Below are 115,343 nucleotides of genomic sequence, written 5' to 3'. Positions count from 1 at the left end.
ATTTTAAACATGAAAGCTTTAGCGCCAATTTTCACCGCACCTAAAAATTGCTTAAGATTATATTTCATCATCACAACGAACAGAGAACCAATAAGCACAATCATCACCGATGGCGCATCAATAAAAATTGAAATCCCACCACTGTTCACCATAGAACCAATAATAAAAGCGAAGGCGCCTATTAAACCTATTAGGGTTGCTAAATCCACAATTTCTCCTTGAGCGCAGTCTTAATAATGCTGCCTTACTTCTATGAATACCAATGTAACACTCTGAGCTATTGGGACAAATGTTCAAACGAACAAAAAAAACTCATACAGTGACACTTTCATCGATTAATTGGCTGGTTTATCAAAAAAGCATCAAAAACTGCTATTACGACTACCATTATTACTACCATGGATTTCAAACCTCGCTTAAAGCGACCGCCTGACACTGGTATTCATTATCTATATCGGTCAAACTTAGCCCAAGTTTAGGAATATTTTATGAATTATATAAATATTCAGTCACAAAGCGTGCTATTGAGCAAATAAACAACGACTGAATTTGACCCTTAGCGCGGCCTGATATACCTTGTCCCCGCATAATAGAAGGAATAAGAATTGTGGCAAAAAAACCTGAGAATCTAAGTTTTGAAGAATCCTTGTCGGAGCTTGAAAACATTGTTGCAGATCTTGAGCAAGGTGAAGTCACTTTAGACAATGCCCTTAAACAATTTGAGCGCGGCATTAAGCTAGTGCGCCAGAGCCAGTCTAAGCTAGAGCAGGCTCAACAAAAAGTTTCCATCTTATTAAATGAAGACGATACCAACCTCAGCCCATTTACCGTTGAAGGCGAATAAGTGTGTTAGCCCAGTCAATTGAACAATACCAACAACGCGTGAACCAAGTTTTAGCAACTAAGCTTGCCCAGCTTGATGACACTGCCCCTGTATTAAAAGCCGCAATGACCCACGGCGCCTTATTGGGCGGCAAACGCATTCGACCTTTTATGGTTTATAGCATTGGTGAGATGCTCGGTGCTGATTTAAAGCAGCTTGATAACGCCGCAGCCGCTATCGAATGTATTCATGCCTATTCATTAATCCATGATGATTTACCCGCCATGGACGATGATGCCCTGCGCCGCGGTCAGCCAACGGTGCATATTGCTTTTGATGAAGCCAGCGCTATCCTTGCAGGCGATGCCTTGCAAACCTTAGCCTTTGAACTTATTTGCGAGCCTAATGAGCAAATTAGCGCCACTCAGCAGCTAGCCATGGTAACCGCTTTAGCTAAAGCATCAGGTTATAGTGGTATGTGCGGCGGACAAGCTATTGATCTAGGCGCCACTAACAAGCGTATTAACCTTGAGCAGCTAACCCAGTTACACAATAAAAAAACCGGTGCCTTAATTAGCTGCGCAGCTGAACTTGCCTTAATCGCGGCATCAGCTTCAAGCCAAGACCAACAAATTATTAGGGACTTTGCCGCCAATATTGGCTTAGCCTTCCAAGTACAAGATGACATTTTAGACATCATTGCCAGCACTGAAGAATTGGGTAAACCCCAAGGCAGTGATCAAGAATCCAATAAAAGTACATTTCCTAAATTATTAGGGCTTGAGGGGGCAAATGAATGCGCCGAGCAACTAATTAACGATGCACTATCAGCGCTGGCCAAATTGACCTACAATAGCCAGTTAATTGCAGACTTCGCCCGCTATATCATTGCGCGAAGAATATAAAGAGACAGTTTACCGCCATATGAGTTTCGATAATTCTCAATTTCCGGTATTAGCCCAAGCTAATACCCCTGACGATTTGAAAAAGCTGCCGCAAGGCATGCTGCCACAGTTATCTGATGAATTAAGACAGTTTTTGCTTAAATCAGTCAGTAACTCAAGTGGCCATTTTGCTTCAGGCCTTGGTACTGTTGAATTAACAGTAGCCCTTCATTATGTCTATAACACGCCTTTTGACCGCGTAGTATGGGATGTAGGCCACCAAGCTTACCCCCATAAAATTCTCACCGGTCGCCGTGACAGAATGCATACCATTCGTCAAAAGAACGGCTTGCACCCTTTTCCATGGCGTGAAGAAAGTGAATACGACACCTTTAGTGTCGGGCATTCTGGCACCTCTGTTAGTGCAGCATTAGCAATGGCTGTGGCGGCAGAAAAAGAGCAGAAAAATCGTAAAGTCGTGGCCGTTATCGGTGATGGCGCGATGACGGGCGGCATGGTGTTTGAAGCCATGAACCACGCCGGCGATCTGCACAATGACATGTTAGTGGTATTAAATGACAATGAGATGTCAATCTCAGAAAATGTCGGCGCGCTGAATAACCATTTAGCTCAGCTTATGTCAGGCCGTTTCTACACCACTATTCGTGAAAGCAGCAAAAAAGTGCTTAAAGGTATGCCAGTCATTAAAGAAATGGCTAAGCGTACGGAAGAACACCTTAAAGGTATGGTCGTACCTGGCACCTTATTTGAAGAGCTAGGTTTTAACTATATTGGCCCGATTGACGGTCATGATGTTGATTCATTAGTTGAAACCCTGCGCAATATGCGCGATTTAAAGGGCCCGCAAATCCTGCATATCATGACTAAAAAAGGTCGTGGTTATGAGCCTGCAGAAAAAGATCCTATCGGTTGGCATGCAGTCCCTAAATTCGACCACACTCAATTTAGAAAGCCGAAAGCAAAACCAAGTTCACCGACATTTTCGCAAATTTTCGGTAAGTGGTTATGTGATGTTGCCGAAAAAGATGACAAGTTACTCGCCATTACGCCAGCCATGCGTGAAGGCTCGGGCATGGTTGAGTTTTCACAGCGTTTTCCAAAGCAGTATTTTGATGCCGCGATTGCTGAGCAACACGCTGTCACCTTAGGTGCAGGTTTTGCGTGTGAAGGCTACTCTGCTGTTGTCGCTATCTATTCAACTTTCTTGCAGCGTGGTTACGATCAGTTAATTCACGATGTCGCTCTGCAGCGCTTACCAGTGTTATTTGCTATCGATCGCGGTGGTATTGTTGGCGCTGATGGCCCGACTCACCAAGGTGCTTTTGATTTAAGCTTCCTGCGTTGTGTTCCCAATATGGTGGTTATGGCGCCATCTGATGAAGATGAATGTCGCCAAATGCTCTATACCGGCTATCGCTATAAAGATGGCCCGACGGCGGTTCGCTACCCTCGTGGTAGCGCGACAGGCATTGAACCAACTGAAGAAATGACTCCAATTGCGATTGGTAAAGGCTTGGTTAAACGTCAAAGCCAACAGCAAACACAACGTGTGGCCATTGTTAACTTTGGTACAACCCTTGCTGCAGCGCTTGAAGCCGCTGAGACGCTCGATGCCACTGTTGCCGATATGCGCTTTGTTAAGCCATTAGATTTAACCCTGCTCGCTGAGCTTGCTCATAGTCATGACGTGATTGTCACCGTTGAAGAAAATGCCATTATGGGCGGTGCAGGTAGCGGCGTAATTGAAGCGCTGCATCAACTGAAAATCTTAAAACCTGTGCTGCAAATTGGCTTACCTGATGAGTTTATCAAACATGGTGGGCCGGATGAAATTATCCTAGAGCTGAAACTGGATGGCGCGGGTGTTTTAGCCCAAATTCAAGACTATTTAAGTTAACCGCCTCAGGTAGTTAAACCAATTTAATTGGTGCTAATAAAAAATCACAAAAAAGGACTGCATTGGCAGTCCTTTTTATTAACGCTTTATTACTAACGCTTGATACTAATGCTTGATTAGTAACTATTGCCTTGCCAATCCTTTGGTTATTGATTGGCAAGCCAAGCAGTCAGTTTCTCAATTGTTATGCATTACGCTTGTGTATCAACACTTGCGCCACCTTGAGACACCATAACCATCGCAGGGCGAAGTACACGGTCTTTTAAGATGTAACCTTTTTGCATAACCAGCATCACGGTATCTTTAGGGTATTCAGCACTTGGCTGCATACCGATAGCTTGGTGATGGTTTGGATTAAATGCTTCACCTAATGGATTAACAAGCACTACGCCATTTTTCTCAACCGCAGCCATTAACCCTTTCATGGTTAATTCAACACCTTCAGCAATAGCTTTAGTTGCTTCATCTTCAGCATCAACACCAGCAAGTGCACGTTCCATATTATCTAATACAGGTAAAAGTTCATTCACGAACTTTTCTAATGCGAAGGCACGGGCTTTTTCAACATCTTTTGCTGCACGAGCGCGGATGTTTGCTGTTTCAGCAGCAGCACGAATTTCAACATCTTTACGCTCAGCTAAGGCAGCTTGAGTTTCAGCAAGTTGTTGCTCTAATGCTTCAATTTTAAGGTTAGCTTGAGTTAACGCATCAACTTCGGTGGCCTCTTCTGCTGCGACTTCAGTTTCCGTTTCATTGACGACTTCTGCATCAATGATCTCTTGATCTACTTTGTTTGACTCGTTGCTCATTTTCACTCCAGCTAAAAATGCTTTGTTTCTGATTACTATGGGCATATTATGGGGATCATTTTCTTCGTTTCAAGCCTTTGTGCAAATCAAATACTAATATGACTAAAAAGTTTCAAACAATCGGCCTCATTGGCAAGCCACATCATCAAGGTACCAATCGCACTTTAAAGCGTTTGCATCATTGGCTTTCCATGCAGGGCTTCGACATATTAGCCGAAGAGCGAGTGGCTTCTGAGTTAAAAGTTGAAGTGGAATCTGTTGATTTAACTGAATTAGGTGAGCGCTGCGATCTTGCTATTGTCGTCGGTGGTGATGGTAATATGCTCGGCGCCGCGCGGGTATTGTCTCGCTTTGACATTGGGGTTATTGGGGTTAACCGTGGCAACCTTGGTTTTTTAACGGATTTACCACCCGATAACTTTGAAGAATCACTTTCTAAGGTACTTGAAGGCGAATACGATACAGAGAACCGCTTTTTGCTAGAGGCTGAAGTGCATCGCCATGGGGTTTTAAAAGCCAGTAACTCTGCGGTTAACGAAGCGGTATTGCATCCGGGTAAAGTGGCGCACATGATCCAGTTTGAGGTCTATATTGATGAGCAATTCATGTATAGCCAACGCGCTGATGGCATGATTGTATCAACCCCAACGGGCTCAACAGCTTACGCCTTGTCTGCAGGGGGCTCAATTTTAACCCCTAACCTGCAAGCATTAATTTTAGTGCCTATGTTCCCTCATACGCTATCATCTCGCCCTATTGTGGTGGATGCATGTAGCACTATAAAATTAGTGGTATCACCGGATAACGGCGAGAACTTAGAAGTCAGCTGTGATGGTCACGTTGATTTAGCGGTGTTGCCAGGGGATGAAATTTTTATTCGCCGTAGCAATAATCATTTAAGAATGATCCACCCTAAAGGCCACAATTATTTTGATGTTTTGCGCGCTAAATTGGGCTGGGGCAGCAAACTGTTTTAAGGGCTAATGTTATCTGCAGTGGTTGTAAATAGCTGATGCTTTAGTCGCAGTTGTTGTAGCTGCAGATGTTTTAGGAAAAAATTTAACAACCACCACTGTGATCTAGCCCGTCTAAGCCATGTCACTCAAGCAATTGAGGATTTGCTCTGTTAATAACGCCTCTGATAACGGCTTTAAGCTAATTATCTCTAATCTTGAGTCCATGGCTTCATCAAGCTCGTTAATCGATAACCTGCCATCGACAGCATTAAAAGCGCCAATGCCTTCTTCAGTGATCATTAGCGCTTTTATGCGAAGCGCCTCATTCAGTAAGCCGTCACACCACGCAACTAACTTATCAAAGTCAAAACAATGCTCGGCGCTAAAAATCCAGCCAATACTATGCGCCCCTTGCGCTTGATTTAACTTGGTTATAAAACCTTGGTCATTAAACTCATCTTCAACCACTGCAGCATTTGAATCAAACAGTGATTGGCTAGGCTTGGTCACTGACTTGGCTAAATAAGATGTTTGAGTGCTTGAACTGCTGAGACTAATGGCTCGCGGCTTTATCAGCTCCCCATAAACATGATTAAACGCATCAGCAGTGTTAGAGGTAATACACAGTTTTTTATCATTCGCTAAGTAAGCTGACAAAGAGGCAAAATCATCTTGCTGATATAAATCGGCCTTGCTGGCGTAAATCACCTCTGCAATGTCTATTTGCTGATTAAAGTTACTATTTTCAGTGTAACGAGTGTCTTTGAGCTTGCGCGCATCAACCACACATAAGGTTTGATTTAACTGCAATACTTGCTGATTAAATTCATTAGTCAGTACTTTGAGTATTTCAGCAGGATGGCCAAGGCCAGTTGGTTCAATTAGCAATCTGTCTGGCTTAGCTTTTTGAATAATTTGATTAATCGCCACTTGCATCGGCACGCCTGCAGCGCAGCATAAGCAGCCACCAGCAACTTCTTTTATGACCACTTGCTCAGATGAGTTGCTGCCCGTTATCAGGCTCGCATCAATACCCACTTCGCCAAATTCATTAACTAGCACAGCCCAAGTTTCATCCTTGGGTTTGATTGCCAGTAACGACACAATTAAGCTGGTTTTACCGGCCCCTAAAAAGCCGGTAATGAGGTTAGTATTAATGCGTTTACGGATCACCTGATAAATTCCACTAAGTTACTAAATTAAACCAATAGACATAATTAATACGGCGCTGTTATTTTTTAGCGTACTTGCCTTGTCTAGTCGGCTTAGAATTCCCATCAGCACGACTGCCTTTGCCAGCAGGGCCACTTTTAGCTGCGCCGCCGCGATTTCGGTTGCCACCTTGGCGTTTATGCTTAAACAGCTTTTTAGGTTTTTCAGCGTCGACTTCTCTATAACGAGCCGGTAATGGCGCGCCAAGTTCATAACCGGGTAACACTACCACAGGTATTGAGGTGCTAATAAGTGCTTCAATGTCTTCTAACAGCTCCATTTCATTTTTCGCGACCAATGAAATGGCCTGACCGGTTAGGCCGGCACGGCCCGTACGGCCAATACGATGAACATAATCTTCAGGCTCTGGAGGTAATTCAAAATTAATCACTAATGGTAAAGCTTCAATATCTAGACCCCTTGCGGCGAGATCGGTCGCTATCATGACGCGCAGCTTACCTGTCTTAAACTCTTCTAAAGCACGGTTGCGAGCGCCTTGAGTTTTGTCACCATGAAATACGGCAGCTTTAATACCATCTAACTTAAACTCTTTTAGTAAATGCTCAGCCGTTTCTTTTAGGCTGGTAAATACCATCACTTGTTGCCAGTTATTACGGCCAATCAACTCTGACAGTAGCTCTGCTTTACGGCGTTTATCTACTTGATATACCGATTGGGTTACCGTTTCAGCAGGTTTTTGATTCGATATATGCACATACTCGGCATTTTTGAGCATTTTTGCCGCTAAGCTTTTTACATCATCAGAATAGGTCGCTGAAAACATCATGGTTTGATGTTGACGATTGATCATCCGCTTCACTTTTTCGATATCTTTAACAAAACCTAAGTCCAACATGCGATCAGCTTCATCGATAACTAAATGGGTCACAAAGGATAAATCAAGGTCATGCTGACCAATAATATCGAACAATCGCCCAGGAGTTGCTACCAAAATGTCAACACCTTGAGCGAGGGCTTTTCGTTGCGGGTTGATATTCGAACCGCCATAAACCGCGAGGCTTTCAAAGGGTAAAAACTGGGCATAGTTAACCAGATTTTGTTCGATTTGAATCGCCAGCTCGCGAGTTGGGGTCATGATCAGAACCCGTAGACGTTGCCAAGCAGTTTTGCTCTCTTGTTGTGCTATTTCAAGCTCAAGACGAGTTAATAAAGGTAAAGCAAATGCAGCAGTTTTACCGGTACCAGTTTGTGCGCTGGCTAATATATCCTTACCTTCAATAGCTAATGGGATCACAATTTGTTGTACGGGGGTCATATCGCTATAACCACATGTGTTAACCGCATCCAAAATCGGTTGTGACAAGCCTAATGAATCAAAAGTCATATTGTTCTCTGAAAACTACTGTTAAAGGCGCTATTGTAGCGACTTAGGTTAATATTAGCGAAATAAAAACCGCAGCTAAATAAAGACACTTAGGCTTAATGCAATGCATTAACCTGTAAAATCAGCCAAGTACATATAAGTTAGCTCTGTTTTATAACACGCTGAGATATGTTATTTCTGCCTTTGCGTAACACTTTGTATCTTATGGTTTTATCTATTGATTTAATTGGCACATTTTAGCAACATAGGCCTCACAATAATAAAACAACTAATAGGCCTGTGATGAAACTGCTATACCCGTTATTATTTGCGTTAACCCTTAGCGCTTGTGGCGGCTCAGACTCTGACTCTCAAGTTCCAGAAACTCCTGAGACTACACCACCTGTCGAACCTACTGAGCTAGTTGCCGATATTTGCTATGTTATGTCGACAACAATGGGCGATATCAGCTTAGCCATCGATACCACTAACACACCCATTACCGGTGCCAATTTTAAACGCTATGTTGATGAGCAGTTTTATGATGGCACGCTATTTCATCGCGTTGTCTATCAATTTGTTTCACAAGGCGGTGGCTTTACCACAGGCTTAGTGAGCAAGCCTGGCTATACAGCTATCACATTAGAAGACAATGTCGGCCTGACTAATGCACGTGGCACCATAGCAATGGCGCGCACTAGCGTGGCAGACTCAGCCACATCACAGTTTTATATCAACGCCCTCGATAATCCGCAATTAGATTATTCCAGCGGTCAACGTGGTTACGCAGTTTTTGGCCAAGTGTATGACGGTATGGCTGAAGTGGTGGATCAAATTAATATGGTAGCGATTAATAGTAGCAGCGTACCTGTGACAGATATCGTCATCAACAGCGTTGAAGAAACCAGCTGCCCACAGTGATAACCTAGCAAAAACAATATATCGCTGATTTATATCGCTTTATTATTAACGCCCGCAACAATTATCGTTGCGGGCTTTTTATCGGTTTACAGCGCAAATAAAACCCAAAGTACAATCAAGATTACACTTCACTAGCAAAATCAGAGCTAGCTCCCCTAATTAATAATAAAACCACAAAAACAACATGAACAAGTTGAAATGTATGAAATAAGTCACAATTTGTAGTCAATATGATTGGTAATTTAATGACATTAAAGAATTCTGTATTCATTATTTTAATCATTTAAGAGGTTTCTCATGGCGACTAAATTTTTCATTCCCAGCGTAAACATTCTCGGTCAAGACAGTGTTAATGAAGCAATCAATGACATCAAAACACTGGGCTTTAAGCGCGCACTGATTGTTACTGATGCACCGTTAGTCAAAATTGGTTTAGTTGATAAAGTAGCAGCTAAACTTATGGACAATGGCATTGAAGTATTTATCTTTGATGGCGTACAACCTAACCCAACCATGGGTAATGTTGAAGCCGGGCTTGCAATGCTTAATGCCCACGAGTGTGATTTTGTTATTTCGTTAGGTGGCGGCTCGCCACATGATTGCGCTAAAGGTATCGCTTTAGTGGCGACCAATGGTGGTAGCATCAAAGACTACGAAGGCTTAGATGTTTCAACAAGACCACAAATGCCGCTAGTCGCAATTAACACTACGGCTGGCACAGCCAGTGAAATGACCCGTTTTTGCATTATTACTGATGAGTCACGTCATATTAAAATGGCGATTGTCGATAAAAACACCACCCCTATTTTGTCAGTAAATGACCCTGAACTTATGGTTGAAAAACCTGCCGCGTTAACTGCGGCAACCGGTATGGATGCGTTAACTCATGCGGTGGAAGCTTATGTATCAACAGCTGCGAACCCAATTACCGATGCTTGCGCGATTAAAGCCATCGAGCTGATTAAAGCTAACTTGGTTAATGCGGTTGAACAAGGTGATGATATCAATGCTCGCGAGCAAATGGCTTACGCACAATTCTTATCGGGCATGGCATTTAATAATGCTAGCTTAGGTTATGTCCATGCGATGGCCCATCAACTTGGCGGCTTTTATGATTTACCACACGGGGTGTGTAATGCGCTATTACTGCCACATGTACAAGCTTACAACGCGCAAGTGGTGCCAGGTAAATTAAAAGACATTGCTAAAGCAATGGGTGTAGATGTGGCTCAATTAGATGATACTCAAGGCGCAGCAGCTGCAATCGAAGCGATTAAAACCTTGTCTGTTGCGGTCAATATCCCAGCGAATTTAACTGAACTTGGGGTTAACCCAGAAGACATTCCAACACTGGCTGATAATGCGTTAAAAGATGCCTGTGGCCTCACTAACCCAAAACAAGCGACCCATGGTGAGATTTGCGAAATATTCACTAACGCACTATAGCTTACAACCATAAGCTTACAACCATAAGCTTCATATATTCGCGGCTCAAGCTGATCCGCGAATAAAGCCTATCAATGGCTGGCATTCTCAACTTGAGAACAAGCTGACTAAAACACAGCTTAAGGCCAATTAAATTGCCATTAAGTTATTGAAATAGCGCCAGCCACAGGGGCCCAAATAATCGTCACACTTAAGTATTCTAACTACAAATTAATACTTTTATTTAATAAATAATACACTTACACACATAACTGTTAACCGCGTCTAACTTCTCAAAATAACCATTGACCTGCCTTAAAATAGGGGTCTATGATGAAGTTACATTCTTAAATAAGTAGGTAAGCTATGACTGCAATCACTCATGTGTATAACTACACAGTAAGATGTCCTCACTATAAAGAAAAAGATAAAACAGCTAGCTGGTTAAACCACATAGAAATCAACCAATCTTCAGAAATTGCACTAAACCGCATCACCAAATGGCACAATGCACCCGGTTCAAAATCATTTGAAAGCGGTAAGTTTGTCGTTAGAAAGTCGGACACCGACAACACCTATTACTCAATGCAAAGCAATCGCCTGTTAAATGATGCCCACGCTATGGTCACCTTTAAGATATTCCTCGATGATTGCTGCCAAGATGCAGATCCAGAGAAAATCATTGCCCATTTAATCGAAGACTATAACAAGCGTCTTGCTAAAGCTCAGTAACGTTTTCTAAGGATTACTGAATCACCGAAAAACGCTGTTATGTTTTTCGGTGACAACCTCAGATATTACCAAAGCCAATGCGTGATCCAGTTAACACTTTCCCAAACTAGCTAACCAACAGTTCACAGTTCCACACTCTTATTAAGACATCCCACCTTTGTTTACTATATAAACTGCTTCTCATATTTTTTAACAAGCTTTACGACTGCCTTTTAACGCTTCGATATGCTGCATTCTTTTTTAATCTTATAAATTGACTACCTTTACATGACAAGTGAGTTTACAAGGCTAAAACGCATAATTTTTATAAGATTTTGTCGATTCTGTTCCTAGTCGTTAAAGCCTTACCAATAAAAATGTAACCGAATTATTTTAACTTCACTAAAGGAGCATCTTAGATGCAAGCAGTTCCGAATATCGTCATCGTTGGCGGCGGCGCAGGTGGCATGGAAATCGCCACTAAATTGGGTCATAAAGTGGGTAGAAAAGCTAAAGCAAAAGTCACACTCGTGGATTGTGCCGAAAGCCATGTGTGGAAACCACTGCTTCATGAAGTGGCTACTGGCGCCTTAGATATTGGCATTGATGCAATTAGCTACCGTGGCCACGCCTCAGCACATGGTTACCATTTTCAACAAGGTGCAATGATTGATATTAATCGTGATGATAAGCATATTATTTTAGCGCCAATCAATGATGAAAACGGGGAAGAACTGCTACCCGCTCGTCATATTCCTTATGACTATTTAGTGATTGCCATTGGCAGCGTAGCCAATGACTTTAATATTCCTGGCGTCAAAGAGCACAGTCTGTTTTTAGATAACACTGAACAAGCGATGCAAATTCGTAAGCTGTTATTAAATAAATTTATGCGTTATGCCAGTCATCATCAACTGGATGATAAAATTAAAATTGCAGTGGTTGGCGCAGGTGCAACTGGTGTGGAAATGTCAGCTGAAATGCATCACGCGGTAGAGCAACTCAGTGGCTTTGGCTATAAAATTGATACCAGTTTGCTGGAAGTTTCCCTTATTGAAGCTGATGAGCGCATTTTACCTAAAGTCGGCAAAGTAGAAATTTCTGACTCAGTGACCCGTGAGCTCAAGCAATTGGGGGTGAATGTCATGACAAGCACCCGCATTACTCAAGTGACCCCAGAAGGCTTATCGACAACGGATAACACCTTGATCCCTGCAGATATGGTTATTTGGTCAACAGGCGTTAAAGCACCAAACTTTTTAAATAATATTGGTGGCCTTGAAAGTAATCATATTAACCAAGTGATGGTGAAGCAAAATATGCAAACCACCCTAGACCCATCAATCTTCTCTATTGGTGATTGCGCAGCTTGCCCACAAGCTGATGGCAGCTGGGTACCTCCACGAGGCCAGTCAGCAAGACAAATGGCATTAATGACAGCAGATAACATTATGTTGATGCTTGATGGCAAGGAGCCTAAAAATGAATACGTTTACAAAGATTTAGGCTCATTGGTGAACCTATCTAAGTTTCACACTGTCGGTAACCTAATGTCATTTATCGGTGGTGGGGTTTTGGTAGAGGGTAAAATTGCTCGTTTTGTTTACACCTCACTTTATCGTCGTCATTTAATTGAGCTGCACGGTGTGGTGAAAGGCACTTTAATGATGCTGGCAAAAGGGATCAGCCGCATTATTCATCCGCATCTTAAATTACACTAAAGTGAAAATTAGCCGCTTAAGCGCTAACTGATAAAAATAAAACACTAACCTTGCCAGCTTTAGATAAATTAAAGCTGGCAAGGTTAACAGCAGTGAACGACTCGATTCAGGCTAGTTTGCTAAACACATACCTTTACCGGCACTCACAACGATTACACCATCCCCTTAAGCGGCATTCGCTCTAATGCCATGAGGGATCGGTAAACCTCTTTCATTAATGTTCACAAACACAATTTTATCGATATAAGCGATCGGTGCATTGCTAAGGCTATTTCTTACTTTACATCTTAATGTAATAGAACTTTGCCCTAAACTAATGGCTTCCATGCCAAACTCAATCACATCACCCATTTTAGCGGGACTCATAAAATTAATTTCTGACACTAACTTAGCCATTAGCTGCTTACTGTGCATTTGACAACGGGCAAAAATCGACGCTTCTTGATTAAGCCACATCAGTAACTGCCCACAACATAGACTTTGTTCTGCATTTAAATTTACTGGTTTTACAATATGACGGCCTAAATATTCCATAATATTGCTCCTTGAATTACTATACCACTTTATAGGTAGCAACTTTAAAGCCAATTATTCAAGCCATTGAAATATGTGACATTACTAAAACCATACTTTAAATATGGTCTCTTATCTGCGCCATAACATTACAAAGCCAGTACTAACTTGCACCAAAAAAAAGCACCTCTTGATAGAAGTGCTTTGAAAGACAATCAATAACTGAGTGGGCGCTTATTGATGATTACCACAGTTAAGCTAAGACAGTTTTATCTGGATTACTTATTATTCAACTGGACAATGATTTGCTTCAAGGTTGTGATAAAAGTCAAAATATCCTGTCGGCTAATATCTTTGTGGGTCACCAAGCGTAATGACGATGACGGGCTGATAATGATGCCCTTTTGCGCCAATAGTAAAGCGAGATGGTTGACATCATATGCCTTATCTAAAGATGCAAACACCATGTTAGTTTGAACTAAATTGATATCCACTGAAAACTCAGGCATTTCAGATAACCGCTGTGCTAAAAGCGCGGCATTATCATGATCTTCTGCCAATCGTTCAACTTGTTCAGTTATCGCCAACTGAGCCGCTGCCGCAATAATACCCGCTTGCCTCATGCCGCCACCGAGCATTTTACGCCAGCGGATGGCTTTTTGTATTAAGCGCTCGTCCCCTAGCAATATTGAACCTATTGGCGCAGCTAAGCCTTTTGATAAGCAAATTGAAACCGAATCAAAATACTGAGTGATCTCACTAATGGGGATATTTTGTGCCACTGCAGCATTCGCCACGCGCGCGCCATCTAAGTGGATTTTTAAATTATGATTAAAGGCTAACGCCTGTGCATCTGCAAGGTATTGCTGCGGTAACACCTTACCGCCAATGGTATTTTCAAGGCTCAATAAACGAGTATGTGCAAAATGAATATCATTAGGCTTAATGGCAGCTTCAATATCTGCAAGTAAAATAGAGCCGTCAGGCTGATTGTTTAACGGCTGCGGTTGAATACTACCCAGCACAGCAGCGCCGCCACCTTCAAATTTATAATTATGAGCCTGTTGACCACAAAGGTATTCATCACCTCGCTCACAATGTGCCATTAACGCCAATAAATTAGCTTGAGTACCAGAACTAACAAACAAAGCACTATCAAAGCCATATAAGTCAGCAGCCATATCTTGTAAATGGTTTACCGTGGGATCATCACCATAAACATCATCGCCAACCTCGGCATTCGCCATGGCTTTACGCATGGCATCTGTGGGTTTTGTTACCGTATCACTGCGAAAATCAATCATATCCACTCTCAATAAACTGGCGCGAGTACTGTTTCTAGTACTGTAAAATTAGCTTATTCTACCCCAGTTATTCGTGCTTAAGCTTGTGCTAGTCGGCAGAAATTCTATTTAATGCCGATAATGCGGCGTCGTAATCTGGATGGTTAGCCACCTCAGCCACAAGTTCTTTATATTTGAGTGTTCCGTTCGCATCAATAATCAAAATAGCTCGCGCAAGTAAGCCGCGGTCTTTGATAAGTAAACCATATTTAAGACCAAAATCTCGCCATACTGAATCTGACAGCACTGTTATTTTATCCACTTGCTCTGCCTGACAAAAACGCTTTTGAGCAAAAGGTAAATCAGTGCTAATAGTTAACATCACCACATTGTCATTGTATTGACCAACTGATTTATTAAATTGCTTAGTCTGCAAAGCGCAAACCCCAGTATCTAAGCTGGGCACAGCACTAATTAATACGGTTTTTCCTTTAAAGTCAGCCAAACTTATAGGCTCAAATATCTCATTAACAAGGGTAAAGTCAGGGGCTTGAGTATTAACGCTTAATTGCTGGCCTACTAACGCCATCGGCTTACCGCCCATAGTAATTGTCGTCACTTCACTGCCAACACTGACATTAGGCAAGGTAAGCGCAATAACCACTGCGACTGAAGATAGAATATTTTTGTACATTATTAACCTCACCAAATCATTGCGATAAAATAGCCATAAAAAAGCCAGCATAATAGCTGGCTTTGTGAATAAAATGCACTAAATAGGCTATTTAGCTGGCATTTCTTTTAAATGTAAATCCATTTGTGGGAATGGAATTTCAATACCTGCAGCATCAAGCGCATTCTTAATTTGCTCTAACAGCTCAAACTTAGCGCCCCAATAATCAGGAGTTTTAACCCAAGGACGAACCACAAAGTTAATTGACGAATCACCTAATTCAGCAAGTGCTATCGTATAGGCAGGATCTTTTAGCACGTAGCTATTATTGTCTAATACCTCAGTTAAAATTTGCTTAGTCTTAGCAATATCAGCGCCGTAGCCAACACCAATAACCATATCCACTCGGCGTTTTTCTTGTGCTGAGTAGTTAGTAATAGTGCCATTCATCATTGCAGAGTTAGGTGCAACGATAACTTTATTATCTGGAGTTAATAAACGGGTTGAGAAAATAGTAATTTCATCAATAGTACCTGATACGCCAGCAGCATCAACATAATCACCAACGCGACATGGGCGGAAGATAACCATTAACACGCCAGATGCGAAGTTAGATAGTGACCCTTGCAGCGCTAAACCTACAGCTAAACCTGCAGCACCCAATACAGCAACCAGTGACGCTGTTTGTACGCCAATTTGACCCAGAGTTGCGATAATCGTAAATACAAATACCACGCCCCAAACCAAATTACCGACAAATGATGCTACTGTTTCATCAATTTTACGGCCTAGTAATAGTTTTGTAGTTAATTTCTTAGCTACGTTAGATAGATATTTACCTATGATAAATATCAAAATGGCCATCACAACTTTTAATCCATAAGTGATTAAAAATTCAGGCGCTTGTGCCATCAAACTCTCGATGTTTTCCATGGTTTACTCCCTTTATTAATAATAATTATTTAAACTTGAATTCAACGCGTCTATTTTTTTGCCTACCTAGCGCGGTACTATTTTTTGATACCGGAGCTAAGCTCCCCATACCAATGACTTCTATGACACCCACATCAATAGCAAACTGTGTTACCAAAATATCTTTAACTGATTGGGCTCTTTTTACTGACAAACTGGCGTTTAATTGCTCACTACCAATGTTGTCGGTGTGACCTAGTAAAGAAATACTGACAAGCTTATTGGCCTTAATGATCTGCTGCGCCCGCTCAATACTGGGTAATTGCGACCTTAACACCCGAGACTGGCCAAAATTAAAATATATCGGGCTGACGTTCACTAAGCCCAAGTTTTGCTGGCAGCCGTTGGCAAGTACTGCTGTGTTAATCTGTGTATTGGGACAAGCATCTTTTTTATCAGGTACGCCATCAAGGTCACTATCAACCCAAGCAAGCACTGAACAGCTAAAAACTAAGCTGCATAAACAAACAAGTTGTCGATACAAGATCCTGCCTCCGCCATTAAAGTCAGTTAAATACACTCAATGGTCAGACACTTAATATGCAATAAAACTAAAATTTCGTTTTTTCTACACTAAAATCCAATGAGTTACATTTTATATACTTGTTAAGAATTTGCAAAACGTTTACACAATTAAAACAAGTATAGATTCTATTTGTCAGCCCGCTAACCGATCTCATCCTAAATAGGTGTCAGCAATTCTGTTATCCGTTGTTATGGTGGCTTTAATCGCATTTGCCAGCTAAAAGCTTGCCAACTAACACCAAAAAACCAACAAAGGTATCTTTGTAAGCGGTTAAAAACTGATTCAACGTCTACATTTACAAGCGCAGATCGCCCATTGCCATTGACTTTTAAGGCTTATAAGATGTATATAAGGGTAGCTTTTTAAGGTTTTAACCCTTAAAACTTTAAAATGACAACATTTACTATAATAAATAAACAACAAAGTGGTTAAATTTATAGCAACTAAATTGAAACGCGACAGAATGTTATTCTGAAAATATCAATACGTTGAACATAATCACAATTGCAAACAACAATTTCTGTGGCGACAGTGGTCCCGCAGGCAAATCACAAGCTTAAGGTGGAAGACTTAATGAGCAATGCAAAACCACAGGGGACCATGCTTGGTCATCCCAAGGGGCTTTTCCTGCTGTTTACAACAGAACTATGGGAAAGATTCAGTTACTACGCTATGCGTGCCATTTTGGTGCTCTATCTGGTCGACAAAGTTGAGTCTAATGGTGGTAGTGGTCTTGGTTGGACTCAAGCAGACGCACTTTCTCTTTATGGAACATTTACCGGTTTAGTGTACTTAACCCCGCTTTTTGGCGGATGGTTAGCGGATAATATTTTAGGCCAACGTAAAGCGATTTATATTGGCGGCTTCTTAATGGCAGCAGGTCAATTTACCTTAGCAGCGCCACATAGCTGGATGCCTGGTCTAGAAACAACCATGTTTTACATTGGCCTAGGCACCTTGATTATTGGTAATGGTCTATTTAAGCCAAACATCTCAACTATGGTTGGTGACTTATATGAAGAAGGCGATCATCGTCGTGACGGTGCATTTACTATCTTCTATATGGGTATTAACGTTGGTGCGGCATTATCAGGTTTCATTGTGGCATGGGCATACACCCAATTTGGCCATAGCATTGTTATTGATGGCAAAGAAGTATTTGTTAACAACTGGCAAGCAGGTTTCTTCTGTGCGGGTATTGGTATGGTGGCGTCATTAATCATTCAATTTATATTTGCGCAAAAGCTACTTGGCGATATCGGTACGGTTCCAGCCGCTAAACTTGAAAAGCAAAAAAATGAAGCGAAAGGTGAAATACGTAAAGAGCCTTTAACTAAAGTTGAACGTGATCGCATTAAAGTGATCATGGTAATGGGTTTATTCACGGTTATTTTCTGGGCAGGCTTCGAGCAAGCAGGCGGATTAATGAACTTATTCACTAACAACTTTACCGATCGTATGATTGGTGGTTGGGAAGTTCCAACCACTTATTTCCAATCACTTAATGCTATCTTCATCGTTGTTTTTGCCCCTGTGATTGCGTCTATTTGGATCCGCTTAGGTAAAAACGAACCTAACTCGCCTGTTAAGTTTGCCTTAGGTTTGGTGCTATTGGGTATTGGTTTCCTATTTATGATCGGTGCAGTACTTGAAATGGGTGGCGACGCGTCAGCTAAATCAAGCATGTGGTGGTTAGTCGGTGCATACTTCTTCCACACCATGGGTGAATTATGTTTATCACCAATTGGCTTATCAATGGTCACTAAATTGGCTCCACTGCGTATCGCATCATTAATGATGGGTGCTTGGTTCCTATTTATCGCAGCGGCTAACAAAATTGGTGGCCTAGTAGGTTCATTAATTGGTCACGGCGGTGATGTGGAAGACCAACTTGCCAATGCAATGTCTATTTTTGCTGGTATTGCGATCACAGCAGGTATCTCAGCGGTTATCTTATACTTCATGGCTGACAAGCTAGTTGATTGGATGCACGGTGCAGAAGGTCACAACGAAACTGAAGAGCAAGCGTTAACTGAAGAAATTGCAGTGACGGCTGATCATGAAGCAATAAAGCATTAATACTTAGCTTTAAAGCATCATAAATTAACAAACCTCGCTATATGCGAGGTTTTTTATTGCCGCCTTATTTATTCAATACTGAGTTTATGACGTGGGCTGCTGGCGTTTAATCGATTACAGCTTAAGAGCTAACTCCATAAAGCCACCAGCGGCTAGCGTTTCATCATAAAACAAGCCATTAAATTGGTTATTCAGTAATCGAGCTCGATGATTTGCATCACCGCTGACAATACAAATCTTTTCCTCTGGCAGTAAACTTCTGAACTGCATACTAGGCTTATTCCACTCATCTGAGCCTAATTGTCGTGAAGGTGAAATTGCCAGTGGTGCTAAGCCGTTATTATTGCGTAAATAGCAACGTAGTCCACTACCCGCTTGGCCAATCGCGACTCTGAAATGTTCAAGCTCAACACACACATATACCATATCCACATACAGGTGCAGGCCTGAAGTCACCATACGCTCATTCAAATAGCTCAGCATATTGTAAGGCTCGATTAAGGTATTACTGACGCCATTACGGTATTGTTTTAATTTTTGGTTAACAAAGCTTCGCATTAATACACAGCCAAATGCGGCGCGATTATCTTCAGGATAAAAATGCGCCATGTACATCATTAAATGCTTATCTCCCACCATAGTGGAATCGATAAAATAAGCACTGACATCACTGTTTTTACACAAGCTATAGTGAACATCGGCATTAGGATAACCAATATTTGAGGCAGGAAATAATTGCTGCTGTACACTCTTAGCCGCTTCTGCACTGCTTTCCAGTAGGCTAAAGTTATCTGCTAACTCTTGATATGATAAATCTTCGCTCATCCTAGCGGCTGAGTTGATAACAGCATGACTGTCATTAAAATCAAGCTTATCGGACTGAGCCTGCGACGCTATGGCTTGTTCAATGGCTTGCTGGATGATAAAAAGATCAGAAACGGGTTTGACTAAGTAATCGCAGGCACCATAACGCAAGGCTTCCACGACATCAGCCATCACATTATTACCTGATATGACAATTGAAGGAACTGAAGGGTTTAACTCGATTATCTGTTTAAGCATACCAAGGCCCCCTAAACGTGGCATGCTTAAATCTGCGATGACGATATCAACAGGCTGTGCTTGAAAGGCTTTAACGCCCTCTTCACCATTTGCTGCTTCAAAAACAACAGCCCCCTGTTGCATTAAAAAATCAGCTAGTAACTGCCTAAAAACTGCATCATCTTCAACTAATAACACAGCGACATTGGTTAATGCCATAAGACTACCCCGATAGCACTGCTGTCGAAGAAGCCTCATCGTTCAGCAATATCACTCAAGCTCTAATAAATATTCTTCTAGTAATTCATCATCATCTTGTTTGACTGGCACGTTGCCATCATAAACTTTGTAATCCATATATTGAAAATAGGCTTCTTTCACAAATGTGTATGGATCAAGTGCATTATCTAATAGACGTTCTTGATCGATGGCTGATGCTCGTGAGTCGAGGTTTTTCAAGCCCCACTTAAGGACTGACTGCCATAACAAGAACTCTGACAAAGGAAAGTATAGACTATCAACCCAATCTGCGGCGAGTTCCCTTGTCACATAAGGACCAAAAAAAGGTGCCATAAAATAAGGGCCGTTTGGCACGCCGTAATAACCTAACACTTCATTAAAGGCATCTTGTTTGCGGGTCATGCCCATCATGTCTGCCACATCAATTACCCCGAAAAGTCCTAAGGTGGTATTAACGGTAAATCGACCGCCAGCATTGGCTGCCCAGCCCCACTTCCCTTGTAATGCGTTATTCACTAACGAACTTGGTTCTTCAAAATTACGCACAAAATTATTAACCCCAGACTTTACTGGTGTTGGCAAATAATCATTATATCCATGGGCTATGGGGCGGAAAAAATGGCGATCAAGATAATGGTAATTAAAATCCCACATGGCACGGTTAAATCCCTCGATGGGATCACGAGGATCATCATAGATGACTTCGACATCAGGCTTGCTCGCCTGCTGAATAGGTTCGGCTTTTAATGAAAAGGCACTGCAAGCCATTAATAAAGAAAGCAACAACAATTTAAACTTCATACATCTCTCTTTCGGGGAAATTCAATACTGAAATACTCTGAGTTAAGGTTAATCTGTTGGTCTATTTCAGCCGTGCTAGATTACAAACTCAACGTGTATTCTCTTACCAGTAAAGCTTATAGATTAACTCTAGCAAAGATTTACATTGAACATTAAAGCTAAGGACTATCAAGTCGATACAGTCTGTATAACCTAGTCTGTGTAACGCTATTTAAGTTAGCCAAATAAACTGTTGAGATATTATTTACAGTATTAATTGCGCGAATTTATCACACTTGATAGGTAAAAATACTACAACTACAACATCTATAGCCAACAATTACGGCTAAGGATACTCAAGGAGTGTAGGAGATCAACGCTTAAATTGTAATAGAACATATTTAAAGGTGATAGTTAGGTAATGCTTTGGTAGATAGTTAGGTAATAATTTCGTAGATGGTTAGATAACGGTTACGTAAACAGCAATAAACAACTTAAGTGGCGATAGAAAAAATATGACACAAGGCTCGATCACAGCAAGACTGGCGACAACAGAAGCCTCAAAAACACGCCACAAATTACCCAGCACCACCATAGCTAAACCAGCAAGCTTAGTGCCTGTTACGCTGTCATCTTCAATACTGTCACCTTCAATACTGTCATCAGCTACAAACCAAGCGTCTACAGCCAGCTCATCATCTGTACCCCAGTTATCTCACGATACTAAAAGCCATGTCGCGGTTACCTTTACCATCGCGAATAAAACATTTCAATTTTCAGCCAGTCATCAAATACAGCAAATCCTGCATTCTGGTGGGCAGTTAATGTTAAGCAATGACACGCTCAAGCAATTAACTAAGCTCACTGGTAGCGCATCTCATAAACAAGCCACACCGAGCAGTCTCACCAATAAGCAGTTAGTGCTAGTCGCAGCTGCGATACAAACTAAGCTGCCCATTGAGCTGCTAACACTGGCAAAAAGCAATAATATTTCACCACAGCAATTAATGGCCTTGGCCGCCAGAGCGCAAGGTTACCCGCTACCTGTGGTTGAAATAAAACATAATCACATGCGCTTTGAATCCGGAGTTGAGATTACGGTGTCAGCATCAGCAAAATTGCCTCAAGGCCAACACCTCGCTCATATCAGCCTAGTGGCTGGGAAACCGCTGTTAACATTAACCCCAATATTGCATGTTACGACTGCTGATTTGTTTGCGATTGATACCAATAACCAAAACAACAATAAAAGCACCAATAACAATCAGTTACAGGCTAACTCTGAACATGTTGTGGTAAGAAAAGATGAACCGGCCCAATTACTGCGTCAGCTATTAAATAAGCTTGAGCAAATACCTTTAACAGCCAGTGTTGAAACCGCAGTGACCAATGTAAAACCACCTCAGCAACAGGCAAACTCGCATCAACACTCTGCAAGCGCAACTGTGGCTCAAGTAAACACCAAAAGCCCCGTTGAAGTACTCAAACAAAATTTACATAAAGCTGGCGCAATGCCTCTCAAAAACACTTACAGCAATAATGCCACTAATAGCCTTGCCAGTGCTTTATTAGCATTACTGCCGAGCTTAAATCCGCGGCCATTAAGCCAACTTGCAGATCAAAGCTTATTAAAACAAGAGCTACTGAGCTTAACCAACTTAAACCTGACCAATACGCAGCAGCTACCTAATACAGCATTAACAGCTGGGGCAATTAGCGCACTATTTCAGTTGCTTATTGGCTTTAAACGCCAAGGCGCTCACACCCAACTGAGCCCGTCATTGCAACACTATCTTGATAAACTGCAGCAAAAAGTACTCAACATTACTGAGCAAAGCCAATTGCTTTTAAGTGCCTTAGATAAAGCCCGCGGCGTGGAGTCCTTAGGCAAATTAGCCACTAGCTTTAGCGGATACCAACAAGCTAGCAGCGACGCTAATCAGCATCTTACTTGGTATATAGCACTGCCTTACTCCATTGGCCCACGAAAAGAGCAATTAGAGGGTAAGTTTGAACGGGGCGCTTCTAACGATAAGAGCGCGACAACAAGTTGGCGGTTGCAATTAAAATTTAATCTGACTCAGGGGGCTTTATTGATTAATGCTCATAAGATAGGAGATTTTCTTGATATTAAATTTACCGGTGAAAATCAAAGCCTGTTAGATAAAGTCAGTGATTTTCAAGCGCTATTGAGCATAAAAATAAACCAGGCTGGCTTTGTGGCGCGAGAGTTCACCACGGTAATTGATAATGTGCCCGCAACCTTATTACCTGGCGATCATTATCTGGTAAAAACCAATGCTTAAGAAGCACTTTAAGACGTGAAATTAGGAGCGAAATAATGACGGATATTAAGAAAGCAGTCGCGTTAAGCTTCGATGGCAATAGCGCGCCAACGGTCACCGCCACAGGTAAAGATTTAGTCGCTGAAGAGATCATAGCACTAGCAAAAGATGCTGGCGTCTATATCCATCAAGATGAGAATTTAAGCGGATTTTTACAGTTATTGGCCCTCGGAGAACAAGTGCCCCAAGAGCTCTACACCTTAATCGCCGAGCTCATTGCATTTGTGTATATGTTAGATGGTAAGTTCCCAGAGCAATGGGATAACTTACATCAAAAAATCATTGAGCAAGCTTAGCGCTTACGCAAAATCTGTTACATCTTCAAACGGCGGGTTATTTTTTATGTAAACGGATAATTAATTCCGCTTCAGCTTTAGGTAATTCACATTCATTAATTAGCTCATCCACTCCTGCACCTAACCCCACCATTTTTAATGCTCTAGAGTATAATTTAGATTGTGGATCTTGCTGACTTGCCTCTTCTAGGCGCTGTGATTGTTTAGTTAATTTTTGCTCTAACTCTAAAACACGCTTACCAACACCGATAGTTCCGCTGCGTAATTCCTGCAGCTCTCGTTTAACGGTTTCTCGCTGGCGATCATTTTCTTTTACCAACACAGTTACTGCATCTACTTTGCTTTGCAGTTTGCTGGCTCTTTTTGAAAAAAACATCGCTATTGCGGCACAAGTGACAACATAAATAACAATAGTGATAAGCAATTCTTGCGACATTAATATTCTCTGATAAGACTGATTTTTGTCATTAAAACACAAAAGCCAGCAAATAATAATGCTGGCTTTAGTTGAAACGTAAAAAACGCTTATAACTGAGTTATTTCTGCCCACTCATCGTCAGATAGTAACTTATCAAGGTCGACTAAAATCAATAACTCATTATCTCGGTTACTGACACCCTGAATGAATTTAGCACTTTCTTCAGTGCCGACATTCGGGGCATTATCGATTTCAGAGCGGCGCAGGTAAACCACTTCGGCAACGCTATCGACCAAAATACCAATCACTTGCTTTTCAGCTTCAATGATCACTATACGCGATGAGTCATCAACTTCTGCAGCATCAAGGCCAAAGCGTGAACGGGTATCAATCACAGTGACGACATTGCCACGTAAATTAATGATACCAAGCACATACATAGGCGCACCGGGAACGGGGGCAATTTCGGTATAACGCAATACTTCTTGAACTTGCATGACGTTGATACCATAAGTTTCATTATCTAACTTAAAAGTAACCCACTGTAAAACTACATCTTCTTTACCTGCAGCAACCGCTGCTACATTTCTTGAATCTGTCATAAATAACCTCAGACAATCGAATCTTGACAACCTAATCCTGCATCTAGCATTTCAATGAGCGCCTGCACATTTAAAATGCCACACATTTGTTCTTTTACTACGCCGGCAAGCCATGGACGCTTACCCGCTTTTTCACGCCAATTGACATGAGATTTATTAATTTTTACCGCGTTAACTAAGGATTCACATGCCAGTCCCCAGTCGCTGTTTTCAAGCATAACGATATATTGATAATCAATAGATTGCGCCATTTCTGCGGTGTACTTTTCTGGCATCACCCAGCGGCAACTATCTACAACATTCACCTTTTGATCTCGACGGGTTTGTACCCCTAAAAACCATTTTGGGCGCCCTATCAGGTGATTAATATGTTCAATTTTTACGATACCGCCCAAACTTACCAATGGCACCGCAAGGGTTAACCCAGCCACATTGAAAAATAACACCTGAAATTCATCATCTAAAACATCTTGTAAATCTGTGGTGATACTTGGCGGAATCGATGCTAATTCAGCTTTAGCGGCCGAGTTACTGGCGTCAATAACCGCTGGCTCAACATAAGCTCGCTGATGATTATCTATATCGGCTGAAATTTGAGAATCTTTATTATCCACTACAGATAATTTCGCGGTCTGCGCTGCAGGTTGAGCGATTGCCAGCGCTGCCTGTTGCGCCGTACCTTTAAGTGCTTGCTTTACCTCAGGTAGAGATTCAACAGATTGTTCTGAAGTTGGTACTGGTGCTGGTGCAGAGACTACCGCCAATAATTTAGATAAGGCATTTTTATCCACCTGCGGCTCAGCAAATGACGAACTTAAAGATTCACTTTGCGGCGCGACTGTTTGCAAGCGAGGACTTGGGGCCGTCAACTTACTTGTGACATGTAAATATTCATCTTCACTATTGTGCTGGGAGCCGACATTAGTAGCTGCTACCTCTGCACTGCCAGCAGAGTCTGTGTGTTGAGCCGCTTGTAGAGTGCTGATTGAAGTCAGTTTATCGCAGCTTGTAGCCGCATCTACAGCCTTACCAGAAGGCTCTTGTAATAATACTGAGAAGAAATCAAAAACAGTTTCATCAACCGATTTTGACATGAGTTAACTCCCTCGACATTAAAAAATCCAGTAAGCGATTGTAGGCTTTCATCCCACGGCTGCTGGGCATATGATGCGATAGTGGCACATGGGCTAAACTGGCATCTCTAAATTTAGTATCAACTGGAATAACATCAGGCCATAAAGTCTCAGGGTAGCTGAGCTGCAAAGATTGTAGCGCTACAGGTGATGCTTTGGTGCGGCGATCATACATGGTTGGTAAAATGGTAAAGCTGTAATCTGTTTTCTTTGAACGCCCCATTAGCGCCATGGTTTTTACCATTCGCTCTAAGCCTTTTATGGCCAAAAACTCAGTTTGAACTGGAATGATGATATGTTCACTTGCCGCCAGAGCATTAACCATCAACACCCCTAAAATAGGCGGACAATCAATGATAGCAATATCATATTTTTCATCTAACAAGGCTAACAGGTTACGTAAAACCAGCCCCATCCCTTCTTGATGTCCCAAAGCTCTATCTAATGTGGCTAGCGCCATTGAGGCTGGGATCAAATCTAACCCATCAATTGAAGTCGGCACAATGTGCTTTTCTACATCCGCTAACGATAACGGCTTATGAGCCAGAAAAATATCGTAAAGTGAACTGGGAATTTGCTCAGAATCAATCCCTAAATAATAGCCTAGCGATGCATGAGGGTCGGTATCAATCATCAATACCCTTTGACCACGCTTAATTAACGCGCCGGCAAGGCTGGCAACCGTGGTTGTTTTACCTACGCCGCCTTTTTGATTTGCGATAGTCCAAACTTTCAAATGACGCCTCATAGCTTTATTGTTGTTATTATTCAATTGATTAGTAACTGACTACACTCGATTACAATCTGCTCTAAAGTGAGTCTGATTCACGAGTGGTTATCCTGATCCCACCATGGGGTAAGGGGATCACTTTTACCCCTTGCTCATTTTCAACCGTTTGTATATTGGGCGGTTCCTGTGGCTGGGAGTGCTGGTTATTTTTAGCTGTCGTTCCAGGCCCTAAGCTTAATGTCACCGCTTCACCATTTGCCGCCTTTTGCACTAATGCTTGGGTGGATTCAGGATGTGTGCGAAGCCAAGCTGCAATGTCCGCCGCTTGCTCATCTGGCACCATTAACAACACTTGAGATGCTTTGAGCTGCGCAATTTGTTGAGACAATTCACGGTTAGTTTTTGCGCCATCAAAATATAACCCTGCCAGCGTAATAACCGCGATGATCAATAAAAACACCACTAACATTTGTTGGGTGTTCATTGCCTTGTTGCTCTTAGCCACGGGCCGTCTCTTTGATAATGGACTGTGCCATACTGTCGATAGCAATTGAATGAGTTGATAAACCTGCTGCGGTAACCGCTTGCGGCATACCATACACCACACAACTGGCTTCATCTTGGGCCCAAATCGTTGCACCAGCGGCTTTTAGCATTCTAGCGCCTTCTCTACCATCTGCGCCCATACCGGTAAGTACAACCGCTAATACATCGCCGCCAAACACTTTTGAGGCTGATGCAAAGGTAATATCCACACTGGGTTTGTAGTTCATCTCAGCATTGCCGGCGATAACTTTTAAACGCCCAAATGTCGCGTGTCGCTCCACCATCAATTGCATGCCACCCGGGGCTAAATAAGCCCAGCCTGGTTGCAGTACATCCCCATTTTGCGCTTCTTTTACCGTAATCTGACATAAGCTATTTAAGCGACTGGCAAAAGCTGGCGTAAAGGCTGACGGCATGTGCTGTATGAGCAAAATTGGATGAGGGTAATTAGCAGGAAATGCCGTTAACACTTTTTGCAGTGCAACAGGCCCCCCCGTTGAAGTGCCAATCAACAAGGCTTTATATTTTTTACCGCTAGCTCTAATGGCGCTGGCAGAACTGACGTTTTGGGCGCTACTGGCCGCTGAATTATTCGCTTGCGAGCGATTATTTAAGGCCGTTTTCGATGCTAATGTGGTTCTCAAGCCTGCAGGGTTTGCGGCATCTGCTGCACTTCGAGCCGTAACCGCTCTTGGCAATGGCTTATATAATCGTCTTCTGCCTAAGGTTTTAACCCTTAGCTGTAATAGTTTAATGGCCTCTTCTTTTTTAGAGGCAATATCTTCAAAGCGTTTCGGTAAAAAATCCAATGCGCCAGCATCAAGCGCATCAAGTGTCGCTTTAGCGCCATCATGGGTTAAAGACGAAAACATCAGTATCGGTGTTGGGTTAGTTGCCATTATTTTACGCACAGCAGTAATGCCGTCCATCACTGGCATCTCGATATCCATGGTGATCACTTGTGGCTTTAATTTTTCAGCCATGTCAATGGCTTCTTGGCCATTGACTGCTACACCCACCACTTCGAGATCGTCATCTTGATTCACTATTTCGCTGACTCGACGTCTAAAGAAACTTGAATCATCAACAACTAAAACTTTGGTAGCCATTTCATTCCTTATCAATTGGAATTTTATCTTTTACTTTTGGCGTAATATTTTAATAAACCCGGTACATCAAGGATCAATGCAATACCACCATCGGAGGTAATTGTTGCCCCAGCCATACCCGGAGTGCCTTGTAACATACTGCCTAAAGGCTTAATTACCACTTCTTCTTGACCAATTAATGCATCAACCACAAAGCCAATTTGCATGGTACCAAGTTGCACAATCACCACATGGCCTTGCTTTTTATCGCCATGAATAAGCGTGGTCTTGTTGCGATGTAACCATTGCTCTAAATAAAACAGTGGCACGGCTTTATCACGCACTATGACAGTGAGCTGACCATCGACAACATTCGTTTTAGTTAAATCGAGGTGGAAAATTTCATTCACACTTGAAAGCGGTAAGGCAAACACCTGCTTAGCAACATCCACCATTAATGTGGGCATAATCGCCAGCGTCAATGGCACTTTAATTTCTAAAATGGTGCCTTGGCCTTTTACCGAATCGATATGCACTGTGCCGTTTAATTGGCTGATACGGGTTTTCACCACGTCCATTCCAACGCCGCGGCCTGAAATATCTGAAATTTCAACTTTGGTTGAAAAACCTGGCGCAAAAATTAAGTTATAAGCTTCATTATCAGTCATTCTTGCGGCTGAGTCTTCGTCTAGAACCCCGCGGCTAATGGCGATTTCTTTTAGCTTATCAGCATCCATCCCAGCGCCATCATCTTCAATTTTAAGAAGAATATGGTCGCCTTCTTGGCTTGCTGAAAGCGTAATTGTACCGGTTCTTGGTTTACCATTCGCTTCGCGAGTAATAGGCATTTCAATGCCATGATCAACCGAGTTACGTACTAAATGGACTAATGGATCCGCCAGTGCTTCAACTAGATTTTTATCAAGATCGGTATCTTCACCGACCATGATTAAATCTATTTCTTTGTTCAGTGTTCGGGCTAAATCGCGAACCACTCTTGGGAAGCGGCCAAATACTTTCTTAATTGGCTGCATGCGGGTCTTCATTACTGCGCCTTGAAGGTCGGCAGTAACCAGATCTAAATTGGCCAGTGCTTTCGACATTTCTTCATCATCGCGAGAAATACCTAAACTCACTAAGCGGTTTCGTACCAGCACCAGCTCACCAACCATATTCATAATTTGGTCAAGGCGCGAAGTATCTACCCTTACGGTGGTTTCACCCTGTGGCATGGCGCCTTGGGTTTTAGCAGGCTCTGCTTTTTTTACCGGCGCGGCAGCTTTAGCGACTGGCACTGGTTTTGCCTCTGCCGCACTTGCCTCTACCGAACTTGCATCTGCCGCACTTGGCTGTGCTGGCGCAGCTGTGTTTGAGACAGCTTTTGATGGTGCAACATCTGCGGGCATTGAAGCGGGCACTGAAACCGGAGTCGCGGGAGTTACTGCAGAAGGCGCTGGGCTAACAGCCTGAGGAGCGGCACCTTTACCATGTAATTCGTCTAATAACTTTTCGAACTCATCGTCAGTAATATCATCGCCATCAACAATTGGCTCTTGTTCTATTACCGCAGGTTTTACCGCTGCAATTGGAGTGCTTGCGGCTTTAAAACTGCCAGCGCCATGTAATTCATCCAGTAAGGCTTCAAACTCATCATCACTGATTTCATCACTGGCAACAGCTGTGTCACCATTGGCACCTGAAGCACTCGAGGTATCATCAATAAGGTCTTTTGTTGGCTTAGAGGTAGGACTGTTTCCTGCGCCATGAAGTGCATCTAGCAAGGCTTCAAATTCACTCTCGTCGATATCATCAATTGAGCCCACTGATGTTTCTAAGTCTGCAGCAATCGGCTCAACTTCAGCTAACGTCTGGGTAATTAACGTCTGTTCAGCTAAAGTATCTTCTATTAATGTCTCTGCAATTAACGAGTCTTCTGCCGTGCTGGCAAGCTCTGAGGCTAATGGCGCACCAGAACTTAACAGCTTTAAGCGAGCTAATAAGTCGGCGTCGGCATCATCTTGTGGCTGTCCTTGCTGGGTCTGTGCAAACATCGAGTTAATCGCATCAACAGCTTGCAAAATGATGTCCATCAATTCGGCATTAACTTGACGCTTACCCGTTCGCAGTAAATCAAAGGTATTTTCAGCTTCGTGGCACACATCGACCATAGGGCCTAAGCTCAAAAAGCCTGCGCCACCTTTTACAGTATGAAAACCTCTAAAAATCGCATTCAGTAAATCAGCATCATCAGGATTATTTTCAAGAGCGACGAGTTGCTCTTGTAGAAGCTCTAAAATTTCACCAGCTTCAATCAAAAAGTCCTGGAGTATCTCTTCATCAACATCAAAAGACATTAAATTTGACTCCTAATTAGAAACCCAGACTTGATAGCAGATCATCCACTTCATCTTGGCCAGTCACCACGTCTTCGCGGGTGTCAGCATTTAAGATAGGGCCTTCTGCTTCAATTTTATTATCATCAATGACTCGATTCGAGTCGGCTGCATTGTCGCCAAAGATTGTCAGCATAGACACTAAACTGCTTTCAACTTCGATGACTAAATCAATAACTCGGCGGATCATTTGGCCAGTCAAATCTTGAAAATCTTGCGCCATCAATATTTGATTGAGCAGTTCTCTTAGTCGATTTGAATCATGTTCGCTATGGGACATGATATGTTGAACGTCATGACACAAGGACTTAAATTCCACTAAGGAAATGTCCCTACGCATCAATTTGTCCCACATTGGCGTGACCGATTGAATGTTATTTATTATTGTATCGGCCAAAGGTAAACATTCTTCAACTGCATCCATGGTTTTATTTGCAGCTTGCTCTGTCATATCAATGACAAAGTTGAGTCTTTCTTTTGCATCTGGAATTTCGGTGTTGGCAAGTTCAACCAGACGGGTATCTAATTGAAAGTCATTTAGTGAACTGTGTAACTGACGGGTCAGCTTGCCAACTTCATCAAACAGTTCACGTTGTATTGGCACTGACAGGTCACGAATGACCTCATCAGCTTGCTCTTGTTGTCCATCTTCAAGCAATTTAACAAGTTGCTGGGCTTGCTCAAGATCTATGAGCCCTGATATTGCTGCCTGCATAACTTATCCTTTGCTTAGGCTAAACGTTCAAAGATTTTATCGAGTTTTTCTTTTAACGTTGCTGCGGTAAAAGGTTTAACCACGTAGCCATTAACGCCAGCTTGCGCTGCGGCAATAATTTGTTCACGTTTTGCTTCTGCTGTTACCATTAATACTGGCAAGTGTTTTAATGAATCGTCAGCTCTAATGGCTTTTAATAAATCAATTCCTTGCATACCTGGCATATTCCAATCGGTTACAACAAAGTCAAAATCGCTTTTTTGTAACATTGGTAGTGCGGTATTGCCATCATCTGCTTCTTGAGTATTATTAAATCCCAAGTCTCGCAACAAGTTCTTTATGATACGTCTCATTGTTGAAAAATCATCAACAATCAGTATCTTCATATTCTTGTCCAAGGTTTCCTCCGGTGAGCTTAATTCGTTGCTCTTATTAGTAATTATACCTGTGTCCAGTGCTTGAGTTTGCCTTTGAGACGCAGCATTGCCTGACTTAATATCTGGCTAACACGCGACTCGCTGACCTCAAGAACGGCACCGATTTCTTTTAAATTTAACGCTTCGTCATAATATAGCGACAAAACTAGCGCATCTCTTTCGGGTAAAGTGGTAATTGCTTGTGCTAATGCCGATTTAAACTGCACTTCAGCTAAAGAATCAAAACTTTCATCCTCAGTTAATTCATCAGACACAATCACATCTTCTGAAACACCTAAGTCTTCAATCCCAATAACTTTTCCTACTGAAACATCGTTCAAAATATGGTGATATTCTTCAAGAGACATTTCCAATTTTTCTGCAATTTCAGTATCTCTGGCATCACGGCCTAATTCTTGACCCAGTTCATCGATAACTTGTGCAACACGGCGTTGGTTTCGATGTACCGAGCGCGGCACCCAATCACCACGGCGAATTTCGTCGATCATCGAGCCACGAATTCGGATCCCAGCAAAGGTTTCAAATTTGGCGCCTTTAGAGCCATCAAACTTTGATGATGCTTCCAGTAGCCCCATCATCCCAGCTTGCAATAAGTCATCAAGTTGCACCGATGCTGGCAGCCTTGCCAACATATGATGTGCAATTCTTTTTACCAACGGTGCATACTGTTCAACAATTGAGGTTTTATTATCAAACTGAGTATACGCGGCGGCTTTATTCACTCGGTGTATCCTCTTTTACTTCTTTGCGCTGAACAAGACGTTCAACAAAGAACTCTAGATGACCACCAGGCTGTTGTGGCACAGGCCAGCTCATGATTTTATTGGCTAAACCGTGGTAAGCAATGGCCGCTGGTGATTTTGGAAATGCTTCCACAACCAACTTCTGCTTACGTACTGATTTACGTAAATTTTCATCAAATGGCACTGTCGCAACCAGCTCTAAAGCCACATCTAAAAATCTATCGGTTACTTTACTTAACTTGGCGAATAACTCCATGCCTTCTCGCAAACTACGCACCATATTTGCCACAATTTTGAAGCGGAACACACCGTGCTCACGACTTAATATTTTAATCAGGGCATAGGCATCGGTTATTGATGTCGGTTCATCACAAACCACAATCAATACATCTTGTGAGGCACGGGAAAAACTCAGCACCATATCAGAGATACCCGCTGCGGTATCAACGATTAAAATATCAAACTGGGTTTTCATATCGCTAAAGGCGCGAATTAATCCAACATGTTGCGCTTGGGTTAATTCCACCATCGCTTGAGTGCCTGATGTGGCTGGTACAATACCAATGCCTTTGGGGCCTCGAACAATAATGTCGTCTAATTCTGCTTCGCCAGATAATACGTGAGATAAGTTTTTCTCAGCTCGAATACCTAACATCACATCAACGTTGGCGAGTCCTAAATCGGCATCGAGTACTAAAACCCGTTTGCCTTTCTCAGCAAGTGCTACCGCGGTATTAATCGACACACTGGTTTTACCCACGCCGCCTTTACCACCGCTGACTGCAATTACTTTTACTTTATCGTTATTTGGTTGATTCATCATACGTAAACCACTTGCTTGATCTCGGGTCATATCTTTACTCGAATGCATAGGCCATGTCATTTGACCACGCAGTGTCAGGTGACGTTTGAGGTTTTGTTTCGTTTAGTGCTGCTAACGCTTGTCTTGCTAATGAAAGCGTATCGGCAACCTGCATATCTTCTGGAACGCGTTGGCCATCAGTAATATAACTTAATGGCAACCCGTTTTGGATTAATACACTTAATGCGCCAGCAATGGATACTGACTCATCTAATTTCGTCAGTATACACCCCGATAACGGGATTCTTTTAAAATGTTCTACGGCATCGACTAACACTCTTCGTTGAGAGGTTGCCGACATCACCAAATAACTACGAATGGGTATTCTGGTGTTCGCCATCAAATCATCTAACTGCTGATAAAGGCGTAGATCTCGTTGCCCCATACCCGCAGTGTCAATCAAAACTAACTTTCGATTCTTAAACTGATAAAGAATTTGTTCTAATTCAGTTAAATCATGTGCTTGTTTAACTGGACAGCCCATTATTTTGCCATAAGTTGCCAATTGCTCAAAGGCTCCAATACGATAATGATCTGTGGTAATTAACGCAACTTGTTCTGGGCCATGATGAGCGGCAAATCTGGCCGCAATTTTAGCCAATGAGGTGGTTTTACCGACACCGGTTGGACCGACAAATGCGACCACGCCACCAGTACGGACAATATCGTCACCTTGGTTATCGAGTAGATTGGCCAAACTTTGGGGTAAGGCTCTGACTAAATCGGCGGGAGAAAACTGCTGACTCAGGCTGGATAACTTGGCAGCGACAGCAGGCGAGAACTCTGCGGCAATTAATTTACTTTCAAGCATTGCGCCCACAGGATCGGTGCGTTTTTTCTGTTCTTTCATTAATGAAGAAACTTGATGAGTTAGCAAACCGCGCAGTGACGCCATCTCTTCTCGCATCGCTTCCATTTCAGCTGAATGGCCTTTATTGGAAGATCTAGACGGCTCAATGTGTTGCTGATGCTGCCTTGGTTCTTTAGCTACAGGTTTGCTTGCTTCTAACTGTTTAGCCCAATCTGGTAATTCCGGCTCTTCATGTTGCTGGGAGATTTGTTGCTGCAGGCGGCTATGCTGCTTTTCTAATAACGCCTGCAGTGAATCAGCAACTGGCGGCGGGCTGACTTTAGTGTGCGCTTTAATGGCAGGTTTGTTAGCACCAATTGACACTCGGTCTTCAGTCACATCCATAAAGGCTGCAACCGGCGATTTTACGGCAACATCAACTTTAGGTTCATCGTAGTCAACTGCTGCAACAATTTCGATGCCACCAGTTACTTTCTTATTCGACATGATCACCGCGTCAGAGCCCAAAGTCTCTTTGACTTGAGCTAATGCTGAGCGCATATCCTTGGCAAAAAATCGTTTAATTTTCACTACGTACCTCTTTCAAACTGAAAGTCATTGCTATTGCCCAACTGCAGATACTATGCGTATTTGCTTTTCATCGGGTATTTCTTGGTAAGAAATTACCCGTAAATTAGGAATGGTGTATTTCACAAACCGCGACAAAGTTGACCTAAGCATGCCAGATGTCAATAAAATGGCTGGTTGACCGACCATTTCTTGCTTCTGTGAAGCATCTAATAATGACTTCTGCATACGTTCTGCAAGGCCTGGCTCAATATTGGGCCCTTCACCGCCTGTTGCCTGCATAGACTTGTGCAACATCTGTTCCAACTCTGGCGCCAATGTTATGACAGGGATTTCCAACTCAGGCCCAGAGATCTCTTGCACTATCATTCGTTTCAAGGCAATACGTACTGCAGCGGTTAACACTTCAGTATCATTACTTTTGCTGCCGTATTCTAACAGTGTTTGCACGATTGTGCGCAAGTCTCGGATAGAAACTCCTTCATTAAGAAGGTTTTGCATCACTTTTACCACTGAACCTAGCGGCATAACGTCTGGTATAAAGCCATCGACTAACTTCGGCGAGTTTTTCGATAGCATATCCATCAACTGCTGCACTTCTTCATAGCCCAATAATTTAGCCGCATTATTGGTCAGTAGCTGGCTAATATGGGTGGCAACCACAGTCGCGGTATCAACCACGGTATAACCTAATGTTTGCGCGTGTTCACGTTGCTCTGGTGCTATCCACACGGCTTCTAAACCAAAAGCAGGATCTTTGGTCTCTATGCCATCAAGCTTGCCATAAACTTGACCAGGATTAATCGCTAACTCGCAATCATGTCTTACTTCTGCTTCGCCAACCACCACGCCCATTAAGGATATTTGATAGCAGTTGGGGGATAAATCTAAGTTGTCACGGATATGCACCGCCGGTACCAAAAAGCCCAATTCCTGCGATAACTTTTTACGCACCCCTTTAATGCGACTGAGTAACTCGCCGCCTTGGCCTTTATCTACTAGCGGAATAAGTCGATAGCCCACTTCAAGGCCTATGGTGTCTACATGATGCACATCTTCCCAGCTTAGCTCTTTAGGCTCAGCCTCTTTGACATCGGTTGGGCCTTTAACTGCTTTTTCTAGCGCGAGGGTTTTATTGTCGTTATTGCGTTTATAAATAAAATAAGCTGCGCCTGCGGTAATGAATGCAAACGTTAAAAAAGCAAAATGTGGCATACCTGGGACAACGCCCATAACAAAAAGCACCGCTGAGGCAATGGCCATAGACTTAGGACTATGGAACATTTGGCTGATCATCATCCCGCCCATATCGCCAGACTCATTTTGGCGCGTCACCATCAAGGCGGCTGCGATAGATAAAAGCAAGCCAGGTATTTGCGCCACCAAGCCATCACCAATGGTCAATAAGGTATAAATTTCCACCGCGCTTGAAAAGTCCAAGCCGTGCTGCACCATGCCGATGACAAAACCGCCAAGGATATTAATGACCAGAATCATAATCCCGGCAATAGCATCCCCTTTGACAAATTTTGAGGCACCGTCCATCGCGCCATAAAAGTCGGCTTCTTTCGTCACTTCAGCACGGCGAATACGTGCTTGATCTTGAGTTAATGTACCAGCATTTAAATCGGCATCAATGGCCATTTGTTTACCCGGCATGGCGTCCAAGGTAAAACGCGCGCTTACTTCTGAAATGCGCCCCGCACCTTTGGTTACTACGGCAAAGTTGATGATGATCAGGATTAAAAACACAACTAAACCCACAGCATAGTTACCGCCAATCACCACCGAGCCAAAGGCTTCAATCACCTTACCCGCGGAGTCGCCACCGTTATGCCCCTCAAGTAACACGATTCGTGTTGAGGCCACATTTAATGCTAAGCGTAATAAGGTAGCCACCAGTAAAACAGTCGGAAAGGCAGCAAAATCGAGTGGGCGATCACTGTAAATAGCGACCAGTAACACGATTAACGCGAGGGAAATATTAAAGGAGAATAAAATATCAAGCAGAAATGGCGGCATCGGCAATACCACCATACCTAATGCAGCCAGCACCAATAATGGGGTACCAATACCTTTGAATGTGCTAAATCGTATTTGCTTTGCTTGACCTAGCGCTGTCTTTACATCCATTAACCGTAAACCCTTTCGTAATATTTTTGACGCTGACATCAACGAAATGCAATTACTAAGCCAAGCTATGAGTCAATAGCCGCGGTTACGGTTTGAATGCCTAAAAACACCGCAGTTAATGTTTTAAATCATCCGGAATAGGTTGGTTGAGCGGAATAGGTTTTGGACGTTTACCGCGACCCTTTTGGTATTGTTTTAACTGAAATACGTAAGCTAAGATTTGTGCAATGGCGGTAAATAGCCCTTCCGGTACCTGTTGATCGATTTTAGTTGTGTGATATATGGCTCTGGCTAGCGGCGGCGCTGACACAATTGGTACTTCGTGCTCTCGGGCTATTTCGCGAATTTTAAAGGCCACATCATCAACCCCTTTTGCCACTAAAAATGGCGCAGATGAGCGACTGGCATCATATTTTACTGCCACAGCGTAATGCTCTGGGTTAACCACAATCACATCGGCATTAGGCACTTCTGACATCATGCGCTTATTGGCCAATTCATGCTGCATTTGCCGTATGCGGCCTTTTACTTCAGGCTTACCTTCAGAGTCTTTATACTCGTCTTTAACCTCTTGTTTGGTCATTTTAAGCTGTTTATTGTGGTTCCATATTTGAAATGGCACATCAATAACCACGATCAGTAGCATTGATGAACACAATAAAATAAACATCCATACCAACAGATCCAGTGCGTGATAAATATTCCCCGGTAAATGGCCCATGGACAAGGTCAAAATATCGTAAAAGTAAAACGACAGTAAAAAGTAAGCCGAAATCGCCACCACTAAAAATTTAGCAATACCTTTAGTCAGCTCAACTAATGCCTGAGTGCCAAACATCCTTTTAAAACCTTTAGCTGGATTCATTTTACTGCCCTTAGGCATAAAGGCTTTAACTGAAAAAGTGATGCCACCTAAGACAATATTGCCAAGAAAGGCAATAAGGGCAAGAAAGGCAATAAAGCTAAATAATGGCCAAGCAAGCTCAGCGCCAATAACGCCCCAAACCCGAAACATCGAGTTGGTGTCATAGATCTGATCCCGCTCCATGGTGAGCATTTGCGTCATTACACTGTGTAAACTGCGCGCAAGATCTTCGCCTACAAAGGCAAACCCTACAGCAGAAGCTAATAATACCGCTGCAGTACCTAACTCTTTAGAACGGGCGACCTGACCTTTTTCACGGGATTGTTCCAGTCGCTTGGCGGTGGGTTCCTCGGTGCGTTCTTGACCGGTATCTTCTGCCATCTTGTTCCTACTGGCTTATGGAACCGTCAATGTGACAGGTCAGTTGTAAAATATCGCACATCAGCAGCTGGGCTTGCAGCCACACCTGATCAAAATGGGACATGATAGGGCCTAGAGTCAGCCATAGAATAAATAAGCCACTGACCATAGTCACTGGAAAGCCGATGGCAAAAATGTTCAGCTGCGGTGAGGCTCGGGTCATGACCCCAAAAGAAAGGTTAATAAGCAATAAGGCCACAATGGCTGATATCGACATGGTTAACGCCGCGCCAAACATATAACTGCCAAACTCGGTGAGTTTTTTATAATTGGCGATGCTAAAGCCTTCGGTTGAAACTGGAATGGTTTCAAAGCTGGCCACCAGCATTTTAAACATCAATAAATGACCATCGACACTTAAAAAAATCAAGGTCGCCAGTAATAAAAAGAAGTTACCAACTACCGGGGTTTGCTCACCTGAGCCGGGGTCCACCATGGAGGCGAAGCCTAAACTGGTTTGCATACCGATAATTTGCCCTGTTAATACAAAAGTTTGCATCACTAAAATGGTCACAAAACCAATAGCTGTGCCCACTAAAATTTGCTGGGCTGAGACAAACACGGCAGTTAAGGAAAATAGCTCCACGTATGCGGTTTGCGGTAATACCGGCGCAACGGCAATGGTGATGGCCATCGCCAATAATAAGCGGATCCGCGACGGAGTGGTATTGGCGCCAAAGACTGTCATTACCATTAGCATTGAAGAAATACGAAACAGCGGCCAAATATAGGCGGCAATGGTTTGGCTAATTTCCTCGAACAGAATATCCAATGCGCTAACCTATAACCTGCGGGATCATATCCACCATATTATAGAAAAAATCCATCATGGTTTGCACCAACCAATGACCTAAAAACATCAGTGAAAACAGTGTCATTAATAGACGTGGTAAGAAGCTCAAGGTTTGTTCGTTAATCGAGGTGGCAGCCTGAAATACCGCCACAATCAAACCGACAAACAAGCCCGGTAAGATAATTGCCGACACAATCAGCACAATAACGGACAAAGCTTCACGAAAAATATCAATTAATGACTCTGGTGACATCAGCCCTGCTCCCTATGTGCCGAAACTACTGGCCAAGGTGCCCAGTACTAAGCCCCAACCATCCACCAAAACAAACAGCATGATTTTAAAGGGTAAGGACACAATCATCGGTGACAGCATCATCATACCCATTGCCATCAAAATACTGGCAACCACCAAATCCAATACCAAAAATGGCACAAATAACATAAAGCCAATTTGAAAAGCGGTTTTAAGCTCACTGGTGATAAACGCTGGTATCAACACGCTCATCGGTGCCAGCTCAGGGGAAGTAATATCGGTATAACCTGAAATTTCGACAAAGGTTTCTAAATCTGTGGTTCTGACTTGCGCCAACATAAACTGCCTTAAGGGCTCTTTACCCACTTCAAAGGCTTGCTGCATTGTCAGAGTTTCATTCATGTAAGGTTTTACCGCTTCAGCATGAATTTTATCAAATACTGGCGCCATGATAAAAAAGGTCATGAACATGGTAATGCCAATGAGCACCTGATTTGATGGGGTTTGTTGTAAACCTAATGCTTGGCGCAAAATAGATAGCACCACGATAATACGAGTAAATGAGGTCAGCATTATTACCATTGCAGGAATAAAGCTCATGGCCGTCATTAGCAGTAAAATCTGCATAGTGACTGAATATTCGGTACTGCCGTCAGCCCCTGCAGTCACTGTCACCGCTTTTAGTAAGCCATCGTCTGCAAAACTAACAGGCGTGAACATTAATCCAGCCAACAAAGCCAGCACTATCCATCTTTTCATTATTGCTGTTCCTTGGCCTTGACTGTTGCTTGCACTTTGGCTTGCTTGAGACGAGTGGCAAAACTAGTGGTTTCTATTTCAACGTTTGTGTCTAGCTTATCAATAAGGTTAACTTGCTGTGAGGTCACCCCCAAAAGATACTGCTGGCCTTCAAGTTCAACCAAAACCAGCTTTTCTTTTTGACCCAGAGGCGTCATGGCGATGGTTTTTATCACCCCTTGATTTGACTGGACTAAGTTTAATTTTTTGACAATAAATGCCAATAAAAAAATGATAGCGACGACTAAAATAAGCCCGCCCATTATACTTGAGAGCGCAGCCACATTTGATGTTTCTGGCGCTTTAGAAACGCTGGTGGCAACTGCGGTTGTTGCCGTGTCAGTAAGCGCAGAGCTAGCTAATGCTAGCGAGGAGAACACATTCAACACAGGGTTAAATCCTTAATGCTTGTTCGATTACTTTAACTTCTTAATGCGTTCTGTTTGGCTAATCACATCTGTCAGACGAATACCAAACTTGTCATTCACCACAACCACTTCACCATGAGCGATAAGCGTGCCATTTACCATCACATCAAGGGGCTCACCAGCAACACGATCTAGCTCGACCACCGAGCCTTGGTTCAGTTGCAGCAAGTTACGAATACTAATAAAACTGCGACCGACTTCCATCGAAATCGTTACCGGTATATCCATAATGGCATCAAGCTTTTCAGCTTGATCATGCGAGATTGGCGCAGCTTCATCTACCAGTTCATCAAGGGCGACTTGTTCAGCTTCTTTTGCTTCTTCAAGTGCCTGCTCTGCCATTGCTGCAGCCCAATCATCGGTATCACTCATGTATATCACCTTAAAATTCTGACATGTTATCCGTTAAATATTCACGGACAATAATTATTAAATCTATAAATTATTATTCATTTTCAACATTTTATTTAAACATACGCTCTTTAAATAAGCGTTCTTTTAAACAAGATTGTTAAAATAAAACTATTTTTGAAATAAGCCTGTCTATAGCACAGTAAGATCGCGGGCTTTGCCTTTACGAGTAATTAGCTGTAATTCTGATTTCGCCGTTTCAGGCCTTGGAATAACTTCACTAATTTTTAATGCCAAATTTTCGCGGGATTGACCTAACTTACAGCGGTAAGTCGGTAAGTCCTCAACTCGCATCATCACATGCTCAGGCAGCTCAATAGGAATAATATCCCCCGCTTTAAAGCCCATCACATCTCTTAATGTCACTTCATGCTCAATGATGTTGGCATCAATCCCTACTTGCACATCCATGATCTCATCACGCAATGCTTGGCCCCAACGCATATCGGTATCTTGTTTATCACTTTGAACACCGGCATCAAGCAGCTCACGAATAGGCTCGATCATCGAATATGGCATGGTGATATGAAAATCACCGCCACCGCCATCCACTTCAATATGAAAAGAGTTAATCACCACCACTTCTGTTGGGCTAACAATATTGGCCATGGCAGGGTTGACCTCTGAGTCTAAATACTCAAACTCAACATCCATTACAGGTGCCCAAGCATCTTTATAATCTTCAAAAATGATTTTCAATAGCAGCTGGACGATACGACGCTCAGTGGGAGTAAATTCACGCCCTTCAATTTTTGCATGAAAGCGGCCATCACCACCAAAAAAGTTATCTACTAAAATGAAGACTAACCGTGCTTCCATAGTGATAAGCGCCGTGCCTTTTAGCGGACTAAAGCGCACCATATTCAGGCTGGTTGGTACGAATAAGGTATGAACGTACTCACCAAATTTCAGCATTTGCACGCCGTTAATAGACACTTCAGCAGCACGGCGCATCATGTTAAACATGCTGATGCGTAAGTGACGAGCAAAACGTTCATTTACAATTTCAAGGGTTGGCATTCGCCCACGAACAATGCGATCTTGAGATGAAAAGTCATATGCTTGAGTCTCATCACTATCATATAAATCATCTTCATCAACATCGTCGACGCCATGGAGTAGCGCATCAATTTCGTCTTGGCTTAATAAATCACTCACATCATCACCTTGGATTTTTCATGGCGTTATTGCATTACAAAACCAGTAAAAAGTACTTTTTCAACGACTTTTTGGCCGGTTATGGGTTGCAATGTATTTTGAACATTTAATAGGGCTAATTGGCGCAACTCATCTTTGCCCGCTTGGGTACTTAGCTTTTGTACATCAGCTGCGCTAAATGTGTTTAAAAGCGCATGTTCAATTAAAGGAATATGCATTTTTGCAGTAACGCCGTCATCCCCTCGCACCATTAACTGCACTTTTATTTCAACTAAACGTGAACGATTAGCACCTGCTAAATTGAATAAAAATGGTCTTGGCATACCTACATAGTTTGCCTTGCCTTTAACCACATCAGATACGACTGTTGCAGCACCTATGTCAGTTGCAGGTGAGTTTGCAGTCGCTTTAGCATTGTCGCCAATAAAAAACAGCACTGCCACGGCAATGCCTGCCAGCAGCAACACCCCAACCACCAAAAAGATAACCATTTTATTGATACTTTTGGGTGGGTTTTGGGTGGTTAATTCTAAAGAAGCTTCTTCTGGCATAAATGATTCCATCACGCTATTGTTATTATTGTGTTAACTAAGTTTCAGCTTAGTTTTTGATTTTGCGACCATTAGCCCATAGGTTACCGACTTAAGCGTAATAATCTATAGCAGAACTGCCACTCATGGCATGTTTTGTGACTATCTCAAGTTCTTGTGCTGAAATTTCATCCAAAACCCCGTCATTCCTAGCACTCGACTCATCATAATCAGAATTTTTCTGCTGTTCGCCGTCTTGAGAAACATGACTGTCAGCCAATTGCAGCCCTTCTTCAGCTAGCATTTCCCGTAGCCGAGGAATAGCTTGCTCCAATAGATCTCGGGTTTGTGTCTGCGCCACTTGAAATTGCACTTGGGTTTGATCGCCATTAACTTGAACTCTGACCACCATATGGCCAAGCTCTGCCGGATCTAATCGAATTTCCGCATGTTGAATGCCCTGTCCGACCATAGTCATGAGTTGTTGCTTCATCACAGGAGCGAACTTTTGGATCATCTCCTGCATTTGCCCTACCGACTCAGAACCTTGACGTAAGGATAATTGAAATTGCGGCACATCACTTTTATGCACTGAAGTTAAGCTACTTTGATTTTGTATCGCCTTGAGATCCACAGGTTCTGCATCAACAGCAAACTCAGCAGCGCTAAGGGCAATGGCATTATTTGCTAGGATATTACTACTAGGACTATTGGCAGAGGAAGGAGTAGCTGACTTATCCATGGATACCGATAACTCCGCTTTACTCAGATTAACCCCTGATTCTTTTGAGGTTATTTTACCTTCAATACTGTCAGGGGCGCCTAAAGTTTTGCTGGCATCAACTAAGTTTTTGTTTACATCAACAGCTGCACTATTGTTATCCATTTGGTGTTTATGAATTGAGCTAAAGCCACTGCTAAGCGCAAGGGCTGGTTTTTCAGCATTATCTATGGTGCTGGTTGTGGCTAGCTCAATCAAAGGGAGTAATGCTCCAGCTTGGATGGGACTTTGCTGGTTAAAGTCAGTGATCAGCTGATTTAACTCCTTGACTGATAATGCTGACAACTCAGCTGCAGACATTGCACTAAATTCTGATAAATTTTGCAGCTGCGCAGCTGAATAGTCACTTAAAAATTCTGTAGTTAAACTGTCGATATCTGCTGCCATAGCATCCGTTTTTGGCACTGAAATCGCTTCAGCTAAGTGACCTAAAGCCTCTTGTGTCAGTTCAGCTGGATCGGCCTCAATAGCCAGCGGCAATATGTTGCCACCTGTTAGTTGACTATTGGTTTCGAAATTTTCTGCTAAGTCAATTTGAGCAAAGATTAAAGCAATATCGGTTTCTGCAGCAATATGCTCTGGTGAGGCATTGTCATCCTCCAGATTAATATCTGTGTTATTTTCAGAAGCTTGCTCAGTGTTACCCTGCCTATCATCAGTTTGAGAAACTTGATTAAGCGCCGACAAAAAAGATGGGCTATCAGTAGCTTGCGGCGTCTCTCCCGTTGGGGAATTCGCCATTTTATTGCTATTTCCAAGTAAAATATTACTCACTTGCTGCATAACAAACTCCGAGTTAATCACACCGAAAACCTATTGGCGCTATAAAATTATGAAAGTCACATTGCTGACGCTTTTATTATTAATAACCAACCAAGCAATTAGAGTGCCAGAATAAAAATTAATTAGGCTAAAAACGGATAAGGGTATTTAACGCGGGGTTTTACGAATAAACTGCTGCATCGCAAATTCATCTGAGGCTTTTTGCTCTTGTTTATTGGCTATTTGCTGGGCTTTTTGGGCATTTTTAGCTAACAACAATTCAACCGCTTTACGCTTTTGCTGCTTTTGTTGCCAATGAACTTGTCGATGTTGGGTCTGATTTTGTGCTTCTCTAACGGTATTAACTTGCTGCACTAAGGCTTGATCAACTTGCTTAATAAATTCATGAAAAGAGTGATATTCACTGGCACTTAAGGTCTTGCCTTGATTCTCACCCATTTGCTTCATGTACTCGAGGCGATAATTATTTAGCGCCTCTAATTGCCCCTCAAATCGTTGTTGCTCTAATTGAGCCGACTTGAGCTGCAACGCAGCTTGCTCTTCTGCTTCTTTATTGAGTTTAAGCACTGTGATTAATGGATCAGCGCGGCGCATTATTTACACTGAGCAGCAATCTGCCCGACCATGGTTTGACTGTTATCAAAGGATATAACATCTTTAAATCCTTGGCGTAAAAACGCATTCATCGCTGGTTGTAACCGAATAGCATTATCAATGCGCGGATCGCTACCTTGCGAATAAGCCCCAATTGAAATTAAGTCTCTGTTTTGCTGATAAAGCGAATACATCTGTTTAACCAAACGCATGGACTCTAAATGTTCAGGGCTAATCACCATAGGTGCGACGCGGCTAATAGACTGCTCAATATCAATGGCGGGGTAATGGCCAGAATCAGCCAGCGTTCGTGATAACACAATATGGCCATCTAAAATCGCCCGTGACGCATCGGCAATGGGATCTTGTTGATCGTCACCTTCAGTAAGCACGGTATAAAATGCGGTAATCGAACCTTGACCCGGAGCGCCGTTACCAGCCCTTTCAACCAAGCGGGGTAATTTAGCAAACACCGATGGCGGATAACCTTTGGTCGCCGGAGGCTCACCTACAGCCAAGGCGACTTCACGCTGAGCTTGGGCGTAACGGGTTAAGCTGTCCATCAATAACAATACGTTATAACCCAGGTCTCTAAAATACTCAGCAATACGTGTTGAGGTTTCACAGGCCCGCAAACGCATCAATGGTGAAGTATCAGCAGGGGCTGCGACCACCACAGATCTGGCTCGGCCTTCTGGGCCTAAAATCTCTTCAATAAACTCTTTTACTTCACGGCCACGTTCACCCACTAGCCCCACCACAATAATGTCAGCGGTGGTGCCGCGCGTCATCATGCCTAACAGCACACTTTTACCCACACCAGAGCCGGCAAACAAACCCATTCGCTGGCCTTTACCTACGGTCAACATGGCATTAATGGCTCTAACACCGACATCTAATGGTTCGGTAATCGCGCGGCGTGACAAAGGGTTAATGGGCGGCGCATGACGCGAGGCATGTTGCTCAGTATTTAACGGCCCAAGGCCATCAAGGGGTAAACCGCTGCCGTCTAAAACCCGGCCTAATAAACTTAAGCCAACATTTAAACCTGACTGCTCACCTAAAGGCTGCACTCTTGCTCCAGGTAGCACCCCTCTTAATTCATCAACCGGCATAAGGTAAAGCAGCTCATCATCAAAACCCACCACTTCAGCCACTAACTCACCCGCCATGGTTTCGATAGAGCATAAACTGCCAACAGGGGCTCTACAGCCGGTCGCTTCGAGAGTTAAACCAACAACCCTAACCAGCTGACCACTGGCCACAGGTCTAATGGGAGTGACTTTATTACTATGAAGTTTAAATTTATTCAGCAATTGATGTTGGCGATTTAGCATCATCTACCTCATCAACAAGGTGTAAGCTCTCTTCATTTGGCGCAGCAGAGACATTGCCGGCTGACACATTGCCAGCCGTCGATTGCTCCTGCTCTGCTCCCACCACGGTAAGGCTACACTCGGAAGCTTCATCAACAATGCTAGTGGTATAGCGGCTAGAGTCTGACTTGATCGCTTGCACATTGGCTTGAATACCTGCCACTTGTTGTTGCAAGCCGCTGAGCGCTTGAGTCATACGTGCTTCAACTCGTAAATCGACACTGGAGCGCTCGCTATGAATCACGCAGTCACCGTTATTAAGGGATGGATCGGCTTCGATTTCCCAACGATTCTTAGCTAATTGCGCTTCAGAGTATAATTGATTAACTAGCTCAGCATCAGCAGGATTAAACCTCAGGGTTACTTGTTGTTTTTTAATTGGTAACGAGTCAACCCCTTGACGCAGCACAGATAAAATATGTTCAGGATGAGTTTGTAATTCGTTGCTGACAATAGATTTCGCTAGATTAATGGATAACTGTAATAGCTCGGCTTCGATTTCAGCATCGAGTACTAATAATGGCTGTTCAAACTGCTCAACTAAGCCTGATAAACGCTCAAGCATCTCATTGGCTTTTGCTAAACCCACTTCATAACCTTGTTGCTCACCCTGAGAAAAACCTTCAGCGTGACCTTGCTCTAAACCTTCAAGCCGACCTTGCTCCGTGCCTTTCGCTAGACCGTCAAGCTGACCTTGCTCAAAACCTTCTTGTTCAGCTTCAACTCGAATTTGCTCTATTTCAGCCATGGTAGGCGGTAAAAGGGGCTTGTCTTCAGCAACAGGCTGAGAATTTTGCCGACCTAGTTGGCCAAATAAATTTGAGCCATTGTCGGTTTTTGGCTGGGAAACATCGGGTAATTGCCAATGGCTAAAATCTTCATCCACTTCTGTTAGGTTATTATTCTTATTAGCTTCAGTCATGATTGGTCTGGTTGTACCTCGTTATAAAATCGGCTTAGATCGGGCTATAGGAACTCATCACCACCGCCGCCACCGAGCATAATTTCGCCGCTGTCACTTAATCGACGCGCAATCGCAAGGATCTCTTTTTGAGCCATTTCCACTTCACTGATCCTTATCGGCCCCATGGCTTCAAGATCATCACGTAATAGCTCACCTGCTCGCTTGGACATATTACCAATAATTTTGTCAGATAACTGATCATCAGCACCTTTTAATGCTTTCATTAACACATCTTGTTGAACTTCACGCAGCAAGGCTTGAATACCGCGATCATCCACATCAATTAAGTTTTCAAACACAAACATCAGATCTTGAATTTGCTGCGCCATTTCTTCATCAGATTCGCGCATGGTTTCCATGATCTGGCCTTCAACTCCTGTATCGAGGAAGTTCATGATATTGGCCGCCGCTTTCAAGCCGCCCATTTTCGCCGCTTGCGCGCCGCCTTGTCCGGCAAATTGTTTTTCCATGATGTCGTTTAATTCTTGTAATGCCGCCGGCTGCACTTCTTCTAAGTTAGCAATGCGCATCATCAAATCTAAACGGGTATTTTCAGGGAACTGACTGAAGATTTCAGCCGCTTGATCAGGCTCTAAATAAGATAAAACAATAGTTTGGATTTGTGGATGCTCGTTTTGAATAATGGTTGCCACTTGGCGGGCATCCATCCATTTCAATGAATCTAAGCCTTTAGCGCCACTGCCCATGATAATTTGTTCAATCAAATTACCAGCTTTGTCTTCACCTAGGGCTGCTGTTAATGCTTTGCGGACAAACTCTTCACTGTTAAAACCAATAGAAGAAAACTTCTGAATTTCTTCCAAAAACAGCTTATGTACCCCAATGACTTTTTCTTGTCCAAAATCTTGCATGGCGGCCATGGCCATACCCACTTTTTGAACTTGTTTTGGCTCTAAGTGCTTTAAGATTGAGGCCGCATCAGCCTCACTTAAACTCAGTAATAATATCGCGGTTTTTTCAATGCCACTCAGCTCTTCAAGATTAGTTTGTTGAGCCTCTGGGGCTGCAATAGGGTTATTTGCCATCTTCTTGTAACCAACTCTTAATTACTTGGGTAGAAAGTTCAGGTTCATTAGCCACTAATGCCCTAATCGACTTAATCATATCATCATCTTTATGCAGGTTTGGTATTTGAATCGAGCCATCATCGGCATAACTATAATCTGCTTGCTGGCTATTGAGCATACCCAAGGTATCGGCGGCATATTGATCTTCAATCTCAGCTAATTCATGACCTAAGCGCGGCTCTTCGGGCATCTCGACTTCGTCGTTATTAAACAAACGATTTAACATAGGTCTAATCACAAACAAAATCAGCACTAAGACTAAAAACGCCCCTAACACCAATCTCACCGCGCGCCAAAACCAAGGCTGCTCCCACATTTCAGCGGCGGGCAGTTCTTCAATCAGTTGGTTCATAAACGGTACTGTCACCACTTCTAAGCTATCACCACGTTGACTGGTAAAGCCCATCGCCCCTTCAAGTAAGCGGCGAATATTGGTTAGCTCTTGCTCGGTGCGCGGAATGCGGCTCACTATGCCAGCTTCATCAGCAGGTCCCGGTTTATAATCAATGGCCACAGACACGCTCACTCTGCGCACCACGCCCACTTGCTGGCGGGTATGACTGATGGTGGTATCAAGCTCAAAATTGCGGGTTGCTTCTCTATGGCTATTGCCATTAACTGCAGTGGTTTGTTCAGTGCCGGCTACTTGAGGAATATCTGAATCCATAGGTGGCTGATTAGTTAACGCCCCAGGAATACCGCCCATTGATTGGCCGCTTGAATTGCGCTCTATGGTCATTTCACTGCGCACAGCCGGTAAATCAGGCGAAAAACGTTTGGCGGTTTGCTCAACCGCAGTAAAGTCCATGTTGACATCAACTTGAGCGGTGAAGTTTTCAGGGCCTAAAATCGGCATTAAAATCGAGTCAATTTTGTTGCGATACTCAGCCTCTTGATGCTGCACTAATTCAAGTTCGCGGCGCGCTCGTGATGAGGCGCCATCTTGACTGCCTGAATTCAGTAAGCGGCCATTTGAATCGGTCACGGTCACGCGACTTGGCTCTAAGCCTTGTACTGCTGAAGCAACAATATCAACAATAGAGTCAATCTCTTCTTGGCCAAGACTGCCACGACGCACACTAACAACCACGGTCGCGCTCGGCTTAGATTTATTTCGGGCAAAGACGTTTTCTTTCGGAATAGCTAAAATCACTTTGGCGCGGCTAATGCTTTTAAGCTCTTCTATCACTCTAGCTAAATTAACTTCTTGGCTTTGTTTTAGGCGCGCTTGCTCCATGCGCTGACTAACACCAAAACCGCTGTCTTGGCTCAAATAATCCGTTGGTTGGCTACTGGCTTCAACGCCTGCACGGCCCAGCAGCAGTTTGACATTTTGATATTTGTTTTCAGGAATACTGACAACATCACCAGAGATTTTATAAGCAATTTTATTCTTATCTAAAACGTCCAATACTTGGATCATTTCAGCGGTTTCCATTTGCCCTAAAGGTCGGTATTCAGGCTCTTGCGCCCAAATAATCATAAATACCGCCAGTACCAGACATACCGCCAAAGCCAATATCATGGTGATTTGGCGCATAAAGTCAGCACTACCAAACGAGCTCTTCAAGCCAGGTTTATTTTCCTGCTGAATCCCTTTGCTATCCACTCTATCTGAATCTAATACTAGATCTGTGCTCACAATATTTACCTATTTAAATACAACAACATCAATAACAAAATCAATAATAAAAGCCTAAACAGGCATGCTCATAATTTCTTTATAAGCTTCTACCAGCTTGTTTCTCACTTGCACCGTTGCTTCAAATGCAACCCCGGCTTTTTCACGGGCAATTACGGTATCAGATAAGGTCACAGTGCTATCGCCCATCTCTAATCGGGTGGCTAAATTAGCTGAGTTTGATTGTAAATCAGCCACGCCACCAACCGCTTGAGATAACAATTGGCCAAAGTCAGCACCTGAAGTGTTACCGACTTTTTGAATCATATCCGCTTGAATAGGTGAACCAAGATTAGGCGAAATTTCACCCCGTAAGGATTGCATTTCTTGTAAAAAAGGATTTGAACTAATCTGCATTGTAAACTCCATTCGTCGGATATTTGACGACTTAAAAACAGTTACAATAGATTTAGCAAGTAGGATGCCAACAATAGCTTAAATTCACTTAAGCCCATGAAAAGAATTTAAAAACAACTTGAATGGCTGAAAAACACACAAAACAGAACCGCTTTAATATCATCAAAGCGGCTAAGGTAATATTTTAGAATTTAGCGTTAACTATACAGTTGAACTAAGGGTCGATATTTACGCGGGGACTTGAATCCCCAAGTCACGCATTTTAGCCATTTTATAGCGCAATGTTCTGGCGCTAATGCCCAGCTTCTCTGCTACCTCTTTACGGCTACCATTACAAAGATTTAAGGTTTCCAAAATAATCACATGCTCTTGAGCCTGCAGTTCGCCCCCAAGCCCATCCGTTTCAGCAGCGGCCACGGGTTGCTCATTGGGGCTCAAGGTAACATCTTCAGCTTCAAGAATAATATCCGCGCCAGTTATCGCCTCACCATTATTCAGTATCAAGGTGCGCTGAATGACATTATCCAGTTCTCGGACATTACCCGGCCAGCGATAGGCCAATAAACGCCGACAAGCCATGTCGTCTAATTGCGGCACTGGCGACACATTAAATGCCTTGGCATGCTTAACCAGCAAGTGCCTTGCTAAGGGTAAAATATCAGCTGGTCGTTGGTTTAATGCAGGCCAGGTTAATGGAAATACATTAATGCGGTAATATAAATCTTCTCTAAATGCGCCCGATGTTGCCATGGACTTTAAATCACGGTTTGAGGTCGCCAGCACTCTTACATCAAGGGATATGGTTTTGCGGCCACCTAAACGCTCCACTTCGCGCTCTTGCAGCACTCGCAATAATTTAGCTTGCAGCCCTAGCTCCATCTCAGAAATTTCATCAAGCAGAATGGTGCCGCCTTGAGCCTGTTCAAATTTGCCCGGACATGCCTGATAAGCGCCTGTAAACGCGCCTTTTTCATAACCAAATAAGGTGGCTTCAAGCATATTTTCAGGAATTGCAGCGCAATTAATGGCGATAAAAGGTTTTTCAGCGCGAGGGCTGTTTTGATGAATATAACGCGCCAGTACCTCTTTACCTGAGCCACTTGGCCCCATGATCATCACAGAGGCATCAGAGCTTGCTACCCGCTGGGCAATATTAAGTAGCGCCAAGCTTTTGTCATCGGCGACTACAGGTTGACCTAAATTTTGCTTCAGGGGCAAATAACGAGACACCTGATTTAACAACACTTCAGGCGCAAAAGGTTTCGCCAGATAATCCGCCGCGCCAAGTTTTATGGCGCTCACCGCACTGTCAATAGTGGCAAAAGCGGTCATTAATAAAATCGGTACTTTACTGTGGTTTTGCTGTAAATAGTTTAATAGCCCTAAGCCGCCAATGCCTTCCATTTGCACATCACTGATAACCATATCAAAGCTTGTTGTTTTCATGGCAATAATGGCCTCTTCTGCAGAGCCCACATCAACGCAGTCATACTGAGCTAGCATTAGGGTATCGAGTAAGGCTTCACGCAGCGCGGCATCATCTTCAACTAACAGTAACTTAGCTTCACTCATGGGATCCCTCCACTGTTTTATTGGCTTGTTGCGTGTCTTTAGCTATAGGAAATGATAGTCGAATTAAGCTGCCTTTGTGGGGCTGCGATGTCACCTGTAATCTGCCGCCATGATTTCTCACCACGGTTTGCACTACCGCTAACCCTAGGCCTGTCCCTTGGCTTTTAGTGGTAAAAAAAGGCTCCAATATTTGTTGCTGCATCTCTTTTGATAAACCCTTACCGTTATCAATCACATCGATATTAATGCCGTGTTCATCTTCACCAGTCACAATCTGAATTTCAGTGGCATTGGCCTCTAGACTGTTCATCACCAGATTATTAATCGCCGAGCTTAAGGCATTGGCGTTTGCAATAATGTGTTTATCGGTTTGATCAACAAAGTGTAATTTACACTGCTTGTTTTCAACAATGGGCTCACAATTTGCCAGCACAGGCTCAATAATATCGGCAGTCGATGTCGCCTCTGCGGCGCCATCTTGTTTGTTTCTTGCCATCAGCAGCATGTCATTAACTTGACGCTCTAGCTCATTAAGTCTATCGACCAGCTTGCCTTGAAAACGCTTTTTAGCCGCATCATTTAATTTAGGGCTGGCAAGGTTTGATGCATATAACATCGCGGCCGATAACGGCGTTCTGACCTGATGCGCCAAGGTTGCCACCATTTTGCCCAGTGCTGATAAGCGCTGTAAATGAGATAGGTTTTTCTGTAATAAGCGGGTTTCAGTTAAGTCGGTTAATACAATTAACTGCCCAGGCTCTGGCGACAGTGGAGTAATCGCCAGCTTTACTCGGCGGCCATCTTTTAGTGATACTTCAAAACCATCATCATCTTGGGGCGAAAAAGAACGGTTAATAATGTCAAACCACTTAGCCCCTTGCAGCGGCCGACCTAATAAGTCAGTTGCGACAGGGTTAGCCAAGGTCACAATACCGTCACCATTGATAATCACTACACCTGAAGGCATAGCTTGAAGAATATGCGCCATTTGATTAGACATATTAGCTGCCTTTTGCGGACGTGATGTTTCAGCTTGCAGATCGAGGTTCACCGATTGACGCAGTGTAATTGGCGCTGCTGGCGCCTCGCTGACAATTGCTGCAGGCTCGGCTAGTTTGTAGCTGTCACAATACTGCGGCTGTTCTACTAGTGATTGCGCTGAATACATGGTCACTCCGTCAAAATAATAACTTTGTACTAGCCAATGCATTTGGTATGCCAGTTTAAAGTTTTTAACGGCGCAAAAGCAAAAGCATGCCCTAAGGCATGCTTTTTATTCGTTTTTTACTCATTTTGTCTATTGGTTATTCAGCAGTAAGTTACTGTCGGTAAACGCTTGATTAATCTTTACCCATACCGTACTTACGCATTTTTTCAACCAAGGTGGTTCGGCGTATACCTAACATTTCAGCGGCTCTAGCAACCACGTTATCTTGTTGCTCTAACGCTTGACGGATCATGTCAATTTCAAGCTCTGCCAATAAATCTTTAAGGTTTACCCCTTCAGGCGGTAATTCACTAGGAAAGCGGGTATCAGGTAGTTCGATTGGTTCATCATCATTGAAAATAGATGCCAATGCATCACGCTCTTGCTGCTCTTCACTGACTTCAACACAATACTCTGGCACATCGATATAACGATATTTTCTCGGTAAGTCATTGACATCGACCAAGCCACCCGGGAATAAAATCGTTAAGCGCTCGACTAAATTTGACAGTTCGCGGACATTACCAGACCAGTTATGGGCTTTTAAAGATTCAATCGCCCGCTGAGTAAAGCGAATTTTTCCGCGGCCTTCGTTAAAGACACGGCTCACAAGCTCTTGCAGTAATAATGGCACATCATCACTGCGCTCACTTAATGAAGGCATTTCAATTGGAAACACATTTAAGCGATAGTATAAATCTTCTCGAAATTCATTTTCGCTGATCATGGTTTCTAAATCACGGTGAGTGGCCGCGACAATGCGCACATCAGTGCTGATGGTTTTAGAGCCACCAACACGTTCAAATACTTTTTCTTGCAATACACGCAACAGTTTTACTTGCATTTGCAGCGGCATATCGCCGATTTCATCAAGAAACAGCGTGCCATTTTCAGCTAATTCAAAACGACCTTTACGGGTTGAAATCGCCCCAGTAAATGAGCCTTTTTCATGACCAAATAGCTCACTTTCTAATAATTCAGGTGGAATAGCGCCGCAGTTTACTGGAATAAACGGCCCATCGCGGCGATCAGACATGTAATGAATATTGCGGGCAACCACTTCTTTACCGGTACCTGATTGGCCTAATACCAATACCGTGGCATCAGAACTGGCCACTTGGCTTATAAGGTGCCTGACATTAGCAATACCTTCACTGCGGCCCACTAAACTTCTGAACAATTTAGTTTGGTTAGCGCTAGTGGGAGTTTGCGGTTGCTTTGCTTGGCCATAAACTTGGCAAAAATGCAGCAACTCAGTCAATTGCGGATAATTGATTGGCTCATCAATGGTGCCTAATACATTAGAGGTATTAATTTGGTTTTCACCCAGCAATAGCACAGGTTGCCAAGGCATTGATGACTGCACGCCTTTAATAAACTCAGTCGTGACCGATTGAGTATCAATGACTAACGCCCGATAACGACTATCAGCGGTTAATGAGGCAAGATCGTCTTGAGTAACCAGATGAAATTTTTCATCTAAAAAATCAAAAATACAACAAAGACGAGAGACACGCTCAGAAGGGTCAGCAACAATTAATATTCGTTGTTCTATTTGCATCATTAAGAAGGCCAAAGCTCGAGTTATTATTATTTCACAGCCATTATCACGCTATTGGTGATAAAACGGAAGTGCGACTTGATTGTGATAGTTACATGCAATAAAGATAAAGGCTTCACAACAAAGCTACTGCATATGCATTAATGCAACAATTTACCTATACGCTTTGAATACACTTCAGTAAATACTGACATCTGAGCAATATAGTCTAAACGCTTTTGTAAATGAATATTGTATTATCAGCCAGTGAGAATCAAGTGACAAACCGCAAAATTACAACATCTTACTGATTTATGGAACTAACAGTCTACTTTACACACAAATGCCAACAAACTGTTACTGGCTTTTGCAGTGTTTAAAACAAACAAAGGCGCTGGTAGCGCCTTTCGTTTAAGCTAACTTAACTAGCTTCAGACGTTACTTGGTGCATTTCTTCTGGAATTGCGTCCCAGCCTTCTTTAATGGTTCGTAACAACCCTGCCACTTCATCGATGGCTTCTGCATCATTATTGATGTTGGCATCAGATAATCTGCGCAACATAAAATCATACAACTGAGTTAAATTGCCAGCAACATCACCATCGGCTTCCATATTTAAACTGCCATTAAGCCCAGATATAATACCAATAGCCTTACCCAATAACTCACCTCGGCTGGCGATATCACCTTGACCAATGGCATATTTTGCTTGGGCAAGCCTTTCAAGTGCACCTGCTAATAACATTTGTATAATTCGGTGTGGCGACGCCACTGCCATGCCACTTTCGATTGATACCTTGCGATATGTCTGCAGTGAACCTCTCATAATTACCTACCTATTTGCATCTATAGATTTATATACATTTATTTGGCGCTTGGCTGCATTACCAGCCTGAAGTAACAACTTGCGATGCTCTAACACTCGAGTGGACTTTATAAATAAAGATTGAGTGTAATCATATTGACTTTCAAGCATTGCTCTATCAGTAAAACTGCCATCGTTAACCAAGGTTTCAATGACAATTTGACGCCGCTGAATAAGTACCTGCAATTGTGATACCAACTCATCCACTTGTTGGTCTTCTGGTTTAGCTTGCTCTATTTGTGCAATAGCGGAAAACGCTGCGGAATTGAGTTGTTCAAGTTCGCTAAGGGTGGGGTTCATTGAGTACTCCAAGATAGGGAAAATAGTTTAAAGCAGTATAAGGGCTTAAAAGCGAGTCAAATCGCCAGCAGCCCTATTGAATTTGTATTAAGTCTTCTTCACCACACCAGGCATAGAATCTAAGGCATTAAACAAAGAGCTCGACTGGGAGTTAAGGCTTGCCACCACTAAATCCATGGCATTAAATTGCTTATATAAACGGTCACTGTAGGCGCTCATTTTTAAATTTAACGCTTCACGACTGTCTTCAAGGCGTGATAACTGATTATCAATGGTGTCATTACGGCCATCAATAATACCACCCGGCTCTAAATAGCTTTCAACAAAGGTATCTAAGCGTGAAGCAAGGCCTGTATCTTCAGTGATAAACATCTCTTTAATGCCGCCTTTGTCGGCTTCAATGGCATCTGATAATTTATCTTCATCAATTTCTAACAAGCCTTCACGAGTCGTGGTAATGCCAATATTCATTAGCATTTGCGAGCCACTACCAGAACTAGTTTCAAAACTACTGGAAATGATATTTCTTAACTGGCTTTGTAAGCTTCGCGGCAGTGGGTCGCCTTGTAAAATAGCGCCATTTTCAGTGGCTGCATCATAGCGAGACAAGTCCTGAATCGTAGTCATTAAAGCATTATAACTGTCAACAAAACCTGTTATGGCCGAGGTAGCTTTAGCGGTATCTTCTTCAACCGTAATGGTGGTGGTTTTGCCAATATCAGCATCGGTAAGCTCTAAACTAACACCAGTAATAATGTCACTGACATCGTTTGAGCTTGAGGTCACCTTAACTCCATCAACTGTTAATACCGCATCTTGAGCTGGGGTAAGCTCAGTCATGGTAAAGGTATCAGCTAGGCCGGTGCCGCCATCAATGTCCGTTGCAGTCACAGTTATTAAGTTATCAGTGCCGGTATTTTTAGCGCCTAAAATAAGCTGTGGGCCGTCATCACCATTAATAATGGTGGCGGTGACCCCGTAATTATCTTCAGAGGCGTTAATTTTATCCATGATGTCAGTTAAGCTGTCTTCCGCGCCGACCTCAATATCAAAGCTGTCACTGCCAACACCAATGGTTAACGAGCCTTCGCCTATGGGGCTATCGGCATCGGCAACGGCTGCAGAGCCAACTTTTTGACTCTGGGCTAATTGCTCAACAATGACCTGATATTTACCCGGCACTGCATTTTCATCCACTGTGGCTTTAAAATAATCACTGTTAGATTGGGACACTTTATGACTGTCAAAGGTTTCAGATTTGGTCAGTAACTCAAGTTGGTCCTGAAACTCTGACAGTGAGCTTTTAAGTAACCCAATACCGGATATCTGCGCATTTAATTTACCTTCAGTGGTATCAAAGCTTGCTATTTTACCGGCGCTTTCAGCATTAACGAGCGCAGTAACAATACCTGCGATATCCATGCCTGAACCAATACCAACTGATGTTAACCCCATTGCGACCTCTTTAATGCAATATCTGCTATCTAATTTGAAATAATCATAATTTTTATGATTGTTGTTTTAAAACAATAACTACACTGCAGTTTCCATAAAAACACTGGCAATATCTGTGAGCTTGCTCGCCATTTCTAATGCTTCTTCATTGGGGATTTGACGAATCAAGTCACCGGTTTTAACGTCAATAACTTTAACCACCTGCAGCCCAGACTCTTCATCAATATTAAAGGCTAAGCCTTTTTGCATAAGCGATAATTGCTGATTAATATCATCAACCGCATGCTGTAACTGCTCAGCATCAGTTTTAGCGGTCTCATTAACTTTAGCTGTGGTGCGCGCCACATCGCCCGCTTTTTGAATGCCATCATCGGCCAGTGCGGTTGATGCTTGGGCGGCATTTTTTTCTGTAAGGTTGGCTAAACTATCTTTACGCACTGCAGCATTGGCTACATTGGTAATATTGACATCCATGATGCACCTCGACAAACTCAATAATTAAAGCAATTAATGTACCAACTTAAGGTTTTTTAAAAGCCTTATGTCAGCGGTAAGGCATTACTGTTGCGACTGAGCAAAGCTCACCCAATGCAATTAGTGAACAAAGCTATCGCTCACTAAAAAGCACAAAGGGAGAATCGTTGCCGAGTCTCCCTTTAAATCTAATGTTAGCGTAATGCTAGTGCGTTCTTAGCACGATGCTAATTAACGCTTCACAATGTCATTATAAAAGAGACAATGCTGTTTGCGGTAACTGGTTGGCTTGTGACAACATCGCTGATGAAGTTTGCGATAAAATCTGCTGCTTAGTTAACTGCGCCGTTTCTGAGGCAAAATCCACATCTTGAATACGGCTGCGGGCATCTGACACGTTAGCTTGAATGTTACTTAAGTTATTAATGGTGAAGTTCATGCGATTTTGCACCGCACCTAAATCAGCACGTTGGCTATCGATTTGCCCAATGGCGGCATCGATGGTGGCAATCGCAGACTGAGCACCTGCTGCATCAGAGATATCTAAATCAGCAACCGCAATTTGGTTAGAGTCATCAGCGCCAACCGTTAATGCTGTTGCTGGAGTCACAGCTGCTGGAGTGCCGGCATCATCCATAATCGTCATAGTTATAGCGTCACCGTTATTAGCCATACCGCCAAAGGCAATACCCGTTCCCGCACCATCAACAGTCGCAGTAATGCCCGTATCTTTAAGTGTAGAGGTAATCTCAGCTGCCAATTCTTCTTCTGTCCAACTAGTATCAACATCTAAGGTTAAATTAGTTGCAGATGACGCACCTTCTGGCGTGTAAGCAAATGTCATCGTAGCACCAACACCATCACTACCCGTATTGTCAGTTTGCATCGCTGTCAAGTTAGCCGCACTTAACGCTCCAGCTACAGTTTTACCTGATTGACCAAGCGCATCTGCAGAGATATCACTTAAGGTCACAGAGATAGTCTCGTTAGCATTTGAGCCCACTTGGAATGCTTGGGTGCCATAACTACCATCAAGTAAGTTTTGACCACCAAAGGCTGTTGTTTCTGCAATACGGGTTAATTCTGAATTTAATGAGTCTATTTCAGTTTGCATCGCGGCGCGGTCATCCGCTGAGTTTGAACCGTTAGCAGATTGCAGCGATAAATCACGCATACGCTGTAAGATGTTGGTTGACTCTTGCATTGAGCCTTCAGCGGTTTGGGCAATTGAGATACCGTCATTGGCGTTACGCATGGCGACCCCAATACCGTTAATTTGGCTGGTCATACGGTTTGAAATTTGTAAACCGGCAGCATCATCTTTAGCGCTGTTAATGCGCAAACCTGATGATAAACGCTCCATTGAGGTCTGCAAACTGCCGTTAGCGCCGTTTAATGAGTTCTGAGCCTTCATTGAAGTGACGTTAGTATTAACTGAAATAGCCATGTATTGCCTCTCTTATATTTAATAGTGCCTGCCACTCAGGTCAGACGATACTTATCTTCGACAAATACTGTAACGGCGGCGATAAAAAAAGCTTTAGTAAAAAAATTATACTTTTTATTAAACTCAATCAAAAAAGGCGATTTAACGTGCAACAAAACCGCTTAAACGTCTATTTTTACGACAACTCTTAGGGCTTTAAACACAAAAAAGCAGCCGATAACGGCTGCTTTGATTTTAAGCTCTGCAAATTAAATCAAGCAATTACACTGCGCTTATAGTTATTATTTAGATCGCTAACTAAATTATTATTAACCTAGCAATGATAATGCTGTTTGTGGCAACTGATTTGCCTGAGTCAACATCGCTGATGAGGTTTGCGACAGAATCTGCTGTTTAGTTAACTGCGCCGTTTCTGAGGCAAAGTCCACATCCTGAATACGACTACGGGCATCTGACACGTTAGCTTGAATGTTACTTAGGTTATTTATGGTGAAGTTCATCCGATTTTGCGCCGCACCTAAGTCAGCACGTTGGCTATCGATTTGCCCAATGGCGGCATCGATGGTGGCAATCGCAGACTGAGCACCTGCTGCATCAGAGATATCTACATCAGCAACCGAAATTTGGTTAGAGTCATCAGCGCCAACCGTTAATGCTGTTGCTGGAGTCACAGCTGCTGGAGTGCCGGCATCATCCATAATCGTCATAGTTATAGCGTCACCGTTATTAGCCATACCGCCAAAGGCAATACCCGTCCCCGCACTATCAACAGTCGCAGTAATGCCCGTATCTTTAAGTGTAGAGGTAATCTCAGCTGCCAATTCTTCTTCTGTCCAACTAGTATCAACATCTAAGGTTAAATTAGTTGCAGATGACGCACCTTCTGGCGTGTAAGCAAATGTCATCGTAGCACCAACACCATCACTCCCCGTATTGTCAGTTTGCATCGCTGTCAAGTTAGCCGCACTTAACGCTCCAGCAACAGTTTTACCTGATTGACCAATGGCATCTGCAGAAATGTCTTCCAAGGTAATAGAGATAGTCTCGTTAGCATTAGAGCCCACCTGGAAGGCTTGCGTACCATAGCTACCATCAACTAACTTTTGGCCCCCAAACGTGGTGGTATCAGCAATACGGGTCAACTCAGCTTGCAGTGACGTGACTTCTTTTTGCATAGCTTCACGGTCTTCTGCAGAGTTTGAACCGTTAGCTGATTGCAGTGATAAGTCACGCATACGTTGCAGGATGTTGGTGGACTCTTGCATTGAACCTTCAGCAGTTTGGGCAATTGAGATACCGTCATTGGCGTTACGCATGGCAACCCCAATACCGTTGATTTGGCTGGTCATACGGTTTGATATTTGCAAACCGGCAGCATCATCTTTTGCGCTGTTAATGCGCAAACCTGATGATAAACGCTCCATTGAGGTTTGCAGGCTGCCATTAGCGCCATTTAAACTGTTTTGCGCTTTCATTGATGTGACGTTGGTATTAACTGAAATAGCCATGTTACTTTCCTTTTTAGTCGCATTGCCAAGGCTAAGCGCTTGGCTAAACTTGTTAATAAAGTTATTGACCCAGCCGCTCTATCCATATTGATTGGCGGCTGAAAACGGTTGACTCAATAACCTTTAAACAAAATTAAATGTATAAATTAAAATTAAAAGTTGTTGTTAGCTTTTGGGTATTGGTTGCGCTTTTATTTGGGCTGTTATGGCTAAACCGATTGCTTATATCAGCCTTAAAAACACCCTTACCCAATTACTGACATTGCGGTTTCATAGCGCTTGTTAGATGTAATCAAACAAGCTCGTTGAACCTACCTTGCTGAAAACACTTGATACTGCATTAAGTGCTAACTGCTGTTTTTCAAACTCAATAATGGCTTCGGCATAATCTAAATCTTCTAACATCGACAAGGCAGATGCGTTGATCACCTTCTCGTCGGTGTGATTCGATTTGTACTGGTCCATTACCTTTAAGCTGTTGCCAACCTCACCGCGCTTAGCGCTCATTTGATTGACACCACTGTCGATATTATTCAACAACTGTGCCAACTCCGCTTTACCTTGAGGGGTTTGTATTTTGTCGCCACTTTCTAGTAAGGCTATCGCCTGACTGAAACTGTCGAAAATACTGACTTCTTGCATGGGTTCAAGGGTAAAACTGTCGCCCGCCATGGGCTGCCCTTCTAGCTTTACTTCCATGCCATTAACATTAATAGGCATTGAACTATCAAAATCAGACACGGTAGTTAGTACGTTATTAGCACTGTCTCGGACTTCAACATCAACACCACCAGAGCCATTATCAGTAAAGGAAAACTGATAAGTATCAGCAACATGATTTGCCTGATCGGTCATTTTGGCGCTGTCGACACTAAACTCGCCTTGCTGGCCTGCCATATAATTGGCGCTATAATCGCCCATGGCATTGAGTGCGTTCATAAAAACAGCATCACCGGGCATATTGGTGTCTGTGAGTACTCCTGAGGCAATAATGCTTTCACGGGTGCCTGAGTCACCGTTGTAAATAATTTGGCCATTGGCATCGAACTCAAATGGCGCACTGCCGGTTTTATTACCAGCAAATAAGTAATTGCCCGACTCATCTTTTTTGTTGGCAATGGCCAGCATTTGATCGAGCGTTTTTTGCATTTCATCGGCAATAGTTTGCCGCTCGTTGTCGGTCATGCTGCCGTTTGAGCCACGCAATAATTGCTCTTTCATGCTGCCGGCTAAATTATCTAAATCACCCAGTAAGGTTTCAGTTTGATTAAGGTGGTTTTCACCGTAATCAATATTTCTTAAATACTGATCAACCAGATTATTTTGCTGAGTTAACTTATCGATACCGATGGCGGCCACTGGGTCGTCACCGGCGGTGTTAATTTTTTTACCTGTGGCTAATTGCTCAAGGATTTTGCTGGTTTCAGATTGGCCTTTGGCTATGCTGTAGCTGTTTTGCTGAAACATTTGCGCAGTAGAAATTCGCATAATTAATTCTCCTAGCGAACTGAGCTAAGTAATGAGTCAAACATCTGCTGGGCAGTTGTCATTATTCGAGCTGAAGCTTGATACGATTGCTGAAAGCGCATTAAATTGGCCGCTTCTTCATCTAAATTAACCCCAGACTCACTTTGCACTCGGTTATAGGCTTGCTGATACATGGCATTATTTGAGGTCAAGCTCACCGCTGCAGCTTGGGTTTTGCTGCCGATATCCAGTTTGGTGCCTTCAAACACCCCGGTTAAGGTGGTTGAGCCATTATTCATAATGTTGGCATCGGCTAATTGCGCCATCGCCACGGCATTACTGTTGTCGCCTTCGGCAAAGGACAAATCAAAGCTATAACTGTCAGTGACCCCCGCTGAAGATGAGTCGTTAATTTCAAAACTAAAACCAAAGCCGGTGTCAATTTGCGGTGGGGTAAACGGCGCTGATGGCCCAACGATAGTGCCATCGGCATCCAGCACTTGAAAAGTGTTAGTGGCGGTATCAATTTTCACGGTAAGCTCACTGCCCGTTTCAGGGAAGCTGGCATGGGTTCGGTCAATGTCTGTGAGCTTTACACTGGTGTTACCTGAGTTGCCTGAATCAGCTGAGATATTAGGACCTGCAGCGGCTATGCCTCTTGGATCTGTCATTGCCACATTGAGCCCTGCTGCAGCGCCCGCGTTAGGTCTAATTTCAAAACGGTCGCCATCGGCAAAACTGCCCGCGCCAATTTCAATACTAAAACCATTGCCGCCTTCAAGCTTATCGCCATTAAGGGTTAGTGGCTCAACTTTGCCTGTTTGGGTGTCTTTAAGCTCGTAGGTGTTTGGCGCCGTGAAGGATAATTCGTATGCGCTGCCAGTTAATTGGCCTACATCGTCAATATTAACTTTCAGATTGGCGTCACCAGTATTGGTACTGTAAGCACCGACTCGACCCGCTGCCATACTTGGGTCGTTAATGTCAGTAAAAATATTACTGCCAATATTGCCGTCTAGGTCAAAGCCATTTTGCTGCATTTGGTTAAAGGCATCTGCCACGCCTAAGGCTAGTTGCCCCAGCTCTTGAGAGGCTGGAATTAAGGTTTGATCACGAAAGTTAAATAACTCGCCTAATTGGCCGCCTAATTTAGAGCCGTCAATCACTAACGTGCTATTGCCTGTTGATGTGGTCAGCCTTGGCTCATTCGAAAAAGGATCGCCCGTAGTGGTGCCCACTTGCATTGCCACTTCACCGGACACTAGCATCACTGAGCCGCCGAGCATGACGCTTTTAGCGCCGTTATCTAGCGGGATAACATTAACTTCAGAATATTCGCTTAGCTCTAAAATCAGCGCATCTTGTCGGTCTAATAATTGGCTGTCTGCCCCTGGCGACTTCATGATCTCGAGGTTGATGTTGGCAAGCTCGGTACTGATCTCATTAATGCGATCGGCAACCGCACCGATTTGCGCATTGGTTTGCTTCATTTGCGAGTCAAGGTGGGTTTGCATTTGATTAAGGCTGTTAGCCACTTGCCCGGCTGAACTAAGCATGTTGTTACGCATACCGAGATCTGTCGGTAAATCGCCAACATTATTAATGCTGGTAAAAAAGTCATTTAAACTGGCTGGCACCATGGCGCCAATTTGCGAGAACAGCTGATCCATTTCGTTCATTTTGCTGTAACGGGTTTCAGCGCCACTCATGGAGGTTTGGCCAATGCGCAGCTCTCTTGCAGCGTATTCGTTATATACCCTTTTGACATCAGATACGTAAGTACCTGTACCATAAAAGCTACTACCAATTTGTTGAGACCCTAATGACGACTGCTCTGCAACTTGGCGGTGATAGCCCACGGTATTAGCATTGGCAATGTTATTACTGGTGACGCCCATTTGCGATTGGGCGGCCATAACACCTGAACGGGCAATGTTTAATAAATCGATAGCCATTAGTTAGTCTCTTTTGGTAATACGGACTTAAGTCCATTGGTTACTGACTCCATGACTTTCAACACTTTATTGGCGTATTGAGGATCAGTTGCGTAACCTGCTTGTTGTAGGGCATGAATAAATTTGGCAGGCTGTGCTGCCACTTTTTTGGCTTCTTGGTAGCGCTCGCCATTGGAGATGAATGACACAAAGTCATTAAAGCTTTGTTCAACGCTGTCGTACATTCTGAAATCTGCTTGTTGTTTTACTGCCACCCCTTGCTCAAACTCCAAGGTGCTGACGGAGGTTTTATCGCCGTCCCAGCGTCTGTCGGCTTTGATATTGAACAAGTTGTTGCTGGCTGTGCCATCGTCGCGGCGGATCATTTTTTGACCCCAACCAGTTTCTAGTGCTGATTGCGCCAGTAATACTTCAGGGGTGGTACCAAGCTGTTTTGCGGCCTTTTCAGCATGGGGATAAAGCACCGCAACAAACTGCTGCGGGCTGTCAAATTGATTGGTTGTTTTAGCGACAGTTTGCGGCAAGCTATTGCCACTTGTGGCAATAGCTTCTCCGGCCAATACTTTATCAAGCTCTTGGTTATCGAAAACCCCATGACTTTGAGATAACTGACTAACATCGACCACTGGCTTAGCCGTGGTTTGATGACTTGCAAAGTTATGACCATTAACCATGGATAAGTCTGCTGCTGAATCTGTTATCGAATCACCGGTCACAACCGTACTGAGAAAATCTACCGGCTTATTCGCAGCGTTAACTAATGGATGAGCACTGTTTGTGTCAATATTACCGCGCAGCACTGAGGCTGGGGTAAAACCGCTTTCTTGGGGGGAAAGTTGCTGCACCATCATGTCTGCGATGCCCAACATACCTTTGTTTGATAAATCCACCGACATTTGTTGATCGCGCATGTTTTCAAAAAATTCGGTGGTTTCACTGTTCATCGGGCTGTCTGATTTAAAAACTGCGTTGGCTTCACGCATACTTTTCATCAGCATTTGAATAAATATCCCTTCAAACTGTTTGGCGACTTCTTGTAATGCCGCCTTCTCGTCTTTCTGGGCCTTGGAACGTAATGAATCTAGTCCCCCTAGATCCAGATAGTTCGATGAATTTGAAAGCTTTTCCATAGTCATACCGACAATTTTTAGATGATGATAAGCTCTCCATGCAAAGCGCCTGCCATCTTTAACGCTTCTAATATTGCCAGTACATCTGAAGGCGCCGCGCCCACTAAATTTACCGCTCTGACCAGCTCATCGAGCGAGGTGCCAGGGTCAAATAAAAACATTCGGCTATCGTCTTGGGCAACATCTATGGTGCTATCGGTTGTGACAACCGTTTGACCATCTGAAAACGGATTAGGTTGTGATACTTGTGTCGCTTCTGCAATAGTGACGGTTAAGCCGCCATGGGTCACAGCAGCTGGCATTAAGCGTACGTTTTGCCCCACAACTATGGTGCCGGTACGCGAATTGACTATCACTTTGGCTGACTCATCGGCCATATCCACTTGAATGTTTTCAAGGGTTGATAAAAATGACACTCTTTGGGATGCATCACGGGGCGCACTCACTTGAACCGAGGTGGCATCAAGCGCCCTTGCCATACCGGGGCCAAGTAAATCATTAATGGCTTGTTCCATGTTTTTGGCTGTTGAAAAGTCTGCGCGGCGTAAGTTAAAGGTGAGGTGATCGCCACTGGCAAAAGGTGACATCACGCTGCGCTCAACAATCGCGCCGCTAGGAATACGGCCAACGGTAGGGGTATTTTGTATCACCCGTGATCCGTCTTGGCCTTCTGCGCTAAAGCCACTGACCACTAAAGTGCCTTGGGCAATGGCGTAAACATTACCATCAACCCCTTTTAAGAAGGTTTGCAGCAAGGTGCCGCCACGTAAGCTTTTTGCTTCACCAATACTTGATACCGTGATGTCAAGATTTTGACCGGGCTTAATAAACGCAGGCATTTCAGCATGCACGGCTACCACAGCGGCATTTTTGGTTTTAGGGTTAACATTATCGGCTAAATTAATGCCAAAATTTTTCAGCATGGTTCTAAAGGTTTGTTCGGTATAACGGGTTTTTTCACCTGTGCCGGGTAACCCCACCACTAAGCCATAACCAATTAATTGGTTAGTTCGTACCCCTTGGACATTAGCAATATCTTTAATGCGCTGGGCTTGAGCGGGCGAAGACAGCAACGCCATGCTGAGGCTGAGTAAAATGAGCGATGTAATTTTCATGGTTAACTCCTTAGAAAGGCCACCATTGGCCCATAAAGAAGGAGTTTAACCAACCCACTTTTTGGACATCGGCAAAAGTACCGGTACCGCTATATTGGATCCGAGCATTCGCAACGCGGGTGGATTCAACGGTATTATCAGGAGTGATATCTTGACTGCGTACCATGCCAGTGACGCGAATAAACTCATCACCATTGTTAATTGAAATCCACTTTTCACCGCGAATAACTAAATTACCATTGTTAAGCACTTGCATGACATTGGCTGAGATGCTGCCATCTAAACTGTTTGACTGATCGGCATCAGATTCACGCTTGGTATTCATGTCGTCTGAATAACGAAAATCTAGCGGTATTCCTTTAATCGACAGATTGCTGCCACCGGCATAAACCGGATCGACGCTTAAATCAGAGCCTTTTTTAATTTCGTTATTGGCACTTTTCTTCGCTTGAGTCGATTCATTAAGCAATACGGTAATGATGTCACCCACTTTGTGGGCACGAATATCCGAGTACAAACTGGATGATTGATGATCCATGTAAATTGAACCCGTTGACACCATTTGGGTTGGCGGCGCTTCTGGGTAAACCGGCGCATAAAATGGATCATCGGCTATGGGTTTTTGCTGAGTTGAGCTGCAACCCAGCATCACAAATGCTGATGCTAAGACTAAAACCTTATTCATCATCGCCTCTCTTATCATCAAAGCTTATAAGTTCTGTGTTACGTAAGACATCATCTGATCGACAGCTGATATCACTTTCGAGTTCATTTCGTAGTTACGTTGACTTTGGATCAAATTAACCAGTTCTTCAGTCACGTTAACGTTTGAAGTTTCAAGCGCCCCTTGGCGAATCGCACCTAAACCATCCAATGAAGCCGTACCCTGAATAGGCGTGCCACTGGCACCGGTTTCGGTGAAAAGATTTTGCCCTAGTGGGTCTAACCCTGATGGATTGATAAAGTCGCTCATGGCTAACTGGCCAATGACGGTGTTTTCTGTAGCGCCTGAAAGTTTCACTGAAACTTCACCTTCAGATGACACTGTGATTGAAGTGGCTTCATCTGGAATGGTGATCGCAGGTTGTATCACATAGCCAGAACCTGGAGTCACAATTTGGCCATTTTCATCTAGGCTAAATTGGCCGTTGCGGGTATAAGCTGCGGTGCCATCTGGCATTTCAACTTCAAAAAAGCCCGGGCCTTCAATCATTAAATCTAAGGCATTGTCTGTGGTTAACATATTGCCTTGGGTAAACATCTTTTGTGTGGCGACCACTTTGGTACCCGCACCGAGATTTAAGCCATTTGGTAGTTTGGTGTTATCTGCACTGACGCCGCCCGCTTGGTTAACGGTTTGATAAAGTAAGTCTTCAAACACAGCGCGGCTTTTTTTATAGCCAATGGTACTGGCGTTGGCCACGTTGTTAGAAATAACCGAAATGTCGGTTTGCTGGGCATCTAGGCCGGTTTTACTGATCCATAAAGCAGGATGCATAATAATTACTCCTAACTAATTCTCATTAAAGCTGACGAGGCGCGATCAAGATCTTCGGCGTTTTTCATCATCTTCACTTGCATTTCGTATTGGCGCTGAATATCAATTAACGCCACCATTTCAGATACCGCATTGACGTTACTGCCTTCAACTGCGCCACTTTCAACTTGAACATTGGGATCATTAGGGATGTTTTGCCCTGTGGTTAAACGAAACAAGCCATCCTCACCGCGCATCATGTCGGCGTTGTTGGGGTTAACCAATTTAATCCGCGCCACTTCTTCAACGATGTCGGCAGTGGCGCCTTGGGGTCTAACCGAGATAATGCCGTCTGGGGAGATTTGCACCTTTTCAACCGGCAGTGGCAGCACAATTGGCCCAGCCTCACCCATAATCGGATTGCCGCGCGCATTAGTAAGTAAGCCGGTAGTGTCAAAATTTAGACTGCCTGAACGGGTATAGGCTTCACCCCCATCTGCAGCTTGCACTGCTATCCAGCCTTTATCTTTAACGGCAATATCTAAATCACGACCTGTGGTTTTAAGTGGGCCTGAGTCAAAGTTATGTCCGGGGCTTTCTGTCATCGCAAAAACGCGAGTCGGTAAACCTTCGCCAAAAGCTTGCATAGAGCGTGCTTGAACTAAATCAGCTCTAAAGCCGTCAGTATTCACATTAGCTAAATTGTTGGCACGCACCGCCAAAGCATTCATATTCTGCTTAGCGCCGCTCATGGCAACATAAAGTAATTTGTCCATTTACCGCTCCGTCAAACTTTCTTCATAACAAAAGATATACACAGAACTAGCAATCAGCGTGCCAAAAATTAAGGTTTTGAGTTTTAGATGAAATTTGCAGTTATAAACAGCGGGAAAATTTACAAGATAAGCAATATCGGGGTGGTTAATGACAGCAGTAACGAGGTAAAGAGTAAGGCAAAGAGTTGCCATGGCGGCAACTCTTTACTAAGCGCAAGATTAATTAGCGGATCTGCAATACCGTTTGGTTAAGGGTATTGTTCACTTCAAGGGTACGTGAGTTGGCTTGGAAGTTACGTTGAGCTGAAATCAAGTCCACCAGCTCGGTGGTTAAATCAACATTTGATTGCTCAAGTGCTGACGAGCGAATGCTACCAAAAGTGCCGCTATTGGCCTCACCTGCTAGTGCAGGGCCTGAGTCTAAACTGGCTTTCCAAGAGGTATTACCGACTTGAGTTAAGCCTTGCTCATTAGAAAAGCGTACTAATGCTACCCGAGCTAATGGCACGGTTGAGCCATTACTGTAACTGGCTGTCACTAAACCGTCATCGCCAACACCTACATTGGTTAAGCGCCCGACTGTGGTGCCATCTTGGGTTAACTCTGTCACTTCAAACGGTGAGGCGTATTGAGTAGGATTATTAAAATCGATGTTCACCTTTTGCGAGCCGTCAGCGCCGGTGCCGATAACGCCTGCGCCATTACTACCTAATGCAACCGTAGACACTACCGCAGGATCAGAGCCTGTATAAGTACCAGCATCATTAAATGTAAGTACTGAGCCTTTCCAGCCGGATGCGTTTTCTGCTGTGGCTGTTGAATCAGCATCACCATCACCATTGGTATCTGTTTTATATGTACCGCCTGTTGGCGCATCAATATCCACTTGCTCACCATCGACAGCATAAAAAGCAACCCAGTTATTCTCACCAGTATGGGAACCACCTTCTGGTTTAACAAAATAAGTGGTCAAGATGTGGGCTTCACCAAGTGAATCATAGATAGTGACTGAGGTTGAGTTATTGTAAGTATCTGCGTCATCTGGATCAAAGTTTGCTGGATCAAGTTCTTCATCACCAACATTGAGGTTCATTTGAAAACCAACATTGCCAGTTTTCACTGGGCTACCAGCAGTATCGGGGATTTTAATCGGTTGGGTGGTGGTTAAACTCACTGAAGTCGAATTACCATCAGCATCCACTGGGAAACCTTGTAAATAGTTACCGGCTGAATCTGTCATAAAACTTTCTGAGTTTACTTTAAATGCACCAGCACGGGTAAACGAATGATCTTGGCTGCCAGCTTCAGATGAAGTAACAAAGAAACCACCGCCACTAATAGCCATATCTAAAGAATTGTTGGTAAACAGTAAGCTACCTTGCTGAAACTGTTGTGCTACGTGAGTCGTGGTTGCGCCGCCGCCCACTGCGGTATTACCATTTGAAAAAATTGAATTGGCATAAACATCGGCAAACTCAGCGCGGGACTCTTTAAAACCAATGGTATTGACGTTGGCAATGTTATTCGCCGTGGTGTTGAGATCTTTTTGAGCAGCTGCGATACCACTCAATGCAATATTAAACGACATAAATCACCTCTTAGCGCTTTAAATTAGGTTCTGTGTGGCTGCCAGATTTCTGACAGCTTATGATTGTTTGTGTTGTTAACTTTCTGCCACTGCCAGTACATCAGACAATTGAATACCACCTAGGCCTCTGAGGTTAAGGATTGGACCTGTGGCGACACTGCCTAAGGAGACACTGGTGACATGGGCATAAGTTGAAACCGCTAAATCTTCGGCGTTGCCATCAACTTTACCGTTAGCTTTAATGGCATACATGCCTTCTTCTACTGGTTCGCCATCTTTATCAAGGCCATCCCAGCTGACATCAATGTTGCCGCCTGCAGAGCCATCAACCTCAAAGGTTTTAATCACTTGGCCTGACTCGTCTTCAATGGTGACGGTAATGGTATCGATTGGCTGTGGCGTACTAATGACGCCGTTAATGACTGGGTTTTCTTCTGAGACATGACCAATATCAGATGGAATGAGCACCTTTTGCCCCACTAAGCCCGAAGCTTGTAATGCCTGACTTGAGCTCATCACACTGTTCAAATTCAAAATTTCAGCATTTAAGTTGGCAATACCATCAACGGTCGCGAAGGACGCCATTTGCGCAATCATCTGATCGTTTTCAACAGGTTTAAACGGGTCCTGCATTGACAGCTGTTGGCTCAAAAGCGCAAAGAAATCCGCTTGGGTTAGCTCTTGGCTTTTGGCTTCACCGGTTTCGGTGGTGCTAGCTGATTGCGCAGCGGTTAGGCTATCTAAAAAGCTACTGTCTGATACCTGTGTGGTTTGTGAGTTTGTCGCCACTGAATTAGTGGAAACGGTGGAAGCCGTGGTAGACGTCTGCAACTGCGGTAATGACTGACTACTGTAAGGATTAACGAGGCTCATTGTTTACCTCCAACTAAATTCATATTACTTACCCATACGAAGCGTTTGCTGCAACATTGATTTGGCAGCATCAGCCACTTGAACATTCATTTGATATGACCGAGAAGCAGAAATCATATCGGCCATTTCTTCCATGACGTTGACATTGGGTTTATAAATAAACCCATCGTTATCAGCCATTGGATGATTAGGAGAAAACTCTTTTAATAACGGTTTATCGCTTTCTACAATGCCTTTAACACTGACACTATGCGCGTTATTTTGCTGATGACTGGCTTTAGCCATTTCGGCTTCAAAAATAGGATGACGAGCTTTATAAGTCTCACCGACACTACTTGATACGGTATTGGCATTGGCAATATTACTGGCGGTGGTATTTAACCGAACTGATTGCGCCGACATGCCAGATCCTGACACATTAAAAATATTAAAAAGACTCATAATTAATCACCTCTAATGGCTTTACGCATGCCAGAAAATTTACTTTCAAGAAAGCCCAGTGACATTTGATATTCCAAAGAGTTTTGCATAAATGCAGATTGCTCTTCTTGCATATCCACCGTATTACCGTCACCTGTGTCTGGCTGATTTGGCACCCGAAATTGCACATGCTCTTGGCTTAACGCTTTAAGGTCAAAGTGCTTGTCAGTTGTTTGACTCATTTGCAGCCCTTGTTGATGAGAGCGGGCGCTATTCATGGCTGAGGCAAAGTCTACATCACGGGCTTTATAGCCCGGGGTGTTGGCATTGGCGATATTACTAGAAAGCACTTCTGCCCTTTGAGCACGTATGCCCAACGAGTATTGATGTACTCCTAAACCGTTTTCAAAATTAATCGCCATAAAATTGCCTCCATCAGCTAACTGCCACTAACAAAGCAAACCTTATGCCAAAATATTACGGTTTTAAGATGAGAAAGGATAAAAATGAAAAATGCCGACGAATGTCGGCATTTTATTAACTAAAAACATATTAATTCATAAGCTTACAATATGTTTTTCTTTTGATAGTAAATCCCTGGGTTGCAACGCACCATATTAAATTCATCAGATAAGCCTGAGATAGATTCTGACGCCCCTAAAAATAAAATCCCATTGGGATTAAGGGCGGCAGCAAATTGCCGCAAAATTTTAGCTTTTGCCTCTGGGGAAAAATAAATCAACACATTACGACAAAAGATAATATCGAACTTACCCAATAAGCTATAACTTTCAAGCAGGTTATGACTTCTAAAATTCACTAAGCGCTGCACATTATCTTTCACTTTCATATTACCTGACGGCATTGGATCAAAGAATTGTCGTTTACGCTCATCAGATAGCCCACGGGCTAAGGCTAAGCTGTCATATTCGGCCTTTTTACAACGCGCTAGCATTGAAGGGGATAAATCGGTGGCTTGGATCGTCGCGCTACCAGGTAATGCCCCCGGCTTACGCTGCTGATACTCTAAAATAGTCATCGCCAATGAATAGGGCTCCTGCCCTGATGAACAGGCGGCTGACCATATTTTTAACGGCCGACCTAAGCGGCTATATTCAGGTAATAAAGCATCATGAAGTAATTCAAACGGGTATTTGTCTCTAAACCACAGAGTTTCATTTGTGGTCATAGCGTCAATCACTTCCGCCCTTAAGTGCCGCTCCATTGGCTTCATTGAGCGCTTAACCACTTCCGATAATGAGGGTAAATCATGCTTTCCCATTAAAGGCGCTAAGCGACTTTTTACTAAATATTGCTTGTTGTCACCTAATACAATGCCACTGTGTTGCTCTAAAAAAAGCTTAAACTGATTATATTCTGCTTCAGCAAGTGATTTGTTCGGCACTTTTACATCCTATTTTAAAGAGACGCGCTACATTGCTTGTAATGTAAAGCCGCCGCTTTGTTTCGTTACCAAGCGCTTGGTAACAAAGGTGATATCGACAACCTGTGGTGAATCATCAGCCCTAGGTTATCGATTGAATTATTATAAAATGAGATGTTTGTTGACCGCTGACGCTAACTCATCGGGATTAAACTTAGCAATAAAGTCGTTTGCGCCGACCTTTTCAACCATGGCCTGATTAAACACACCGCTTAATGAAGTATGCAGCACCACTTTGATATCTTTAAGTTTTGGATCGTCGCGAATTTCCGCCGTTAAGGTATAGCCATCCATTTCTGGCATTTCAATGTCTGAAATAATCAGTGGAATTTCATCGGCAACATTATCCATCTCAGTGGCAATCGCTTTTAATTTCTCTAAGGCATCTTTGCCATCAATCGCTGTGTCGATTTGCAGGTTCAATGACGATAATGAACGGATAATTTGCTTACGAGCGACGGCAGAGTCATCAATCACCATAATATGGTAATGCTGCTCTTTATCAATGGTAATGGCATCACTGGCTGCTTGGCTTAATTCCGTTTTTACCGGTGAAATTTCATCAAGAATTTTTTCAACATCTAAAATCTCAACCAATTCACCTTCGATTTCAGTTACTGCAGTTAAATAAGAATTACGCCCTGCCCCTTGTGGCGGTGGCATAATTGATTCCCAATTCATATTGATAATACGCTCTACTGAGCTAACCAAAAAGCCCTGAATACTGCGGTTATACTCAGCAATAATAATGAAGCAATTTTCAGTGGATGCCAGCGGGCGGCCACCGGTTGCCGCACTTAAATCAATCACTGAAATAGTCGAGCCCCGAATATGAGCAATGCCTTTAATCATTGGGCTTAAACGGGGTAACTTTGTCAGTGGCGGACACTGTAATACTTCTTTTACTTTAAAAACGTTAATGCCGAAACGTTGGCGACCATTAAGTTTAAAAAGCAGTAACTCCAGTCTATTTTGGCCTACCAGTTGGGTACGTTTATTAACTGAATCAAGAATATTCGACATAACCCTGCCTTGTTTTATGAATGCTTTCCCTAGTGGGATTTATTATTAGAGTTCACTGTTAACCAGTGTTTTAAAGCGACAGTAAAACCATTTTCGCAAATTGTAACACAGTAATATATGCCCATTTGCTGGTTTGGCGCTTAAATTTAGCTATAGGCATAGTTTTTGCTTAATTGTGGTTACATCGCATTTAAGCGGCGATTTCAATGAAAAAAGTCAAACTTCTGACAAAGATAACATTGAGAATGTTTAGCCTTATCATTGCTAATTAAAATTGAAGTTTAGAGGTAACCTGGCCAATCAAGCTAGTTAGAATATTATGAAGAAAAACATTCTACTATTGATCATTATTTTTTTATCTTTACCGGTTAACGCCAGTGAAGATGCCACCATAACTTACTCTCTATCGACCATTACTGAATTAGCTAAAGAGGTGGTCGCAAAAAAAATTGCTAAAAAGCCCAATGCGCTGATCAACATTAGCCCGCAAAATCTTGATGGCCGATTAACACCGCCAAGATGTTTGCCACCCATTAGTGTTGAAATGGCCAGCGACCGTGAAATTAGCCGCACCAACACAGTCAAAATAAGCTGCATTAGCCCTGACTATGACTACCCATGGCAAATGTTTATCTCAGTTAAAGTTGAAGTCATGTATCCAGTGGTGACAGCATTGGGAATTATTGAAAAAGGTGAGTTAATCACAGCAGATAATGTGGCAATTAACTATGTGGACCAACACAGTATCCGCGGACAGTTTTTTTCTGAGATCTCGCAATTACTCGGCACCCGCTCAAAAAGGCGTGTGTCAGCTAAAGCGCCATTGCTAAACAATAATTTATGCTTTGTTTGCAAAGGTGATTCGGTGTCTATTTATGCCAAAACAAACTCATTTGAAATAAAAACTGCCGGAGAAGCACTAAGAGATGGTAATATTGGCGATGCTATTAGAGTCAGAAATAGCAATTCTAACAGGCGATTAGATGTCATTGTCACAGGCGTTGGCGAAGTTGAAGTTAGAATGTAAAATATTCTAAAGTTTTTTCTGACAAGGCCGATAACCTGTTTGGAAAACCCTAACATTACGCTGGAGCCTCACATGGCAATTGATATTAACCATCTAAAAACAGCTTCTCATGCTCAAATGCGAACCAATCGCGACGCAGGAGCAGCAACGCAAACAGCTGACTCAGCGGCTAAGACCACGGCTGCCCCAGTAAAAACTGATTCGGTCAGTATTACTGCACAAGCGCAGCAGCTGCAGGGAGTGCAGAGTAATATGGCATCTTTACCAGAAGTTGACCAAAGCAAAGTTGATGCAATTAAATTAGCGATTTCAGAAGGTCGCTACAAAGTCGATCCTGAAAAGTTAGCTGCCAACATTGCTAGCTTTGAAGCTGATCTTGACGGATTAAATTTCGACCAAGAGTAACCTCATCGTTACTCTTGATATTATCGGCCACACATTACTTAACGGGTAATGTGGGTTTTAATAAAGAGTAACTTATGACTGAATTACTACAGCTGTTATCTTTTCAGCATGACACCTTGTCGTCGCTGAAATTACTTGTATCTGAAGAAAAATTAGCCCTTACTGAACGTGACGCAGATAAACTACTGTCACTGGCACAAGACAAGGTTAACTGCCTAAACACCCTCAAACTCAATGATGAAAAGTTAGCCTCTCACCCAGACAAAGCCTTATTGAACTCTGAGGCGGAACTGGTCACTAAAGTTGATGCCGCAAAAGCCATTTTAGAAGAATGCAAAGCCATTAATAATCAAAATGCCAGCCTTATTGAGCTCAACATTGCCAGCCTTAATCGCTTCTCTCAAGCGCTACAAATGAGCCGTAATGCATCAAGCCTGACCTATAATGACAAAGGCCGAACCTCAACAATTTCCTCTTTAGGTCAAAATCTTAAAGCATAATCGAGGCGGTAATTGACTGCCCTGTGAGTTGCTAGATTGAGTTTTAAAAACCAAAAAACCGCTCAAAGAGCGGTTTTTTTTGTACTTCAGTTAACTTAAATTAAATGACTAGATTTAAATGACTAGATTTAACTAAAAGTAAGTCACATGCTTAATGGTTCTAGGCCTATTTTGCTGCTGATATAGGCTCCATACCTGTGAGAAATCCAGTTCTAACTCAGTCACATACATATCACCAGCCGGATAGCTTTTGACCACTTTAGCGCCTTTAATCATCCCCGAGACACTGGCGGTAACGGTTTGCTTATTTAGCAACCAATCATCGACCTGACTACTGGCATCAATTTGCTGGCCATACACTTGCTCAGCCAGCTCACGATAAGCGGCAATTTTAGACGCTTGCATCGCCATTAACACCTTGTGAGATTGCTCTGTTGCCGGTTGCGTTGCTAACGGCGCATAACCAATGGCGGTAAGTTTAGGAAATTGTTTAGGCGCCTCGGTTTCCCATTGCACATACTTGTCGTTTACCGCACACCCGGACAAGGTAAATGCTGCTGTCATGGCTGCAAACAGTATTGCCTTCATTGGTTATCTCCTAAAATAGTCACGCTTGCCATAGCGCCATGCTCGTTTCGATACAAGATGCCATCTTTTGAAATTACCTTATTGGCAGGGGTTAAATAGCCCGGCAGGCTGTGGGTTTTAACAAAGGTTTGTACCGCTGACACCACTCGATTATTACTTGTATTGACAATTCTGGCATTGACCACCACACCCTCTGAGGTAGTGCCCATGGTTGCTACGACCACATGGGATACCGCTAAATCGGTAGCAAGCTGCTTCCAGTCGCGGCTTAAAATAAACTCACCCTCCGCGGTGGCGCGAAGTGAACTCGCCACATTCATATCAACAAGATTAAATTCATTGGCATGAAATGCAGTCAACATACCTTGCTGCAATTGCTGCCCCAGCAAATTAGTTTGTCCGTAATCATCAACCATCACCGGTGTGGTGATCAGCAGTGGTTGATCGGCTCGTAAGCTGTCGTTTTGCAGCACTAATTCATTGACAATTTTTTCCGCCAAGCGGTTCACCCCAGCTTTGGGCGCTATGCCTGACTGCTGAATATCGTAGCGAATAACATGATCCGTTTTCGGCTCAGACTCATACCAAAAATTCATCTCATAGCCTTCGTTGACATAAGATAAATCATCATACTCTGTCGGTTGTGAGCCAGCACAAGCTGTCATCAACATCATGATTGGAAGTAAACCAATTCGGCGCATATTGCATTCCTGTATTTAACTCAAGCATTGCTATGGGCTAAGGCGTTTGAGGCCCAAAGGTTAAAAATGAATTCTAAAAACACTATCGGCAATCAGAATAAAAACTTTAGATAATTAATCCCTTTCAGCATTGGCTTAACAACTTATATGTTGAAACCCAATAACAGGCACATTCTTTGCATTTATTTTCAAACAATCGCTCCTAGTACTTTAACGCCATAAACTTGGCACTGTATTAGTCGTTCATCGTTATCTTTAAGCAAGTGATTAATATGAAAATATGCAGTAACACAATCCAGCGACTCTACTCCGCAGCCATATTTCTGTTTGTCAGTATTTTGAGCCTGCCGTTAAAGGCTGAAATTATTGAAGTAACAGGCCATGCGAATATCATTAATGGCAATGTAGATAAGGCCCGTGAAGTGGCGATCAGCCAAGCGCTAAGCTATGCCAGCATGCAAGCTGGGGTTGGCGTTAACGTTAATAGTCAATACATCATGGGTCAGGGGCAGGTAAGCCAAGATGCATTTCAGTTCAGTCATATAGGACAAGACAATAATATTGAGCTGGTATCAGAAATGCTCACTAGCACTGACATTACCGTATTACTAAGGTTAGAGCTTCAAGACGACTCCGCTCAGCAATGCCGAGGGCAGCAGTTAAGAGCCGCAATAATGGTGCCTCAAGCCAGTATTCAAGATCGCGCTCAACTACGTTATGGCCAGTTATTAAACTTTACTCAAGCACTATCACAACAATATGGCGTGCTACTAAATAGTCACTCCCATAATAGCTTTGCCCGCATTCACGCCGATGAAGCGCTAGATCACAGCAATGAGTTAATCAACTTTAAAGGTAATCGCATCCCAAGTTGGTTAGGCGAAATCACCGACAGCCAATATATCTTACAACCAGAAATCCTCGATATGTCCACCGAGCCCACCTCAGGGTTAATGTTTGGTTTATTTCACGGCTATCCACAACGACAAATCAGCTTTAAGTTAACGTTATATCACGCTATTAGCGGTGAAAAAGTCTGGAGTAAATATTACTCAGCACAGGCGCAGTGGGAGTTTGAACGTGACGAAACCGTATCACCGACCACTAAGCGCTTTTGGCGTTCAAGCTATGGCCAAACGGTTAACCAGCTTATGCAGCAAAGCACTGCTGACATTGATAACTTGCTAAATTGTCGCCCGCTGCTGGGGCAAATTGTGGCTAAACAAGGCGATAGAATAATTATTAACTTAGGCCGTAAGCACCATGTAAGACCCGGTGATAGCTTTCAAATTGTATTGCAACAAAATATCCCTGACAGAGTGAATTTAATGCGCGCCGTTGCCACACCAAACCGCGCAACAGTCACCATAGATCAAGTATCAGAAGAAAGTGCCACCGCAGTATTACAAGGCATAGACGCAACAGGGAATATTCAAATACAAGATATCGTGATTAAGATTTAAGCAACTAAATTTAAAGCCTTTTAATCAAGGTTAAAACTTGTATAATTGCGTTTAGTCTCCCTATAGCTCAACAGGATAGAGCAGTCGCCTCCTAAGCGATCGATCAGGGTTCGAGTCCTTGTGGGGAGACCATATTTCATTGCGAAACTACTATCGCCTCATTAGTTCAGTTCGAATATCTCCCTCTTAAAAACCTGTGTCCCCTTACCTAAATCTCCAACTAAAGTTGCTACCGTTAAGCGTTCTTTTTACTAGACTTAATTTCATAAAAAACATCTGCATACCATTTTGGGTATGCACTATAAGCACTGTAATTAGGAGCGTTTTATGTCTGGATGGTTTGAGTTAAGCAAAGGCAATAATGGTCAGTTCAAGTTTGCATTAAAGGCTGGCAATGGCGAGGTGATACTGACTAGTGAGCTTTATGCCGCCAAAAGTGGCGCTAATAATGGTATAGCCTCGGTTCAAGTTAATTCTCAAAGTGAGGATAAATTTGCCAAAGAAACCGCTAAAAATGATAAGCCCTATTTCAACCTTAAAGCGGCTAATCATCAAATAATTGGCACTAGCCAGATGTACGCCAGTGTCGCATCACGAGATAACGGTATTCGTTCAGTGATGGATAATGGCAGTTCGACCAAAATTAAAGATTTATGCTAATCCGGTTAAACACAAAAAAATAGCGCTTAAGCCTTTTGGTTTGAGCGCTATTTACTATCGACACCTTATAATTGTTAAGCCAGCAGCAGGCGCCACCATAAACCCACTACGCTGGTCATTCCCGTGGTATAGGATGTAAGTTCACCTTTATTAAACACCATTATGGTTGGCGCGACTTGTACCGACCAGTCATTACTGAGTTCACTTTGCTGATCGTTTATCACCTCAAAGCTATAGCCTTTATCTTCAAGATAAGCCTGTATGTCATTATTAGTCCCCGATGCCATTGCCACGCTAATCACCGGGTAATAGCCTGATATGGTGTCAACGGCAGGGCTTACCGTGCTGCATATTGGGCACCAGCTTCCCCAAAAATACACTAATACAGGCTTATCTTGGCTCATTGCTAATACATCGACCCTTTCACCTTTAAGGGTTACTCCCTGCAACTCAGGTAAGTTATCGTGTTGAATATCTTTACCGCGCCATAAATCCATTAAACCCGTAATGACCATAACGAATACAATCAGTATGAGTATTTGCTTTAACCAGCCGAGGAGCTTTTTCCCTAAAGGCACTTTGTTACTACCATCTGGTAACTTACTATTTAGCTGGCTCTGATGTTGTTTGCTATCAGAAGAGAACAAGCGACTCATGGTTTACCTCTTTTCTGTTATCTAAATAGTGTAACGCTTGGCACTTGCTAACTAACACTCAAATTATGAGTTAAATCATAAGCGCTGAAGGATATGACCGGAAATTGACATTATTTATTGTCACATAAGCTAAAAATATTAATTAGTAGCTCATTCAGTTTTAAAGTCAGCATCTAAAAGTGAAAGTAGTTTTCATTAAAGCGCTTTGTTTCGCTTATACGCTAGCATACTAAAAGCTAATGTCAGTAAGTATCAGTTTAGTTACTGCTGATAAACCTCAATAAATACAACCAAATAAAAACACAATAACACCAAACTCGAAACGTACCTTTAAAACAAAAAGCCCTGAGATAACAAGCTAGTCACAGCTTCAAATTATACTTGTTAGCCTGCTTTTCAGGTGTTTAAAATCCCCTTAGCTTCCAAGAAAGGAGGCATATATTTATAATAATGGGGTTAAAAATGAAAGTGTTAAAAACAGCTGCTGCCATGGCAGTGAGTGTTGCTTTACTTGCTGGTTGTAATGACGAAACTAATAATTACTATCCAGGCGAGCCCACGCCCGAAGCTACCAATGTAAAAATTGGTGTTTATAACTTGTCTTTCGATCGTTTTACTTATGCCGAGCTTGTCTCTGAAATGACATTAACACCAGCTGCGCAGCAAGTGTTAATGGACAAATGGTTCGCTGGTACGCTAACTAATGACGAAAAAGCGGTTGCTGAAAAAGTCATTCAAATTCGTAACGTTGCAGCAATCATTCAAACCGAGCGTCCAGCTGTATTACTTATGGCCGAGTTCAACAACGACGGTACTGCAGAAGATAACCAAGCGATTCAAGGTTTCCGCTTAAACTACCTTTCTGTACCGCAAAATGCTCTGGGTTCAACGGCTGATAAAGTGAAACCACTTGAGCCTATCCAGTTCGCTTACACTGAAAACTTCGCCACTAATACAGGTTTATTAAGCGGTCACGATTTAAACCGTGATGGCAAAATAGCGCTACCTAATGACGCGTGGGGCTTTGGTTTCTACCATGGTCAATATGCCTTCAGTGTGATCTCACAGTTCCCAATTGATACTGATAATATCCGCACATTCCAAGATTTTAAATGGAAGGATATGCCAGGTGAAATCAATCCGACCATCACTAATTGTGATGACGAAAACAACCCTATTCCTGAAGGAATGGCTTGTGGCGATGAGTGGTACAGTGCTGAAGCTTGGGCTGACAAGCCAATGTCATCTAAAAACCACGTTGATGCGCCTATCATCATCCCAACCGCTGATGGCGATAAAGTGATTCACTTATTATTGTCGCATCCAACTCCGCCAATTTTTGACACGCTGACGGATAATAATAAATCACTTAACCGCGCTGAGATTAAGTTTTGGGACGATTACACCTCTGGTGACGGTTCATACATTTATGATGATGAAGGTGAAAAAGGTGGTCTTAAAGATGACGCCTCATTCGTTATCTTAGGTGATTTAAATGCCGACCCTGAAAGTGGTGACGGTTATTTAGATACCATTAAAGACTTAATGTATAGCGACCAGGTTAACCAGTTAGCAACCCATGGCATATACGCCCCTACGAGTTTAGGCGCCCCTGAGTGTCTATCCAGCGGTGAATGTAGATCTGAAAACTGGGACACTAAATACCCAGATGCGGTTACCAGTACTTCAGGATTACGTTTAGACCATGTTATTCCATCAAGTGATTTAAATGTCACTGACTCTGGCGTGTTCTGGCCAGCGACTTTTGAAGAAGGTCGTTTGATGATGAATGATGAGCGCGTTGGTGAATATGGCGGCGGTGGAAAGTCTGTTTCTTCTGATCACCGTTTAGTGTGGATTAACGTAGCGCTTTAATCATTTAATACTGATGGCTTAAGCGCTAATTTATTAATGCTAGTAGCCTCTTTAAAAAAGTGTCTTAACTCATAAAGCCCGCATTTGCGGGCTTTTTGTTTTTAACTATGCGCTCAATAGCAGCTAACAGTGTTAATCAGGAAATATTACATCTTGTCGGCTTTCAAGCCATAGAGGATATTTAGTCATCACTTTACTGAACATTTTGCTTTGCAGATAAGCATTAAGCCATGCTCTTACATGTGGATATGGCGACTGCAAATACCATTGCCGCTCTACTCGGGCAAATTGCCTGATAAAAGGTAACAATGCGATATCAGCTAAACTCTCACGATCTGCAAACAAAAATTCATGCTCAGATAACAACTGCTCAAGTTGTTGTACGTAGACTTCACAGGCCAGACGACATTCAACAATATTTGATTCGCTATAACGTTTAGCGCATTTGTAGTTTTCAAGGCAGGACTTAAACTCACTATCAAAACGATAAATAAGCGTAAGCATAGAATCGAACTTGCTTGCATCTGTTGCCAGTAATAAGTCATCAGGATCGCCTTGGCTTAATGCCCACAACATCACCTCATAACTTTCTTCTATCACCTGCCCTTTTGGGGTCACGATCACCGGCACTGTGCCCTTAGGCGAGTCAGCTAACATTTCAGCGGGTTTGTCACTTAATACAATATCTCTAAGCCAAATAGGCTGTTTTGACTTATAAATAGCAATTCTTGCTCGCATGGCAAAAGGGCAATTTCTTAAAGAATACAGTACAGGTAAATCTATGATTTTATTCATGGTTATATGTTAATTCCGACTACATATATGCACACAGGCTAATTAATTATCTACTTTAACCATATTCATTAGTAAAATATACGGGTAACATCCCTGCATTAAAATTAACGGAGCAAGTCTAAAACATGAAACCTAAGATTGAATTATTAGCCCCTGGCGGTGATGTCGAGGCGATTAAAGCCGCAATTATTGCTGGTGCAGATGCTGTTTATTGCGGCTTAGATACCTTTAACGCTCGTAATCGCGCTGCTAATATTTCTTTTGACCAATTGGTTGGGATCATACGACTTGCCCATCAGTACGACTGCCAAATCTTCTTAACCTTGAATATCGTTATTCTTGAGCAAGAATTTAAAACCTTAATGAAGTTACTTAATAAGTTGGTGAATACCACCTTAGACGGCGTTATTGTGCAAGATTTAGGCTTGCTGTATGTACTGAGAAAACATTTTCCGACTTTAGCTATTCACGCTTCAACCCAGTTAACCACCCACAATGCAGGCCAAATCCCGTTTTTAAAGCATTTAGGCGCAGAGCGGGTAAATTTATCCCGTGAACTAAACCTACGTGAAATCACCACGCTTGCTGAAGTAGGCCGCGATCATGACATGTTGCTTGAAGTGTTTGTCCATGGCTCGTTGTGTGTAGCGTTTTCAGGTTTATGTTACTCAACCTCAGCCAGCGCGGGTAACTCAGGTAACCGTGGTCGCTGTAGCCAAGCTTGTCGTGAAGAGTATGAAACCACTGAGTCAGGTAATAATTTTCCGCTAAACATTAAAGACAACTCCGCCTTTTTTGACCTACCAGCGTTAATTGAAGCTGGGGTGTACTCATTTAAAGTTGAAGGCCGTATTAAAGGCGCCAGTTACGTGCATACGGTGATTGATAGTTTCCGTAAACAAATTGATGGCTATGTTGAAACCGGTGAATTAACCCAAGATGGCGAGCGCTTATATAAAGTATTTAACCGCGACTTTACCAACGCCTTTTTGCGTGGTGATTTAAACCAGTCGATGTTTATTGATAACCCCCGTGATAACTCTAAAAATCACTTAGTTGATCAATTAAAAGCTGAAAAAGGCGAGTCAATTTCAGTGGTGCAAATCCACGATGCTCAGCAGCAATTACAAATCGATAAGCAAGAAATTAATGCCTCGGTGGATGATAAAATTGCCCATTTAAGCATTGATAAAATCAAGCTGTCACTGGCCTTTGCCAGTGAACAAGGTCAGCCCTTAAGCCTGACGGTTACTACTGAACACATGAGCAGTAAACTGGCCTCAGCAGAGCTGCAAACCTTAGTGCTACATTCAAGCAGTAATATGCTGCCAAGCGAAAAACTCAGTGTTGACCAAGAAGCCATTGAAAAGCGTTTTAAAAACATCAATAACGCCAATTACGATTTAATCAGCTTAGATTGCAGTGGCTTAGCAGATGGCTTAAGTATTCCATATCGCGAGATCACCACCCTTAAAAATCAGCTGTTAGCTTATTTAAACGATGGCATTGAGGTGATCCCAACGGTTGAGTTACCAAAACTTGAACGCCACCCTAAAGTGGCAGCTCAAGCCGGCGAAAAAACAACCCAGCCGCAGTTATCAATTTTAATTTGTGATGAAGCGGATGTGGCGTTAGCTCAAGCAACCGATGCTGATATTTATTTTAAGCTGCCTGATGCTTATAAACGTGGCTGCACTAAATATGTGGATTTCTTCAAACAAAATCCACGCTTAATACCTTGGTTCCCGCCAGTATTAATTGGTAAAGATTACGATGCCGCGCTTAATATTTTACAGCAAGTAAAACCTGAGCTTATCGTAACCAACAATACCGGTATTGCTTATCACGCCCAAAAGCTGGGGGTTAAATGGATTGCTGGACCATTTTTAAACACCACCAACTCCTATGCCCTATTAGCCTTAAAAGAAGGCTTTGATTGTAGCGGTGCGTTTATTTCAAATGAAATTAACCGCCAGCAAATGAAGCAATTAGCCCGACCTAAAAACTTTAAAATGCTTTACAGCATTTATCATCCAATTTTATTAATGGCCAGCAGACAATGCTTTTTCCAGCAAAGTGTTGGCTGTGAAAAACCACGGATTGATAATGGTTGTATGCTGTCTTGTGATAAGTCCACCAGCATTAAAAACCTAAAAGGTGACTCTTTTGCTATTGATAAGCAAAAAGCAGGTTACCCAAGTATTTATAACCAAGACCAGTTCTTAAATATGGATATCATCGATGATTTAGCTGATTTATTTGACGGCTTCATGATTGATTTAACCAACATTGGTGCTGGTGATAGAGTCTCACCAGACAAGCTGGCATTGATAAAACAGTTTGAGCAATTGCTACAAGGCAATCAAGCCGTTAAATCAGCACTTGCCACCATGGTGCCAGAGTCAACGGTTGATCAGTACATCAACGGCTTGTAATACCTGCCCGCTGTATTATTGATAGCACAGTAACAAAGCCCTGATGTCGCTCGCGACATCAGGGCTTTTTTGTATTCACAATATGATTTCTGGGGATAGGTAAGGTATTTAAATCAGCAACTAATACAAAAAAATCCAAATAGTCCCACTGCAGATGTAACAATTTGAATCGGCCAACAAATGCCATCAAATTATTTAAACAATTGTTTTAATGACGACTTTTGATGCACCTCAAACCCCTTCACGAGCTTTAACGTCGTAACTTACGGAATTTACACTGTTATTACTTTGTTAATTGAATTGCATTTACCCTCAAGCAAGGTCAGAATCACACCATCCAAGTTTACTTGACCTTGGTCACAAAAAAATAAGAAGAAATATGACAACTCGAATAACAAGTAATAAAGAATATCTGTTCTCCCCTGATAAGCCACTCATCTCCAGCACCGATCCACAAGGGGTTATTACCCACTGTAACCAAGCATTCATCGACACCAGTGGTTATAGCCGAGATGAGTTAATTGGCCAACCGCATAACCTTGTTCGCCACCCTGATATGCCCAAAGCAGTATTTGAAACCATGTGGCAGACATTAAAGTCTGGCAAGGTATGGATGGGGCTGGTGAAAAATCGCCGCAAAAATGGTGACTATTACTGGGTGAGTGCTTTTGTCACTCCGGTTTATGATGGTAATAAACTGGTGGGTTATGAGTCTGTACGTGTGCAAGCTGAGCCCGATGAAAAGCTGCGTGCGAGCAGTGCTTATGCCCGCATCAATGCTGGTAAGTCAGCATCATCGCTGCGCAGTCGCCTAAAATTGGGCTTCACTAAAGCATTACCGATTATTCTACCCTCACTAATACTCACCTTAATGCTTGCTTGGCAAGGTAACAGCGTCGCGGCCACTGCCAGCTTAATCGCTGGACTAATAAGCCTTGGCTGGAGTTTGCAGCAACAAGCTAGTCAATGGAATAAACTGCTATTAATTAGCCCTAAATCATTTGCCAATGAAACCGTTGCCCAAACCTACTTTGATGATGCAGGCACCAGCGCCCAAGCAAAAATGGCTTTCATTAGCGAAATTGCCCGCTGCCGCACAGCATTAACTCGTATCGATGAGTCAGTTAGTGGCTTAGATAAAATTTCTAATATTAGTAAAACTCAAGTGTCAGTGACCCAAGCGGCGGTAGAGCATCAAGGCTTAGCAACTCAGCAAATTGCCTCAGCGATCACCCAAATGTCCCAAGCTATTCAAGAAGTCGCCCAAAAAATTGAAGAAAACTCTCACAGTGCAGAAAATGCCATTAGCTTTGTTGATTCTGGCGCTGCGCTGGCTGATGAGTCCCTAAGCTCAATCCACCAGCTAAGTCATGCTGTTGACAGTATTGCTATTACAATTAAGGAGTTAGCTAGCTCAACTGAAGAGATCGGTCAAGCAGCCAATTTAATTTCATCTATTGCTGAACAAACCAACTTACTGGCTCTCAATGCTGCCATTGAAGCGGCTCGGGCTGGAGAGCAAGGCCGTGGCTTTAGTGTTGTCGCCGATGAAGTGCGTGCCCTTGCCTTAAAAACCCGTGAATCCACTGACCAAATCCACAGTGTTATTAAGCAGCTTTCGGCTCGTACTAATGCCGCTGTTGATATGTCACAGCAAGGTGAAATTGCCACTAAAAATGGCCTTGAAGTGGTTGAGAAAACTCGCTCATCACTAGAAAAAATAAAAGGTGCGGTGACTAATATTACCGATATGACCTTTCAAATGTCCTCAGCAGTTGAAGAGCAAAGCGCTGTTGCTGAGCACATCAACCAGCAAATTATTGAAATTGCTGATGGAGCAACAGATACGGGTTCTGCGGCCAATAAGTCACTCAATGCCAGTGAGGAGTTAGAAAAAACCATCAAGGTATTTCACTCTCTTATTCGCCGTTTTAAATTATAAGCCGCTATAGGAAAAACTGATCTCAGTGCGCTGTATTGGGCGCACTGAAGTCATGATAACCCGCTTGGCGGGCTTGTGTAATCAGCCAGATTCAATCTGCAAGCTTCAATATCAAGCTATGCAATACAGGCTGATCCCAAAACAAGCCAGCCTCAATAAAGCCCTTCTCTGTGTTCTTATCCCAAAGCTAGGCAATAGCTAGCACTATTTATAGCGAAAAGTTATAATTGGCCACTTATATTACCCTTTAAACCCGAGGAGCTATTTTTGGCACACACTTACATCCCGCTAGATGTGTATAAGCGCAAGTGGATTTTTAACCATAAAGATTTGCCTGTTGCTGATGAAGACAAAGCATTAATCAAACCATTAACTGACAAAAGTGCCATGATGGTTTGGAATCAATGGATAAGTAATAAGTGTAATCGTGCTGAATTATTTTCTAAAGGTGACTGGGCAGCTAAGCAAGATGCTTGGAAGCAAACTGAGCATTGGCAAGCGGCGTGGGACTCTGAAGATAATATCCTGCCAGAGCCGATTGCTGAGTTTATTGATTGGAATGACGATACCCAAGTCTTTTTCTGTTATGAAAAATACCAAATCATCGAAACAACTTGGGCGGTATTTGCGCAAAATTGGAAAGCCTTTTTGTTTTTCGATGATGGTCCAATACTTATCGCACCGAAAAAGAAACAAGCCATTATGTTCGAGCAAAATGGTCAATATAAGCTAGGAATGCGTTCGTAATCTTGTTGTGCTGAATCACTATTCAGCCTGTATAAATCACACTATATAATATGAGTTGCCAATGAAACGACTTTCAATAATTGCCCTAACCGCGGCATTAGTTTTACCACAAGTAGCTGAAGCTAAAACTGTTTCAGGTGTTGAGCTGGCGGATAATATGACCATTGCCCAACAACAGCTTGAGCTTAATGGCGCAGGCGTGCGCAGTAAGTTCTTTATGGACTTATATGTCGGCAGCTTATACTTAGCTACTCCTGCCACGGATGTAGCCGCCGTTATCGCCCAGCCGATGTCAGTGATTAGGCTAAACATCACTTCTGGGATGATAACCTCAGATAAAATGACCGATGCTATTGTCGAAGGTTTTGATGCTGCCACCGATGGCGATAGCGCATCGATTCAGGCCAGTATTGATGAATTTATGGGGTTATTTACCGAAGAAGTCAGCAAAGGCGATCAATTTACCTTTGTTACCCATAAAGACGCTGGGGTAACCAGTTTTAAAAATGGTCAAGAACAAGCCACTATCGAAGGTGAAGTGTTTAGACAAGCGTTAATCAAGATTTGGTTAGGCGATGAACCTGCTCAAAAAAGCTTACGCAAAAACATGCTGGCAAAATAAGCGCTGTTCATAGCGCTTAAGCCACAGACAAAAAAAGCGACCTGACGGTCGCTTTTTTGTAGCTTGAGTTAAATAAAAAATTTTTAAGCTGTTATTTAATAGGCTGTTATTTAATAAAATTGCTATATCCTAGACTGTTATATTCTAGACTGTTCTATCTTAGGCTGCGATTAGGTACGGATTAAAACTTAATATCAATGGCTAAACCTGCCGCCGCTTGATTTTCAATATCATCAGACACCTTAGGCTGACTTAGTTCCATTTCACCAGCAAAGAAGTAGCCACCATAGGCATTAATCGATACCTTCTTGCTGATATTCCAGCCCGCACGAATAAAACTAACCCACTCTTCGACTTCAATGGTTTGCTCAGCATCAGTCACTAAAAAGCGCTCGGTACGTCTTGAAGCCCCTAAACCAAAATTCCATTTGTCATCAAGTTTATAAGATAGCTCCAAACCCGCTGGGCCACTAAAGCCTGCTTGGAATGGGTTACTTAACGACAGTTTCTCGGTTATGTTCCATTTTACCGCGAGGTAAGGAATGGTTTTTACTTCAGAAATATCATTTAAGTACGCCACCCCAACCCCAAGCATGTTACCTGAGTTAAAGCGGTACATACCTGAAGCCACAACCCCATAACTTTGCGCATCTGAAGACGATGCCGTATTAGCATAGGAATATTGTAATTTGGGCGCGAATAAAAACATCCACTGGGCATTAGGGCGATAACTTAATGATAAACCGGCACTGTATTTATTGATTGAACTCCAAGGGGTCACGTTACCTTGCAGTATGCCTGCGCCAACATTTTTAAAACCATAATCGAGGTTGTCATAACCTACATTGGCGCCGATAGACCACTGTTTGCCAATCGGCATCGATGCCGACAGCTTCAAGCGCCATACATCACGTTGCAGTTCAGTATTAGAATTGCCAACTTGGGCCGCTTCAGTTGAAGTGCGCGATACATGAAACTTAAACGGTGAGTAATCGTAGGCAGACGCGGTTGCGCTAAAGGCTAAGCTAGACACAGCGGCTAGCTTGGCAACATAGGAAATAGAAAGCCTTTTTGAATATCGCTTTTTAACTTCAAAGGCAGTTTGCTCAGGTACGAGGGACAAACTTGAAATCGTTTTCATTAACAGCTTCCTTTCTCATTATTATATCGGTCAGAAATTATCAGGTATAAATCATAACGTCTATACTGCAGCGCTTTTAAATTGGATCACTATTTCAATATTTTATGACACTTTTTAGCGCTGATAACCATGCCATCTAAGCTGATTTGCGATAAGCCAGCTTATTGCAGCTACACTCGGTGGGCTTTTAAAAACATCTGCGTGGTATCTTCAATATATTGCGCCCGTTTAGGCATTAAGTCTGTGACATCTAGGCGCAGCTCTAAACGCAATTTAAGCTCACCAAAAAGCATTAAACTTAAGCGAACGGCGCTGTCATGGGGCTGGGGGAAATAAAACTCACCGTGCTGATTTACCGCAGTAAAGTAATCCGCCAGCAAGGCTAAAATATGCTTAGGGCCGGCATCAAAATACAGCTTTGATAACTCAGGATGGGTATCTGCATGGGCAAGGCAAGTTTTGAACACCGCAAGGACCTCTTCACTCACAACCAAATCACTAAACTGTTTCGCAAAGGTGACAATTGTTTGCTCAGCATTGAGTGAGTCACCTAATAAGTTGCCGGTTAACTGATGCACTACACACTTAGACTCTATCGCCGCGACAAATAACTCATCTTTAGAACCAAAGTGCGAATAAACTGTTTGCTTAGAGACTTCAGCTTTTTTCGCGACCAAATCCATACTGGTATGCGGAAAGCCTTGCACGCAAAAAAGCTCAATGGCGGCATCTAAAATCCGCATTCGTTTTTGTTCGCTACGTGTTTTCACAACACCATGATTGCAAGCTGCTGAGTTTGCTTCATTTATCATAATCACATCTTCTTGTATTTATGTTTGCTTTTGCTACAAATGCAACCACACCATAACAATAAATAACATTTAATCACAAATTAGACTGGACAGTCTAGTTTTATGGAAATAAACTAAAACCAAAATAGACTAGACAGTCTAGTTCTTTATTAGCCCAGCATCACATGATGCATTCAATCGGTCAATGCTATTACGCCTTGGTTTAATTGAAATTAAGGAAATTGCAGTAGCAATAGGAATGTTCACCATGAATAAAGTCACCGTACAGCGTCGCGTCAATAAGCTCGGCATTATCATCAGTTTGATATTGTTAACGGCCTGTAATGAGGCCGCGATATCCAATACGGCAACGGTGACGATTCCTAGTGTGATGACCCAGCCACTTAATGCCAGTAGCAGTTACCTTCAGCAGCAGCGGTACACTGGTATTGTGCGCTCAAGCGATACCACCGCCATCGGCTTTGAGCTGGCGGGTAAATTAAGCGACATTGTTGTAGATAGCGGCGATAGCGTCATTAAAGGGCAAAAACTGGCCAAGCTTAATACCCAATTACTCCAAGCTGAGCAGCAACAATTAGCGGCGTCACTACTGCAAACCCAAGCCGATTTAGATTTAGCTCAAAGTAACCTTAATCGCTCCGTTGAACTGAAGAAAAAGCAGTATGTTTCTCAGCAGCAGTTTGATGAAAGCCAGCAGCAAGTCGCCAGCCTGCAAGCCAATCAAAAGCGCTTAAAAGCCTCACTGTATGCTACCGAATTAAAGCTAGAAAAATCCACATTAGTGGCACCATTTGATGGCAACATCAGTAAGCGTCACCACAATATGGGCGAAGTTATCGCCTTAGGCAGCCCAGTGTTTACCTTGATTGGTAACAACCAGCAGCAGGCTTACATTGGGGTGCCAAACACGGTCGCCATGACGATGCAAACCAATCAAAGCGTCAACATTACTGTCGGCAATCAAACCTACACAGGCACCATTGCCGGGATCAGCGCAGAAATCGATGCGGTCACTCGCACTGTGCAGCTGCGGGTAGACTTACCTAATAACAGCCAAATGATCAATGGTGAAATCGCTTATCTTGAATACCAACAACAGGTCAATAGCGCCGGTTACTGGGTGCCAATTTCAGCACTCACTGATGGTATGCGAGGCTTATGGAACGTGTTAGTGGTCACCAAAACCGCTGACGGACAAGCCCAAATAGAGCGCCGCGACGTTGATATTATTTACACCAACCAGCAACAAGCCTTTATTAATGGCGCGATTGATAAAAATGATGTCATTGTCACTCAGGGCTTACATAAATTGGTGGTCGGCCAAATTGTTAGCCCAAGCTCACAAGCTGTGGCGAGGTCATTATGATTAAGGCCTTTGTTGAAAATGGCAGGCTAGCAAGTTTAATGATTGCCCTGCTATTGGTGGCAGGACTCGGCGCCATTAGCAGTTTACCCCGAACTGAAGACCCTAACATTACCAACCGCTTTGCTTCGGTGGTGACTCACTACCCTGGCGCATCGGCAGAGCGAGTGGAAGCTTTGGTCACTGAAGTGTTAGAAAACCAACTGCGCCGCTTAGAAGAATTAAAGCTAGTGCAATCTACCTCGCGCCCAGGTATTTCCGTTATCCAGTTAGAGCTTAAAGACACGGTAACCGACACGGCTCCGGTTTGGTCTAGAGCCCGTGATTTAGTCGCCGACAGTAAATCCACATTGCCGCTACCGGCGCAAAACAGCATTTTGGATGACCAAACAGGTTACGCCAACACCGCGATTTTAGGCTTAGTTTGGCAAAACGACAGCCCTATCCGTACTGACGTACTCAAGCGTTATGCTAAGGAGCTACAAAGCAAGTTACGGGTACTTAATGGTACCGACTTCGTTAAATTGTCTGGCACCCCAGATGAAGAAATTCTGGTTGAGCTTGATGGCAATAAAATCAGTCAACTTAAATTAACCCCTGCTGCTATTGCCGCTATTTTGTCTAATGCCGACAGCAAGATATCAGCGGGTGAAATCAATAACGCCACCTTTAAAGCCCTCATTGAAGTTTCTGGCGAGCTTGATTCAATCACTCGCGTGGGTCAGGTACCGTTAAAAATTGATACTAACGGTCAGATCATTCGCCTAGGTGATGTCGCCAATATTAGCCGTCAGCCTAAAACCCCCGCCACCAGCATCGCGCTGATTAATGGCGCTGAAGGGGTATTAGTGTCGGCCCGAATGCTTGACGATAACCGGGTTGACCAATGGCAAGCGCAAGTAAGCCAAGTTGTCGATGACTTTAGCGCTAATTTACCGGCTAACATTCAAGTGCAATGGCTGTTTGATCAGCAAGGCTATACCAGTGTGCGCTTAGGCGATTTAGTCATTAATTTGGTTCAAGGTTTTGTGATCATATTACTGGTGCTGATGCTCACTCTTGGGCTCAGAAATGCGCTGATTGTGGCATTGTCATTGCCCCTTACTGCCTTATTTACCCTCGCCTGTATGAAGTACACCGGACTGCCCATTCATCAAATGTCAGTCACTGGTTTAGTGGTGGCACTAGGGATCATGGTGGATAACGCCATTGTGATTGTTGATGCTATTGCCCAGCGCCGCAAACAAGGCTTAAGTAAACTTGAAGCCGTGAGTAAAACCTTGCACCACTTATGGCTGCCGCTAGCGGGCTCTACCATTACCACCATGCTGGCCTTTGCTCCGATAGTATTAATGCCCGGCGCTGCAGGTGAGTTTGTTGGTGGTATCGCCATTTCAGTGATGTTTGCCCTACTTGGCTCATACTTAATTTCACACACCATTATTGCTGGTTTAGCGGGGCGCTTTAGCCAAGATGATGCCTCTATGGCGTGGTATCAAAAAGGTATGGCCTTCCCTCGTCTTAGTCATGCCTTTCAAACCAGTTTACGCATTGGCTTAAAAAGACCGCTGATCACCGCTGTGCTGATTGGTATTTTGCCGGTTGTCGGTTTTGTTGCTTCAACTAAAATGACCGAGCAGTTTTTTCCGCCATCAGATCGGGATATGTTTCAAATTGAAGTATATCTTGCGCCATACGTGAGTTTAGCCAATACCCGTCAACAGGTAGAACAAATTGACCAGCGTTTACGGGCGCTTGAAGATGTTGAAATGAGCACTTGGGTGATTGGCGGCAATACGCCATCGTTTTATTATAACCTGACTCAGCGCCAACAAGGGGCGGCTAACTACGCCCAAGCCATGGTCAAAGTGACCGACTTTGATGCGGCGAATCGACTGATTTTATCGCTACAAGCTGAGTTTGATGATGCTTTTCCCCAAGCGCAGATTTTAGTGAGAAAACTAGAACAGGGCCCACCCTTTAACGCCCCAGTTGAATTACGCATTTACGGGCCATCATTAGATGTATTAACTCAGCTAGGAGAACAGGCCCGCGGCTTGTTTATGCAAACCAAAGATGTGATCCATACCCGCGCCACCTTAAGTGCAGGTTCGCCAAAGGTGTGGATGCAAATCAATGAAGATGCCAGCTTAATGAGTGGCTTAAGCTTAACTGATATCGCCAAACAAATTGAAATGTCCACCACAGGTATCATCGGCGGCAGTATTTTAGAGCAAACCGAATCGCTGCCAGTAAGAGTAAGGTTAGCGGATAGTTCAAGAGAGCAAGCCACTCGTTTATCTGAGCTTAATTTAGTCTCAAATAATGGCAATATTATTCCGCTGTCAGCCATTTCCCACAATGAAATCAATGTCAGTCGCGGCGGGATCCCAAGGCGCAATGGCGAGCGGGTTAACACCATTGAAACCTACATTGTCAGTGGCGTGCTGCCCGGAAAAGTACTCAATGATGTTAAAGATAAACTCGCCCAAATTGATCTGCCAGCGGGTTACCATATCGAGATCGGCGGCGAAAGCGCCAAACGTAATGAAGCGGTAGGCAATTTACTGTCAAACATCGTAGTGGTGGTGACCTTATTACTGGCCACTGTGGTGCTGTCATTTAACTCATTTAGATTAACTGCGATTATCTTATTAAGCGCCTTTCAATCAGCTGGTCTTGGGCTGCTGGCAGTGTATGTGTTTGGATTTCCTTTTGGATTTACCGTGATTATCGGCTTATTAGGCCTAATGGGGCTGGCCATTAATGCCGCTATTGTTATTTTGGCAGAACTTGAAGACATGCCAGAGGCAAGACTTGGCAACCTTGAAACTATCATAAACATTGTTAGCGGCTGCGGCAGACATATTGGATCAACCACGATCACCACCATTGGCGGCTTCTTACCACTGATTATCGCAGGCGGCGGTTTCTGGCCTCCCTTTGCGATAGCGATTGCAGGCGGCACCTTACTCACCACCTTGTTATCGTTAATTTGGGTGCCAACTATGTACCTATTATTAATGAAGACAAGGGCACAACAACAGCCAAGCCTTGCACCGATAAGCGTCTAATATAAAGGCGGTAATAGCGTCGTATAAAAAAGGCGGTTATACCTATAACAAAACGGCGCTATTAAGCGCCGTTTTCGTGTTTATAGCTTGGTAAATTAGCTCAGCTGTGCAATTTCTGCATAACTGTTAGTAAGCTAGGTGGCTTAATCAGTAATAAGATTTTCGCTAAACTCCTGTCATCTATTTTAAGGAGTCCTGCAATGAACATTTTTAGCAAACAAACGGTGAATCAATACCTTCACGTATTGGCCGTTATTTTTCCATTAACCTTGATTGTGCCGATGTTTATGCTGCCGTTATTACAGCTAATGCAGATCGCAAGTTGATACCTTAAGAGCATAAGCGATAAACACAAAATCGCACACATGAACCAAGGCAAGTGACTTTTGACACTTAAACAACAGTCATCTTGTTAAAACCAAACAGAAATGATCATAGAGTAAAATCATCAGGTATTTGGCAAAGCGACTATAAAACCAATTACTTAATTAGCAATGCCCTAACCCTCATCAAATGCTTATTGCATTTATGAGAAAGTAACCCCGCACATTTGCTTTTTTACCTCTACTTTTTGCAAATTTAAAACAGTACATTAATCCTCCTAAATGTCACAGCGCTATTTTTATGACCTTAATTAGCGCTGTGACCTATCAGTTACTCTTATTCTTAACAGAGAATATGCTATGAAAATTGCACTGTTTATACCTTGTCTCGTCAATCAAATGCTGCCAGAAGTCGCCGTTGCTACGCTTGAATTATTAGAAAAGCTTGGCCATGAAGTGATATTGCCTTCAGGTCAAACTTGCTGCGGCCAACCGATGACCAACTCAGGCTGCTTTAACGAAGCAAGAAACACCACCATGAAGCTACTTAACGCTTTTAAAAATGTTGAGTGTGATGCCATTGTTTGCCCTGCTGCATCTTGCTTAGTGGCTGCCAAAGAAAATTTCCATGAGTTTGACAATAGCCCAGAAGCCCAAAAGGTTATCAGCAAGCTGTATGAACTGACCGAATTTTTACATGACATTGCCCCAATTAAGCAATTTTCGAAACCTCTGAATACCAAGGTTAGCCTACAAATGAGCTGTCATGGGATCAGAATGCTGAGTCTTGCTACTCCAAGCGAAAGCATGGGCCGACAATTTAATAAAGTTGAAGCTGTGCTGCAAAATATTGACGGCTTAACCATTGTCTATCCTGATCGCCGTGATGAATGCTGCGGCTTTGGTGGCACCTTTGCCGTAGACGAAGGCGCAGTATCGGCAAAAATGGGCAAAGATAAAGCCCAAGCCCACGCAGCCACACAAGCTGAATTTGTTGTGGGGTTTGACCCATCATGTTTAATGCACCTTGATGGCATGATCCGCCGCCAACAATTACCGATCCAAACTCGCCATATCGCGCAAATCATTAACTCAGTTCTATAGGAGGCTTTGCTATGTCAAACAATCATTCATCTGAAGCGACTCACGCTAGAAAGGCCGACATTTTTTGCCGCGATGAGTCTCGCGTCGATTGGCATTCAAAAGCCTTATGGTTACTCAGAGAAAAGCGCGATCGCGCTGCAAAGCAAATTCCTGAGTGGGAACAATTACGCCAATTAGGCTCTGAAATTAAACTGCATACCTTAAGTAACCTTGGCCAATATCTTGAGCAATTTGAAGCTAAATGCCTTGAAAATGGCGTGCAGGTTCATTGGGCTAAAGATGCCGCTGAGCATAATGAAATTGCCCATCGTATTTTGGCAAAGCACAATGTCAAAAAGCTGGTCAAATCAAAGTCAATGCTCACTGAAGAGTGTCATTTAAACCCGTACCTTGAAGAGCGCGGCATTGAAGTTATTGATACCGATTTAGGTGAGCGCATTATTCAGCTTGCCGGTATGCCGCCATCACATATTGTGGTGCCTGCTATTCACATGAAAAAAGAAGAAGTGGGTGAACTATTTCACCACAAGCTTGGCACCACTGCTGGCGAGTCTGATCCCACTTACCTGACCCGCGCAGCTCGCGCCCATTTAAGAGCGAAATTTTTATCTGCTGATGCGGCAATGACAGGGGTCAACATGGCTATTGCCGATCAAGGTGGCGTCATGGTGTGCACCAATGAAGGCAATGCTGATATGGGGGCAAACTTACCTGCGCTGCAATTGCATTCTATGGGCATTGATAAAGTCGTGCCCAATTTAGACAGTGCTGGGGTACTATTAAGAACCTTAGCCAGAAATGCCATTGGCCAACCTATTACCTCTTATTCGTCTTTCTACAACGCGCCAAAGCCAGATGGTGAGATGCACATTATTATTGTTGATAATGGCCGCAGCGCAATGATGCAAGACAAGATTTTAGCTGAGTCACTGAAGTGTATTCGTTGTGGTGGCTGTTTAAATACCTGCCCTGTGTATCGCCGCTCTGGTGGTTATAGCTATAACTACACCATCCCAGGCCCAATTGGGATTGCAGTAGGCGCGCAGCACGACAAAACGGACTCTATGCCTTGGGGATGTACTCTTTGTGGCAGTTGTAGCTTTGTCTGCCCAACACAAGTGCCGCTGGATAAAATTATTGCCCGTCACCGCCGCATTAAAGCCGAGCAAAACCGCTTACCTTATGGCAAAAAGCATTACATGCCATTAGTCGGTAAATTTATGAGCAGTACCACAGCAATGAACTGCTCAATGAGTGCGGCAAGAACATCATTACGTATTTTACCCCATAGCTTATTAAAGCCATTTTCTGGCGCTTGGGGTAAATACCGCGAATTACCACAGGCACCAAAGTCGAGCTTTGAAGCTTGGTTTAAACGTAATAGAGGCCAATAATATGTCCAGTAAAAATACCATTTTGGCAGCATTGCAAAAATCTGCCGTGGCAACAGCCACTATGCCAGTTATCGATATCCCATTACGAGATATGGACTTAGTCAGTGCATTTAACACTAACCTCAGCGCCGTTGCCGGTAGACTGATTCAAGATGGTGGTATTGCTGCCTTAAATAGCTATACCCATGAGCTGATCAGCCAAGGTAAACAAGTGCTATCAATGGTTGATGGCGTCAGCGGCAACCGTCAGCAGCCTGACACAGCCCATGCGATGCAAGACATTGACTTTACCGTACTGAAAGGCGAGATAGCAGTCGCTGAAAATGGCGCTATTTGGGTATCGTTACCCCAAAGCCATCGAGTGACGCCGTTTATCTGTGAAAACCTGATTATCACCATTGCCGCCGATGACATAGTGCAAGACATGCATCAGGCAATGAAGCTAATTGACAGTGCCGTGCCATCATTTGGGGTGTTTATTGCTGGTCCGTCAAAGACTGCCGATATTGAGCAAGCCTTAGTCGTCGGTGCCCATGGCGCTTGTAGTTTAGATGTGTATTTAGTTTAAGTATCTATCGACAAACTACACCTTATTGTTGGCTAGCAACCCCAGTTGCTAGCCAAATATTGACGCTGACTTTGCCAACATGAAGTCTAAAAACAATTGTACTTTAAGCGGCTGATGACTGCGCTGATGGTATAGCAGCGAAATACGCCGGGTCTCACCCTGCCACTGAGGTAGTACTGGCACTAATGCCCCTGAGGCCACTTCTTGCTCAACAAATTTACTGGGACCATACATGATCCCCGCTCCTGCTACTGTTGCTTTCACCGCGCCGTGAATATCCGATAAGGTCAGTTTTGCCGGGCCTTCATAGTAAAACTCCCCCAACTGCTTATGAATTAAAATCCAATTAAACAGCGGCCACATTTTCACTAAATTATGCTCAACTAACTGCTCAGGGTGGGTCACTGCTGCCGCTTTGTCTAAATAACTGGGCGCGGCAAACAAACCATAATGCAGCACCCCAAATAACTTAGACACCCAAGATGAATCAGGCTGGGCACCACCGACAATGGCGACATCAACACCTTCATCAATTAAATCAATAGTCTGGTTATTTTGGCTGATGTGTAATTGAATATCAGGATAAGCAATCGAAAACTCGGTTATCGCTTCCATCAGCAACATTGAGGTAATAGAAATGGGTGTGGCTAAGCGCAAGGTACCTTCAGGCTTCGCTTTCGATGGATGGTTGAGCACATCAAGTTGTGCGATCACCCCTTGATAGCGCTCAAACAATGCCCCGCCTTCTTCAGTTAAGCGAATGCGCCGCGTACTGCGCATGATCAGCTGCGTATTAAGGTGGGCTTCAAGCTTAGCTATTTTGCGGCTTACGGTAGCTACAGGAATTTGCAGCTCATTGGCCACTTGAGTAAAACTGCCCGCATTGACTAAATGCACAAATAAATGGATTAGCACAATCTCGGCACCGGCATTATTAGACATAGCAACTCTCAGACAGGTAAATCACTATTGTAATAAAAAAATCCCTCAGTCACCTAATGGCTTATGAGGCTTTTGAGAAAATCGTTAATTGCTCCTTTGCTAAATCAGCAGCGTGATTGATTAAGCTGCCCTAAAAAACCAATAAAAAACCCTGCACTAGGCAGGGTTTGATATTTTACAACTTAAAACACTTACTTATTTTTAGCTTCAGACTCGTTAATACGGTCTAAGTTTTCAGTGTTTTCAAGCCAAAGCGCATTAATGATGCCAAAAGCACAGGCCAGTAATACACCTAAAATCCAAGCGAAATACCACATAATGGCTCCTTTATTAATAAAGTGATGTTTTGTTATTTTCGATGAAGTCGCGGTTTAAGCGGCCAAACATCTTGTAGTAAGTCCAAATGGTGTAACTTAATACTGTCGGTACGAAGATAATCGCCGCCCAAGTCATCACATTAAGGGTTATTTCACTTGCAGTAGAATCCCACATGGTTAAGCTCACATTTGGATCAAGCGATGAAGGCATGATGAATGGGAACATTGCTGCGCCACATGTCACGATAATACCTGCAATAGCTAATGAGCTGAAAAAGAATGCGAAACCACTACGGTTAAAGCGACTTGCTAGGATAACCAAGATTGGCATCAACAAACCTAATGCTGGGAACAGCATAGTCAGAGGATACTTATCATAGTTAACTAACCATGCGCCTGCTTCTATAGCAACGGTTTTAGTGGTTGGGTTAGAAGGACCAGCAGTATCAATTACCGAAGTAATCACATAACCATCAATACCATTAACCACCCAAACACCCGCAACTGCAAATAACACAGTTACCAGTAGGCCACAAACTTGTGATGCTTTAGCAGCACGAACACGTAGCTCACCTTCGGTCTTCATTTGTAACCATGAAGCGCCTTGCATCATCATCATAAGCGCACTGATTAAGCCTGCTAATAAACCAAATGGGTTTAGTAGACCAAAAAAGCCGCCGTGGTAAGTTGCACGTAAGAATTGATCAAAGTCAAAAGGTACACCTTGAAGCAAGTTACCAAAAGCAACACCGATGATTAACGGCGGTACAAAACCACCAACAAACAAGGCCCAATCCCATGACTTGCGCCATCTTGGATCTTCAATTTTTGAGCGGTAATCAAAGCCTACAGGGCGCAAGAATAAGGCAAACAACACCAACATCATTGCCACATAAAAGCCTGAGAAAGACACACCATAAACCATTGGCCAAGCGGCAAATAACGCGCCACCTGCAGTAATTAACCAAACTTGGTTACCATCCCAATGCGGCGCAATCGAGTTAATCATGATACGGCGCTCAGTGTCATCTTTACCAATAATTGGTAATAACGCACCCACACCCATATCAAAACCATCTGTCACAGCAAACCCAACTAGCAATACGCCAACCAGAGCCCACCAGATAAATCTTAGCATTTCATAATCAAACATAATCAGGTCCTCAGATTAAGCATCTTGGTTTTCAAAATGATATCTACCTGTCTTAAGGCATGATGGGCCAAGACGAGCAAACTTAAACATTAAGAACATTTCAATCACTAATAGGATTGAGTAGAACACTGTGATTGAAATGATACTGAACCATATATCACTTGGTGTTAGCGTTGATGCTGACATAAAGGTCGGTAGGACCTCTGAAATGGTCCACGGTTGACGGCCATACTCTGCCACAAACCAACCACATTCAATTGCAATCCAAGGCAGTGGTAAGCTGTAAAGCGCAGCACGTAATACCCAGCGATTTTCTTCAATTTTATGACGAGTGCTTTGCCAGAATGCCGCAGCAAATACCAATAGCATAATCACACCACACGCAACCATGACACGGAATGACCAGAAAATTGGGGCAACCTTAGGAATAGAATCCTTAGCAGCGGCCTTAATTTGCTCTTCTGTCGCATCGACCACATTGTCAGTGTAACGTTTCAGCAGTAAACCATAGCCTAAATCGCCTTTGGTCATTTCAAAGTCGGCGCGAATTTGCTCTGTCTCATTACCTGCGCGAAGTTGCTCAAGTAAAGAGTAAGCAATCATACCGTTACGGATACGAATTTCATGCTCGTCAATTAAGTCGATAATACCAGTAACTTGTGTATCTAAAGAACGCGTTGCAATAATACCCATTACGTATGGGATTTTAATTGCGTAGTCAGTTTCCATTGTTTCTTGATTTGGGAAACCCACTGCAGTAAAGGCTGCTGGTGCTGGTTCAGTGTGCCATTCAGCTTCAATTGCTGCTAATTTAACGCGCTGTACTTCACCGACTTCATAGCCAGACTCATCGCCTAGTACCATTACCGATAGGATTGACGCCATACCAAAACTTGCTGCAATCGCAAACGAGCGACGGGCAAACGGTAAATCACGACCTTTAAGGATAAAGTAAGAACTAATTGCCAAGACGAACATAGCGCCGGCAACATAACCTGATGCTACGGTATGAACAAACTTAACTTGCGCTACAGGGTTGAACAGTACTTCAGCGAAGCTGGTCATTTCCATACGCATTGTTTCATAGTTAAACACAGACCCTACAGGGTTTTGCATCCAACCATTGGCAATAAGGATCCATAAAGCAGACATGTTAGAGCCAATAGCAACTAACCAAGTGACCGCTAAATGTTGACGCTTACTAAAGCGATCCCAACCGAAGAAGAACATACCGACTAAGGTAGATTCTAGGAAGAAAGCCATTAAGCCTTCAATCGCCAGTGGCGCACCAAAAATATCACCCACATAATGTGAGAAATACGCCCAGTTAGTACCGAACTGGAATTCCATTGCTAAACCGGTGGTCACACCTAAAGCAAAGTTAATACCAAATAACTTACCCCAAAACTTGGTCATATCTTTATAGATTTGGTTATTAGTCATCACATAAACGGATTCCATAATAGCCAAAATAAACGCTAGACCTAACGTTAAAGGTACAAATATAAAGTGGTACATGGCTGTTAGCGCGAACTGTAACCGTGACAGTTCCACAACCTCTTCAATAATCATTGGCGACTCCTTACCCAGTACATCCAAATGTCATGTCGACTCCCTCAATTGCAAAAGTGCTATTGCAGGAAATAATTTTATTAATCTAAAGTAGCGCTTAAAAAACAGGTTAATAAATTGTTAACTTAAGCTTACCGTAACTCAATTTCGTTTTTAGTTTATCTCGCCTTTGCATCGCAATAATGAGATACCTATCACGCTAAACGGTAAAAGGTGATGCAACGCAAGAAAAACAAGTCTACAAAAACTACATAACAAGCAAATACAACAGCTTAGTTAAATAATTAATGGTACACACTGCTATTTTATATCATCTAAATTTGATTCAAATCAATCACACTTGCAGCTCTCATAGGCTTTTTGGTGGGTTTTGAGCAATGGCGCAAACTACCAACTTTTATGTATTGACCACCCCTTAAAATATTGCTAGGAATTTTTTTACATTTTTTTACAATTGTGATTTCTAATCCATGTTTTACTAATAAAAACGCTCTAAGTAACAAAATGAGATCTATATCAAGTTTTGAAATATATTTTTTAACCCTAAATAATTTTAACCAAAAAACCAAGCTACTGAATATAAACATAAATATCAAAATAAAGCTTAAATAGTGACCACAAAGGCGATCTGTTCGGATTACTTTTAATAATGATTAGGATTAATTTTATTCGTTTGAGTAAAACATCAACAAGCTTTAATATTCGCCCTGTGTTGAGAGAAGGTCGATTGGACTTGAACAGAATGGATTTCAAGTTACATCCCCAACTCTACTAATTTGAAATTATTATTGAGTGGAGATTTAAAAGATGACTAAATTATTTGATCGCGTAATCAACAGCTACAAACGTATCTTTGTTGAAATGCACAAATCGTACTAAAAGCTATTATGTTGTTGCTGGCATCAATACCTAACAATTTAGGTGAGTGTTAGCAGCAATAAAACCGAAGACCTATTGAGTATGCAATTGCTTGCTAAATAAGTTGGACGTTACCCTTGATGTTTTGTTAGCGCAAAACAGCTCTTGCAACATAGAGCGATAATGAGCCCTTTAGGATTAATATTCTAAAGGGCTTTTTTATGAGTTTTTTATTGGTTTTTATTGCAGCTTGATAAAAGCAAAACAGCACCCTTAAAAGCTAAATGACCCTCAAGGTAATTGCACTGCTTGTAGACTTGATTTAAAGCATTGCTCAGAATATTTTGTTGCAGTTTTCATCTAAGTTCACATTCTGACTCGCTGCTGCATATATTGATACTAAGTTTCCAGCTAATCGCGGCTAGACTATCCCTCCCTCAGTAAACATGCTGCTGCAAACAGCGCGTTATAAACCTTAAAATTGTTTATGGATAAGTAATTTTGACTTGCAAGTATCGACCGAGATGCTTATGTTTTAGTGAGTGTTTATTATTTTATCAATCAACTCAGTAAATAATAATTTCACTCAACAACTGCTGCTATGTGAATAAATAGAGTTCAAAACTAAAATAAAAAAGCATATTCAATCGTCGCCCTTGCGCTTTCTCTGGGTTGACCAATTAATAGCAAGGATGAAATTAATGACCAATAAATCAAGCAGTGAACGGGTTATACGTAGGTTGTATCAAGTCACCCAAGAGCACAATAAAGGTTTCGAGTATCAGCTCATTGAATTATTAAAGATGGGCTTAGAACGGTTTGATTTAGATATTGGTATTTTATCTAAAATCGATAACAGCAAATATGTGGTTAAATATTGTGTCACCCCAGATGAAGTGCCTCTAAAGCCTGAAGATAGCTTTGATTTAGATGAAACCTATTGCAGTATAACCTGCCATGCTCAAGCCCCAGTCGGTATTGAGTATATGGGTAAAGATGATGCGTTAGCAGTACACCCGGCATACAAAGCATTTGGACTTGAATCCTATATTGGTATACCCATTCGCCTGAACGGCGAACTTTATGGCACTCTTAACTTCTCTAGCCCTACACCCTACCCAAGAACGTTTCGCGACGTTGATATCGATGCTTTACAACTGATGGCGTCTTGGGTTGAAGTCGAGTTAATTCGTAGAGAACAAGAAGCACAGCTTAAAGCGCTTAATAAAGAACTGTATCACTTAGCTAATTTTGATAGTTTGACCAATATACCTAATCGACGCGGGGTGTACCAAACACTACACAAAGATCTAAATAGGCTTTGTCGCAGTCAAGGAAAAGGCACTATTGCCCTGATTGATATTGATCGGTTTAAACTGTTAAACGACAGCTTTGGCCATCAAACTGGTGATGATGTATTAGTCGCAGTCGCCCAAAAAATTGCTCATTCACTTCGAGATTATGATTTAGTCGCCCGATTTGGTGGCGAAGAATTTTTAATATGGCTTCCTGACACTAACCAAGCACAATCCACTATTGTCTGCGAAAGGATCATGGGTAACATCGCCGCAATAGCAATGACACCTGAGCCCATCACGGTATCAACTGGCGCTTGTCATTTTAATTTCGACCAATACAAAGCCGATAATATGGCTCAACTCATCGAAGACATTATTGCTGATGCTGACACGGTATTATATGAAGCTAAAGCCCAAGGGCGAAATAGACTAAACAGCACAACTAAAATCATATCTGCCAGCTATGTGCTAGCCCATAAAAAGATAAACAAAGCTTCCCCTTCTAGTATCTCAACAGCCCCTATAACGCCATTAGAAGAGATAGCCTGTTCATAACGGGATAAGACTCAGAATAGGAACCACGATAGATCTAAAAATAAATGCATCGAGAGCATGAAATGACAACTACCAGCGTATAGGTTGTACAAATTCAGTTAGCCATTGAGCCACCGAAACGCGGGTAGGGTCGTTCATATCAATGGCGGCGGCCGTTGCCGTTATTCCAGCTAAACCACTAAGCAGTAATAAATAACCTATAGCCAATGCTATATTATTTTTTCTTGGAAATGGCGAACGGGACAAGGCATGAAGCGGGCCTATATAGGTTGCCATAAACCAGCTAACACTGCCGACAAATAATATCGCTGTTTGTAAAAAATCAAAGTGTATTGATAAGGCATCCTTCCCCGCTAACATTAAATTCAGTGATGACTCTATTGGGGCAAAAAAACCCGCTAAAGTGGCAGCAAGCCCGCAATACATCAACAAGTCTCCTGCAATAATATGCCATGATGTGCATGTGCCAACTTGATCATATTCACTCGAGTATACATAACTCACCATTGCCGCCATCGAAAGCGCAATGGCTAATAATAGTGAGATATGTGAGCTAGCATGCAGCGCCTGTTGCAGCCCTAAAGCATCGCCTGCAGTGGCACCATTAAGATGATCAATTTGAAACGATGCAACAGCAATATTAAAACCAATAATGGTCAAACGCGACCTCATCACGTTAACCGCAATTTTAATAGGCTTAGCACTGGCTGATGGTGTCATTAAATATTCCTTGTTGAGAGATGATTCACTTAAAACACTCAATTTAAAAGGGCTACAGAAAATATCTCCTGTAGCCCTTTTTTTATCGAATGGATTGCGAATTGAAATAGATTAATATCTACATTTCAACAGTTACAAAACCATAGATAAATAACCCAAAATCAATACAAGCATTGAGGTTAATGCATAAGGTACAGGGTAACCAACAGCAGGTAGATCACTTTCACAAGCATCCTGAGCACCTTTCATTGCAGGTGTACTATTACGTGCACCAGCACAAGCGCCAGCTAGAATGGCAGGGTTCATACGACGGAACACCAATCCATATACCCAAGCAAGCAATGGTGGTAATAGTGCACCAAGAAGCCCTAATCCCGCTATTTTAATAACAATAATACCTTGGAATGATGACAATATTTTTGGCCCAACAGAGGCTGCTAATACCGCAACAAATAAGCTTAAGCCAATATCTTGTAAGAAGCTTCGAGCGCCTTCGCTCATTGGTCCACCTAAGGTGGGGTTTCGAGTTCTTAAGTATGAAAAAACGATACCGGTAAGCATACAACCAGCAGACGTACCCAGTGCAAACGGAATACCACCTAAATTGACACTCGCATGTCCACAAACAAAACCAATTAATAATGAAAGTGCAAGATACATGGTTTCTGTTACGGTACTTTCAACAATAGGCACACTATTAAGTTTACTTGCCGTTTGTTTTACACACCAATCAGAACCCGCTAAACGCAGTACATCACCAACCTGAATCGTTGTTTTTGGAAGCGCAGCTATTTGAGTGCCCTGTCTAAACAATGCTTTAAGATGAACACCAAAACCAATCTCTTTACCTACTTGTTCGATGCTTTTACCAATATATTCAGATTTACCAATATGAATATCAGCCACTTCAATATCAACATTACGGGCCCTAGGCTCATCAACCTCAGTGCCGACAGTACGGTCGCCGCCTTCGATCAGAACATGATAATTACCGCGGATACCAATAACATCACCCATCTGTAATGTCGGATTATCAGATGCATCGATCACTTTATCATCACGAACAACTTTTAAAATTGCCGCATGTGGGAACTTATCAAATAGTGCCATCACACTTTGGCCGACTATTTCATCATGCTCAACTTTGTAAGAACGAATATCTAATGGCAATACACCAAGATTAGAAAAACCACTGGTGCCAGGCAAAGGTTCAGAGTTCTCACCGCCGCCAAACATTTCTTCCGCTTCTTTACCCGCTTTCACAGGATCTTTACCAGACATTGCCGGAAGGTACTTTATGAGCAATATGATAAATATGCTTGATAAAATATAACTAATTGCATAACCCGCAGCCATATTGGCACTGATTTGATCAGCTGTCATACCATCAGGTATCTGCACAGCACCAGAAGAAATTGCCGATTGAGCAACCCCCATAACCGCAGTAACAGTGTAACTACCAGAGATAATCCCAGCAGCATAGCCTGGCGCTAAATCAAGTAATTTGGCACCAAAGAAAATAATCAAGAAGTTACTGAATACAACAATTAACCCGATAACAATAAAGTCGATGCCACCGCTTTTCAGGCCTGAGAAAAATTGCGGCCCCACTTTCATACCAATAGCGTACATAAACATCATCAGAAAAATATCTTCGACTAATCCTGGCGCATCAATACTGAGTCCATAAACCGAAAATGCCGTTAGCGCGATACCCACCCCGATAATGAGTGTTCCGGCAGTCGAGCCTAAGTTAACGCCTTTTACCGTAATTTTCCCTAAAGGGTAGCCTAATGCAATGGATAAAAATAAGAACACAAAAGGGTTATTAGCGATATAGGTGAACACAAATGCTATTGGGCCCGCAGTATCTTTTGCTGCAGCAACGGCGCTATCAGCAGCAATGACACCACCAGACAATAGTACCGCTAACGAGAAAAGAAAAAGACTCAAACCGAAGTGACTTTTTAAGTAGGTACCAATTTTACTGATACGCGAAAATTTTGTAATTTCCATAACTGTCTCAATTTTAACAAGCAATGTAAAAAATGAGAGATTACTGACACAGTCAGTAATCTCTCAAATAATAGCGCTTTCAGTTATCCGTGATTAAACCCAGAGGACTCTACTGAATTACTACCGTGTACAACCGGGTTTTTAGCGAAGAAATCAATACAGCGCTTCAAGTCATCGACAAGTAAGTCTGCTTGATCTCGACTAAAACCATGACGTACTAGAATACGCATAATGACAAGGTCTTCTCGTTTTGGCGGCATTGCATAAGCTGCAATTTGCCAGCCGCGAGAACGGATTCGGTCAGATAAATCAAACAGGTTAAAACCAGGTTCAACACCTTCTTTTAATGACCAACTCATTGCAGGGATGCCGCCATGACCATCATAAATAATCTCGAACATACCTAGCTTTTCGATTTCGGCAGATAAATACTGCGCAGTCTCGTAACAAGCATTATGAATTTTGCGGTAACCCTCTTTGCCTAAACGTAAGAAGTTATAATATTGCGCAACAATTTGCCCACCAGGACGAGAGAAGTTCAATGCGAAACATGGCATGTCACCGCCAAGGTAGTTCACATGGAAGATAAGATCTTCATGCAATGCTGATGCATCACGCCATACGATCCAACCCACCCCTAAAGGAGACAGACCAAACTTATGACCAGACGCATTAATTGATTTAACGCGAGCTAGACGGAAATCCCACTCTAATTCAGGTTCACAAAACGGCGCTAAAAAGCCACCACTTGCCGCATCAATATGCATAGGGATATCTAGACCGGTATCTTCTTGTAATTTATCCAGTGCATCATGAACCGCTTTAACGGGTTCATATTGACAAGTAAAAGTCACACCTAGAGTTGGGATGACACCGATGGTGTTCTCATCACAACGTTTTATGACCTCTTCAGGGCTCATAATTAAGCGATCACCTTCCATCGGAATTTCACGTAACTCAACATCCCAATAGCGAGCAAATTTATGCCAACAAACCTGTACAGGGCCACAAACAATGTTTGGTTTATCAGTTGGCTTACCTAGCGCTTTCATTTTTTCGCGCCAAGCCCACTTTAATGCCATACCGCCAAGCATTGCCGCTTCACTAGAACCGGTAGTAGAACAACCTAAGGTATTTTCAGCATCAGGCGAATTCCAAAGCTCTGCCAGCATATGGGTACATCTAGCTTCGATTTCGGCAGTTTGAGGGTATTCATCTTTGTCGATCATGTTTTTATCGACACATTCATCCATCAATTTATGAACTTCGTCTTCTATCCATGTTTGACAAAAAGTCGCTAAGTTTTGACGAGAGTTACCATCTAGCATTAATTCATCATGAATCACTTGATAAGCATGACGTGGATCATGTTCATTTTCTGGTATTTTGTATTTTGGCATTGACATTGAAAGGTCTTTTGATGAGTAGACATCATCTAACAAATCATTTCTGACCGAATCTTTAGAATGAAGAGGCATTTTTTAAAACTCCCGATAATGTTGAAAATAAAATCACATAATAGTGTTTAGCTAATATTATTTAAGTATTGATGCAATAATATGTTTGTCAAAAAATCAAAACTTATTTTTTAAATCTGTCTGAAGTATATTGCGTAAAAAAACGATATAACAATCGCTATTGAAGGGTTAAACCCTTCAAACCACTAACTTAAACACTATTACAGATACATTAATCATCACCAAAACCAGGTGGTGTAAGGTTTTACCGTACGATCATCATTAAGTAGGAATTTACCTTTTCACTGTGAAATTAATGCTTTAATTTTTTTATCGTGGTCAAAATAAGACGTAAAAGCTCTATTGAAGCGATTTGACAGGCTGAGATGACTTATCCAGCGATACTATTTTGCTTAAAATAATAAATAGTATAATTTTAATAAGCCTAGTAAAAGGAAGGAGATGAGGCCGCATTAAATAAACCTAATAAAAGTAAGGATATGAAGTGTTATTTAATCATTCTGATAAGAAAGGAAATAAGTAAGCATTTAATAAGCCTTTATAAATTAAGGGAATAAATCAGAATCAACAAACCTAACTTAACCCGTGCGTTGCTAAACATACATATTTATCAGCTATCTCAACCCACTCGCCCCTATAGGTATGATGTACATTTTCTCTTATAAGCCATGCGCAGCCACATCGGTAAGCATGCCTTTATCTCGTCCTCTGTTTCTATGTTTCTATCTATGCTTTTTTGCTTAACAGTAATTATTTTCCTGTATTGACTATTTGTTACTGACTTCACTTTGACGCCATAAATGATATGTTATAACATTACGTTTTTAAGTTAATCCTTGATTAGGGCAAAGCACGTGAAAAAGCATTTTCTATATTCAATTATTGTCATTTCTAATGGTGCGTTAGCGCAAGATAGTAATAACCCAACCTCAGAAACCAATGATGATATTGAGCGCATTGAGGTAAACAGACTTTGGCAGCCTTACCGAGGCAACGTGCCATTGATTGATACCCCCCAAGCAGTAGATAGAATTAATGCCGATACCATCAAAAACGAGGGCATTACTCGTTTCATGGACGCCTTGGACTTTTCGCCCAGTATCGTAAGACAGAATAACTCTGGTGGTATGTTTGATAGCTTTGCTATTCGCGGCTTTTCAGGCGATGAGAATAACCCAACAGGTTACTTAGTTAACGGCTTTAACTCCCGCGGTTATAACGGCAACAGAAACACCGCCAATATTGAAACCATTGAAGTAATGAAAGGGCCGGGATCAGCACTGTACGGACAAGGTGAACCGGGCGGTACTGTTAATATCATTACCAAAAAACCGCAATTTGATGAACAGGGTTATATTCAGGGAACCTTAGGTAATTTCAATCAAAAACAAGTCGAATTTGATCACACCAAAGGCATTAGTGACGATGTTGCTTATCGCATTAATGGCTTTTACGAAGATTCAGAGACCTATCGTGACCATGTTGATATTGAAAGCTTAAATTTAAGCCCGTCACTTTTGTGGAATATCTCTGACGCCACTAGCTTAAGTTATGAAATGGAAATCCTACATCAAAGCAAGCCGTTAGATCGCGGTGTCTATGTGTTAGATAATGACTTTGACGCTGTCGATACTGCTGCTTTTTATGGTGATACCCGAGACGGTGCCCATAAAGTTGAGGCGCTAGGACACCAACTACTATTAAATCATCAGCTTAATAACTCATGGCATTTATTAGCCGGTTTAGCTTATCGGGATTCATCCTTTGTAGGTCAATCTTCAGATGCTGAACTGTCTGACGGCCGCCAGCTGATTTATAGCGACCCAAATACGTTATCAAGACAAAGAAGAGAGCGTGATTATCAGGCGCAAGACTTCTCGGCGCGTTTTGAAGTCAGCGGTGACCTAGAGCTTGGTGGAATAACGAATAATCTATTAATTGGGTTAGATTATTATAACTTCCAGCTAGATACTGATTATCGAGTGTGGCGAACCGCTTGGGGCTCAGGCGATACGACCTACTCAATCGATCCTAATAACCCTGATTACACTATGTATCAGCCTGAAACCACACCCACAACCTTAACCTCTGAAGAGCAAAAAGGCCTTGGTTTTTACGCACAAGATTTAATTGAATTGACTGATAAAGCCAAGCTGTTATTGGGTTTCAGGGTCGATAGCTTTAATCAGCATATTTTAAATAAACTGGATAATGAGTCACAAGAGCAAGATCAAACTGAAGTATCTTCTCGTTTCGGTTTTGTCTATGAACTGGATGACAATATCAATATTTACACCAGCTACGCTGAAGGTTTCAGACCTAATCCTGGGCTTGATTCAGACAGAAATGCTTTTGACCCAGAACAAACTAAATCTTTTGAAGTCGGTCTTAAATGGCAAAATGTCGCTGACCGGTTCTCTGGTAGCCTTGCACTGTTTGATGCCAGCAAAACCAATATGTTAACCGCAGAGCCAGACACTGGGCTTTCAGCGACTTTAGGTGAAGTTGAAAGTCAGGGGGTTGAGTTTCAGCTGACCACCTTACTAACGGCTGATACCAGCATTGAATTAGCCTACGCTTATACCGATGCAAGAACAGCCAACGACTTGATTGATAATGACTGGGGAGTACCGATTCCTAAAGGTTCACGCTTAATCAACGTCGCTGAGCATGTGGGTCATGTTGCCCTAAGACATCACACTGACATTATGGGTAAAGAAGCCTACTTTGGCGCTACGGTCAATTACGTTGGCGACCGTCTAGGTGAAACCACATCACCTGATTATATTTTACCTGCATACACCTTAGTGAATCTGTCAGCAGCGGTAGAGTTAAGCAGCAAGTTTAGTGTAATGCTTGATGTGAATAACCTGTTTAATGAGCAATACTTTGAAAGCTCGTATCACAGGTTATGGACTATGCCGGGTGAGCCGATAAACTTTTCGGCAAGTGTTAAGTATCAATTCTAATTTTCTGGATTAATTGCTGCTTGGGCTTTTCGGCCAAGCGCTTAGCATCGCCAACGCCGCAATGACATTAAGCGACCTTGGGGTCGCTTTTTTGTTGGGAATATAGAGAGGTGAATCTATCAGTTGGGCTGAGTTGCCAGCTGTCAGGTGTCAGATTTCAGATAAAGAGGATGGGTTGCTAATCAGGCTTTTCGCTAGGGTTAGCGCAGTCATTACATAAGCATTGTAATTCTATTTGAGAGTTGAGCAGTTGAAAATCCGCTTGTTGAATGCTCTCTTTTAATGCCTCAATCACGCTGGCTTGAATGCCCTTCTCAGCCACTTTGCCACAGCTTTTACAAATCAAAAACTGCGGTACTTGGTGTTTGTGAGCGCAAGTGATGTGTGAACAAGCTAGGTATTTATTTTCAGATGATAGCTTATGCACTAACGGCAGCTCACTGAGTATATCCAGCATACGATAAACAGACATCGGCGCTAATGATTCTTGGTGTGTTGCACGGTAAATATCAACGATTTCATAGGCTGATAAGGGTTTACTGGAGTTAAGTAATACACCTAAAACATTCTTTCTTTTTGCCGTTAGCTTTACGCCATTGTCATGACATAGTTGTTCTGCTTTAGCAAAAATTTCAGCGTTATTAGGAGTAGGCATAGTTCAGCTCAAGAGAAATCATTATTGTTGTTATTATTTCTTGTCGGACAGGCATTGTAAATGATAAAAAATAAAACATCTTAACAGCATTAAATTATTGCTATTTTTTGTGATTTTAAACCGTTTTTGGCGCTTAGCATATTTAGACCATTGGTTTCCTTTTTGTATTTCCAAACTTCGTTTGGATTAAAGTTGTGGGGTTTCTGCCTGTAATTCCAAACTCCTTTTGAGTTAACGTCGTGGGTTTTCTGCCCACTGCTGATTTTGATATCTAGGTTTCAGCCTGTATTTCCAAACTCCGTTTGGATTAACGTCGTGGCGCTTCGCCCACACCCGACCAAAAGGGTATCAACAGCAATACCCTCTTGGAACACCCCGCTGCCCCGCCGAAAAATGCTGAAAAGCGCATGATTTTCGATGGGGATTGATCCAGCTTTTGACTTCGTTTGTAGACTGCTTCAGTCATTGTCGAAAAGCCCTAACGCTTCCGATGGTGCATCCCTGCACCTCGAAAGCTAGCTTGGCATCCATGCCAAGCTCACGGACTTTTCTCGATGACCTCAATCCATATTGAGTCGGAGGCAAATAGATTTTCTGCTTTTTAGCTTTTTTTAATTGCCACAAATACAGTCAAATCGAAGAGGTAATAATCCCGGTGTAAGCGCGGCTGTGACCGTCCATGACATGGACGTCATGGCCGAGCTTTCAGGGATGAACTTGCAGCGTGTCACAGTCCTGCTTGCACATAAGGTCGCTCTTTCACATCCATGTGATCGCGACATTCGTATATCCTATACAGCACCTGCGGCAGGCAATGGATTAGATTGAACTAATGGTCTCAGATAGACTTTCCAACAAAAAACCAAGTAAAACATTGAATTAAAGATACAAATGATATTAAATGTAACAATTTAAGGTCAGAATCAGGTAACCTCGAACACAATCATCGAGCACGCCATTTAAGGAAGATAATGCCATTTAATTACATGTGTCTATCAACTCCTCTATTAATTTATTCTTACCCAACAAATTCATAACCCCAATAATTTCGCTCAAAGGATATACATGCTTAATTTGAAATCTGAAGCCATTAAAGCTTGTGTTTCTGGCCTTGCTGATAATGTAAGGGCTGAAAACATCGAGTACGAAAGCTATATTGAGCTCTATTCTGGTGCTGAAAATATAAATAATATAAATAATAGAAATAATACTGTTATTTATGGCCGTCGTGGTTCAGGGAAGACTCATTTACTCAAAGCATTAGAAGAAAAAATATCTATTGATTTACAAACTCACAAAAACTTTCCCATTTATATTGATATACGTCGCATAGTTCCTTTGCTGTCTAATGAGCAAGGATCTCAAGAAACTAATTCTATTTTAATATTCAAATACTTAATGCAGGAATTGGCTCATACACTCTATTTGAATATCAAGCATATATGTGACATTAACGAATTTGACAATAAAAATGGTCACCTTCTAGAGATTAAAGGTCGTAGCCTAATAGAAAAACTTGAACGTATATACTTAGAATTCGATGGTAGAAAGTTTAATAAACCGACATCTTTGACAGTTTCAGAAGAGGAAATCCAAAGTTTAGGAGGGGCTGCTAAACTTTCTAAATCTCCGGAATTAAAAGTTAAATCTGATTCACAAAAAAAGGTATCTGGGGACAAAACACTAAATTCGTATATTTCTATATTGGATATTACGAATGTAATAGAGGGTATACTGGAAACATTGTCGCTAAAACGTATCACCTTAATGCTTGATGAGTGGTCAGAAGTAGAACTAAGTACTCAAATATATTTAGCTGAAATACTTAAAAAAAGTTTTTCTGCAATCCCTGTGACATTAAAAATTGCAGCCATACCAAATCGAACAAACTTAGGTATTAAAACTGATGAGAAATTTTTCGGCCTTGAAGATGGTGGGGATATTTTTGGTTATCCGCTTGATATGCGTTACGTTTTTGAGGTCAACAAGTTAGAAACTAGAAACTTTTTCAACGACCTAGTTTACAAGCACTTAATGTCAATTGATTCTCTCTCAATAAATAGCTTATTGAGAGATTATAAATCAAATAAAGAAAAACTTATAAATGTATTTTTGGCAAACGTTGCTCTGAATGAAATATTAGTAGCTAGTGCAGGAATACCTCGTGACTTTATGAACTTGTTTATAAACGCATATGATAAGTTCTTACTGTCATCTGGCACATCAGCAAAGCGTATTAGCGTAAAAAATCTGCGATCTGCTAATTCTGAATGGTATGAAACTGACAAAAAAGAACAAATAGATAAACATCCAGTAGAAAGGCAGCTATTAACGGAGATTGTTAAAGAGGTAATTGAGAATAAAAAATCAATTCACTTTCTAGTTCAAGAAAAACATACGAAAAATAAACATATGCAAAATCTTATCGATTTCAGAGTTATGCATCTAAGAAAAAAAGGATACTCTCACAAAGACCACTCAGGAACTTCGTATAACGTATTCTCTATCGACTACGGTTGTTATAACTCTCTCAATATTTCTAAAAACAAATTAGATAGCTCAACACTTGAAGATCTAAATCTAAAAGAGCTTAGAGAAATTCGTAGAATATCTCTAGAAGACATTTTCTTCCAAAATTTTCTAATGGAAATTGGCGAAGCTTTCAGCTGCCCACATTGCACAAAGCCTATCGATACAAACCATTTAGCCTACATAAAACAGCAAATGTGTAACAACTGCTATGAAATAGTTGAAACGTAAACGTCCGGACAAGTACATCTTCAACTGCTTTCATTGATCCCTTATTTTAACTCCTGACTATACATCAGGAGTTAATATGGCTAAACGTTCTCATGAAGATTGGACTGCTTTGATAAAACAGCAGCCCGCTAGCGGCTTAACGATCACGGCTTTCTGTCGTCAGCATAAATTAAGTACCAGTACTTTTTATGCCCGTAAAGCCAACAAGGCTAAAATTAAAACGGTCATGCCTTTTGCTAAAGTAACAGTGGCAACGCCAACAGATGTGACGAGCCAAACCCAAGTTAGCCGAGCCAAACCCAAGTTAGC

General features: G+C 42.7%; 106 protein-coding genes and 1 tRNA gene (1 of these 107 running past the window's edge). 32 read left to right on the top strand and 75 right to left on the bottom strand.

What is annotated here, in order from left to right:
• Window positions 1–209, bottom strand: the start of a protein-coding gene (gene pomA, locus BM739_RS10295; RefSeq protein ID WP_076540315.1) for a flagellar motor protein PomA. 559 nt of this gene lie to the left of the window's left edge; only the first 209 of its 768 coding nucleotides appear in the window; its start codon is at window positions 207–209; its stop codon lies beyond the left edge, outside the window.
• A 398-nt stretch (window positions 210–607) separates the two neighbouring features.
• On the opposite strand from pomA, the gene xseB reads away from it, so the two are divergent.
• From xseB to dxs, 3 genes are read left to right on the top strand one after another with little or no spacing between them, the layout of a single operon-like run.
• Window positions 608–844: an exodeoxyribonuclease VII small subunit gene (gene xseB, locus BM739_RS10290; protein WP_076540313.1), complete on the top strand. Its 237-nt coding sequence runs from the start codon at window positions 608–610 to the stop codon at window positions 842–844.
• Between the two features lie 2 nt (window positions 845–846).
• The gene (gene ispA / locus BM739_RS10285) at window positions 847–1,728 is read left to right on the top strand and encodes a (2E,6E)-farnesyl diphosphate synthase (RefSeq protein WP_076540311.1); all 882 of its coding nucleotides are present in this window, start codon (window positions 847–849) and stop codon (window positions 1,726–1,728) included.
• A 19-nt stretch (window positions 1,729–1,747) separates the two neighbouring features.
• A complete protein-coding gene (gene dxs / locus BM739_RS10280; protein ID WP_076540309.1) occupies window positions 1,748–3,625 on the top strand; it encodes a 1-deoxy-D-xylulose-5-phosphate synthase in 1,878 nt (625 codons plus the stop codon).
• Window positions 3,626–3,816: 191 nt separating this feature from the next.
• Here dxs and grpE read toward each other — a convergent pair whose 3' ends face one another.
• Window positions 3,817–4,434, bottom strand: coding sequence for a nucleotide exchange factor GrpE (gene grpE, locus BM739_RS10275; RefSeq protein WP_076540307.1), 618 nt, complete (start codon window positions 4,432–4,434; stop codon window positions 3,817–3,819).
• Between the two features lie 98 nt (window positions 4,435–4,532).
• Here grpE and nadK point away from each other — a divergent pair, with 98 nt between their 5' ends.
• Window positions 4,533–5,411: an NAD(+) kinase gene (nadK, locus tag BM739_RS10270; protein WP_076540305.1), complete on the top strand. Its 879-nt coding sequence runs from the start codon at window positions 4,533–4,535 to the stop codon at window positions 5,409–5,411.
• A gap of 111 nt (window positions 5,412–5,522) precedes the next feature.
• Here nadK and BM739_RS10265 read toward each other — a convergent pair whose 3' ends face one another.
• The gene (locus BM739_RS10265) at window positions 5,523–6,563 is read right to left on the bottom strand and encodes a GTP-binding protein (RefSeq protein ID WP_076540303.1); all 1,041 of its coding nucleotides are present in this window, start codon (window positions 6,561–6,563) and stop codon (window positions 5,523–5,525) included.
• 58 nt (window positions 6,564–6,621) lie between these two features.
• Window positions 6,622–7,947: a DEAD/DEAH box helicase gene (locus tag BM739_RS10260; RefSeq protein WP_076540301.1), complete on the bottom strand. Its 1,326-nt coding sequence runs from the start codon at window positions 7,945–7,947 to the stop codon at window positions 6,622–6,624.
• 282 nt (window positions 7,948–8,229) lie between these two features.
• On the opposite strand from BM739_RS10260, the gene BM739_RS10255 reads away from it, so the two are divergent.
• From BM739_RS10255 to BM739_RS10240, 4 genes are all read left to right on the top strand, one after another.
• Complete coding sequence (locus tag BM739_RS10255; RefSeq protein ID WP_076540299.1) at window positions 8,230–8,847, top strand: peptidylprolyl isomerase; 618 nt, start codon at window positions 8,230–8,232, stop codon at window positions 8,845–8,847.
• Between the two features lie 297 nt (window positions 8,848–9,144).
• Window positions 9,145–10,293: an L-threonine dehydrogenase gene (gene yiaY / locus BM739_RS10250; protein ID WP_076540297.1), complete on the top strand. Its 1,149-nt coding sequence runs from the start codon at window positions 9,145–9,147 to the stop codon at window positions 10,291–10,293.
• 345 nt (window positions 10,294–10,638) lie between these two features.
• On the top strand, window positions 10,639–11,004 hold the full coding sequence (locus BM739_RS10245; RefSeq protein WP_076540295.1) for a cytoplasmic protein: 366 nt from the start codon (window positions 10,639–10,641) through the stop codon (window positions 11,002–11,004).
• Between the two features lie 398 nt (window positions 11,005–11,402).
• Entirely contained in the window at window positions 11,403–12,704 is a 1,302-nt protein-coding gene (locus BM739_RS10240) for an NAD(P)/FAD-dependent oxidoreductase (RefSeq protein WP_076540293.1), read from the top strand.
• Window positions 12,705–12,869: 165 nt separating this feature from the next.
• Here the strand turns inward: BM739_RS10240 and BM739_RS10235 are convergent, their stop codons facing one another.
• The 5 genes from BM739_RS10235 to BM739_RS10215 form a co-directional block, all read right to left on the bottom strand.
• The gene (locus tag BM739_RS10235) at window positions 12,870–13,238 is read right to left on the bottom strand and encodes a hotdog domain-containing protein (RefSeq protein ID WP_076540291.1); all 369 of its coding nucleotides are present in this window, start codon (window positions 13,236–13,238) and stop codon (window positions 12,870–12,872) included.
• A gap of 257 nt (window positions 13,239–13,495) precedes the next feature.
• The gene (gene ltaE, locus BM739_RS10230; protein ID WP_076540289.1) at window positions 13,496–14,521 is read right to left on the bottom strand and encodes a low-specificity L-threonine aldolase; all 1,026 of its coding nucleotides are present in this window, start codon (window positions 14,519–14,521) and stop codon (window positions 13,496–13,498) included.
• 88 nt (window positions 14,522–14,609) lie between these two features.
• Window positions 14,610–15,194, bottom strand: a complete 585-nt coding sequence (gene tpx / locus BM739_RS10225) for a thiol peroxidase (protein WP_076540444.1) — start codon at window positions 15,192–15,194, stop codon at window positions 14,610–14,612.
• Between the two features lie 87 nt (window positions 15,195–15,281).
• The gene (locus BM739_RS10220) at window positions 15,282–16,106 is read right to left on the bottom strand and encodes a mechanosensitive ion channel family protein (protein WP_076540287.1); all 825 of its coding nucleotides are present in this window, start codon (window positions 16,104–16,106) and stop codon (window positions 15,282–15,284) included.
• Between the two features lie 25 nt (window positions 16,107–16,131).
• The gene (locus BM739_RS10215; RefSeq protein WP_076540285.1) at window positions 16,132–16,629 is read right to left on the bottom strand and encodes an OmpA family protein; all 498 of its coding nucleotides are present in this window, start codon (window positions 16,627–16,629) and stop codon (window positions 16,132–16,134) included.
• Window positions 16,630–17,244: 615 nt separating this feature from the next.
• Between BM739_RS10215 and BM739_RS10210 the strand changes: the two genes are divergently transcribed.
• Complete coding sequence (locus BM739_RS10210) at window positions 17,245–18,750, top strand: peptide MFS transporter (RefSeq protein ID WP_076540283.1); 1,506 nt, start codon at window positions 17,245–17,247, stop codon at window positions 18,748–18,750.
• Window positions 18,751–18,864: 114 nt separating this feature from the next.
• On the opposite strand, the gene BM739_RS10205 is transcribed toward BM739_RS10210, so the two are convergent.
• Together BM739_RS10205 and BM739_RS10200 are read right to left on the bottom strand one after the other, a co-directional pair.
• Window positions 18,865–20,010, bottom strand: coding sequence for a response regulator (locus BM739_RS10205; RefSeq protein WP_076540281.1), 1,146 nt, complete (start codon window positions 20,008–20,010; stop codon window positions 18,865–18,867).
• Between the two features lie 51 nt (window positions 20,011–20,061).
• Window positions 20,062–20,832 carry a VacJ family lipoprotein gene (locus BM739_RS10200; protein ID WP_076540279.1) on the bottom strand — a complete coding sequence of 257 codons (771 nt, stop codon included), beginning with the start codon at window positions 20,830–20,832 and terminating at the stop codon, window positions 20,062–20,064.
• Window positions 20,833–21,326: 494 nt separating this feature from the next.
• Between BM739_RS10200 and BM739_RS10195 the strand changes: the two genes are divergently transcribed.
• Together BM739_RS10195 and BM739_RS10190 are read left to right on the top strand one after the other, a co-directional pair.
• Entirely contained in the window at window positions 21,327–23,117 is a 1,791-nt protein-coding gene (locus tag BM739_RS10195; protein ID WP_076540277.1) for a hypothetical protein, read from the top strand.
• A 35-nt stretch (window positions 23,118–23,152) separates the two neighbouring features.
• Complete coding sequence (locus BM739_RS10190; RefSeq protein WP_076540275.1) at window positions 23,153–23,452, top strand: EscU/YscU/HrcU family type III secretion system export apparatus switch protein; 300 nt, start codon at window positions 23,153–23,155, stop codon at window positions 23,450–23,452.
• Between the two features lie 37 nt (window positions 23,453–23,489).
• Here BM739_RS10190 and BM739_RS10185 read toward each other — a convergent pair whose 3' ends face one another.
• The 50 genes from BM739_RS10185 to BM739_RS09935 all read right to left on the bottom strand — a co-directional run bounded on the left by BM739_RS10185 (window position 23,490) and on the right by BM739_RS09935 (window position 73,546).
• Window positions 23,490–23,888, bottom strand: coding sequence for a DUF2802 domain-containing protein (locus tag BM739_RS10185; RefSeq protein WP_076540273.1), 399 nt, complete (start codon window positions 23,886–23,888; stop codon window positions 23,490–23,492).
• Window positions 23,889–23,977: 89 nt separating this feature from the next.
• The gene (locus BM739_RS10180; RefSeq protein ID WP_076540271.1) at window positions 23,978–24,472 is read right to left on the bottom strand and encodes a chemotaxis protein CheW; all 495 of its coding nucleotides are present in this window, start codon (window positions 24,470–24,472) and stop codon (window positions 23,978–23,980) included.
• Window positions 24,473–24,480: 8 nt separating this feature from the next.
• Window positions 24,481–25,566, bottom strand: a complete 1,086-nt coding sequence (locus BM739_RS10175) for a chemotaxis protein CheW (RefSeq protein ID WP_076540269.1) — start codon at window positions 25,564–25,566, stop codon at window positions 24,481–24,483.
• Entirely contained in the window at window positions 25,550–26,341 is a 792-nt protein-coding gene (locus tag BM739_RS10170; protein WP_076540267.1) for a ParA family protein, read from the bottom strand. The genes BM739_RS10175 and BM739_RS10170 overlap by 17 nt, the downstream gene beginning before the upstream one ends.
• Window positions 26,342–26,414: 73 nt before the next feature.
• A complete protein-coding gene (locus tag BM739_RS10165; RefSeq protein WP_083698125.1) occupies window positions 26,415–26,840 on the bottom strand; it encodes a hypothetical protein in 426 nt (141 codons plus the stop codon).
• Window positions 26,833–27,990: a chemotaxis response regulator protein-glutamate methylesterase gene (locus BM739_RS10160; protein ID WP_076540265.1), complete on the bottom strand. Its 1,158-nt coding sequence runs from the start codon at window positions 27,988–27,990 to the stop codon at window positions 26,833–26,835. The genes BM739_RS10165 and BM739_RS10160 overlap by 8 nt, the downstream gene beginning before the upstream one ends.
• Before the next feature lie 23 nt (window positions 27,991–28,013).
• Window positions 28,014–30,323, bottom strand: a complete 2,310-nt coding sequence (locus BM739_RS10155) for a chemotaxis protein CheA (protein WP_076540263.1) — start codon at window positions 30,321–30,323, stop codon at window positions 28,014–28,016.
• 16 nt (window positions 30,324–30,339) lie between these two features.
• Entirely contained in the window at window positions 30,340–31,077 is a 738-nt protein-coding gene (locus tag BM739_RS10150) for a protein phosphatase CheZ (RefSeq protein WP_076540260.1), read from the bottom strand.
• Window positions 31,078–31,091: 14 nt separating this feature from the next.
• Window positions 31,092–31,475: a chemotaxis response regulator CheY gene (gene cheY, locus BM739_RS10145; RefSeq protein ID WP_076540257.1), complete on the bottom strand. Its 384-nt coding sequence runs from the start codon at window positions 31,473–31,475 to the stop codon at window positions 31,092–31,094.
• A 41-nt stretch (window positions 31,476–31,516) separates the two neighbouring features.
• Complete coding sequence (locus BM739_RS10140; RefSeq protein ID WP_076540254.1) at window positions 31,517–32,236, bottom strand: RNA polymerase sigma factor FliA; 720 nt, start codon at window positions 32,234–32,236, stop codon at window positions 31,517–31,519.
• Window positions 32,229–33,110, bottom strand: a complete 882-nt coding sequence (locus tag BM739_RS10135) for a MinD/ParA family protein (RefSeq protein ID WP_076540438.1) — start codon at window positions 33,108–33,110, stop codon at window positions 32,229–32,231. Before BM739_RS10135 ends, BM739_RS10140 begins: the two co-directional genes overlap by 8 nt.
• 4 nt (window positions 33,111–33,114) lie before the next feature.
• Window positions 33,115–34,500 (bottom strand): flagellar biosynthesis protein FlhF, encoded by a 1,386-nt coding sequence (gene flhF / locus BM739_RS10130; protein WP_076540251.1) that lies wholly within the window; start codon window positions 34,498–34,500, stop codon window positions 33,115–33,117.
• A 30-nt stretch (window positions 34,501–34,530) separates the two neighbouring features.
• Complete coding sequence (gene flhA / locus BM739_RS10125; RefSeq protein ID WP_076540248.1) at window positions 34,531–36,630, bottom strand: flagellar biosynthesis protein FlhA; 2,100 nt, start codon at window positions 36,628–36,630, stop codon at window positions 34,531–34,533.
• A 115-nt stretch (window positions 36,631–36,745) separates the two neighbouring features.
• Complete coding sequence (gene flhB / locus BM739_RS10120) at window positions 36,746–37,876, bottom strand: flagellar biosynthesis protein FlhB (protein WP_076540246.1); 1,131 nt, start codon at window positions 37,874–37,876, stop codon at window positions 36,746–36,748.
• Window positions 37,877–37,883: 7 nt separating this feature from the next.
• The gene (gene fliR, locus BM739_RS10115) at window positions 37,884–38,687 is read right to left on the bottom strand and encodes a flagellar biosynthetic protein FliR (RefSeq protein WP_076540244.1); all 804 of its coding nucleotides are present in this window, start codon (window positions 38,685–38,687) and stop codon (window positions 37,884–37,886) included.
• A 4-nt stretch (window positions 38,688–38,691) separates the two neighbouring features.
• Window positions 38,692–38,961 carry a flagellar biosynthesis protein FliQ gene (gene fliQ / locus BM739_RS10110; RefSeq protein WP_076540242.1) on the bottom strand — a complete coding sequence of 90 codons (270 nt, stop codon included), beginning with the start codon at window positions 38,959–38,961 and terminating at the stop codon, window positions 38,692–38,694.
• 12 nt (window positions 38,962–38,973) lie between these two features.
• Window positions 38,974–39,681: a flagellar type III secretion system pore protein FliP gene (fliP, locus tag BM739_RS10105; protein ID WP_254843530.1), complete on the bottom strand. Its 708-nt coding sequence runs from the start codon at window positions 39,679–39,681 to the stop codon at window positions 38,974–38,976.
• A 38-nt stretch (window positions 39,682–39,719) separates the two neighbouring features.
• On the bottom strand, window positions 39,720–40,145 hold the full coding sequence (gene fliO / locus BM739_RS10100; RefSeq protein WP_254843529.1) for a flagellar biosynthetic protein FliO: 426 nt from the start codon (window positions 40,143–40,145) through the stop codon (window positions 39,720–39,722).
• 30 nt (window positions 40,146–40,175) lie between these two features.
• Complete coding sequence (gene fliN, locus BM739_RS10095; RefSeq protein WP_076540237.1) at window positions 40,176–40,559, bottom strand: flagellar motor switch protein FliN; 384 nt, start codon at window positions 40,557–40,559, stop codon at window positions 40,176–40,178.
• 171 nt (window positions 40,560–40,730) lie between these two features.
• The gene (fliM, locus tag BM739_RS10090) at window positions 40,731–41,756 is read right to left on the bottom strand and encodes a flagellar motor switch protein FliM (RefSeq protein ID WP_076540236.1); all 1,026 of its coding nucleotides are present in this window, start codon (window positions 41,754–41,756) and stop codon (window positions 40,731–40,733) included.
• 26 nt (window positions 41,757–41,782) lie between these two features.
• Window positions 41,783–42,307 carry a flagellar basal body-associated protein FliL gene (gene fliL / locus BM739_RS10085; protein ID WP_076540234.1) on the bottom strand — a complete coding sequence of 175 codons (525 nt, stop codon included), beginning with the start codon at window positions 42,305–42,307 and terminating at the stop codon, window positions 41,783–41,785.
• 91 nt (window positions 42,308–42,398) lie between these two features.
• On the bottom strand, window positions 42,399–43,871 hold the full coding sequence (locus BM739_RS10080) for a flagellar hook-length control protein FliK (protein WP_139326868.1): 1,473 nt from the start codon (window positions 43,869–43,871) through the stop codon (window positions 42,399–42,401).
• Window positions 43,872–43,997: 126 nt separating this feature from the next.
• Entirely contained in the window at window positions 43,998–44,444 is a 447-nt protein-coding gene (gene fliJ, locus BM739_RS10075; RefSeq protein ID WP_076540231.1) for a flagellar export protein FliJ, read from the bottom strand.
• Window positions 44,444–45,781: a flagellar protein export ATPase FliI gene (gene fliI, locus BM739_RS10070; protein ID WP_076540229.1), complete on the bottom strand. Its 1,338-nt coding sequence runs from the start codon at window positions 45,779–45,781 to the stop codon at window positions 44,444–44,446. Before fliI ends, fliJ begins: the two co-directional genes overlap by 1 nt.
• The gene (gene fliH / locus BM739_RS10065) at window positions 45,750–46,742 is read right to left on the bottom strand and encodes a flagellar assembly protein FliH (RefSeq protein ID WP_076540227.1); all 993 of its coding nucleotides are present in this window, start codon (window positions 46,740–46,742) and stop codon (window positions 45,750–45,752) included. Before fliH ends, fliI begins: the two co-directional genes overlap by 32 nt.
• 44 nt (window positions 46,743–46,786) lie before the next feature.
• Window positions 46,787–47,830 (bottom strand): flagellar motor switch protein FliG, encoded by a 1,044-nt coding sequence (gene fliG / locus BM739_RS10060; protein ID WP_076540225.1) that lies wholly within the window; start codon window positions 47,828–47,830, stop codon window positions 46,787–46,789.
• Entirely contained in the window at window positions 47,820–49,514 is a 1,695-nt protein-coding gene (fliF, locus tag BM739_RS10055; protein WP_076540223.1) for a flagellar basal-body MS-ring/collar protein FliF, read from the bottom strand. The genes fliG and fliF overlap by 11 nt, the downstream gene beginning before the upstream one ends.
• Before the next feature lie 54 nt (window positions 49,515–49,568).
• On the bottom strand, window positions 49,569–49,910 hold the full coding sequence (fliE, locus tag BM739_RS10050; RefSeq protein ID WP_076540221.1) for a flagellar hook-basal body complex protein FliE: 342 nt from the start codon (window positions 49,908–49,910) through the stop codon (window positions 49,569–49,571).
• Between the two features lie 228 nt (window positions 49,911–50,138).
• The gene (locus BM739_RS10045) at window positions 50,139–51,482 is read right to left on the bottom strand and encodes a sigma-54 dependent transcriptional regulator (RefSeq protein ID WP_076540219.1); all 1,344 of its coding nucleotides are present in this window, start codon (window positions 51,480–51,482) and stop codon (window positions 50,139–50,141) included.
• Complete coding sequence (locus BM739_RS10040; RefSeq protein WP_083698124.1) at window positions 51,475–52,650, bottom strand: PAS domain-containing sensor histidine kinase; 1,176 nt, start codon at window positions 52,648–52,650, stop codon at window positions 51,475–51,477. The genes BM739_RS10045 and BM739_RS10040 overlap by 8 nt, the downstream gene beginning before the upstream one ends.
• A gap of 172 nt (window positions 52,651–52,822) precedes the next feature.
• Window positions 52,823–54,253: a sigma-54 dependent transcriptional regulator gene (locus BM739_RS10035; protein ID WP_076540217.1), complete on the bottom strand. Its 1,431-nt coding sequence runs from the start codon at window positions 54,251–54,253 to the stop codon at window positions 52,823–52,825.
• A 397-nt stretch (window positions 54,254–54,650) separates the two neighbouring features.
• Entirely contained in the window at window positions 54,651–55,055 is a 405-nt protein-coding gene (fliS, locus tag BM739_RS10030; RefSeq protein ID WP_076540215.1) for a flagellar export chaperone FliS, read from the bottom strand.
• Between the two features lie 6 nt (window positions 55,056–55,061).
• Entirely contained in the window at window positions 55,062–55,394 is a 333-nt protein-coding gene (locus BM739_RS10025) for a hypothetical protein (protein WP_076540213.1), read from the bottom strand.
• An 87-nt stretch (window positions 55,395–55,481) separates the two neighbouring features.
• Window positions 55,482–56,849 (bottom strand): flagellar filament capping protein FliD, encoded by a 1,368-nt coding sequence (fliD, locus tag BM739_RS10020; RefSeq protein ID WP_076540211.1) that lies wholly within the window; start codon window positions 56,847–56,849, stop codon window positions 55,482–55,484.
• 78 nt (window positions 56,850–56,927) lie between these two features.
• Window positions 56,928–57,323 carry a flagellar protein FlaG gene (locus tag BM739_RS10015; RefSeq protein ID WP_076540209.1) on the bottom strand — a complete coding sequence of 132 codons (396 nt, stop codon included), beginning with the start codon at window positions 57,321–57,323 and terminating at the stop codon, window positions 56,928–56,930.
• A 250-nt stretch (window positions 57,324–57,573) separates the two neighbouring features.
• On the bottom strand, window positions 57,574–58,770 hold the full coding sequence (locus tag BM739_RS10010; RefSeq protein ID WP_076540207.1) for a flagellin: 1,197 nt from the start codon (window positions 58,768–58,770) through the stop codon (window positions 57,574–57,576).
• Between the two features lie 308 nt (window positions 58,771–59,078).
• Window positions 59,079–60,278, bottom strand: a complete 1,200-nt coding sequence (locus BM739_RS10005; protein ID WP_076540205.1) for a flagellin — start codon at window positions 60,276–60,278, stop codon at window positions 59,079–59,081.
• 282 nt (window positions 60,279–60,560) lie between these two features.
• Window positions 60,561–61,766: a flagellar hook-associated protein FlgL gene (flgL, locus tag BM739_RS10000; protein ID WP_076540203.1), complete on the bottom strand. Its 1,206-nt coding sequence runs from the start codon at window positions 61,764–61,766 to the stop codon at window positions 60,561–60,563.
• A gap of 11 nt (window positions 61,767–61,777) precedes the next feature.
• Entirely contained in the window at window positions 61,778–63,700 is a 1,923-nt protein-coding gene (gene flgK, locus BM739_RS09995; protein WP_076540201.1) for a flagellar hook-associated protein FlgK, read from the bottom strand.
• Window positions 63,700–64,830 (bottom strand): flagellar assembly peptidoglycan hydrolase FlgJ, encoded by a 1,131-nt coding sequence (gene flgJ, locus BM739_RS09990; protein WP_076540199.1) that lies wholly within the window; start codon window positions 64,828–64,830, stop codon window positions 63,700–63,702. Before flgJ ends, flgK begins: the two co-directional genes overlap by 1 nt.
• Before the next feature lie 17 nt (window positions 64,831–64,847).
• The gene (locus BM739_RS09985; RefSeq protein WP_076540197.1) at window positions 64,848–65,945 is read right to left on the bottom strand and encodes a flagellar basal body P-ring protein FlgI; all 1,098 of its coding nucleotides are present in this window, start codon (window positions 65,943–65,945) and stop codon (window positions 64,848–64,850) included.
• Between the two features lie 10 nt (window positions 65,946–65,955).
• Window positions 65,956–66,630 carry a flagellar basal body L-ring protein FlgH gene (gene flgH / locus BM739_RS09980; RefSeq protein ID WP_076540195.1) on the bottom strand — a complete coding sequence of 225 codons (675 nt, stop codon included), beginning with the start codon at window positions 66,628–66,630 and terminating at the stop codon, window positions 65,956–65,958.
• Between the two features lie 24 nt (window positions 66,631–66,654).
• Window positions 66,655–67,443 carry a flagellar basal-body rod protein FlgG gene (gene flgG, locus BM739_RS09975; protein WP_076540193.1) on the bottom strand — a complete coding sequence of 263 codons (789 nt, stop codon included), beginning with the start codon at window positions 67,441–67,443 and terminating at the stop codon, window positions 66,655–66,657.
• 11 nt (window positions 67,444–67,454) lie between these two features.
• Window positions 67,455–68,198 (bottom strand): flagellar basal-body rod protein FlgF, encoded by a 744-nt coding sequence (gene flgF, locus BM739_RS09970; protein WP_076540191.1) that lies wholly within the window; start codon window positions 68,196–68,198, stop codon window positions 67,455–67,457.
• 223 nt (window positions 68,199–68,421) lie between these two features.
• On the bottom strand, window positions 68,422–69,786 hold the full coding sequence (flgE, locus tag BM739_RS09960) for a flagellar hook protein FlgE (RefSeq protein ID WP_076540187.1): 1,365 nt from the start codon (window positions 69,784–69,786) through the stop codon (window positions 68,422–68,424).
• Between the two features lie 75 nt (window positions 69,787–69,861).
• On the bottom strand, window positions 69,862–70,659 hold the full coding sequence (locus BM739_RS09955; RefSeq protein ID WP_076540185.1) for a flagellar hook assembly protein FlgD: 798 nt from the start codon (window positions 70,657–70,659) through the stop codon (window positions 69,862–69,864).
• A gap of 24 nt (window positions 70,660–70,683) precedes the next feature.
• The gene (gene flgC / locus BM739_RS09950) at window positions 70,684–71,100 is read right to left on the bottom strand and encodes a flagellar basal body rod protein FlgC (protein WP_076540183.1); all 417 of its coding nucleotides are present in this window, start codon (window positions 71,098–71,100) and stop codon (window positions 70,684–70,686) included.
• A gap of 2 nt (window positions 71,101–71,102) precedes the next feature.
• Window positions 71,103–71,501 carry a flagellar basal body rod protein FlgB gene (flgB, locus tag BM739_RS09945; RefSeq protein WP_076540181.1) on the bottom strand — a complete coding sequence of 133 codons (399 nt, stop codon included), beginning with the start codon at window positions 71,499–71,501 and terminating at the stop codon, window positions 71,103–71,105.
• Between the two features lie 143 nt (window positions 71,502–71,644).
• Window positions 71,645–72,484, bottom strand: coding sequence for a protein-glutamate O-methyltransferase CheR (locus BM739_RS09940; RefSeq protein ID WP_076540179.1), 840 nt, complete (start codon window positions 72,482–72,484; stop codon window positions 71,645–71,647).
• A 141-nt stretch (window positions 72,485–72,625) separates the two neighbouring features.
• Entirely contained in the window at window positions 72,626–73,546 is a 921-nt protein-coding gene (locus tag BM739_RS09935; RefSeq protein ID WP_076540178.1) for a chemotaxis protein CheV, read from the bottom strand.
• A 319-nt stretch (window positions 73,547–73,865) separates the two neighbouring features.
• On the opposite strand from BM739_RS09935, the gene flgA reads away from it, so the two are divergent.
• From flgA to BM739_RS09920, 3 genes are all read left to right on the top strand, one after another.
• On the top strand, window positions 73,866–74,573 hold the full coding sequence (gene flgA / locus BM739_RS09930; protein ID WP_076540176.1) for a flagellar basal body P-ring formation chaperone FlgA: 708 nt from the start codon (window positions 73,866–73,868) through the stop codon (window positions 74,571–74,573).
• 72 nt (window positions 74,574–74,645) lie between these two features.
• A complete protein-coding gene (gene flgM / locus BM739_RS09925) occupies window positions 74,646–74,978 on the top strand; it encodes a flagellar biosynthesis anti-sigma factor FlgM (RefSeq protein ID WP_076540174.1) in 333 nt (110 codons plus the stop codon).
• Window positions 74,979–75,052: 74 nt separating this feature from the next.
• Window positions 75,053–75,478, top strand: a complete 426-nt coding sequence (locus BM739_RS09920) for a flagella synthesis protein FlgN (RefSeq protein WP_076540172.1) — start codon at window positions 75,053–75,055, stop codon at window positions 75,476–75,478.
• A 132-nt stretch (window positions 75,479–75,610) separates the two neighbouring features.
• Here BM739_RS09920 and BM739_RS09915 read toward each other — a convergent pair whose 3' ends face one another.
• Both BM739_RS09915 and BM739_RS09910 read right to left on the bottom strand, forming a co-directional pair.
• Complete coding sequence (locus tag BM739_RS09915; protein ID WP_076540170.1) at window positions 75,611–76,066, bottom strand: LPP20 family lipoprotein; 456 nt, start codon at window positions 76,064–76,066, stop codon at window positions 75,611–75,613.
• Window positions 76,063–76,767, bottom strand: coding sequence for a FlgO family outer membrane protein (locus tag BM739_RS09910; RefSeq protein WP_076540168.1), 705 nt, complete (start codon window positions 76,765–76,767; stop codon window positions 76,063–76,065). The genes BM739_RS09915 and BM739_RS09910 overlap by 4 nt, the downstream gene beginning before the upstream one ends.
• Before the next feature lie 272 nt (window positions 76,768–77,039).
• Here BM739_RS09910 and BM739_RS09905 point away from each other — a divergent pair, with 272 nt between their 5' ends.
• The 3 genes from BM739_RS09905 (at window position 77,040) to BM739_RS09895 (ending at window position 78,890) form a co-directional block, all read left to right on the top strand.
• Complete coding sequence (locus BM739_RS09905) at window positions 77,040–78,230, top strand: flagellar assembly protein T N-terminal domain-containing protein (RefSeq protein WP_076540166.1); 1,191 nt, start codon at window positions 77,040–77,042, stop codon at window positions 78,228–78,230.
• Window positions 78,231–78,286: 56 nt separating this feature from the next.
• Window positions 78,287–78,362, top strand: a tRNA-Arg gene (locus tag BM739_RS09900).
• Window positions 78,363–78,557: 195 nt separating this feature from the next.
• Entirely contained in the window at window positions 78,558–78,890 is a 333-nt protein-coding gene (locus tag BM739_RS09895; RefSeq protein ID WP_076540164.1) for a YegP family protein, read from the top strand.
• A gap of 74 nt (window positions 78,891–78,964) precedes the next feature.
• Here the strand turns inward: BM739_RS09895 and BM739_RS09890 are convergent, their stop codons facing one another.
• Entirely contained in the window at window positions 78,965–79,546 is a 582-nt protein-coding gene (locus tag BM739_RS09890; protein ID WP_083698123.1) for a protein disulfide oxidoreductase, read from the bottom strand.
• 462 nt (window positions 79,547–80,008) lie between these two features.
• On the opposite strand from BM739_RS09890, the gene BM739_RS09885 reads away from it, so the two are divergent.
• Window positions 80,009–81,421 (top strand): endonuclease/exonuclease/phosphatase family protein, encoded by a 1,413-nt coding sequence (locus BM739_RS09885; RefSeq protein WP_076540432.1) that lies wholly within the window; start codon window positions 80,009–80,011, stop codon window positions 81,419–81,421.
• Between the two features lie 132 nt (window positions 81,422–81,553).
• On the opposite strand, the gene BM739_RS09880 is transcribed toward BM739_RS09885, so the two are convergent.
• The gene (locus tag BM739_RS09880) at window positions 81,554–82,216 is read right to left on the bottom strand and encodes a glutathione S-transferase (RefSeq protein ID WP_076540162.1); all 663 of its coding nucleotides are present in this window, start codon (window positions 82,214–82,216) and stop codon (window positions 81,554–81,556) included.
• 125 nt (window positions 82,217–82,341) lie between these two features.
• Here BM739_RS09880 and BM739_RS09875 point away from each other — a divergent pair, with 125 nt between their 5' ends.
• From BM739_RS09875 to BM739_RS09860, 4 genes are all read left to right on the top strand, one after another.
• Window positions 82,342–84,651: a peptidase U32 family protein gene (locus tag BM739_RS09875; protein ID WP_076540161.1), complete on the top strand. Its 2,310-nt coding sequence runs from the start codon at window positions 82,342–82,344 to the stop codon at window positions 84,649–84,651.
• A 379-nt stretch (window positions 84,652–85,030) separates the two neighbouring features.
• Window positions 85,031–86,593: a PAS domain-containing methyl-accepting chemotaxis protein gene (locus BM739_RS09870; protein ID WP_076540159.1), complete on the top strand. Its 1,563-nt coding sequence runs from the start codon at window positions 85,031–85,033 to the stop codon at window positions 86,591–86,593.
• Between the two features lie 267 nt (window positions 86,594–86,860).
• Window positions 86,861–87,340: a DUF2947 domain-containing protein gene (locus BM739_RS09865; protein WP_076540158.1), complete on the top strand. Its 480-nt coding sequence runs from the start codon at window positions 86,861–86,863 to the stop codon at window positions 87,338–87,340.
• A 61-nt stretch (window positions 87,341–87,401) separates the two neighbouring features.
• Window positions 87,402–87,962: a chalcone isomerase family protein gene (locus tag BM739_RS09860; RefSeq protein WP_076540156.1), complete on the top strand. Its 561-nt coding sequence runs from the start codon at window positions 87,402–87,404 to the stop codon at window positions 87,960–87,962.
• 181 nt (window positions 87,963–88,143) lie between these two features.
• Here the strand turns inward: BM739_RS09860 and BM739_RS09855 are convergent, their stop codons facing one another.
• Together BM739_RS09855 and BM739_RS09850 are read right to left on the bottom strand one after the other, a co-directional pair.
• Window positions 88,144–89,103 carry a DUF6268 family outer membrane beta-barrel protein gene (locus BM739_RS09855; RefSeq protein WP_139326867.1) on the bottom strand — a complete coding sequence of 320 codons (960 nt, stop codon included), beginning with the start codon at window positions 89,101–89,103 and terminating at the stop codon, window positions 88,144–88,146.
• A gap of 170 nt (window positions 89,104–89,273) precedes the next feature.
• Window positions 89,274–89,915: a TetR/AcrR family transcriptional regulator gene (locus BM739_RS09850; protein WP_076540154.1), complete on the bottom strand. Its 642-nt coding sequence runs from the start codon at window positions 89,913–89,915 to the stop codon at window positions 89,274–89,276.
• 247 nt (window positions 89,916–90,162) lie between these two features.
• Between BM739_RS09850 and BM739_RS09845 the strand changes: the two genes are divergently transcribed.
• The 6 genes from BM739_RS09845 to BM739_RS09825 all read left to right on the top strand — a co-directional run bounded on the left by BM739_RS09845 (window position 90,163) and on the right by BM739_RS09825 (window position 97,741).
• Window positions 90,163–91,281, top strand: coding sequence for an efflux RND transporter periplasmic adaptor subunit (locus BM739_RS09845; RefSeq protein WP_076540428.1), 1,119 nt, complete (start codon window positions 90,163–90,165; stop codon window positions 91,279–91,281).
• The gene (locus BM739_RS09840; RefSeq protein WP_076540152.1) at window positions 91,278–94,352 is read left to right on the top strand and encodes an efflux RND transporter permease subunit; all 3,075 of its coding nucleotides are present in this window, start codon (window positions 91,278–91,280) and stop codon (window positions 94,350–94,352) included. The genes BM739_RS09845 and BM739_RS09840 overlap by 4 nt, the downstream gene beginning before the upstream one ends.
• 200 nt (window positions 94,353–94,552) lie before the next feature.
• Entirely contained in the window at window positions 94,553–94,678 is a 126-nt protein-coding gene (locus BM739_RS20660; RefSeq protein WP_303046094.1) for a hypothetical protein, read from the top strand.
• Between the two features lie 357 nt (window positions 94,679–95,035).
• The gene (locus tag BM739_RS09835) at window positions 95,036–95,779 is read left to right on the top strand and encodes a (Fe-S)-binding protein (protein WP_076540150.1); all 744 of its coding nucleotides are present in this window, start codon (window positions 95,036–95,038) and stop codon (window positions 95,777–95,779) included.
• Window positions 95,780–95,790: 11 nt separating this feature from the next.
• Complete coding sequence (locus BM739_RS09830; protein ID WP_076540148.1) at window positions 95,791–97,173, top strand: lactate utilization protein B; 1,383 nt, start codon at window positions 95,791–95,793, stop codon at window positions 97,171–97,173.
• A 1-nt stretch (window position 97,174) separates the two neighbouring features.
• Window positions 97,175–97,741, top strand: a complete 567-nt coding sequence (locus BM739_RS09825; RefSeq protein WP_076540146.1) for an LUD domain-containing protein — start codon at window positions 97,175–97,177, stop codon at window positions 97,739–97,741.
• Between the two features lie 48 nt (window positions 97,742–97,789).
• On the opposite strand, the gene BM739_RS09820 is transcribed toward BM739_RS09825, so the two are convergent.
• From BM739_RS09820 to BM739_RS09805, 4 genes are all read right to left on the bottom strand, one after another.
• On the bottom strand, window positions 97,790–98,683 hold the full coding sequence (locus tag BM739_RS09820) for a LysR family transcriptional regulator (protein ID WP_076540144.1): 894 nt from the start codon (window positions 98,681–98,683) through the stop codon (window positions 97,790–97,792).
• 191 nt (window positions 98,684–98,874) lie between these two features.
• Complete coding sequence (gene cydX, locus BM739_RS09815) at window positions 98,875–99,000, bottom strand: cytochrome bd-I oxidase subunit CydX (protein ID WP_076540142.1); 126 nt, start codon at window positions 98,998–99,000, stop codon at window positions 98,875–98,877.
• 13 nt (window positions 99,001–99,013) lie between these two features.
• Complete coding sequence (cydB, locus tag BM739_RS09810) at window positions 99,014–100,153, bottom strand: cytochrome d ubiquinol oxidase subunit II (protein WP_076540140.1); 1,140 nt, start codon at window positions 100,151–100,153, stop codon at window positions 99,014–99,016.
• Between the two features lie 15 nt (window positions 100,154–100,168).
• Entirely contained in the window at window positions 100,169–101,725 is a 1,557-nt protein-coding gene (locus BM739_RS09805; protein ID WP_076540138.1) for a cytochrome ubiquinol oxidase subunit I, read from the bottom strand.
• Between the two features lie 1,559 nt (window positions 101,726–103,284).
• Between BM739_RS09805 and BM739_RS09795 the strand changes: the two genes are divergently transcribed.
• Window positions 103,285–104,436 (top strand): sensor domain-containing diguanylate cyclase, encoded by a 1,152-nt coding sequence (locus BM739_RS09795; protein WP_076540134.1) that lies wholly within the window; start codon window positions 103,285–103,287, stop codon window positions 104,434–104,436.
• Window positions 104,437–104,505: 69 nt separating this feature from the next.
• On the opposite strand, the gene BM739_RS09790 is transcribed toward BM739_RS09795, so the two are convergent.
• From BM739_RS09790 to BM739_RS09780, 3 genes are all read right to left on the bottom strand, one after another.
• On the bottom strand, window positions 104,506–105,156 hold the full coding sequence (locus BM739_RS09790) for a hypothetical protein (protein ID WP_076540130.1): 651 nt from the start codon (window positions 105,154–105,156) through the stop codon (window positions 104,506–104,508).
• A 132-nt stretch (window positions 105,157–105,288) separates the two neighbouring features.
• Entirely contained in the window at window positions 105,289–107,172 is a 1,884-nt protein-coding gene (locus tag BM739_RS09785; RefSeq protein WP_083698122.1) for an aspartate:alanine exchanger family transporter, read from the bottom strand.
• 83 nt (window positions 107,173–107,255) lie between these two features.
• Window positions 107,256–108,650 (bottom strand): glutamate decarboxylase, encoded by a 1,395-nt coding sequence (locus BM739_RS09780; RefSeq protein ID WP_076540128.1) that lies wholly within the window; start codon window positions 108,648–108,650, stop codon window positions 107,256–107,258.
• Between the two features lie 854 nt (window positions 108,651–109,504).
• Here BM739_RS09780 and BM739_RS09775 point away from each other — a divergent pair.
• Window positions 109,505–111,619 carry a TonB-dependent siderophore receptor gene (locus BM739_RS09775; RefSeq protein ID WP_076540125.1) on the top strand — a complete coding sequence of 705 codons (2,115 nt, stop codon included), beginning with the start codon at window positions 109,505–109,507 and terminating at the stop codon, window positions 111,617–111,619.
• A gap of 178 nt (window positions 111,620–111,797) precedes the next feature.
• Here BM739_RS09775 and BM739_RS09770 read toward each other — a convergent pair whose 3' ends face one another.
• Window positions 111,798–112,274 carry a Fur family transcriptional regulator gene (locus tag BM739_RS09770; RefSeq protein WP_076540122.1) on the bottom strand — a complete coding sequence of 159 codons (477 nt, stop codon included), beginning with the start codon at window positions 112,272–112,274 and terminating at the stop codon, window positions 111,798–111,800.
• A 1,065-nt stretch (window positions 112,275–113,339) separates the two neighbouring features.
• On the opposite strand from BM739_RS09770, the gene BM739_RS09765 reads away from it, so the two are divergent.
• Both BM739_RS09765 and BM739_RS09760 read left to right on the top strand, forming a co-directional pair.
• Entirely contained in the window at window positions 113,340–115,034 is a 1,695-nt protein-coding gene (locus tag BM739_RS09765) for a chromosomal replication initiator DnaA (RefSeq protein ID WP_076540119.1), read from the top strand.
• A gap of 76 nt (window positions 115,035–115,110) precedes the next feature.
• On the top strand, window positions 115,111–115,343 hold a 233-nt coding region (locus tag BM739_RS09760; RefSeq protein ID WP_076540117.1), incomplete at its 3' end, for a peptidase.

This window comes from Shewanella sp. UCD-KL21 (assembly GCF_001957135.1).
Classification (GTDB): Bacteria; Pseudomonadota; Gammaproteobacteria; order Enterobacterales; family Shewanellaceae; genus Shewanella.
Note: the sequence above shows the minus strand (reverse complement) of the source record. Positions and strands in the feature narration are given on the sequence as shown.

What these genes read in the sequence shown, in the direction of transcription:
- dxs (WP_076540309.1), top strand. Translation starts at nt 1,748, where the DNA reads ATGAGTTTCGATAATTCTCAATTTCCGGTATTAGCCCAAGCTAATACC.
- grpE (WP_076540307.1), bottom strand. Translation starts at nt 4,434, where the DNA reads ATGAGCAACGAGTCAAACAAAGTAGATCAAGAGATCATTGATGCAGAA.
- nadK (WP_076540305.1), top strand. Translation starts at nt 4,533, where the DNA reads ATGACTAAAAAGTTTCAAACAATCGGCCTCATTGGCAAGCCACATCAT.
- BM739_RS10260 (WP_076540301.1), bottom strand. Translation starts at nt 7,947, where the DNA reads ATGACTTTTGATTCATTAGGCTTGTCACAACCGATTTTGGATGCGGTT.
- BM739_RS10255 (WP_076540299.1), top strand. Translation starts at nt 8,230, where the DNA reads ATGAAACTGCTATACCCGTTATTATTTGCGTTAACCCTTAGCGCTTGT.
- yiaY (WP_076540297.1), top strand. Translation starts at nt 9,145, where the DNA reads ATGGCGACTAAATTTTTCATTCCCAGCGTAAACATTCTCGGTCAAGAC.
- BM739_RS10245 (WP_076540295.1), top strand. Translation starts at nt 10,639, where the DNA reads ATGACTGCAATCACTCATGTGTATAACTACACAGTAAGATGTCCTCAC.
- BM739_RS10240 (WP_076540293.1), top strand. Translation starts at nt 11,403, where the DNA reads ATGCAAGCAGTTCCGAATATCGTCATCGTTGGCGGCGGCGCAGGTGGC.
- BM739_RS10235 (WP_076540291.1), bottom strand. Translation starts at nt 13,238, where the DNA reads ATGGAATATTTAGGCCGTCATATTGTAAAACCAGTAAATTTAAATGCA.
- ltaE (WP_076540289.1), bottom strand. Translation starts at nt 14,521, where the DNA reads ATGATTGATTTTCGCAGTGATACGGTAACAAAACCCACAGATGCCATG.
- tpx (WP_076540444.1), bottom strand. Translation starts at nt 15,194, where the DNA reads ATGTACAAAAATATTCTATCTTCAGTCGCAGTGGTTATTGCGCTTACC.
- BM739_RS10220 (WP_076540287.1), bottom strand. Translation starts at nt 16,106, where the DNA reads ATGGAAAACATCGAGAGTTTGATGGCACAAGCGCCTGAATTTTTAATC.
- BM739_RS10210 (WP_076540283.1), top strand. Translation starts at nt 17,245, where the DNA reads ATGAGCAATGCAAAACCACAGGGGACCATGCTTGGTCATCCCAAGGGG.
- BM739_RS10205 (WP_076540281.1), bottom strand. Translation starts at nt 20,010, where the DNA reads ATGGCATTAACCAATGTCGCTGTGTTATTAGTTGAAGATGATGCAGTT.
- BM739_RS10200 (WP_076540279.1), bottom strand. Translation starts at nt 20,832, where the DNA reads ATGAAGTTTAAATTGTTGTTGCTTTCTTTATTAATGGCTTGCAGTGCC.
- BM739_RS10195 (WP_076540277.1), top strand. Translation starts at nt 21,327, where the DNA reads ATGACACAAGGCTCGATCACAGCAAGACTGGCGACAACAGAAGCCTCA.
- BM739_RS10190 (WP_076540275.1), top strand. Translation starts at nt 23,153, where the DNA reads ATGACGGATATTAAGAAAGCAGTCGCGTTAAGCTTCGATGGCAATAGC.
- BM739_RS10185 (WP_076540273.1), bottom strand. Translation starts at nt 23,888, where the DNA reads ATGTCGCAAGAATTGCTTATCACTATTGTTATTTATGTTGTCACTTGT.
- BM739_RS10180 (WP_076540271.1), bottom strand. Translation starts at nt 24,472, where the DNA reads ATGACAGATTCAAGAAATGTAGCAGCGGTTGCTGCAGGTAAAGAAGAT.
- BM739_RS10175 (WP_076540269.1), bottom strand. Translation starts at nt 25,566, where the DNA reads ATGTCAAAATCGGTTGATGAAACTGTTTTTGATTTCTTCTCAGTATTA.
- BM739_RS10160 (WP_076540265.1), bottom strand. Translation starts at nt 27,990, where the DNA reads ATGGCTACCAAAGTTTTAGTTGTTGATGATTCAAGTTTCTTTAGACGT.
- BM739_RS10155 (WP_076540263.1), bottom strand. Translation starts at nt 30,323, where the DNA reads ATGTCTTTTGATGTTGATGAAGAGATACTCCAGGACTTTTTGATTGAA.
- BM739_RS10150 (WP_076540260.1), bottom strand. Translation starts at nt 31,077, where the DNA reads ATGCAGGCAGCAATATCAGGGCTCATAGATCTTGAGCAAGCCCAGCAA.
- BM739_RS10135 (WP_076540438.1), bottom strand. Translation starts at nt 33,110, where the DNA reads ATGACCCGAGATCAAGCAAGTGGTTTACGTATGATGAATCAACCAAAT.
- flhA (WP_076540248.1), bottom strand. Translation starts at nt 36,630, where the DNA reads ATGGATGTAAAGACAGCGCTAGGTCAAGCAAAGCAAATACGATTTAGC.
- flhB (WP_076540246.1), bottom strand. Translation starts at nt 37,876, where the DNA reads ATGGCAGAAGATACCGGTCAAGAACGCACCGAGGAACCCACCGCCAAG.
- fliQ (WP_076540242.1), bottom strand. Translation starts at nt 38,961, where the DNA reads ATGTCACCAGAGTCATTAATTGATATTTTTCGTGAAGCTTTGTCCGTT.
- fliP (WP_254843530.1), bottom strand. Translation starts at nt 39,681, where the DNA reads ATGTTCACGCCTGTTAGTTTTGCAGACGATGGCTTACTAAAAGCGGTG.
- fliN (WP_076540237.1), bottom strand. Translation starts at nt 40,559, where the DNA reads ATGAGTGATACCGATGATTGGGCTGCAGCAATGGCAGAGCAGGCACTT.
- fliL (WP_076540234.1), bottom strand. Translation starts at nt 42,307, where the DNA reads ATGCCAGAAGAAGCTTCTTTAGAATTAACCACCCAAAACCCACCCAAA.
- fliJ (WP_076540231.1), bottom strand. Translation starts at nt 44,444, where the DNA reads ATGCGCCGCGCTGATCCATTAATCACAGTGCTTAAACTCAATAAAGAA.
- fliI (WP_076540229.1), bottom strand. Translation starts at nt 45,781, where the DNA reads ATGCTAAATCGCCAACATCAATTGCTGAATAAATTTAAACTTCATAGT.
- fliH (WP_076540227.1), bottom strand. Translation starts at nt 46,742, where the DNA reads ATGACTGAAGCTAATAAGAATAATAACCTAACAGAAGTGGATGAAGAT.
- fliG (WP_076540225.1), bottom strand. Translation starts at nt 47,830, where the DNA reads ATGGCAAATAACCCTATTGCAGCCCCAGAGGCTCAACAAACTAATCTT.
- fliE (WP_076540221.1), bottom strand. Translation starts at nt 49,910, where the DNA reads ATGCAGATTAGTTCAAATCCTTTTTTACAAGAAATGCAATCCTTACGG.
- BM739_RS10045 (WP_076540219.1), bottom strand. Translation starts at nt 51,482, where the DNA reads ATGAGTGAAGCTAAGTTACTGTTAGTTGAAGATGATGCCGCGCTGCGT.
- BM739_RS10040 (WP_083698124.1), bottom strand. Translation starts at nt 52,650, where the DNA reads ATGTATTCAGCGCAATCACTAGTAGAACAGCCGCAGTATTGTGACAGC.
- BM739_RS10035 (WP_076540217.1), bottom strand. Translation starts at nt 54,253, where the DNA reads ATGATGCAAATAGAACAACGAATATTAATTGTTGCTGACCCTTCTGAG.
- fliS (WP_076540215.1), bottom strand. Translation starts at nt 55,055, where the DNA reads ATGAGAGGTTCACTGCAGACATATCGCAAGGTATCAATCGAAAGTGGC.
- BM739_RS10025 (WP_076540213.1), bottom strand. Translation starts at nt 55,394, where the DNA reads ATGAACCCCACCCTTAGCGAACTTGAACAACTCAATTCCGCAGCGTTT.
- fliD (WP_076540211.1), bottom strand. Translation starts at nt 56,849, where the DNA reads ATGGGGTTAACATCAGTTGGTATTGGTTCAGGCATGGATATCGCAGGT.
- BM739_RS10015 (WP_076540209.1), bottom strand. Translation starts at nt 57,323, where the DNA reads ATGGATGTCAATATTACCAATGTAGCCAATGCTGCAGTGCGTAAAGAT.
- BM739_RS10010 (WP_076540207.1), bottom strand. Translation starts at nt 58,770, where the DNA reads ATGGCTATTTCAGTTAATACTAACGTCACTTCAATGAAGGCTCAGAAC.
- BM739_RS10005 (WP_076540205.1), bottom strand. Translation starts at nt 60,278, where the DNA reads ATGGCTATTTCAGTTAATACCAACGTCACATCAATGAAAGCGCAAAAC.
- flgL (WP_076540203.1), bottom strand. Translation starts at nt 61,766, where the DNA reads ATGCGAATTTCTACTGCGCAAATGTTTCAGCAAAACAGCTACAGCATA.
- flgK (WP_076540201.1), bottom strand. Translation starts at nt 63,700, where the DNA reads ATGGCTATCGATTTATTAAACATTGCCCGTTCAGGTGTTATGGCCGCC.
- flgJ (WP_076540199.1), bottom strand. Translation starts at nt 64,830, where the DNA reads ATGGAAAAGCTTTCAAATTCATCGAACTATCTGGATCTAGGGGGACTA.
- BM739_RS09985 (WP_076540197.1), bottom strand. Translation starts at nt 65,945, where the DNA reads ATGAAAATTACATCGCTCATTTTACTCAGCCTCAGCATGGCGTTGCTG.
- flgH (WP_076540195.1), bottom strand. Translation starts at nt 66,630, where the DNA reads ATGAATAAGGTTTTAGTCTTAGCATCAGCATTTGTGATGCTGGGTTGC.
- flgG (WP_076540193.1), bottom strand. Translation starts at nt 67,443, where the DNA reads ATGCATCCTGCTTTATGGATCAGTAAAACCGGCCTAGATGCCCAGCAA.
- flgF (WP_076540191.1), bottom strand. Translation starts at nt 68,198, where the DNA reads ATGGACAAATTACTTTATGTTGCCATGAGCGGCGCTAAGCAGAATATG.
- flgE (WP_076540187.1), bottom strand. Translation starts at nt 69,786, where the DNA reads ATGTCGTTTAATATTGCATTGAGTGGTATCGCAGCTGCTCAAAAAGAT.
- BM739_RS09955 (WP_076540185.1), bottom strand. Translation starts at nt 70,659, where the DNA reads ATGAGCCTCGTTAATCCTTACAGTAGTCAGTCATTACCGCAGTTGCAG.
- flgC (WP_076540183.1), bottom strand. Translation starts at nt 71,100, where the DNA reads ATGAGTCTTTTTAATATTTTTAATGTGTCAGGATCTGGCATGTCGGCG.
- flgB (WP_076540181.1), bottom strand. Translation starts at nt 71,501, where the DNA reads ATGGCGATTAATTTTGAAAACGGTTTAGGAGTACATCAATACTCGTTG.
- BM739_RS09935 (WP_076540178.1), bottom strand. Translation starts at nt 73,546, where the DNA reads ATGTCGAATATTCTTGATTCAGTTAATAAACGTACCCAACTGGTAGGC.
- flgA (WP_076540176.1), top strand. Translation starts at nt 73,866, where the DNA reads ATGAAGAAAAACATTCTACTATTGATCATTATTTTTTTATCTTTACCG.
- flgM (WP_076540174.1), top strand. Translation starts at nt 74,646, where the DNA reads ATGGCAATTGATATTAACCATCTAAAAACAGCTTCTCATGCTCAAATG.
- BM739_RS09920 (WP_076540172.1), top strand. Translation starts at nt 75,053, where the DNA reads ATGACTGAATTACTACAGCTGTTATCTTTTCAGCATGACACCTTGTCG.
- BM739_RS09915 (WP_076540170.1), bottom strand. Translation starts at nt 76,066, where the DNA reads ATGAAGGCAATACTGTTTGCAGCCATGACAGCAGCATTTACCTTGTCC.
- BM739_RS09910 (WP_076540168.1), bottom strand. Translation starts at nt 76,767, where the DNA reads ATGCGCCGAATTGGTTTACTTCCAATCATGATGTTGATGACAGCTTGT.
- BM739_RS09905 (WP_076540166.1), top strand. Translation starts at nt 77,040, where the DNA reads ATGAAAATATGCAGTAACACAATCCAGCGACTCTACTCCGCAGCCATA.
- BM739_RS09895 (WP_076540164.1), top strand. Translation starts at nt 78,558, where the DNA reads ATGTCTGGATGGTTTGAGTTAAGCAAAGGCAATAATGGTCAGTTCAAG.
- BM739_RS09890 (WP_083698123.1), bottom strand. Translation starts at nt 79,546, where the DNA reads ATGAGTCGCTTGTTCTCTTCTGATAGCAAACAACATCAGAGCCAGCTA.
- BM739_RS09885 (WP_076540432.1), top strand. Translation starts at nt 80,009, where the DNA reads ATGAAAGTGTTAAAAACAGCTGCTGCCATGGCAGTGAGTGTTGCTTTA.
- BM739_RS09880 (WP_076540162.1), bottom strand. Translation starts at nt 82,216, where the DNA reads ATGAATAAAATCATAGATTTACCTGTACTGTATTCTTTAAGAAATTGC.
- BM739_RS09875 (WP_076540161.1), top strand. Translation starts at nt 82,342, where the DNA reads ATGAAACCTAAGATTGAATTATTAGCCCCTGGCGGTGATGTCGAGGCG.
- BM739_RS09870 (WP_076540159.1), top strand. Translation starts at nt 85,031, where the DNA reads ATGACAACTCGAATAACAAGTAATAAAGAATATCTGTTCTCCCCTGAT.
- BM739_RS09860 (WP_076540156.1), top strand. Translation starts at nt 87,402, where the DNA reads ATGAAACGACTTTCAATAATTGCCCTAACCGCGGCATTAGTTTTACCA.
- BM739_RS09855 (WP_139326867.1), bottom strand. Translation starts at nt 89,103, where the DNA reads ATGAAAACGATTTCAAGTTTGTCCCTCGTACCTGAGCAAACTGCCTTT.
- BM739_RS09850 (WP_076540154.1), bottom strand. Translation starts at nt 89,915, where the DNA reads ATGATAAATGAAGCAAACTCAGCAGCTTGCAATCATGGTGTTGTGAAA.
- BM739_RS09845 (WP_076540428.1), top strand. Translation starts at nt 90,163, where the DNA reads ATGAATAAAGTCACCGTACAGCGTCGCGTCAATAAGCTCGGCATTATC.
- BM739_RS09840 (WP_076540152.1), top strand. Translation starts at nt 91,278, where the DNA reads ATGATTAAGGCCTTTGTTGAAAATGGCAGGCTAGCAAGTTTAATGATT.
- BM739_RS20660 (WP_303046094.1), top strand. Translation starts at nt 94,553, where the DNA reads ATGAACATTTTTAGCAAACAAACGGTGAATCAATACCTTCACGTATTG.
- BM739_RS09835 (WP_076540150.1), top strand. Translation starts at nt 95,036, where the DNA reads ATGAAAATTGCACTGTTTATACCTTGTCTCGTCAATCAAATGCTGCCA.
- BM739_RS09830 (WP_076540148.1), top strand. Translation starts at nt 95,791, where the DNA reads ATGTCAAACAATCATTCATCTGAAGCGACTCACGCTAGAAAGGCCGAC.
- BM739_RS09825 (WP_076540146.1), top strand. Translation starts at nt 97,175, where the DNA reads ATGTCCAGTAAAAATACCATTTTGGCAGCATTGCAAAAATCTGCCGTG.
- BM739_RS09820 (WP_076540144.1), bottom strand. Translation starts at nt 98,683, where the DNA reads ATGTCTAATAATGCCGGTGCCGAGATTGTGCTAATCCATTTATTTGTG.
- cydX (WP_076540142.1), bottom strand. Translation starts at nt 99,000, where the DNA reads ATGTGGTATTTCGCTTGGATTTTAGGTGTATTACTGGCCTGTGCTTTT.
- cydB (WP_076540140.1), bottom strand. Translation starts at nt 100,153, where the DNA reads ATGTTTGATTATGAAATGCTAAGATTTATCTGGTGGGCTCTGGTTGGC.
- BM739_RS09805 (WP_076540138.1), bottom strand. Translation starts at nt 101,725, where the DNA reads ATGATTATTGAAGAGGTTGTGGAACTGTCACGGTTACAGTTCGCGCTA.
- BM739_RS09795 (WP_076540134.1), top strand. Translation starts at nt 103,285, where the DNA reads ATGACCAATAAATCAAGCAGTGAACGGGTTATACGTAGGTTGTATCAA.
- BM739_RS09790 (WP_076540130.1), bottom strand. Translation starts at nt 105,156, where the DNA reads ATGACACCATCAGCCAGTGCTAAGCCTATTAAAATTGCGGTTAACGTG.
- BM739_RS09785 (WP_083698122.1), bottom strand. Translation starts at nt 107,172, where the DNA reads ATGGAAATTACAAAATTTTCGCGTATCAGTAAAATTGGTACCTACTTA.
- BM739_RS09780 (WP_076540128.1), bottom strand. Translation starts at nt 108,650, where the DNA reads ATGCCTCTTCATTCTAAAGATTCGGTCAGAAATGATTTGTTAGATGAT.
- BM739_RS09770 (WP_076540122.1), bottom strand. Translation starts at nt 112,274, where the DNA reads ATGCCTACTCCTAATAACGCTGAAATTTTTGCTAAAGCAGAACAACTA.
- BM739_RS09765 (WP_076540119.1), top strand. Translation starts at nt 113,340, where the DNA reads ATGCTTAATTTGAAATCTGAAGCCATTAAAGCTTGTGTTTCTGGCCTT.